The following is a 115,343-nucleotide window of genomic DNA, read 5'->3' as shown; positions in this document are numbered from 1 at the left end:
CAGAAGCAGATCGAGCAGCTCGACAGCGACTATGACCGCTTCAACCAGCAGCGCCAGAGCCAGTTCGACCAGGAGTTCAGCGAATGGCGCTCGAAGAACCGGCAGGATGACGAGCGCGATGGTGCCAGCGCGTCCAACTCGCCCTCCGGCCTGGGCAAGACCGAGAAGCCCAAGACTTAACATGGGTTAATTCTGGCGGTAATTCAGACACTTGGGGGGCATTTCGCCCCCCCGTTTTTTTCATCTCGTCGCGAATCCGGCACTAACATATACCAGTATAAGGACGGGCGTTCAGCCAACTGAAAGGGTGCGAGTGGAGGGACCTAGCAGAGAGACACCGTAATCATGAACATCCATGCGAGCTTGCCGATCGCGTTTCCGTCTCAACCCCGCCACTCCCCCAGTTCCATCGAGCCGCGTTGCGATTTCATCCAGCAGGGCGACACCGTCGTCCGGCCGCGACTCGTCCTGGAAGGCTGGGCGGCGGGATATCGCATCACCTTTGATGGTCGGCGCCAGCTGACCAACCTGTATCTGCCCGGCGAGATCATCGGCGTCTGGCGCAGCAACCAGCCCAGCTTCTACCACGCGGTCATGTCGATCAGCCGTCTGCAGCTGATCGAGTTCGGCTCGCTGCCCGAATCGGACGTGGTCGAGCTGGAATGCGCGCTGATCGAGCGCCAGCTCGAGAACAGCATCTTCCGCCTCGGCTGCCTGAGCGCCTATGAGCGCATGGCGCATCTGTTCCTCGAGCTGGGCGAACGGCTGGCGATGCGCGGCCAGGGCGAGGCCGACAGCTATCACATGCCGCTGACCCAGGAACTGCTCGCCGATCTCGTCGGCATCTCGTCGGTGCACGTCAACCGGACGCTGCAGCAGATGCGCGCCGACGGCGTCATCCGCCTCGTCAATTGCCGTCTCGAGATCCTCGATCGCGAGGAACTGGCCGACCAGGTCAATTACCAGCCGCTTTTCTGAACCCATGGCTGAACCCGATCGGGCGTGCGCCGTTACCCCTTGATGGACCAATCCGATCTCTGGGAAGTGCTGCGCACGCCCGCGCTGGCGGCGGCACTGGTTGCGGTTGCGCTGGTTGCACATGCCGTTGTCATGGCGATCGCCAACCGCATCGCGCGGCGCACCAGCACGCTGCAGGACGAGGCCCTGGTTTCCTCGATCCGCCAGCCTTCGCGCTGGATCATGGTCGCGCTGGTGCTGCTCGGCACCGACAGCCTGGCGGTGCGCGGTGACGAGGCCGCCGCCGCGCTGACCGGCGCGGTGCGGGTGATCATGCCGCTGCTCTGGGGCTGGCTGGTCATCGCGATCATCCGTTTCGTCCATGGCTATATCGAAGCGCGATCCGATGTCAGCGCCGAGGACAATCTCGCCGCGCGGCGCAGGCGAACGCGCGCGGACATTCTCGCCCGCATCGCGATTGTCATCGTCGGGCTGGTCAGCATCGGCCTGTTGCTGCTCAAGATTCCGGCGGTACGAGAGATCGGTGTTGCGCTGGTCGCCTCGGCGGGCCTCGCCGGCTTGGCCTTCGGCGTCGCCGCGCAGCCGCTGCTCAAGAACCTGGTCGCGGGCATCCAGCTTGCCTTTACCGAGCCGGTGCGGATCGACGATGTGCTGGTCTATCGCGGCGAATGGGGCCGGGTCGAACGGATCACGCTCACCTATGTCGTGCTGAAGATCTGGGACGACCGCCGCCTGGTCATTCCGGTCTCGAAGCTGCTCGAGGAGCCGATCGAGAACTGGACGCTGCAGACCAGCCATCTGCTGGGCACGGTGATGATCCATGCCGATCATGCCGCCGATGTCGAGAGCGTGCGCAAGGTCGCGCTCGACGCGGTGCGCGGGCACCGGCTGTGGGATGGCCGCGTCGCGCTGCTCCAGGTGACCGACATGACCGCTGACATTCTCGAACTGCGCGTACTGATGAGCGCGCGCAATGGCGGCGAACTGTTCGACCTGCGCTGCGACGTGCGCGAGGCGGTGGCGCGCTTCATGGCCAATGAACTTCCCAATTCTCTCAACCGCAGCCGCCTGGCGCTCGAACCCCTGGAGCTTTCATGACCCTCGACTGGATATCCGTTGTCGGCACCGTAGGCGCTTGCGCTTCGGTGGCGAGCTTCACCCCGCAGGCGTGGAAGATCATCCGCGAACGATCGACCGAGGGCCTGTCGCTCGGCATGTTCGCGCTGACCAGCCTCGCGTTTCTCGCCTGGACGACCTTCGGGCTGCTCAAGGGCGAATGGGCCTTGATCATCCCCAACGCGATCTGCCTGTGCTTTGCGCTGTTCATCCTGGGCATGATCGCGCTCCCGAAGCGCAAGACCGGAGAGGTTGCGGAAAGGCTTGATCCTACCAGCTGACGATCAGCCCGGCGGATCGGCCAGCGCGCGCAGGTCCGGATACGACGCGACCTGCTGCTCGGCATAATGCGCGGCCTGCTCGGCCTGCTTGCGCCCCAGATGCCAGTCGAGAATCTGCATGCCCGGCACGATCGGCGGGCTCAACAAGATGTCGCCCTCGCGCAGCATCGAGCGAGAGGCGATGCGGCTCGCCACCACCATCGAACGCTGCATGATCTCGACGATCGAGGGGAAATCGCTGTCCGACTTGCGCCGCAGCAGCAGGTCGCGGACCAGTTGCCCGCGCCTTCTCAGCGACTGGTACGCGGCCTTGATCCGCCAGACCTGTCCCGCCTCGCCCAGCGTCACGACGATATTGGGGCCGGACTTGAGCGCGCGCATCGTCACGACGGGCACATTGTCGAGCACGCCGCCATCGACCAGGATATTACCGTCGGTATCGATGAACGGCGGCAGGATGGTCGGCAGCGATCCCGAGGCCCGCACCGCGTGCCAGAGCGCCCCGCGCCGATGGACGTGCAGGTCGTTGGTCGACAGGTTGGTGGAGATCGCGAAGAAATTGATCGGCTGGTCGGCAATATCGGCATTGCCGTAGCGCGCCTCGAGCTCGGCATCGAACACGGCGGGGTCGAGCAGCGAATGGATCGGCACGGTAAACCGCCGCATCGCCTTGGCGCCGATGAACATAGCTTCCATCTGGTCGAGCGTCTGGTCGACCGACAGTCCTTGCGCGATCGCCGCGCCCATCGCCGCGCCCGCGCTGGTGCCGCCGATCAGGTCGATCGGCACGCCCGAGCGCTGCAACCCGCGCACGATGCCCAGATGCGCGCAGCCCAGCGCGCCGCCACCCGCAAGCACCAGCCCCACCGCGCGTCCGGTAAGGAAGCGCGCGACGCGGCGGAAATCGGCCTCGCTGTCGAGCGCCACATGATGGTGCAGATGCGGGTCGCGTCCGGCGAGCCAGGCGGCCGTGCCCCGGATCGGCTGCCTGGCCTCGGCGCGGAGGACGAGCAAGGTGCGATTGGGTGGTTCGATCGCCGCGCAGCCCGCCTGTTCGAGCGGGTTCATCGCCGGATTCGCGCCTGATTCGGCGATCATCAGCAGGCCGTCTGCATTGCGGCACACCAGCGAGCCCCATTCGGGATCGCCCGAGGCATCGATCAGCAGATAGCCGCGCCGCGCCTCGTGCTCGCGCAGCCAGGCCTGATAGGCGCTGGCGGGACCGGGCGGCACGTCGCTTTCGCGCACCAGCATCACCTGACGATCGTCGGGCACCGTCTTGCGAATGGCATCGGTCAGGCGGCCGAGCAGCGCCGGATCGACCCGGCTCGACCCGCATGGCACCACCGCGATGACGCGCGGCAGCCGCGCCTCCATCGGCGGGGTCTTGGCGGTGACTGCGGCAAGCCGCTGGGTCACGGCGGTGAGGATGGCAGGGACGAGCTGCGGATAGGCGGCGACCACGGCGTCGTAGCTCGCGCGGTCGAGCACCATCACCACGCTGTCGCGGCTCGCCTGCAGCGTCGCGGTGCGCGTGCCGCCGCCGAAAAAGGCGAGCTCGCCCACCGGCTCGCCCGCCTCGATCTGCGCCACCGCCTTGTTGCCGGTCGGCGTCTCGATCAGCACGCGCAAGCGGCCGGTCTCGAGGAAATAGAGCGAATCGGCAGGATCGCCCTGGCGCACCAGAATGTTGCCGGCTGGCAGCTCGAGCCGGTGGGCGCGGTCGCTCAGCGCGTCGATCGCCGCCTGGTCGACGCCCGCGAACAGACCCGACTGCATCCAGTCGCGCAAACTGCCATCCGCATGCTCGTGATCAGGCTCCAGCGTCACCCATCATCCCCTCCGGGGCATTGGTCCCCGCGCGATTGTCGCCCAACCCTAGCCCAGCCCCAGCAAAAACAGAAGTATCGGTATTGGCAGCGCAATTTGCGACGAGGCGAGCAACGCTTTGCGGGTTCAACCCTTGATGCCCTGCTGGCCGGGCCGCCCCCCAAACCGCCTCATGGCCCGGTCAGCGCCCCATTCCCCAACGGAAGCGGCGAACCGGCGGACAGCACGAGGAGAACCCCCATGAACATGACCGACAGCACGCTCGAACGCGGCTATGACACCATCTCGAGCGACCGCGTCGATGGCACCGCGGTCTATGGCGCGGATCGCGAGAAGATCGGCACCGTCACCAACATGCTGATCAGCAAGCGCGAAGGGCGCGTCACCGACGTCATCGTCTCGGTCGGCGGCTTTCTGGGCATCGGCAGCGAACTGCACAGCCTGCCTTGGTCGAAGCTCAGCTATGACACCGATCTTGGCGGCTATCTGGTCAACGTGACCGCCGACCAGCTCAAGGACGCGCCGCGCTTTTCCGAAAGCGATCGTGACCGCGCCTATGACCGCGACTATCAGTCGAGCGTCTACAATTACTGGCAGGTCCAGCCTTACTGGTAAGGACGAAAGGGCCGGAGCAGCGATGCTCTGGCCCTTTTCTCATCCCGGCTTGCGCACGAACAGCTCTTCGTAGCGCTTGCGCAACGGCTCGGGGATCGGTTTGGGCCCGTTCTTGTCGGTCAGCACGAGCGTCGAGACGCAGGTCGCGACGCACACGCCCTGCTGAAAGGCGGCCGAATAGATGTCCCAGCTCGACGAGCCGATCCGCCCGATGCCGCTCATCACCTCGACCGGGTCGGGGAAATGCGCTTCGGCGACATAATCGATCGAGACCGCCGCGATCAGCCAGCGCTCGCCCGGCTGACGGCGTTCGAGCCCCAGATTGCGGTTGAACCGCACCCGGCCATTCTCGAACAGCGCCGCCATCGCGACATTGTTGATATGGCCGAGCGGGTCCAGATCCTGGAAGCGCGTTTCGGTGACCGTGCTGAACGGATAGCTCTCCGGATCGCGCTGCCAGGCTTCTGCTTTGGGCATTCGATGGTTCCTGGTCAGCTGCTCAGAGCGAACGGCCGATCAGTTCCTTCATGATCTCGTTGGTGCCGCCGAAGATGCGCGTCACGCGCGCACCGCGCCAGGCCCGGGCGATCGGATATTCGTTCATGTAACCGGCGCCGCCGTGCAGCTGGAGGCACTTGTCCATGATTTCCCACTGCAATTCGGTGTGCCACAGCTTGGCGGCCGCGCCCTCGACCGCGGTCAGTTCCTTCTTGGCGTGGCGGTTGAGCGCCCAGTCGAGATGCGCCCAGCCGACCTGCAGCTTGGTCTTGAGGTCCGCGAGCACGAAGCGGGTGTTCTGGAAATCGAACACCGTCTTGCCGAAGGCCTTGCGGTCCTTCACGAACGCGACGGTATCGTCATAGGCCTTCTGTGCCGAAGCCTGGGCCGAGACGGCGATCGACAGGCGCTCCTGCGGCAGCTCGCTCATCAGATAGATGAAGCCCTTGCCCTCTTCGCCGAGGCAGTTGGTCATCGGCACGCGCACGTCGTTGAAGAACAGCTCCGACGTGTCGGCAGCGTCCTGGCCGATCTTGTCGAGGTTGCGCCCGCGCGCAAAGCCCTCGCGATCGGCTTCGACCAGGATGATCGACACGCCCTTCCAGGCCGGCTGCACCTCGGTATCGGTCTTGGCGCAGACCAGGATCAGGTCGGCATTCTGGCCGTTGGTGATATAGGTCTTCGATCCGTTGATGACATAATGGTTGCCATCCTTGCGGGCGGTGGTGCGGATGCCTTGAAGGTCCGATCCCGTGCCCGGCTCGGTCATCGCGATCGCGGTGATGGTCTCACCCGAGACGAGGCGCGGCAGCCATTTCTGCTTCTGCTCTTCGGAACCGTACTGGACGAGATAGTTGACCACGATGTCCGACTGCAACGAGAAGCCGAGCGGCGATCCGCCGAAATACGCCGCTTCCTCGTTGACGATGGCATTATAGCCGAAGTCGAGGCCCAGGCCGCCATATTCTTCCGGAACGGTCGGGCACAGCATGCCGAGCTCGCCTGCCTTGGGCCAGATTTCACGTGGAACGATCTTTTCCTCGTCCCATTTCACCGCATTGGGCGCGACCTCTTCCTGCATGAAGCGGCGCACGGTCTGGCGGAAGGCCTCGTGATCGGCGGTATAGGCGGTGCGGGCAAGGGCATCGAGCGACATGGCTTCTCTCCGGTGAATTCTCGGCCGCGCGATTCATGCCGCGCGGCGGTGCACCAAGGTCTAGCGCTGCGTTGACGTAAACGTCAATCGCTATTTAATCGTTCGGTTAAAGCGGCGTCAGCTCTGCGCTCGCCCACGTGCCATTACCGCCAGCCGCGCCTGCTCGACCGATTCCGGCGCGACCTGACCATTGGCGGCGGTTGACCGCTCCGCCTCTAGGGCAAGGCCCTGTCCGAAGCTCATCGCATAGCCGTCGTCGATCAGCCTCTTGTAGGCGGCGAGCATGGCGGGATCGATATTCGCCATGTCGCGCGCCAGCGCGGTGGCGGCGGGGAGCAGCGCGTCCGGCTCGACCACGCGATTGACCAGCCCCCAGCGCTCGGCGGTGTCGGCATCGAGGAAATTGCCGGTGAACGACAGCTCCTTGGCGCGCGAGATGCCGATCATCCGCGAAAGCTTCTGCGACAGACCCCAGCCGGGCATGATGCCGACCCGGGCATGGGTATCGGCAAAGCGGGCATTGGTCGATGCGATCAGCACGTCGCAGGCGAGCGCGAGTTCGAAGCCGCCGGTAATCGCGACGCCGTTGATTGCGCCGATCACCGGCTTGGCGCATTGCTCGACCGCCTTGACCGGATTGTCGCGCGGGTCGGTGGCGTTGGCCGCGCCCAGCCCCTCGGTGCTCGCGCCCAGTTCCTTGAGGTCGAGCCCGGCGGTGAACGCGCGCTGCCCCGCCCCGGTCAGCACCACCGCGCGCACCGCATCGTCGCTCGCCACCGCCAGCATCGCCTCGGCCAGTTCGGCGCGCAGCGACTTGGACAGCGCATTCATCGCTTCGGGCCGGTTCAGCGTGACGATGGCGACACCTTTGGCAATGTCCGTGGTAACGAGCGGCATTTTCCCCTCCATTGTGAAGTCAATTATCGATCTTTTCTATCGTGGTGCCTGTGAACATGCAGTTTGAGCAGCCTGGCTCTCCGTGATAATTTTCGATTCGAGTGTTATTTCTTCCGACGGAGTAACGCATGGCTCATCGTCTGTTGGCCGCCACGGCCCTGGCATGGCTTTCCACTGCCGGGCTAGCGCAAACCCCCGCTCCCCTCAACCCTGCCGCCCCGGGCCCGCTGCAACGCGACGAGATCGTCGTGGTCGGCGTGAAGCTCAAGGATCTGAAGGCCGAGGTCGAGCGCTGCGAAGCCGGCGGCTGCAGCGTGCGCGAGGATGTCGTCGCCACCGTCCGCTATGCCGAAGCCGAGTTCCGCGAAGGCAATTATCACGATGCGCGCACAGCGCTGGGTAAGGCGGTGTCGCGCACCAAGAGCAGGGCGGACAGCGATCCCTTTGCCGTCGCCGAATTGCACACCGCGCGCGCAACCGTCGCCTGGCATTTCGGCGACCAGCGCGAGGCGCTGCGCGCCACGGCCGCGACGTCGCGGCTGCTCGATCGTCATGCGCCGGATTCCGTCAACGCGCTGATGGCGCGGATGCGGTTGATCCAGGCGCAGTTTCAGCTCGATGGCCCATCGACGAACATCGCGCAGATCAAGTGGCTGGCCGAACGGGCAAAAGCCGCCGACCAGCCGTTGGTCGCGATGCGCGCGGACATCAGCCGGGCGACCATGCTCCATCGCATCAACCGCCGCGAAGAAGCCAGGGCGCTGCTCGCCAGCATCAAGGCGAACGACCATCCCAGGGGGGCGGGTTTGCGGCTGGCCGCAGAGATCACGGAAATGCGGCTTGCGCTGCGGGACGGCGACACGGAAGCTGTCGACCGGCTGATCGCAAGACTGTCCGACGAGCAAAAGAGCATCGGCCCCTTGCTGGTCTGGTCACCCGAGATGCCGGCTCCGGACGGCAGCACATCTGCGCCCGACAATGCCCGGCTGTTGCAAGTGCAGGGCTATTCCTCCGATCTGATGCACCTGCGCTGGGTCGATATCGGCTATCAGATCGGACCCGATGGCCGGGTGGAGGACGTACAGATCCTGCGCGGATCGCCGCGTGCGATCTGGGCAAGGCCCCTGGTCGAGGTGATTGCGCAACGGCGCTACACGCCTGCAGTCGATACCGACGACCTTGCCGGGCGCTATCGCGTCGAGCGATACACGCTCACCGCGGATTTCATCACGCCCACAGGCTCGCTGATCCGCCGGCGTGCGGGCACGCCCCGGTTCGAGCGGATCGACCTTACCGCCGCCCCACCGCAACCGGCCTTGGCCCCCGCCGGGCCAGGCTGAGTTTCGCCTCGCTGTACCAAGGCCGACGCACAGGTTGATTGGGGTAGTGACCCATATTTCCCGTCATTTTGAAGTTTATTATCGGTCGTTTCTATCGGCTATTGTCAGATTATTTGCCTAGGGCCGTCGGGAGGTCCGTGATACTCTCCGATTCGGGTGTTGTTTCTTACGACGGAGTAACGCATGGCCTATCGTCTGTTCGCCGCCACCGCGCTGGCATGGCTGTCCACTGCCGGGCTGGCGCAAGCCCCCGTCCCCCTGAACCCGACGCCCCAGGTTCCAGGCCCGCTGAAGCGCGACGAGATCGTCGTGATCGGGGCCAGACTGGCGGATCTGAAGGCGGATGTCGCGCGCTGCGAGGCGGGCGGCTGCGGCGTGCGCGAGGATGTCATCGCCACCGTCCGCTATGCCGAAGCCGAGTTCCGCGAAGGCAATTATCACGATGCCCGCAAGGCGCTGGGCAGGGCGGTGTCGCGCACCAAGCAACAGGCCGATAGCGATCCCTTTGCCGTCGCCGAACTGCACACCGCGCGCGCGACCGTCGCCTGGCATTTCGGCGATCAGCGCGAAGCGCTGCGCGCCACGGGGGCGCAGACGCGGCTGCTCGATCGCCATGCACCGGAATCGCCCAACGCGCTGATGGCGCGGCTGCGCCTGATCCAGGCGCAATATCAGCTGGATGGCCCATCGGTGAACATCCGCGAACTGGATAACCTGTCGCAGCGGGCAGAAGCTGCGAACCAGCCGCTGATCGCGATGCGCGCCGATCTGGGGCGCGCGGCGATGTTGTATCGGGTCAATCAGCGCCAGGAAGCAATGGCATTGCTGGCGAAGATTGAAGCCAGCGACCTGCCGAATGCGGTGGCCCTGCGGACGGCGGCGCAAATTCTGGCGATGCGGCTCGACGCCAGTTCGGGCGACCCCGCAGCAATCGAAGCCTTGATTGCCAAGCTCAGCGAAGAGCAGAAGCGTCATGGCCCGATGCTGGTCTGGGCCCCACCCAGGCCCACTCCGTACGGACCCGGCAATGCGCCACCGATCGAAAGGGATGCGCCCTCGTCAGGCAGTTCTTCAGAGGTCTTTCCAATCTACTGGGTGGATGTCGGCTTCTCGATCGGAGCCGATGGTCACGTCGAGTCGGCCGAAATCCTGCGAGGATCGGAATTGACGGGATGGGCCAAACCGATCGTCAAGGCGATTGCGCAGCGGCGTTACACGCCTGCGGTCGAGCCGGATGATCTTGCGGGGCGCTATCGCGTGGAACGTTACACGCTGACGGCGGATTTCGTTGTTCCCGGTCGCTCGCTGATCCGCCGTCGTGCGGGGCTGAAACGCTTCGAGCAGATCGACCTCACCGTCGCGCCGCCGCAACCGGCCAGCGCCCCGACCGTGCCGAGCTAGAGCCCTTTCCGACCAATCTGGGTCACCGTGATTGCCGCAGGAGGCGTCTCGGCAAGGAGCGTTGCGCGGGGCGGGCTGGTGGCCCGTCCAAGCAAGGCGACGCCGTCCGTGGGGCCTCCTGCGGCAACCCCGAAGGGGCGGGCCCCTTTTGGCCGATTGCTGCGTCTCTCGTCGGTCACTATGCATCAGCATGGCTCCCTCCTCGATCCTTGCAGTCGGCCAAAATCGGCTCCGTCCCGGTGATCCAGATTGGTCGGAAAGGGCTCTACGTTTCCCCTTGCCGCGCCGGGGCTTGCCTCGGCGCGGGCCTTTCGACACATTGTCCCTGCCGGGGGGTCGCGCCAAAGGCAGGAGGGCATGCCCATGTCCCGCGCTCAGCGCTTTCTGGAACGCTTCCGCGCTGCGGACGATGCGCATAATCCGCTCGACATGCTGCACGAGGATAGCGAAGGCTTTGGCGCGGTGCTTGCCGAAGCGCCCGAGGCGTTGGCCAAAGCGCTGATGTACGATGCCGATCGCGCGCCTGCGGGCCCCGCCTTCGTCAATCCGCGCGCCTATGCCTCGGCCGCCTGCGACGCCGACGGCGCGATCGTGATCGCCGACCCGGCCTTTGCCGCTTGGGCCGCGCCGCTCAACCGCGGCCGGGCAGAGCTCGGCGCGCTGAGGGCAGGGCGCGCGAGCGTGTCGTACCTGCTCGAGGACCGGGGCAAGTTCATCGCGGTGGCCGCCGCCCCGCTCGCCGCCGCGCGCCACTGGCCGCTGGCAGCCGAGGTGCGCCGCGCGCTCGAACGCGGCGAGGCCTGCTATGCGCTGGTCGCGCATCTGCCGCCGACGCTGCAACCGCGCGGGCTGGCGACAGCGGCGCGGCTGTTCGGCTTTTCCGCGCGCGAGGTCAGCATGGCCGAAGCCTTGGTGCGCGGCGGCGATGTGCGCGAGGCGGCGCGGATGGAGGGCATCGGCTATGAGACCGGGCGCGATGCGATCAAGTCCGCGATGGCCAAGGCGGGCTGCCACCGCCAAGGCGAGTTCGTTGCGCTGTGCCTGCAGATCGAGAGCGGCGAGCAGCCAGGCGATCTCGCGATCGAGCCGGTGCTGCGCGACATCTTCGGGCTGTCCGAACGCCAGGCACGCATCGCCGACACGATCGCGCGCGGGCTGACGCGCGAGGAATGCGCGCTGCGGCTGGGGCTGTCGGTCAACATCGTCAAGTCGGAACTGAAGGCGATCTTCGCGCAGTGCGAGCTGCAATCCGTGGTGCAGCTGACCACGCTGGTCGGGCATATCCAGGCAGTGGCGGCCCTCGCCGAGGCGACCGATATCGACCTGTCGGTGGCAACGCGCGGCGCCGAACCGCTGCGGCTGCTACCGCGCCGCGACCGGCCGGGGCGCATCGCCTTTGCCGATCACGGGCCGCGCGACGGCATCCCGCTCATCTGCCTGCACACCGCAACCACCGGGCGGCACCTGCCTGCAAAGGCGATCGCCGCGCTGCAGGCCGGCGGCGTCCGCCCGATCACGCTCGACCGACCCGGCTTCGGCCTCACCTCGATGATCGAGGGCGATTATCTCGACCACAACATGCGCGACATCCTGGAGATCCTCGATGCGCTGGGGATCGCCCGGACGTGCATTCTTGCGCGCGGCGGCACGATGGTGCTGGCGCATTTCGCGGTGCAGCATGCCGACCGGTTCGACCGTGCAGTGGTGCTCAACCCCGAGCCGCCGCCGCTGGCCGACGGTCGGCTCGGCGGGTTGCAGGGCCATGTCAAGCGGCTGGTCTATTCGCGCCCCGGGCTGGTCGCGCCGCTCGCCACGCACCTGTCGCGCCGCGCCTCGGCACGCACGGTCGAGCGGCTGGTGCTGCAGGTGGTCGGCGGATCGGAAGCGGACCGCGCCACGCTGGCCGATCGCGATATCCTCGCCGCCTATGTCCGTTCGACCCAGCAGAGCGCGATGCAGGGCGGGGCGGGCTTCCTCGCCATCGCGCGCTGCGAACCGCATGATACGGTGCGCCCGCTCGCTGATGGCAGCCGTATCACGATCCTGTGTGGGGCCGAGGACACGATGTACGCCGCATCCGATTCCGTGCCCTATTGGCAGGGGCTCTGGCCGGGTTCGCGCGCCGCGATCGTGCCCGGCACCGGGCGCATGCTGCTGTTCCAGCGGCCCGACCTGGTCGCGGCCGCGCTGCGCGGCGAGGACGATGGCTGAAGCGCCATGCTGCGCAACATTTCGTAGCGTCAAGGCTTGCCCAACGCTTGCGGTCACGTCTATGCAAGACCCAGCGGGGCGTCATCAAACCATCGGGCCGGGCAAGCGGCAGAACACATTTCGATCAACCAGCGGACGCGGCCCATGCGTTCGCCAGACAAGGGCCTGTCGATGAGCGATAAGAGCAACGTCCAGTTCACCGAGCGCGAGGCGCTGCACTTCCATTCGGCGGGGCGTCCCGGCAAGATCGAGATCATCGCCTCGAAGCCGATGGCGACGCAGCGCGACCTGAGCCTCGCCTATTCGCCGGGCGTGGCCGTGCCGGTGCGCGCGATCGCCGAGGACCCGGCGACCGCCTATGACTATACCGCCAAGGGCAATCTGGTGGCCGTCATCTCGAACGGTACCGCGATCCTGGGTCTGGGCAATCTCGGTGCGCTTGCCTCCAAGCCGGTGATGGAAGGCAAGGCGGTGCTGTTCAAGCGCTTCGCCGATGTGGACTCGATCGATATCGAGGTGAATACCGAGGATGTCGACCGCTTTATCGAATGCGTCGAGCTGCTCGAACCCAGCTTCGGCGGGATCAACCTCGAGGATATCGGGGCGCCGGCCTGTTTCATCATCGAACAGGCGCTGAAGGAGCGGATGAACATCCCGGTCATGCACGATGACCAGCATGGCACCGCGATCATCTCCGCCGCTGGCCTGCTCAACGCCTGCTATCTGACCGGGCGCGAGCTCAAGGACGTGAAGATGGTGGTCAACGGCGCGGGCGCTGCAGCGATCGCGTGCACCGAGCTGATCAAGGCGATGGGCGTACCGCACGACAACGTGCTGATGTGCGACCGTTCGGGCGTGATCTATCAGGGCCGCGACGATCTGGACCAGTGGAAGTCGGCGCATGCCGCCAAGACCGACCGGCGCACGCTCGAAGAGGCGCTCGACGGGGCAGACATCTTCCTCGGGCTTTCGGCCGCCGGGGCATTGAAGCCCGACATGGTGATGAAGATGGCACCGCAGCCGATCATCTTCGCCATGGCCAATCCCGATCCCGAAATCACCCCGCCCGATGCCAAGGCGGCGCGGCCCGATGCGATCATCGCCACCGGCCGGTCGGATTATCCGAACCAGGTCAACAACGTGCTCGGCTTCCCGTTCATCTTCCGCGGCGCGCTCGACGTGCGCGCGACGGCGATCAACGAGGAGATGAAGATCGCCGCCGCCAAGGCGATTGCCGAACTCGCGCGCGAGCAGGTGCCCGAAGAGGTGGCGGCGGCCTATGGCGGCGCGACGCAGAAATTCGGCGTCGATTACATCATTCCCGCCCCGTTCGATCCGCGCCTGATGGAGCGGGTTTCGGCGGCAGTGGCGCAGGCGGCGATGGACACCGGCGTCGCGCAGAAGCGCATCGAGGACATGGCGGCCTATCGCCATTCGCTCAAGTCGAGGCTCAACCCGACCACCGCGGTGCTGACCCAGGTGTACAGCGATGCGCGTGCCAATCCCAAGCGCGTCGTCTTTGCCGAGGCGGAAGAAGAGGTGGTGCTGCGCGCTGCCATCCAGTTCCGCGATGGCGGCTATGGCACGCCGGTGCTGGTCGGCCGCGAGCAGCGCGTGCGCGACAAGCTGAAGGAACTGGCGGTCGACGATCCGATGGCGTTCGAGGTGCACAACAGCACCAACTCGCCGCTGGTGCCGCACATGGTCGACGTGCTCTACGAACGGCTGCAGCGGCGCGGCTATCTGAAGCGCGACGTCAAGCGCATGGTCAATCAGGACCGCAACATCTTCGGTTCGGCGCTGCTCCATCTGGGCGAGGCCGATGCGATGCTGACCGGCATCACCCGCACTTTCGGCCAGTCGATGCGCGAAATCCGCCGCGTGCTCGATCCCAAGCCGGGCCAGACGCCGTTCGGCATCCATGTCATGGTCGGCAAGAGCCATACCGTGTTCCTGGCCGATACCACGGTCAACGAACGCCCCGATGCCGAGGAACTGGCGTGCATCGCGGAAAATACCGCGCATGTCGCCCGGCGGCTGGGGCACGAGCCGCGCGTCGCGTTCCTGTCCTATTCGAATTTCGGCAATCCCTCGGGACGCTGGCTCGACAATATCCGCGATGCGGTGAGCATTCTCGACCAGCGCGGGGTCGCGTTCGAATATGAAGGCGAGATGTCGCCCGATGTCGCGCTCAACCCGAAGCTGATGGCCAATTATCCGTTCTGCCGCCTGTCGGCACCGGCCAATGTGCTGATCATGCCCGGGCTGCAATCGGCCAATCTCTCGGCCAAGCTGCTGCGCGAACTGGGTGGCGATGCGATGATCGGCCCGATGCTGATCGGCATGGAAAAGCCGGTGCAGATCGCCTCGATGTCCTCGACCGCGGGCGATCTGCTCACGCTGGCGCTGCTCGCCTCGGCGGGCGTGGTCGGCTGACCTTGTCCGATCAGGCTGCCGGTGCGGCGGCGAGCGTTCGCCGCACCAAAGCCACCAGATCGTCGGGCGCGAACGGCTTGGTGATCAGCACATTGTACGGGCAGCTGTCGATCGCGCCGCCGGCATAGCCGGTCATCAGCACGATCGGGATTTCGGGCCAGGACTGGTGCACTTCTGCGGCGAGCGCCTTGCCGTCGAGCCGCGGCATGGTGATGTCGCTCAGCAGCAGATCGGGGCGCTCCTCGGCGGCGCGCATCATATCGAGCGCGGCCTGACCGTCCTCGGCCTCGACAACGCGGAAACCGGCTTCCTGCAGCACGTCGCTGACATGCGCGCGCAATGCCGCATTGTCTTCGGCGAGAAGGATCGTGCAGCCCGCGCGACACATCGCCTCGGCATCGCCGGTGCCATCGCGGCCGGGCAGGTCGTCGAACGCATCTGCCGTGACCGGCAGCCACAGGCTCAACGTCGTGCCTTCGCCGGGCGCGGTCTTCAGCGTGACGAACCCGCCCGATTGCGCGACAAAGCCCTGCACCTGGCTGAGGCCGAGCCCGGTGCCCTTGCCGATCTCCTTGGTGGTGAAGAACGGCTCGAAGATATGCGCGGCGATATCGGCCGGAATGCCCGATCCGGTATCGTTGACGCAGAAGCGGACATAGCGGCCCGGCGGCGCGTCGTGCCCGTCGGCCATGTCCTCCTCGTTGCGCAGCGCGTTGGCGGCGTGGATGGTGATCGTGCCCGGTTGGTCCATGGCATCGCGCGCGTTGACCACGAGGTTCAGCAGCGCGTTTTCCAGCTGGCTGGCATCGACGGTGATCGGCCACAGGCTGTCGGGGCAGTCGACCGCGAGCTCGTGGCGTTCGTCGAGCGCCTGGGCTGCGAGCGGTTCGAGATCGCGGATGAGTTCGGTCGGCTTGATCAGCGTCGGGGTGAGCGACTGGCGCCGGGCATAGGCGAGCAGGCGCTGGGTCAGGTTGGCGGCGCGGCTCGCCCCGTCGCGCGCGTTGGCTATGGCGGCCTCGGCGCGGTCGACCTGGCCTGTGGCGATGCGCTTCTGCGCGATATCGAGATTGCCCGAGATGATGGTGAGCAGATTGTTGAAATCATGCGCGATGCCGCCGGTCAGCTGGCCGATCGATTCCATCCGCTGCACCTGCGCCAGCTGCGCCTCGGCGGCGCGGGCGCGGGTAATGTCGCGCGCGATGCCGAAGATCAGCTCGCCCTCGCGCGCCAGGCTCCAGCTGGCATAGATCTGCTGGCCGTCGCGCCCGCGCATCTCGCGCTCGAGCTGGACGTCGGTCTGGCCGCTGGCAAGCTGGACCACTTCGGCCTCGTCGGGTCTGGCGAAATAGTCGCGGATATGCCCCTTGCCGTCGCCGGGAACCGGGCCGAATGCCTTTTCCCAGGCCGGATTGCCCGCCACCAGCAGCCCGTCGGTGGTGGTGATGAGCATCATGTCGAGCGACGAGTCCCACAACCGGTCGCGCTGATCGGCGGCAAGGTCGGCAGCGAGCTGCTGATGGATCAGCTGCTTGCGCAGCTCGAGCAGCGCCGCGACCTGACGCGCAAGCGCGGCGAGCTGCTCGGTACCCTCGAACGCCTCACGCGGCCGGCTGTCGGACAGGCAGATCGTGCCCAGCGCAAAGCCATCGCCGTTGATGATCGGGGCGCCGGCATAGAAGCGGATATGCGGATGGCCGGTGACCAGCGGGTTGTCGGCGAAGCGCGGATCGGCCAGCGCATCGGGCACCACCATCACCTCGCTCTGGCGGATGGCATGGTCGCAAAAGGCGATCGAGCGCGGCGTTTCGGTCACGTCGAGCCCCTGCGACGCCTTGAACCATTGCCGATCCTGCTCGACGATCGAGATGAACGCGGTTTCGGTGCCGCCCAGCGACCGGGCCAGCCCGACCAGATCGGCATAAAGGCCGTTATCGGGATCGTCGGGGGTCAATTGATAGGCGCGCAGCGCGGCCAGCCGCGCGGCATCATCGTCATTGCGGAAATTCGCCTGGCTGAGGTTGAGCAGCATCGACCCGTCCATAGACGCGCGAGGCATGCCGCGCATCAGGTTTTGCGCAATATAGGCCCGGATGCGCCAAGCGCCAGACGAAGCCGAGCATTTCTTCCACCCCGCCGTCCCGTTGCGGGGTTAACGCAGGCACGCGAGGGTGCTAGAGGCGCTGCGACCCCATCAACAGAAAGTCTGCGACCCATGAAGACCCGTGCCGCCGTTGCCTTTGAAGCGAAGAAGCCGCTGGAAATCGTCGAGCTCGACCTGGAAGGTCCCAAGGCGGGCGAGGTTCTGGTCGAGATCATGGCGACGGGCATCTGCCATACCGATGCCTATACGCTCGACGGATTCGACAGCGAGGGAATCTTCCCCAGCGTGCTCGGCCATGAAGGCGCCGGGATCGTGCGCGAGGTCGGCGCGGGCGTGACGTCGGTCAAGCCGGGCGATCATGTCATCCCCTTGTACACCCCTGAATGCCGCCAGTGCAAAAGCTGCCTTTCGGGCAAGACCAACCTGTGCACCGCGATCCGCGCGACCCAGGGCAAGGGGCTGATGCCCGACGGTACCACCCGGTTCAGCTACAAGGGCCAGCCGATCTACCATTACATGGGCTGCTCGACCTTCTCGAACTTCACCGTGCTGCCCGAGATCGCGGTCGCCAAAATTCGCGAGGACGCGCCGTTCCAGACCAGCTGCTATATCGGCTGCGGTGTCACCACCGGGGTCGGCGCGGTGATCAACACCGCCAAGGTCCAGGTCGGCGACAATGTCGTGGTGTTCGGCCTGGGCGGCATCGGCCTCAACGTCATTCAGGGTGCGCGGCTGGCGGGTGCGGACAGGATCATCGGTGTCGATATCAATCCCGATCGCGAGGAATGGGGCCGCAAGTTCGGCATGACCGCGTTCCTCAACTCCAAGGGCATGAGCCGCGAGGATGTCGTCGCGAAAATCGTCGAGATGACCGATGGCGGCGCGGACTATACCTTCGACGCGACGGGCAATACCGACGTCATGCGCACCGCGCTCGAGGCCTGCCATCGCGGCTGGGGCACCTCGATCATCATCGGCGTGGCCGAAGCGGGCAAGGAGATCGCGACGCGGCCGTTCCAGCTGGTGACCGGGCGCAACTGGCGCGGCACCGCGTTCGGCGGCGCCAAAGGCCGCACCGACGTGCCCAAGATCGTCGACATGTACATGCAGGGCAAGATCGAGATCGACCCGATGATCACGCATGTCATGGGTCTGGAAGAGATCAACACCGCGTTCGACCTGATGCACGCGGGCAAGTCGATCCGCTCCGTGGTGGTGTTCTGATGCCGGTCGCGGTGGAAACCGTCTCCTCGGCCAAGAGCTTCGGCGGCGAACAGGCGGTGCTGCGCCATGCCTCGGAGGTCACCGGCACCGACATGACCTTCTCGGTCTTCGTGCCCGATCATGAAGAGGGCGCGAAGCTGCCGGTGGTCTGGTATCTTTCGGGCCTCACCTGCACCCACGCCAATGTCACCGAAAAGGGCGATTTCCGCCGCGCGTGCGCCGAGCTTGGCCTGATCTTCGTCGCGCCTGATACCAGCCCGAGGGGCGAGGGCGTCGCGGATGACCCAGAAGGTGCGTACGATTTCGGCCTGGGGGCAGGCTTCTACGTCGATGCGACCGAGGACCCGTTTGCGCAGCACTACAGGATGTGGAGCTATGTCACCGAGGAACTGTCCGAGATCATCGGCGACTGCTTCCCGGCGGACCTCACGCGCCAGTCGATCATGGGCCATTCGATGGGTGGCCATGGCGCGCTGACCATCGGGCTGACGCATGCCGAGCGGTTTCGTGCGGTCTCGGCCTTTGCGCCGATCGTCGCGCCCTCGCAGGTGCCCTGGGGCGTCAAGGCGCTGACCGGCTATCTGGGCGAGGACCGCGCCGCGTGGCGCAAGCACGATGCGGTCGCGCTGATCGAGGATGGCGCGCGCGTGCCCGCGCTGCTGGTCGATCAGGGCGATGCCGACAGCTTCCTGGCCGAACAGCTCAAGCCGCAGCTGCTCGCGGAGGCTTGCGACAAGGCGGGCATTGACCTGACGCTGCGGATGCAGCCGGGCTATGACCACAGCTATTATTTCATCTCCACCTTCATGGAGGATCACCTGCGCTGGCACGCCGCGCGGTTGAAGGGCTGAGCGACGCCGGTCAGGGCTGAATGGTGACGCTCGCCGTGCCGCTCGCCCAGACCGGCAGGTACAGCCCGGCCCCGGCCGCCTGAAGCTGGCCGGTCTTCGCGCGCTTGACCCTGGCGTGGATGATCAGGTCGCCGGTGCGCTTGGTCTCGATCGCCGCATCGATCTTGCCGAGCAGTTCGGCATAGTCGCGCTCGAAATTCTGCGCGAGCATCTCTGCCACCATCGGCGCGACGCCGGGCGCGTTGATCATGTCGAGGATCAGGTCGCCGCCGGTCATGTCGGTGGTGCCGGTGACCTCGAAATCCTCGAAGCCGACGCGCCGCGAATCCTCGGCATTGACCGGCTTGCCCGTCATCCAGACAGTGCCCGTCGTCGGCGTCTTGCTGCCGCGTTCATGCGCGCTGAAGGTGAGCCCCACGGCGATCTTCCCGCCGCTGGTCCCATAGATGGTTGCCGCCTTGAAGGTCGCGTCGACCGGGTTCAGCCCCGGCACCACGAACGGCCGGCGCGCGCGCTTCTGCAACGCTTCGAGCAGCACCGGCTGCAACTCGCGATAGTCGCCGAATACGGGGAGGAAGAAGGCCAGCTCGCCGGTGTCAGCCTCGAGCTTCTGCATCGGCGGCAGCGCGATCGGCCTGCGCGGACGGGGCTTCTTGCCGACATAGGTTTCGGTGAGCGCGCGCATGCCGAGCTTCAGCCTGAGCCTGCCCTGCACGATCTCGTACCCGCCATATTGCAGCTCGCGCGGGGTGATGCGCATCCACACCTCGGGGTTGCGCTCGTTGAGCACCACCGAGGTAAAGGCCGAGGCCCAGGCCTTCTCGATCTGGCGGCGCAGCTCGAGCCTGCCCAGCTCGCCGGGCAGCTCGCGTTCGAGCCTGGCGATGATCGGCGCGAGTTCGCGCTCGGCTTCCCGGGTGAAGCGGATCTTCTGGCCGAGGAACTCGATATGCGGCTCGGAGGTCCACGAATAGCTGAGGTCGAGCGTGCCGCGCGGGGTCCAGTCGCGGGCGATGACCATGCGGATATCGGCATGCACCATCGCGCGCGCGGTCGCGGTCTCGCGCTTCAGGATGCCGGCGATATCCTCTGCGCGCACCACCGCGGTGATCGGGATCGACAGACGGATGCGCTGGCCCGACCCCGCGACGGAGATTGCTCCCCGCGTGACTTCCCCGACGATGCGGCACTTGATCTTGGGTGTCTTGACCTTGGCGATGCCGAGATCGACCTTCTCGCTGGCGACGCAGACCTGGTCCTTCTCGTCGATGCTCCACAGGCGGCGCGGCACCTGCCGCTCCATCGCGCGCGCGAGATTGCCGAGATCGGCCTCGACCGGCACCGAAACGAGCGACGCCTGGGGCGGCACCGTGATCGCATCATCGGTGCGTGGCGGGCGCCCTTCGTCGCGCCAGCCGCCGCAGCCGACCAGCAGCACCAGCCCGGCAAATGCGAGCGCGCAGGCGGCGATGCGCATCAGCTGCTCGCCACGACCATGCCGTCGATGCGCAGCGTCGGCACGTTGACGCCGTAGCGGAACTCGAGATCGTCCGCCGGGATCAGTGCTGCGAACATGTCCTTCAGGTTCCCCGCGATGGTGATCTCGCTGATCGGTTCGGCGAGCTGGCCGTCGCGAATGATGAAGCCGCTCGCGCCCCGGCTATAGTCGCCGGTGACGCCGTTGACGCCCATGCCGATCAGCTGGGTGACATAGAGCCCCAGCCTGATGTCCGCCATCAGCGCCTCGGGGCTCTGCCCACCCGCTTCCATGTGCACGTTGCTGGAGCCGGTCGAAGGCGCGCCGCTCACGCCGCGCGCCGCATGGCCGGTGGGCGCTTCGCCCAGCTGGCGGGCCGATGCGCTGTCCATCATCCAGCCGCTCAGCACGCCATGATCGATGATCCGCCAGGGCGCGGTGGGCAGGCCCTCGCCATCGAAGGCGCGCGAACGCTGTCCGCGCCGCCGGTGCGGATCGTCGACGATCGACACACTTGAATCGAATACCGGCTGGCCGCGCCGATCGAGCAGGAAGCTGGTCTTGCGCGCGATCGCGCTTCCCGAGATCGCGCCCAGCAATGGCCCGAGCAGCGATCCGCCCGCGCGGCGATCATAGACGACCGGCATCGGTCCGCTCTCGATCTTTCCCGTGCCCAGCCGCCCGACCGCGCGTTCGCCGGCGCGGCGGCCGACATCTTCGGCTGATTCGAGATCGGCGAGGAAGCGCGTGCTGTGCGAGGCGGAGTCGCGCTCCATCTGCCCGTCGCGCGCGGCGAGCACGCTCGCGGCAACGCCATAGCGGCTGCCACCATAGCTGCCGCAAAAGCCGTGGCTGGTGGCGAGCGCCATCACCGAGCGCACCGCGCTGGCGGACCCGCCCTCGCTGTTGGTGACGCCGGGCACCGCGCGTGCGGCCTCCTCGCAGGCGAGCGCGAGTCCGCGCAAGAGCGCCGGGTCGGGATCGCCGCCGTCATCGAGTTCGAGATCGGGCAGGGGCGCGCGCATCAGTCGGTCTTCGGGAGCGAGGCCCGCATAGGCATCTTCGGGCGCAAGCCGTGCCATCGCCACCGCGCGCTCGGCCAGCGTCGCAAGGCCCTGGGGGCTGACGTCCGCGCCCGAAACGCTCGCCGACTGTTTCCCGTGAAACACACGCAGGCCGATCGAAGCGCTTTCGGAGCGCTGAACGTCCTCGAGCGCGCCGAGCCGCATCTGCACATCGGTGGAAGCATCGCAGGCGAACACCGCATCGGCGGCGGTCGCACCAGCGGCCATGGCGCGGGAAACAAGGTCTTGCGCCAGGTCTCTGGCTTGATTGGGGGTCTGCATCAGCGCGATGTAGGGCGCGGGCAGGCCAGGGTCAATCGAGCCTGCCGCGTCAGATCAGCGACTGCAGGCCCTTGAAAAGAGCAACGAAACCGAAGGGAAAGCCGATGGCGAACAGCCAGATGCCCAGGCGATCGCCGCGATAGGTAGAAAGCAGGGCGTCGTCGGAAGCGCCGCTGCGCGCGAGCCGCTGCCAGCGCTTTTCCATGCGGCGGCACAGCGGGATGACGATCCCGACCAGCGCCACCAGGCCCATATACGGCAGGATCGACGCGCCTTCGCCCCGGATCGCCTGCATCACCACGAAAATCTGCAGGCCGGTATACATCAGCAGCGCATAAGCGACCTGGTTGCTGATCCGCTTTTCCCACACGCTTTCGGGTGCGACCGGCTTGACGATATCGGCATTGAAGCGTGCGGCCTCGAACCGCTTTTCGAGTGCATTGGGCATATGCGTTCCCCTGCCTTGCCAATGCAGGCCCCACCCCTGCATTTACGGGGAGTGTGTCATTGACGTGACAGCTTGGCAAGGGGCGTTAACCGCATGCCTCAGGCGGTGATTCCCTCGGCTTTCCGCAGCTCCTTGCGGTCGAGCTTGCCGATCAGCGTCTTGGGCAGCGAGTCGCGGATATCGACCGCGATCACGCGTTCGTGCTTGCCCAGCTGCGGGTTGAGCCAGGCCATCAGTGCAGCGCCGTCGGCTTGGGCATCCTCCTGCAGCGCCACGAACGCCTTGGGGCTCTCGCCGCGATAGGGATCGGGCACGCCGATCACCAGCGCCTCCTTCACCGCAGGGTGACGATAGAGGATTTCCTCGATCTGGCTCGGAAAGACCTTGAAGCCGCCCACCGCGATCATGTCCTTGATGCGGTCGACGATGCGGATATAGCCGTCCTCGTCGATCTGCCCGACATCGCCGGTGCGCAGGAATCCGCCGATGAACACCTCGGCATCGGCATCGGGGCGGTTCCAGTAGCCGCGCATCACCTGGGGTCCGGCAAAGATGATCTCGCCCGGCTCGCCGGGGGCCACATCCTTGGTCGGGTCTTCCTTGTCGACCAGACGAACCAGCGTGCCGGGCAGCGGCTGGCCGATGGTGCCGGGCTTGTTCAGCCCCTCATAGGGATTGGTCGAAACGACGCCGCTGCTCTCGGTCAGGCCATAGCCCTCGACGACATTGGCACCCGTGACCTCCTCGAACCGGGCCTTCACCTCGGCGGCGAGCGGCGCGCCGCCCGAAATGCAGGCGCGAAGCGATGCGAACCGGGTGTTGGCAATTTCCGGATTGTCGAGCAGCGCCTGGTACATGGTCGGAACGCCGGGCAGCGCGGTCACCTGGGTGCGCGTGATCGCCTTGAGCGCCGCTTCCGCCTCGAAGCGCGGCAGCATCACGATCTCGCCGCCGTTGAGCACGGTGCGGTTGAGCACGCAGGTGTTGGCGAAGACGTGGAAGAAGGGCAGAACGCCCAGGATGCGGTCATGCTCGCTGTCGTTGCGCGGGTCGATCGCATTGACCTGGCGCGCATTGGCCGAGAGGTTCTGGTGGCTAAGCATCGCGCCCTTGGGCGTGCCGGTGGTGCCGCCGGTATATTGGAACAGCGCGATGTCGCGCTCCGCATCGATCGGCACCGGCGTGTAGCGGCCGTCATTGGCGATCAGCTTCGAAAAGCGCGTGATCCGCGGATCGTTCGGGAGCGCGCTGGTCTCCTTGCCCTTGAACATCCGGAACAGCAGCGACTTGACCGGCGAAAGCCCGCCCGCGACCGATCCCACCACCAGCCGTTCGAGCCCCGACTTGTCGAGCACCTTGAGCGCGGTGGGCAGCAAGGCGGTGGCCGACAGCGTGAACAGGATCGTCGTGCCGCTGTCCTCGACCTGATGCGCCAGCTCGTCGACGGTGTAGAGCGGCGAGAAATTGACCACGGTCGCCCCGGCCGCCATCGCGCCATAATAGGCCGCGACATAATGCGGCACGTTGGGCAGGAACAGGCCAACGCGGTCGCCCTTGCCGATGCCCAGCGCCTGTAGCCCCTTGGCCACCCTGGCGACACCGCTGGCGACCTCGTCATAGCCGTATTTGCGACCCATGAAGTCGAGCAGCGGCGCCGATCCCTTGCGCTCAGCCGACGCGAAGAACATCTGCGGAAGCGATAGCGGCGCAAAGGTCTGATCCCAGGCGCAGGGATGGTTGTAATGCGTCTTCCAGATCGGCTCTGCACCATCGGCAGCGGCGGAAAGGGCGGGCGAAGCGGAGGCGGGAGCGTCAGTCATTGACATCACTGTAAATAAGCGACGCGCACCGCACAAGCCGCTTGCCATTCAACCGGTCGATAGCGCCCGATAGATTGCGTCAATCACCAACCTGCCGCTTGCATCGCGGCGCGGCTTTGCTAGGCGCGTTGCCCATGACCGCGTACAAACCCGGAGACCCCGTATCGGTGCGGCGGCTTTATGGCCGTCAGCAGAACCACAAGCTGCGCCTAGGCCAGGCCGAGCTGGTCGAGAAGCTGCTGCCGCAGATCAGCGTGCCGGAAGACGGCGAGATCACCTCGCGCCGGCTGTTCGGCGACGATCGCCCGCTGCATTTCGAGATCGGCTTCGGCGCGGGCGAGCACATGGCCTATCGCGCCGATATGCTGCCCGATCACGGTTTCATCGGAGCGGAACCGTTTCTCAACGGCGTGGTCGGCGCGTTGCAGCATGTGCGCGAGCAGCATCTGTTCAACGTCCGGCTGCACATGGGCAATGCCATCGACGTGCTCGAGCGCGTGCCCGACGGCGCACTGAGCTTCGTCTATCTGCTGCACCCCGATCCCTGGCCCAAGGCGCGCCATGCCAAGCGGCGGATGATGAACAAGGGGCCGGTCGACCTGATTGCGTCCAAGCTGAAACCCGGCGGCGAATTCCGCTTCGGCACCGATCACCCCATCTATGTCGCGCATGCGATGATGGTGATGAACGATCACCCCGCGTTCGACTGGCTGTGCGAGCGGCCGAAGGATTTTCTCACCCGCCCCGGCGGCTGGCCCGAGACGCGCTACGAGGCCAAGGCCCGCGTGCAGGGGCACGAGGTCTGGTACTTTAGGTATCGTCGAATTTGAGCGTAGCCTAGAGTACGAAAAGTCTGTTTTTCCAAGAGTTTAGGTCGCCTAAGGTTTTCGCTCATTGGCGGTGATTTCCGCTTCGGTGATTGCTCGGTGATTGCTGGGTGATTGCTGAGCGAGAGCCAGGAGAACCCGGATGGCCAGTGGAAAAATTACAAAGCGGTCAATTGACGCTGCGATCGCTGCGCACTTTGTGGGCTTCGTTTGGGACGATGGGATCAAGGGATTTGGTGCCAAATTCTCCAGAAGCGGAGCCGTCGTGTATGTTCTCCAGTTCAGGATGGGCGGTAGGGAGGCGAGCACGCGCCGATACACAATCGGCAGTCACGGTTCACCGTGGACGCCGACGACGGCAAGAGAAGAAGCCCAGCGGCTCTTGATTCTGATCGCGCAGGGCACCGATCCAGCAGAAGCCGACCGACAACGTCGGCGCGAAGCGGTAGATCTCGCTTTTGCCAATTATGCTGCGAAGTTTGAGCAATCGCTGGTGAAACAAAAATGGCGAAATCTCGTCAGTCGGTCGCTCAAGCTCCACGTCATACCTGTCCTCGGAAAAAAACCTCTGCCGAAGATCAAGCGGCATGACATCGTTGTCGTCTTTGATCGCATGCCGCCTGCACAAATCGCGAATCGACGCAATGTTTTCGCCGTTTTGCGCAGATTGTTCCGTTGGGCGGTGAGCAGGGGAGATCTGGACCGCAGCCCTATGGATGGCATGGAGACACCGCCAGCTGTGAAGCCACGGGACCGCTGGTTATCCGATAGTGAGCTCGGTAGGATTTGGCGGCAATCCTATCATGTCCATCGATGCTTTGGTCCCATAATCAGACTGCTCATCGCAACAGGCCAGCGTCGCGAGGAAGTCGCCTCAATGTCATGGGAAGAGCTCGATCAAGATGAGCATGTCTGGACCATTCCAAGCAATCGGTCGAAGAATGGCGAGCCCAACATAGTCCCATTGAACGCGCTAGCGGCTGAGGTGCTCGATGATCTGGCAGATGGAGGGGCATGGCCCCTACATGGAAGGGTTTTTGCGACATCATCAGGCAAGGGCTTTACAGGGTACCATAAGGGCAAATCCAAGCTTGATAGCCTTATTGCGACTGACGGTGGTGAGCCTATGCCTGCCTGGCGTCTGCACGATTTGCGCCGCACGCTTGCTACAGGCTTCCAAAGACTAGGGGTGCGCTTCGAAGTCACCGAGGCAATACTGAACCATGTGGGCGGTGCTCGAGCCGGAGTCGCCGGTATTTACCAGCGGCATGATTGGAAGCCAGAAAAACGCGAAGCGATGAGTTTGTGGAATGAGCATGTTGCGCGCGCGATAAGGCAAGGAGCATAAATACCTGGGCAGGTTGGAATTCTTCTGGTTCCCGAGCTATAAATTCAAGTTACAGGAATTGCACCGGCGCCGTGATATTCGTGAAAGTGCTTTTGATGCTTGTCTGGAACATTATTACTATCGTTGGGCTCCCTACATCCATTGTCGCGCCCATAGTTCGAGCGAGATCAACGCACCGATTGTGGGATGATCGTCCTTCCAGAGTAGGTGCTCGGTCGTCAGCCAGCTATCAAGCAACCCGGGCGCTATGACGCCTGCGCTTGCCAGAGCACCATCCATGAGCAATGGGCGAAGCTCCGGCAAATGCGCGTTGATAACGCGGTTGTAAAATCCAGACGCCTCACCTTTGCCCCTTCTGGCCCGAACCTGCTGCGGTAGCAATTTGCCGAACAGGTCCCGTGCTAATCCACGCTCGCGTCGATCGGGCACAAGTTCCCAAGTCGGTATGCCCAAGCACGCTTCGACAATCGGTTGGGAGAGCAGAGGGTGAACAAGCCGGCGATTGGCCGCTGTGCGGGTTGCCCTGTGAAACAGCTGGCAATGAGTGAGCATGGCGATCTGCAATCTCTTCCCCGCGGGCAGATGCTGACTTTCAGCATTCCAAGGGTGCAAGAGTCTTTCGCCGTCCCACACGTGCCTTCCAATAGGACCTCCGATGGCAGCAGGTATCTCTCTCTGCTCGAATGATGCAGCGGAACTCAATGCGCTCCGAAGGACAGTCCATAGTGATGTGTTGGTCGCTAGGGCTATGCTGGATGCGATCCTGAAGAACCTTTGGGTGAGTCCCTCGGACTGGAAATAATCAGCTGCAATGGCGGCGACTTGCGGCTGGAAGAAAATGGCATCTCCCCCCTGTCCGCTGAATATGCGCGTCGCCCCGAATGTGTCGGCTAAATCTGACGATAGGCGGTCGGCCAGCACGTCCAACCCGTATACGGCCGGCTCCACGGTGGGGGTTGCAGCTAGCAACTCGAGGTAGTTGAGCTGCTCGGGTGTTACGCGGGTTTCCACAAGGCCAAAGTTCCACTTCCTAGCGACGCTTCGAGCATAGGCACGTTCGTCACCGCCCGGAGACTCGGGAATGATTGTGAGTCCCTGGATGAATGGCGATTTCGGATCGTTCGCCAGGAGGCCAGCCACAATCGAAGAGTCGAGGCCGCCCGAGAGTTCAATAGTCACCCGGGAGTGACCATCCAGCCAACGCGAGACACACTCCGCGGCAAGTTTGGGAAGTTGTTCTGCTTCCTCTATCCTGCTGGCGGCGCAGAAGCGTTCGGGAGACCAGATTGTTGTTGATGCGATCCGGCTGTCCGAGCATGTCCCCAACATGCCCGGCTGAACAATCTCAATCTCGTTCAGCGCGCAGAACGATGCCGACATTTCTGTTTGGCGTATCAACTGGGCCACCCGTTCCCAGTTGATGCTGGGGCGACGGCCGATCGCTGCGATGATCTCGGATGATAGGCAATCCGTCACGATGCTGATGGCGCCAACACGCCAGGTGTAAAGCCTTTGGCCACCAGAGGGCTCGCGGTACCAGGCGCAGCCCCCAGAATGACGGTCGATGCAAAAGAGAGTGTATCTACCCCAGAGGCTTTCGCTGACCGTTACAGCCGCAGCTTTGGGTCGATCACCCTCGAGCGACTGCACGGTCTCCTCCAGGGTTTTATGCTTCCTGGGAAACGCTTCGCCAAGCAATGCGACGCCTTGATCTGGAGATATGAGGAGGGGCAACGCTTTCTCGGCAAGCAATGTAGCTTGCGGGCTGTGCATCACGGGACGCATGTCCGCACATTTGCCTTGTAGACGAAGGGTTGCAGCTCTTTTTTCTTCAAGCGCTTGGCAGCCTGCGTTCATTGCGACGATCGCACAGAACGAGGCCTGCTCAGAAGCGGGCAATGACAGTGTACCAGCAGACATGATCGACACTGTCGTTGAGCACGCGCGAGTTCCATTCCACCCAGCAATGGGCTTCGAAAGGATGCGTTCGAACGCCGAATACCAGCTCAGAAGGAATACGTAGCAGACGCAGGAAGTGAAGTAGAAGCAGCGATTGGACGAGGCATCTGCCGGTTCGAGGTATGAAAATCCGCAAACTCTCGAACCATCGGACAATACCTGCCATGCGCTCGGGCGAAAATTCGGATCGGTTGCCACAGCTGAATGCTTGGCTAGCCAGGGCTTTGGTCGAGCGATAGTAGGAAGCGAGGGTCAAGAGCACCGCCAGTGCAAACGCCAGCAGCATCCACCCCTTGTAGAGGCTGTTGGAGCGTGCTGGCTCGGGCAATGGCAGAACGTGGATCGAGTCGGCCTGTTCCCAAGGTTCAGCTGCCATCTGAACCAACCGGTTTTCCAGCAGCTCCTGCAAGATCGGATCGGCAGGGTCATGGTCCTTGCCCTCCAATGCGGCAAAAACGGGTCCCGCATGGCAGCTGGATAGTGCCAGATAATCATCCTGCCGCAGGTCGAGCAGGACGAGGTCCCCCGCGACATCGGCAATTCGGACATGGTCAGATGGTCTGATGGGCATGATCGAGAAGCGGGGCGGCGAGGCCGCCACCCCGTTCCAAGGTCAATTGTAGGAGAGGATCGGCAGGAATTCTTCCTGCTGGCCAGCCGTGACGATGGCCTTGGTATCGCGCCGGATGCTTCCGAGACGGATCAGCTTGGGTTGAGTGACATTCATCATTTCAGCCTCCTTTGTTGAAATGCCGCGTTTGCGACAATGTCATTGAAGGCTGCATGCTTGATCTACTCAAATCATATTCAGAATATATTCTCGCGCGCTGACATCGATGCGCTTGCCGACGCCGCGATATCCATCGTCGATCGCATTCGGCGGCGATAGAAGCGCGCAACATTCAAGACGCACTGTCGCTGGTCACAGCTGGCCAGCCAATGCACAAACTCGCCTTGCTCGCGATCTACCTCGCCGAACATGGCTTTTTCCACTGCTGCAAACGGAGCCAGCCGATCATCGACATTGGCTGCAACCAAGCAGAGCGCAGAGTTCGCGGTCAGCGATGCGATCGTCACCAGGAGTTCGCCGGCGCATCCGCACGGAAGCTCTGCACCCGTACCGTAGCGTTGCCTGTCGAGCGATGGCAGATTGATCGATCGCATTGCAGACACCGCCAGCATGGACGCTAGTGAGTACAGATCACGAAGGTCGACTGGATCAACGGGCGGTACAAAATACCCCATGGCGCGGCGATCAATCAGCAAGCCTTGACCTGCCAGTCTCGACAGCGCTTCGCGGACTGGAGTAGCGCTAATGCCCAACACAGAGACAACATCTCCTGCCTGGACCCTGGATCCAGGCATGTAGTCCCCGTTTCGTAGGCGATAATGTAGAAACGCGTAAGCCTGCTCAAACGCAGGCGGCTTGGACAGGGCCATAGTGATCTCCCTTGCTTGGACTGGAATGTCCATTGTGGCATGAGCGAATCACAAGTCTCTGTCTTGATCAGGCAAGCAGCCGTAGTAGGCACATCATCCAAAATTGCGGTATGGAATATTCCTTGTTCTGCCGATATTTACCCTCGAATTTACGTTTTTTCGAGATAAGTTGCGATTTTAGAACCAAATTATGGCGGAATATTTCAAACTTTGAAATTAACACGCTCTCGGCTATCATTAGCGCTTTACATCGTGGTCCTAATTTCCTTCGGGTCAGACAAGGCAGGTGGACGGATGGAAGAAAAATCGGAAGACAGCTTGCCCGAGAATGCTCTTGTAGCCGAGGCACTGCGCAAGATACGCAAGGCCCGACGCCTTCGCACATCCGAAGTCGCTCGCGCGATGGGCATGCCGTTGCGATCGTATGAACATCTCGAGGCGGGCCAGGGTAAAATCACATATGATCGTCTGAAGCGGTTTGCCGAAGTGGCGAACTGCGACCCAGTGGCATTGCTGGCTGTCGTGCCGATGGGCTCTGTCGAATTTGCCGAACGCTGTGCGGACAACAAGCTGATGCATATTGTCCTGCTTGCTCTGCGCGATCTCAACGAAGATCTGGGTCCGGATATCGTTTATCTGCAGTCACGCACCATCATCGGCGGCATTACACGGCTTTGCCGTGATTTGGCGGAGCATGTCCGGAAGCGAGATACTTTCGCAGAAAACTGGTTGGAGGCGAAAGCTCCGAAGATGGTCCGGCAAGCCGCACAGCCTGTTCGATCGAATTTCAAGCCAAAGGCTTCCTGAACGCGCTCTTGCCGGAACACATGGCGGGCGTCGCCCCTTGCTAAGGTGCCCTCAGGCTTTCTTTCGACCCCGCCCCGCATTTGGGCTGCGGCCGAGACCAATCGTCTTGGCAAGTTCACGGCGTTTGGCCGCATAGGCCGGGGCGACCATGGGATAATCTTTAGGCAGACCCCAACGCTCACGGTACTCGTCCGGTGTCATGTTGTACTGCACGGCGAGGTATCGCTTGAGCATCTTCATTTTCTTGCCATCCTCGAGGCATACGAGATAGTCGTTCTTGACAGATGAGCGGATCGACACAGCAGGCTGCGGTCGTTCCGCGACTGGTGCCGGCGCCTCTGTCATCGACAATCCCGCCAGCGCAGCATGGACGCTTCCAATAAGATTAGGGATATCAGCCAAGGCAACGCTGTTATTTGCGACATGTGCGGCAACGATATCCGCCGTGAGGGTGATCAAGTGTTCTTCGGGCTGATCGTTCATGTGCATGCCTCCGACTTTTGTTCCAATTGTAGTCGGTCTAAGCTATCATGATGCGATAGACGACGCCTTTTTTAGCAATTGATCGAAAAACTGTGGAAACGTGCTCGCCGTTCCAAACTGTCTTTCCGTGAAAAGGCCAAGAAGCGGCCACCTGCGGCCCTTCGTGACCTCCTGATCGCAGTGATATCACTGATCTCGAACCATCATCCCATGCACGGATCGCCGTTTGACCAAAAAAGCGGGAGCCATAGCCCTTGAATCCATTGTTGGTGATTTGCTCGCCAATGCCCGAGAGAGCATTATCGTCTTGTGTTTACCGTTGACAGAGTATCTGAATCCGAAGCCAACAAGTTGTGTTGGCCGATTTCGTGCGCGCGTCAAAGATTGCCCGATGGTGCGGGCTCAATTGCCCCAGGGCCTTTGTCCGTATCCACGCTGAACGGATCTGCTCGCCGCTTTTCCATGCTGTGTGGGGAGGCATGCCTCTTGTTCATGAGCTTGTCGGCAAGCCATTGGTCGATATGCTGCCACATGGCCCGAATGTTGGCGGGGCTGCGGACGACATGCCCTTCACCCCAGAAGCGAAGGAGCGAGACGTCCTTTCCCTCGCGGTAGAGCCCTGAAAACATCCTTTCAGCACCTTGCTGCGAGACAGGGTCAAGATCACCGTGGATCAGAAGGACTGGCGAGGCGATATGGTGCAGCGAGAAATAGGGGCTGTTACGGATGTACCGGTCGGGCTGGTGCCACGGCGCTGCTTGCAGGCCCGCCTGACCAAGCTCCGCCCATCCATAAGCGCTGCCCAGCGGATAGCCCTGTTCAAGGCCCACAGTGTCATAAGGCAGCAACGACCCATGTTGCAGAAAGAGATCAGGCACCGCAGCGGCAGCGATGAAGGCCTGGAAGCGCTTGCTTCGGCTGGCAGTAAGTAAGGCGGTATAGCCTCCGAAGCTGTGACCGAAGACTGCAATCCGGTCCCTGTCGATGCGACCGGACGCAACTGCGCGATCGGTTGCTGCCTCGATCTGGTCAACCAATCCCTCAGCTGGCTCGCCAGAAAATCGGTCATGGCGCAGGCTGGGCAGAAGCACGGCATAACCCAACTGCAGTGCCAGCAGGGGATTTGCGACACTGACTACGGAGTCGGGTGTGATCGGCGGTCCGCTGACCCTGGCATATTGTGCGCCCGGATAGGGCATGATCACCATCGGAACACGCTCGCCAGGCCTTGCATGTACAGGCAACAGCAGCCAGTGGACGCGATCCGGAACCTGCGATGGCAATGCTATGGCCTCCGGGGGTTCGACGTTTTCCAGATGGCCGTTGATCGTGTCGAGCAGCTCTGGTGCCCTGTTGGTGCCTATGCGCCATAATTGGCTGGCCCCGCTACCGGTTCTGGAAACCGCCAGTCCCTTGCCGCTTTTGGCAGAGAAAAGGAGCAGGCGGCTTGTGCGCAATGGCAGCTTTGCCGTTAACACCCTTCTGCCATTTGGCGTGATGGCTGCTGCTTCCTGTGTCTTTTGCACCCAGAAGCTGCGATCGCTGGCTGGTACAATGGCTCGGTAGCGCTCGGTTATGCCTGTATCGAATGTCTCTTCGAAAGGCTGGTCGAGGCGCGCTGCACCACCGATCAGTTGTTCGGGCTTGCCGCCAGGGAATATTCGCCACAGCCCGGAAGAACAGGGCACCAGAAGCGCGCGTCCATTGCTCGCGATTTGCAGAGCGGAACATGGTAGCGTTTCCTTCGGTGCCCCGGCCTCGCCCGGTTTGGACCATATCGGTTGGCCGTCCTTTGCTCTGAGCAGCATCCGAGGTATTCCCTGGTGCCACCCGGCGCGGACGATCCTTGCCCCGCTGTCATTGTCTGCAACCCAAGGCTGACTCGTCTTATCGGTGAGCGCAACGACCGAGCCTTTGTCCGGATCGATGCGTATGAACTGGCCTTGGGGCGACTGCGCGGAACCGACCGAGACGACCAGCGCGGAACTCCGGTCCGACCATGCCAAGAGGCCGGGTAGGATATCGCATGTTGGGCAGGGTTGTATCACTTGGCCGTCGGCCAGCGATATCAGCCGGACGCGATGGTGCCTTGGACGTGCGCTGGGGGAAACCGGTTCTGCTGGGGCCGGCGCAGCATCTGACGTTTCCTCGAGCAAGGCGAGCCAGTTTCCGTCGGCTGAAACCGCCAGATCGACGACCTGGCCCCTGGCGAGAAGACGCTGGCCATGGCTCGCAAGGTCTATCTCCATTACCTGGCGATGGGAGCGCTGGCCAGATGGGTTTATGGATTTGCTGGTAGTCAAGGTCATGCCCGGGATCTGACCGGACGCTGTGCGCTGCCATAGGACGGGAAGCCTGCGCTGCAATCTGTTGCCCGAATCGAGAGGGTAGGCAATTTCGTCTGCCTCGCTGGCCAGGACGATCAGCCGGCTGTTTCCGCGCCAGATGGGCACCGGATTGAGCAGGGCAGGGACTGGATTGATATCGAGCCATCGGACCGATCGATCGGCGGTGCGTACGATGCCAAGAGACAGTTTGTCTGTTTCCAGCCGGAACACGGTCAGGTGCTGCCCGTCGGGAGACAGGCTGCCCGCCCAGTAGCCAGCATCAGGATCTTGTTCGAACAGAAGCTCTGGTGGCCTTCCGTCTTTCAAATCCACTTTCCATATCTGGCCCAGCATCCGCTTGTTGAAGACATCGAAGCCATAGGCCGCAGCGCTGTCGTAAGGCCTGAAGCGCTCGATTACCGCCCATTGGCCGTCAGGCGAGAGCTGGGCTTTGCCATAGCTTTGCAGCTTGAGCATATCTTCGATCTGATAGGGCTTAGTCGCTGCTGGACCTGCCGCCAGCAGGCACAGCGCAGCAATCCATGAAACACGCATGGCTTGTCCTTCATCGAACTGGGAAGATGGCTAGGTTCGGCGCGCGACTACCACTGCTTCTTGATCTGGAGGGCGATGAACCTGCCAAGCACATCGGCATTTGCTGGATCGTAGCCGAAACCCAGCGACCGATCGACAAAAGGCGGGTCGCGGTCAAAGACGTTTTGTATCGTCAGAGCTGCGCTGAGACCCCTTGCCAGGCCTGTTTTGTCTGCCGAGGACAGTCTCAGCTGAAGGTCGATGCTTGTCCATGCGCTGATCGGACGCGAAGGAAGGCTGATATTGTCCGTATAGGGACCGACATGGTTCAGGGCCAGGTTGACCCCAAGCTCGTGCCAAGACCAGTCCGCTGTCGCCCGAAGCCGGAAATCAACCGGATTGCCGAGGGTGCCAACCCTCTCGATCAGCGGGGATACTGGCGTGATCTGGTCCTTGAAATCGACCAGAATTGCTGCGCTGGCACTGAAAGCCAGTCGGTGCTCGCCAATGCTGACCCGGTAGCGGGCAGCGAGGTCGAACCCGCGGATGTCCACACGCGCCGAATTCACGAACCGTCCGTCGACGATGGCGCTGAAAACCGTAGGATTTATCGTCGGCTGGATGGTCGAGTTCGGGTTGCCTATCAGGGCGATCACCCTTCCTCTGTCTTCGGAATTGGCGACCGGATCGATAAAGGTCACGAAGGGAGCAAAAATGGGATTGGTAAGTGCCTGGAGGATGTTTTCGTTTGCAGGCTGACCGATGCGGTCTCGAAACTGCGTCTGAAAATAGCTGGCCTCGAGCGACAGGCCTGGCATGCGTGGTGGCGCCACCGTGGCGCTGATGGTCAGCGATCGTGCGGATTCAGGTTCAAGATCGGCATTGCCTCCCCCAAGTGAGATGACCTGTCGGTTCCCACCACCTATGGCTGGCAGCTGGGTATTGGATATGCGGAAGGCATCGCGCACCTCCAGCAGAGCGGGGGCACGAAATGAGGTGCCAGCGCTTGCCCGGAGGAGAAGACCTGCGACTGGCTGCCACGAGAGGCCAAGCTTTGGATTGATCGTCGTCCCAAAATCCGAATAGTGCTCTGCCCGGACAGCTGCCGACAGGTTGAGCCGCTCGATACCCGGTGCGGCATTGTCGGGCCCAACAATGGGCGCGGCAATCTCGGCAAATGCCGATGCAACCCAACGATCAGCATCGACGGGTGTGCCCGGAGTCGGCGATCTCCCGGAAATAAAGCTGAGCGTGTCGCGAGAGAAGTCTTCGCGCCGCGCCTGAACGCCCAGCGCAATCTTGATGGCACCGCCCGGACCATCAAACAGGGTCCCGTCAGCCGTGATGCTGCCATTGAGCAGGCCGTTTTCAAAGCGCTCCTCGATAAAGCCGCTCCCAATGAAGTCGAGTACGGCAGCCGTGTTGCTGCGTCCCTGTCCGAAAGGATTGAAGAAGCCATCACGCGCGGTGCTGAATGATGTCAGCGGATCGTCGGGAGTGGTGCCGAGCGCCTCGTTCAATGCGGTCGCGTTGAGGATATTGTCATTGCGCCGATAGTCGCTCTGCCGCGCCAGTGACACAAACCCGTCAAGCTGCCAGTCGCCGCCGAGTTCGGCGCGGATACCGCCGGTCATCGACCAGGCTTCGACATTGCCGCGCGTCTCAAGGGGGCCAAGATCCTTGTCGAACAGATAGGCAATGTTCGTGACCGACGTTCCGTTGGGCGAGACGAAGAAAGGGTTTGCCCGTGTGACGGACATGACTGTCAGTGATGGTTGGGCGAGGTGACGAAAAGCGCGGTCGGTGTATCGACCCTCGGCATAGGCTGTCACCCCATTGGTCAGCTTCTGCTCGCCTGTAATGTAGACGCTGTGACGGGTTTGCTGAGGAAGCAGATCGACCTGTTCGCGGGGACTCGAGAGGTTCTGGCCTGGGGTCAGGCTTGCTGGCGACAGCCCTATGCCGTTCTGACCGGCTGGAATGGCAAAGGCTGGGACAAATGTTCGCCGGACGGGGTCCAGCGCTACAATGGTGCCAGGCGAGGCGAAGAACAGCCGATAGTCATTGCCACCTAGAGACCGCAGGTCCGCCGACCGTGTATAGGCGCGCGATGCTGCGTTCAGAGCCTCGCGACGCTGAAACTCATAGGCTGCAAGCACATGCCCTGTGTCCCAGCGTGTGCCGATGAGCTGGCCGAACTGGACATCCTGGCTGGCCCCCCGTGTCACGCTTCCGATCCGGTACCGGGTTTCCGCCCCGTCATAGTCTCGCCGCAGCAGCAGATTGACCACCCCACCAACAGCGTCCGAGCCGTAAAGAGCTGAGGCGCCATCGGGGAGCACCTCTATTTTTTCTACCGCACCAAGGGGGATGGTCGAAAGATCCGTGAAGTCGCCGCGGCCACCAGAGCCAGCTACTCTGCGGCCATTTACCAGGGTCAAGGTCGCATCGGAACCGAGGCCGCGCAGGTTGACGCTTGCGCCCAGTCCCAGATTGTTGATGGTCCGGTCACTGCCGGTCAGGCTGGTATCCTCGTTGCCAGTCCCGCCAAAATTCTGCGGTAGCAGAGCCAGCGCTTCTGCAATCGTGCCGCTGCCTGTCCGTTCGACATCCTCTGCGGACAGTTCGATCAGTGGCGAAACACCTGCTCCGGATGACCGGATGTTGCTTCCCGTCACAACGATAGGCAGCTCTTGCAGCTCATCGGCTTGGACGGGTGCTTGAGGCAGGGATGCGGCCGGTTTTGCCCGTGTGGTTTCCCGCGGCCTGCGGACCGAAGGGGTGCTGGGAGCGGGCGGCTTGGCAGCCAGCAGGACGATGACGTTGCGACCGCGTTTGCGGTATGAGATGGGTTGACCCGCGAGCAGCAGCTGCAGGGCCCGATCTGCATCCATTTCGCCTTTTATGCCGCGCACCTGGCGTTCCGACACAAGTGCCGAGGGATACAGCAGCTGCCGGCCCGTCTGTGCAATATAGCGGCGGAGGCACTGATCCAGCGAGCCGGCAGGGATGTCGAACTGGAAGACTTCGGCTTGAGTCTTTGCGTGCAGCGGCGCGGCTGCAAGAACTGTGAGCGCACTGCTCGCCAACAAAACCGGCGCCATTATCCGCCATGGTGCTGTTATTGATGCTCGTCGGCAAGTCATGTGCAGGGCCTCCCATATCGTTGTTCCAGGGAGTTCGCGGTTTTGCTGATGACCCCCTCTCTGTATTCAACGATCCGGAGGGGGGGTGACCCTAAAGCCTCGCCAATATTTTCCCGAATGGCAAGCTATCGCTCCTTCAACTCCAGCGTGCCATCGGGACGTTGGATCGGCACAAGAGGATAAAGTGCGGTGACGGCATCCACGAAGGCTGCGGTGTCGCCCACGGCAAAGCTGCCCGTCACACGTTCGTTTGCCCAGCGATTGGTACTGATCCGAAGTTTCATGCGGCTGTAGCGATTGACCTGGACAATTGCTTCACGAAGGAGAGTCTCATTGAACTCGAGGCGTCCCTCGGTCCAGGCGGTTACAATGTCCGGGTTGGCAGGACGCACCTCGCCTGGACCTGTCCGCCCTATTGTCACCGATTGCCCTGGATAGAGGTCCAGAGCTTTAATCTCAGCCCCGGAAATTTCCTTCTGCACACGAACATGCCCCTCCAGCAAGGCAACCGACACACCCAAGGCAGTTTGCTCGACTTCGAAACGGGTGCCCAAGGCCAGAATTTCCGTGCCATCGGCGGTTACGGTGAACGGGTGAGACGGATCTCGGGCGACATCAAATAATGCTCTGCCGCGGTCGAGCATAAGAGCACGCCTGTTCGCGTTGTTGATGCGGACCCTGGTGCCAGTATCCAGATGGATCCTGCTGCCATCGTCGAGTCGGACGAGCCTCTGCTCGCCGATGTCGGTTTCGAAAACCGCTTCTCGTGAAAGGTACAGGAAGGCCATGGTGGCGAGCAGCGACACAATGCCTGCAGCGAGTGCTATAGCGATCAGCCGCCTGGATCTTGTTGGTCCGGGTTCCAGAGCGACGCGAATGGCAGATTGAATATCCGGATCGTCTGCCAGTCGCCGACTCTCCCGCCATTGTGCCTCCAGTCGGTCATAGGCCGCTGCATTGGCGGGGCTGCGGCGCCAGGCAAAGAACGCCTCGAGTTCGGTAGTATCGACCGTCCGTGCATTCAGGCGTACGAGCCAGGTAGCTGCTTCGCTTTCGCTACGATCTGATGGAGACCCCGGTTCTTCGGAAAACGGGGTGCTCATCGTTCAACCCTTTGCGAGCAGAGCATCATGGCTTGGTGCATCCGATACTCTACCGTCTTTACAGATACACCCAGTTGTTTGGCAATCTGTGCGTTCGACAATGGCGTAAATCGCGCCAGTAGGAACACCTTTTGCAAATCAGGCGGTAATCCCAGAATCGCTTCCTTGAGCGCTAGGAGATATTCCTGATCACCCTCCTCTGAGACGTTTTCCAGAGCGCAAACGTCATTGGCCGCCTGCCGCGACTGCCGGCGAAATTGATCTCGCGCCAGATTGAGCGCGATACGCAAGAGCAGGGCCTTCGGTTTATGCTGCGCTTTGCTGCTGTCATAGCGGGTGATGCGCACATAGGTGTCTTGCACGACATCCTCGATCTCGATGTTCGCTCCGCGCAGCCGGTAGCGCAAAGCCCTTCGCAGCCATTCGCAATGATTTCGATAGAGCAATTCCAGGCCGGATTGCGCTGCCGAGGCTTGGTGAGCTTCGGGCGGCATCGAGCAGGAAGGGCGATCAGGCATGGCAGCAGCAATCCCTCTTGGTGAGGGGCGCTTTCAAAGCCTGCCGATCGGGCAGGCAGGAAGCCTGTGTGGGAGACAGGCGTGGCAAATGCCTCGCCTTGCATCCATGCCGCCTGAGATGAATCATGCCGGCTCGGAGCCAGCAACCTGCTTCTACCTGGCGAGTGTACAGGGGTTTCCACGCCCCGCTGCCGGAACGACCGGCAACACATCGACGCTTGCGCGAATTATGGGCTGAAGCAATCCCTGCCGAAAGGTCAAAACAGGGGCCGGGTGTTGGAACCTCCTGCACATGAAGGCCCGCTATTTGCCCCAGTTGCGCTGCCGGCCAACGGGCTTAAAGCCACAGGCCCCCCGGCTCTCAGCATCTGGCGCTATTTCACGGCACCCGGCGAAACGGACTTAGCAGCAGTCCGTTGCCAAGCGAGTCACGCAAGCGGACAGTCTGAAAAAATGCAGTGCGCAAGGCGATGATGCGGCGAGTATGAACTGTTTCCGCCAGATTTTGTCGGGCATACTGCCTGAAGCTGACGGTTCCCCCGCCAACAAGGTGCAAATGACCAGCGTCGTGGACCGCGACGACCGAAAACAAACGTAGTGTTGTGCGATTCGCCAGATTCAGGTGCGAACACGGCAGTTCTTGCGGACCAAAGCAGCGCCATCGGCGGATTTTCGGCGAGATGCGGGGGGATGCCATCGGTCGGCGCAACCGAGCCCGGCCAGGCCTGAGTTTTTCAGCTGAGCGGCTTGGCAAGGGCTGCAAGTCGATGAAATTGTGGTGAACCATGAACGCCAGCCTTTCACCTGACCTGCTGCGGCATGGCCGCATGTGCGCATGATTGACCTTAGTCATCTCGCCTATGTTCTGGCCGCAGCCGAACAGCGCAGCTTTTCGCGGGCCGCAGGGGGTTTCCAGGTCAAGCAGTCGACGCTGAGCCGCAAGGTTGCAAGGCTCGAAGATCAGCTGGGATTCCGACTTTTCGAACGGACAACGCGCGGAGCCAGGCCCACCCCGCGTGCTCGATTGTTTCTGGCGGAAGCCAGGGAGCTGCTGGATCGCGCGGGCCGACTGGAGCAGCAGGCCCTGGCCCTCCGGCGTGCTGCCATGCCCAGACTTTCGCTCGGCTATGTCGGAGATCTGTTTTCTGGGGCAGGCCGCCAGGCCGTTTGCGACTTTCTCACGCTGCATCCGGATGTACGCCTGGAAGGACACGAGCGCAGACCGGAGACCCTGTTCGCCGTACTTGAAGCCAAATATGTAGATGCAGTGATTGCGCCCGAAGGTCACCCCGACGTGCGTTGGTCGAGCCAGATCTTTGCTCAGCCGTCGCTCGAGGCGGGCGGCTACAGGCCTGTTGGCAAAGGGCATGCGCTGTACTGGAGCCCTGGCAACACCAACCCCTTGCTGCACAGTCTGCGAAGCATCGTTGCTGGTGGTCCTGCAGTCGGTGATCGGGCCGGTAATCCGCAGCCCGTGCAGCAGAAGAGCATCGGATCCGATATCGACAGCGCAGGTCATGGCTGACCGCTCTGGCGCTGGGTCCGCCTAGTTCTGCTGCCCAGAGCCCCGCAATCGTGTATAGGCCGCCTCCGTTCAGGACCTTGGCCCTGTTCGTCCCTATGTGAGCGCCAGAGAGACAAATGCCCGTTGTGCGCCTGAAACCGACAGGATGGTTGCCGATGACGCGCCAAAGTTCAGATCTTTTGTCCCTTTATATCGAGTTTATCCAATGGATCGGGGATGGAACCGGTCTGCCCGATACCATCCTGCACATTCATGCCGGCATGGCGGTCCTGCTGCTCGCCCGGCTTCTGACCAGAAAGTCGCTGGGTTCTCTCGTTCCGCTGGCTTTTGTCGTTGTTGCCGAGCTTGGCAATGAGATCATGGACCGGCTTCATTACGGGTCGTGGCGGTGGCCGGACACGTCGATGGACGTTCTCAACACCCTATTGTGGCCTGCCGTCCTGTCGCTTGCCATCCGGCTGCGTCCACCGGTAACCCGCCGCCGCTAGAGCTCGGACTCACTGAGGCATCAGGCAGGCGCAGTTGTATGGCTTGGCCTCAGATCGGCTCGCGCGATTATCAGCGGCGGAGCTGCCTTCTTTCCCGGGCGTAGGAGCGATCAGATGCAATGAACCGTTCGATCATCGCCGGTATGACCCGCTCGGGTGAGGGGACCGCTGCCGTCGCGCCCTTGCTCAGCGCAATGCAGTAATCCTGTAGGTCCCGGTGCAGTTTTGCGGGCATTTCCACAGTCAGCCTCACGGGCTTCTCGTCGGTGATATCAGCAAGTGAAATTCTGGTCATCGTGCGTCGTCCATTATGAGATCGCGGGTCACCATGACCCGGACTGGAAATCCAGGACGGATGGTAAGGCTCGGACGAATGCTCAATTCGCGCGAAACAATCTGCTCGCCGGCCCGGTTGATGCTGTCTTGCGAGCCCCTGCGCAAGGCACGGACCAGATTCCTGTCGTCGCCTGCCCCGAATTCTGCTCCCGCGCCCAGCAGGGTCGAGATCATCGCAGCCTTGAACACGCCTGCCCAATGGTAGTCGGTCTTGTCCTTCAGTCCGGAGTATCCGGCAGTATCCGTCGCCGGGAAGCTTGCAAGCTGCTGGGATCGGCCATCAGGCATGATAAGGCGCGTCCATTGAAGCTGGACACGGTTCTGCCCAAAACCGACATCTGCCGAGTAATCGCCAATCAGCCGGGCCCCTTGGGGAATAAGCAGCATGCTGCCGCTAGGGCTATCATAGACATTTTCTGTCACCTGCGCGATGACCATGCCCGGCAGATCAGACTGGATTCCGGTGATCAGCGCCGCAGCAATCACTGTGCCTGCCTGAATGACTCTCGGGTTGGCTGGTGTACCGAGCCGGCCATCTGAGTCCTCCTTGCTGGTCGCCGCCAATCGGTTCTGGCCTGTCATGGCGTCCGAAGCAGGTGGGTAAGGGCCGGCGGCTTGCGGTTCTGGCTGTGCCCGGCTGGGAAAGAACAGCTGACTGGCACGGGCGGCATCGCGCTGCTGCCGCAATGCGTCAGCCTGTCCGGTGGATGCTTGCACTTCCGGCACTGCGTATGGTTGCAACGAGGGCATGGCAGTTGGCGGTGGATCGACCCCAGGCAACGGATTGCCGGCATCGAGGATCGGTTTGCCGAGATCGCCGGGCAGGGGGGGGCCGAGTTTGGGCGCCCCGCCATAGTCGCGAGGGCCGCTGGTGAGTTGTTCTGGCAGGGCAACTGCGCCGGTCTTGAACAATTCCCTTGGGGGTGCATCCTGCTCCGGCAGAAGAGCATAGACCGCCGTCGCGATCACGACTGCGCTGGCGATCCCGGCTGCTGAAACAATGACCCTTCTAGACAGGCGCGTGACGCGCGGCGGATCGTGCCGAAGCCTGACAACCGTTTCCGGCGCCAGCTCGGCGGGCTGCAACGGTTTGGGTGATTCCACCGACGTCATGATGTCTTCCTGCGAGCGGATGTTATGCGCACCTTGAGCTGCCGCTTGCCATCTCCGAGCCGCAGTTCGGCTGATGGGAACAGTCTGTCGACAATCATGTACCGCCCAGCCACACGATAGTTGACGATCTCCGCACGGCCGCCTGCTCCTATTGCGAACAGAGGTGGAAGTTCGGTCTGGGCGGCAGCCTGGGGAAATTCGACATAAACCCGAATACCGTCGTCAAAGGCCCGGATTGGTCTCCACTCCGGCTTGTCACCCGAAATGGCATAGCCGAAATCCAGTCGTGTGATGTCGAGGCCAGAGGCAATGGGTGCTGTGCGCTCCTCCGCGATAGCGGCCTGGCGCAGTGCTATGAGATCGTCTTGCGGATAACTCCAAGACACAGATGCCATATAGGTCTGCGCATTGGATCGCAGCTCGATATGATACGTCCTACGGTCGGTATTGATCACCAGATTGGTCGCGATATCGCTGCGCGTAGGTTTGACGAGGATATGGACTTGCTGGGCAGCTCCCGTCCCGCTGATTGTGTTTCCGATCATCCATCGGGCCGTGTCGCCTGCTGCCACCGGGCCAGGGCCAACCAGCTTTTCACCGATCTGGAGCGCGATATCGGTGACTTGGCCAGGCTTTGTATAGATCTGGTACAATGAGCCTTCGACAAATGGGTACCGCTGGATGGCATTGGCAAAGCTGCCCTGGTCAGGTTCGATACGAGCGGCAAGGTTCGCAGCTCCCACTCTCTCGACCGGAGCCAGAACGGCTGGCGTCCGCCGGGCAGTGGTGATCGTTGCGGGCAGCACGTGCCACGGATCGGAGGCGATCTGTAAATGGTCACGGCCTAAAGGGGCCTGAGAGGTGGCCGACACCGGCAGGATGGGCTGAGCCGGTGAGAAGCCGGATGCCGGGAGGAGGCAAGCCAGCGCAGTGGCCGCGCTTAACGGGCAGGTGAGAAATGTCATGATCCGAGCTCCTTCGACCAGTTGATCGCATTGACCAGGATACCGAGGGGATTCTTGCGCAACTGTTCGGGCTGCCTAGGCGGCTGAATGACGACCGTCATGATCGCGCTCCAACGGCTGGTGTCGGAGAGGCTGCCTGCGCGGTAGGTGCGTTCTATCCATGCAACGCGGAAGCTTGAGGGCGAGGCGCGGATAACGCTGGTGATCTCGACGGCAGTCTGCTCCTTGCCGACACGCTGGAACGGGTTCTCATTCCGCGCATGTTCGTTCAGCGCAAGGGCGCCTTGATCGGTGACGAAATCATAGGCGCGCAGCCAATTCTGACGAACGACAACCGCATCTTCCGGGAGGCTGCGCACCTGTTCTATGAACCTGGCCAGATGGAACGCGATCTGCGGATCCGATGGAGTGTAGTCACGATCGGCCTTTGCCACCACCTGGGCATCGCCCAGCTTGTCGATCTGGACGACCCAGGGAACTATCGCTCCTTGTGATGACTGCCAGACCAGGCCTCCGGCGAGCACGGCTGATAGACCCAATGCACCTAAACAGGCATAGCGCCAGTTGCGCGCCTGGACGCGTGACGACCCTATGCGTTCATCCCAGAGCTGGAAGGCGCTCTGGTAGGGCGTTTGCGGTTCTGGCGTCTTGCCGTAGCGGATCGATGATCGTTTGAACATGGTCAGTCCCTTTGCGTGAGATCGATCGAGGCCCCCAGTCCTCCACTATCTCCCGATCGCAGCGCGTGGGCAGCCACGCTGGAACCATGCGCTAGGCTCTGTCGCAGGCGCATCGACTTTGCCCATGAAGGCATGTTGGAGGAGGATGGGGAAGAATTTTGCGCAACGCCGTTCGATGGAGACTTGATGGTGCCACCTGCATTGATGATGGCGGCACGCCCTCCATCGCGGAAAGAAGAGCGCAATGCCTTCCCCATGTTGCGCAAGGGGGACACCGCAGTTCCGAAGGCAGCTTCACCAACGGCGGTCAGTCCGGCGCGAACTGCCTGGCTGCCTTCGCGGCCTGCAGAGCCCATGGCATAAGCTGTCAGTGCTCCTCCAGAAGCCTTGGAGGCGGTTTGCGCAGTTGCAGTCACCAGCGATGCAGTTGTCCCTGTAGCCAGTCGCGCCGCGCCCAATCCGAGCGATGCACCTCCTGTCGCGAGCATTGCCGTTCCTGCTGCTGCGCCTGCGCCAAGCTGCGGTCCGCCCGCTACTATGCCATTGGCTACACCAGGGCCGAAGATGCCGAGCGCCATCAGTGTCAGGCTGGCGAGCACTATTGCGAGAGCATCATCAATCGTCGGCTCTTGAGGGATAGCATCTGCAAACTGCGCGAACAGCGTCGATCCAATCCCCACAATGACTGCGAGCACGAGAACCTTGATGCCGCTGGACACGACATTCCCGAGAACGCGCTCGGCCATGAAGGCTGTTTTTCCGAACAGTCCGAACGGGATCAGCACGAAGCCTGCAAGCGTTGTCAGCTTGAACTCTATGAGGGTCACGAAGAGCTGGATCGACAGGATGAAGAAGGCAGCAACGACCAGGGCCCAGGCAGCCAGCAGAATGACAATTTGAAGGAAGTTCTCGAAGAAGCTGACAAAGCCGAGCAGATCGGCAATGGCATCGAGCATGGGCCGAGCTGCTTCAAGCCCGACCTCAGCGACCCTGCCCGGCGCGAGAAGCTCGCTTGCATCCAAACCGGTGCCGCTTGCCTTCAGGCCCAGGCCCGCAAAGCTCTGCAACACGATTTGCGCCAGCGTACCCCAATTGCCGATGACATAGGCAAATGTCCCGATGAACAGGGTCTTCTTGATCAAGCGGGCGAGCACGTCGTCAGTTTCGCCCCACGCCCAGAACAGTGCGGCCAGCGTGACGTCGATCACGATCAGGGTCGTCGCGATGAAGGACACTTCTCCTGCCACGAGCCCGAAGCCGGAATCGATGTATCGGGTAAAGACCTCGAGAAACCTGTCTACAACCCCGGTCCCGCCCATGCTCAGCGCTCCTTCGGTTGAACAGGAGCTGCTGCCTGATTTGGCGTCGCGGCGTTCAGAAAGCGACGCAGTTGCTCTCGCGCCTGAGCCTTGGCCGCGGCGGCGTTGGCAGCATCGAGGGTCTGGGCACGCGCCATTGCGGCAAAAGTGGCAATGAGGTCGGACAGCTGTTGCGCCTGAAGAGCCAGAAGCTGGTTGCCAGCCTGTGCGGCCTGCAGTGCTCCGGTTGAGGATTGGCTCGCGGAAACCAGAACATCGATCGCTTGCCTCGATCCCTCGATATTGGTGGCGGCACCGGCCTGAACCCTCAGTGCATCTTCAAAGGCTGCGACAGACGCCTGCCAGCGCTGATGTGCACGCGACATCATCTGGCGCTGGCTGGCACTCAGGTCGATGTCGCGATAGGTCCGCCCGAAATCTCGTTCGATGGCCTGCACGTCAAGCGCAATACCCCTGGCTTTCGCCAGCAGCTGCTGTGTCTGGCGCATCTGTTGTTGCAACGGCTCCAGCACACTCAAGGGAAGCGGTTCAAGATTGCGCGCTTCATTGAGGAGCTGTGCTGCCTGGTTCTGCAGCATGCGGATCTGGTTGTTGATCTGTTCGAGCGTTCGGGCCGCAGTGAGAACATTTTGCGCATAGTTGGAGGGGTCATAGACAATTCCGCCAAGGCCGAATTGAGCCTGGACCGGTTCGGCCCAGTTGAGGACAGCCACAGTGACCGTGAGCAAGAGGCTGTGCGCAATATGCCGAGAGCAGGCGGATCGGTCATGTGCAGCAGGCATGTTCAGGTCTCCACAAGGCAGGACAGCGAAACATCGGTCAGAGAGCGGAAGTCATCTTGGGAGCGAGGAGGTCTGCAGCCCAGCCAAGTCCGAGGTGCATCAACCAGCGCTGGCCGAAATCATGCGGGCCATGCTCTGCGACAATCTGGGTTATCGCGCGTTGATCCGCCTTGGAGGACGCGGCGCAAAAGGCGAGCGCGACTTCATTCAGCCCGAGATCGAACAAGCGGTTGCCTTGTGCAGACTGACAGTAATAGTCTCGCTTGGGTACGGCCTGGGAAATGATCTCGATTTGCCGGTCGTTGAGACCGAAGCGACGATAGACGCTCATGATCTGGGGCTCTGCAGCCCGCTCGTTTGGCAGGAAGATGCGGGTCGGACAGCTTTCCACGATCGCCGGCGCGATGCCGGATGTCTCGATATCGGCGAGGCTCTGGGTCGCGAACAGCACGCTGGCATTCTTCTTGCGCAGTGTCTTGAGCCATTCGCGCAGTCGTGCCGAGAATTCAGGGGTATCGAGCACGAGCCAGCCCTCATCAATGAGGATAAGGGTGGGCGAGCCATCGAGCCGTGCTTCGATCCGGTGAAAGAGATACAAAAGGACGGCAGCGGCGGCAGCCGAGTTGATCAGGCCCTCGGTTTCGAATGTGCGGAAACGACTTTCCCCGAGATGCTCGCATTCTCCGTCGAGCAGATGGCCATAGGCTCCGCCGACACAGAAGGGCAGGAGCGCCTGCTTGAGTTTGGCAGATTGGAGGAGAACGGTGAGTCCTGTCAGGGTTCGCTCCTGAGGGGGAGCGGAACTCAGCGATGTGAGGGCGGACCAGAGCTGCTCCTTGTCCGAGGCGTCGACCGCGACGCCCAGGCCGGAAAGGACCGCTATCAGCCATTCGCTGGCCCAGGTGCGTTCGCCTTGCTCGTCGATATGTGCCAAGGGATGCAACTGGATGTCTGGGTGCGCCGATGCGTCACCAGAGTCGAGAATCTGCCAGTCACCGCCGCACCCCAGGGTGGCAGCCCGCATCGAGCCGCCGAAATCGAATGCGAACACCTGCGCATCGGCATAGCGGCGGAACTGGAGGGCCATCAGGGCCAGCAGTACCGACTTGCCCGCACCTGTGGGCCCGACCACAAGACAATGTCCGACATCCCCCACGTGCAGCGATAGCCGAAAGGGTGTCGATCCTTGCGTTCGCGCATAGAGCAGTGCTGGCGCGCCGAGATGCTGGTCGCATGCCGGACCAGCCCAGATGGCGGCTGCGGGCACGATATGCGCCAGGTTCATGGTAGTTATCGGCGGCTGGCGCACGTTTGCGTACAGGTGTCCAGGAAGCGAGCCAAGCCACGCCTCCACTGCATTGGCGCCTTCCGTTACCATGGTGAAGTCGCGGCCCTGGACGATCTTCTCAACCTGCCGCAGCTTCTCCGCCGCGAGGGCAGGGTCTTCGTCCCAGACCGTCAAGGTGGCTGTGACATACGCCATGCCGTGGAGGTCGGCGCCAAGCTCCTGGAGAGCCAGATCAGCATCGTCGGCCTTGTTTGCAGCATCACTGTCGAGCAGGACCGAAGCCTCGTTGGTCATGACCTCCTTGAGCATGGCAGCGAGTGATTTGCGCTTGGCAAACCATTGCCGCCGTATCTTGCCCAGAATCCGCGCCGCATCGATCTTGTCGAGCATGATCGCGCGGGTCATCCAGCAATACTCGAATGCTAGCGTGTTGAGCTCTTCCAGCATTCCGGGGAATGTGGCGCTTGGAAACCCGTTGATGGTGGCAGTGCGCAAATATGCCTTGCCCAACCTCGGCTCGAGTCCCCCGGAAAGCGGCATGTCTGCCAGCAGCCCATCGAGATGCATGGGTATCTCAGGAACAGCAACGCTTTGCCGTCGGGTCGAGATGCAGCTATGCAGATAGCTCAGGGTTTCCTTGTCGTCCAACCAGGCCGCTTCGGGGAACATGGCTTCCAGCAGATTGAGCAATCGACTGGTTTGGTCTGTGAACAATGCCAGCATCTGCCGGGGATCGATCCCGGCCCTGGCCCGGCCTTCATAGAGCCAGCCTTCGAGCCGTGCAGCCTCCTCGGCGGGAGGCATCCAGACGAAGGTCAGAAAATAGCGACTCTCGAAATGCGCGCCATGTTCGGCAAACTGGGCTGCGCGCTCTTCATCCACGAGGGCAGATACCGGATCGGGGAAGGTTCGAGGGGGATAGTCCTGCGCCGGGCTGCGTGCAGCTTCGACAAAGACGGCCCAGGATGATCCCAGGCGACGGAAGGCATTGTTGATTCTCGCTGCTGCCACGCCAAGTTCCGACGGCGTTGCGCTGTCGAGATCCGGTCCCCTGAATCTCGCCGATCTCTGGAAACTGCCATCCTTGTTGAGCACAACTCCCGGTGCAATCAGAGCTGCCCAGGGCAGGAAGTCGGCGAGCCTGTCGGCGTTGTTGCGATATTCGCGCAGAGACATCATGACTGTCAGACCCTGAAATAGCCCGGCAGACGCAGATGCCGCCGTGTGACTTCGACAAATTGGGGATCGTGCCGCGCAGCCCAGACTGACGCCGAATGGCCCAGAATGAGGAGCACGACACCTGCAAGCCAGAGCCGCAGGCCCAGCCCGATCGCACTGGCCAGTGTCGCATTGGCGATGGCGAGGCTACGTGGTGCCCCTCCCAGAAGGATGGGTTCGCTGAGCGCTCGGTGGACAGCTGCAGCAAGCGGAGCAGTTATCAAAGGCTCGCGATCGGCCATCAGATCAGCGCCCCGCCGCCAAACGAGAAAAAGGACAGGAAGAAGGAGGAGGCAGCAAAGGCGATCGACAAGCCAAAGACGATCTGGATCATGCGTCGGGCTCCGCCCGAAGTATCGCCAAAGGCCAGCGCAAGGCCTGTTGCAATGATGATCATGACAGCGATGATCTTGGCGACCGGTCCCTGGATCGATTCCAGAATGGCCTGGAGCGGAGCTTCCCAGGGCATAGAAGAGCCAGCAGCCTGGACCGGGAGGATGATCAGAGCGGCACTGGCTCCCATCGCCAGAACGGCATGCAGATGGCGTCTTTTCACAACAGTCATCGTCCTTCTCCTTGCGGTGTGTCGATCAGCGAGCAGAGCTGGTATTCGCCCGATGCATCGAGCCCTTGAACCTGTACGAGCTCGGTCAGCTTGCGGCCCTGATGGTCGCGCGTCAGCACTGCGATGATGTCGATGGTCTCTGCGATAAGCGCTCTGGGCACTGTCACGACGGCTTCCTGGATCAGTTGTTCGAGCCGCCGCAAAGTGCCGGAGGCGGATCCTGCGTGGATGGTGCCAACGCCGCCCGGATGGCCTGTTCCCCAGGCCTTGATGAGGTCGAGGGCTTCAGCACCGCGCACTTCTCCGATCGGAATGCGATCCGGCCTCAGTCGCAGGGCCGAACGCACGAGATCAGCCAGTGTTGCGATGCCCGCGCGGGTGCGCAACGCAACGAGATTGGGGGCATCGCACTGAAGCTCGCGCGTGTCTTCGATGAGGACTACCCGGTGCTGCGTCTTGGCAATCTCGGCAAGCAGCGCATTGACGAGGGTGGTTTTGCCGGATGACGTGCCGCCCGCCACCAGGATATTGGCGCGCTGCCGGACGCCGGTCGCCAGGACGGATGCTGCCCTCGCGGACATGATCCCGGACCGAACATAGTCCTCGAGGCTGAAGATCTGCGATGCCGGTTTGCGGATGGCGAAGCTCGGCGCTGTCACGAGCGGGGGCAGCAGCCCTTCGAACCGCTCGCCGGTGACAGGCAGTTCGGTCGACAGGCGAGGTGCATCGAAATGGATTTGCTCGCTAGCATGATGGGCAAGCAGGCGAATGATGCGTTCGCCGGTCTGTGCGCTCATCGTGACGCCCGAGTCCTTCAACCCGCCTGCATAACTGTCGGTCCACAGACGGCCATCGGGATTGAGCATGATTTCCACGATCCGAGGATCATCGAGCCAGACTGCAATGTGCGGACCGAGCGCTGTGCGAAGCATGCGCGCGCCGCGCTCGTTGCTTGCCGAGAGAAGAGGAATGACGTTCATCTGCGCCTCTGAGTGTGCGGCCGGGTGCCGCATGGATGTCCGAGGCAGACTAAGAAGACATGCTGGCGATGTTCGGCAACAGCATTTTCATCACAGCGTAGCGCAGCGAATATTCGGAAAGAAACGGCTCAGGCCGTGGTGGCGCTTCCTCCTGGATGGAGTGAAGACACCAGCATGTGACGATAGGTAGCGACCGCGAGTCGCCCGTGGCACGGCGGTCGGTTTGCCGAGCCCCAACCATGCGACAGGATGGTTGCCGATCAGGATCCAGGCGAAAGCCGCTGGTCGGTTTCCATCCGCCGAGCCAGGGCAGCGACGAAAGCCGAGAACCTCTTCTTGGCCTGCGCCTGTGCTGCCGGCAGTTCATCAGCTGCAAGCGCTGGATTCTGGGTAAGCCAGGTCAGCACGAACAGGGCAAGCGCCTCATTGCCAACCTCGACGTGATAGCAGAGCTTGTCGAGCTGCTTTGTCATCCTGTCGAGCCTGCGAGCAAAGGCTGCTTCCAGTCGCTCTGGGCCATCCGGGGACAAAAAGGCAACCAAGGCCGCTTCGACGACGGCGGCTTGCGAGACACGCTTGCGAGCAGCGAAATCGGTAAGCCGGTCGGCAAGCTCGGGGCGTAGCCGAAAGGTATGGCGTGTGCGTTTCATAGCGGCATCCCGTCTGTCGGGTCGAGCGTGACCTGTCGCGCAGTCTGTGCCTTCAACTCGATCCTACGTTGCCGTGCGGCTGCCTGACGGGCAGGCGGTTCCGTTCTGTCCGAATAATCGAACTCGTCTGGCGGCGGTTGGACCTTGGGCTCGACCGGATGCTCGAGAGGGAGCGTCAGCTGATGTCCGCCTTCGTCTTCCATGATTGCGGGCGGTGTTTGCGGCGGGGCCATGATGTTGGTCTCCTGGGCAGGCTTTGGCCGAGGCCAATCATTGGGATGGGAGGTGTTGACCTGTGCAGCTTCGGTGCTTGGAGGGGGCAGGATGCGCTCGCTCAGCCGCCTGTCACGATAGTATTTCACCTTTTTCGCCCGCACCGGATGAACGCCCGCCAGCATGATGATCTCCTCGTCATCGGGCAGCTGCATGATTTCGCCAGGGGTCAGAAGCGGTCTGGCCGTATCGGTCCGGGAGACCATCAGATGTCCGAGCCAGGGCGCGAGCCTGTGACCGGCATAATTTTTCATGGTCCGCAATTCGGTCGCGGTTCCCAGCGAGTCCGAAATACGCTTGGCCGTCCGCTCGTCATTGGTCGCGAAGCACACCCGGACATGGCAGTTGTCGAGAATCGCGTTGTTCTGGCCATAGGCCTTCTCGATCTGATTGAGCGACTGGGCTATCAGAAAAGCCTTGAGCCCGTAGCCAGCCATGAATGCGAGGGCGCTTTCGAAAAAGTCGAGTCGACCTAGCGCTGGGAATTCATCGAGCATCAACAACAGGCGATGCTTTGTGTGCGCTGTCTCGAGCTCCTCCGTCAGGCGCCTGCCGATCTGATTGAGGATCAGACGAATGAGCGGTTTGGTGCGGCTGATGTCTGAAGGGGGGACCACGAGATACAGCGTCGATGGTCGTCGGCCCGCGACGAGATCGGCAATATGCCAGTCGCATTGCCGGGTCACCCTGGCAATGACCGGATCACGATACAAACCCAAGAATGACATCGCCGTGGACAGGACGCCAGACCGCTCGTTTTCCGACTTGTTCAACAGCTCACGCGCCGCGCTGGCAATAACGGGGTGAACACCGGCGTCGCCCAGGTGCCGGGTCACCATCATGACCGTCAGTGTTGCATGGAAGGTACGACTGGGATCGGACAGGAATGCAGCGACGCCGGCCAGGGTCTTGTCGTGCTCGGCATAAAGTACATGCAGGATTGTGCCGACCAGCAGCGCGTGGCTCGTCTTTTCCCAATGGTTGCGGCGCTCGAGCGAGCCTTCCGGGTCCACGAGTACATCGGCGATGTTCTGGACATCCCTGACTTCGGTGATGCCTCTGCGCACTTCGAGCAACGGATTGAAAGCGGCAGATGCCGGGTTGGTCGGGTCGAACAGCAGTACTCTTCCGAATTTCGAGCGGAAGCCCGCGGTCAGGTTCCAGTTTTCGCCCTTGATATCGTGGACGATCGCCGATTCAGGCCATGTCAGCAGTGTCGGCACCACCAGGCCAACCCCCTTGCCGCTGCGGGTGGGTGCAAAGCACAGGACATGTTCCGGGCCGTCATGGCGGAGATATTGTTTGTGCCAGCGCCCGAGTACCGTGCCCTGATCGTCCAGAAGATGCGCAGCGCCGATTTCGGACGCTCCCGCCCAGCGCGCAGAGCCGTAAGTGTCGAGCTTTTTCAGGTCTCTCGCGCGCCAAAGCGACAGGCCGATCGCGACGGCTACCGAAGCCAGTCCGCTGCCAGCTGCCATCATGCCTGCGGTATCAAAGATGTCCGGCGCATACGCGTCAAAGCTGAACCACCACCAAAACAGGGCATAAGGTGGGTAGATGGGCCAGCCGAAGATCTGGCCAAGGGGGGTGCCGAGTTCGGGCTGGTAGGCCAGTGCTGCAGCCGTCCACTGGGTGGCAGCCCAGACACCCAGAAGCACGGTTGCGGCTACGGAGATTATGGCCCCCCACAGAACACGGCTTCCGGACATGGCAGCACTCCTCACCTCAAACATCATCGCAGACACTGGGCCGGATCAAGGGGGACGGAAGAACAGGGGAATCATGGCGTGCAAACGGCGGGCTCAAGACCGCCCGAGGCTTTTGCAGCTGGTTTCAAGCTCAAGAACGGGCCGGTGTTGCCGCCAGAGGCCCTTCATTTCAGCATCGAAGCGTTTTTCCATCGTCTGGGTGAGGAACCGCCGGAGCGGGGCCATGAACTTGATCGCTGTTGTGCCACACGCTGTCGGTAGGTACGGGCACTCCAGTGCAAAAGCGGTTCGCGCCCGGGCCGTAGGCATCTTCCGACCTGGATGGGCCGCGCATGCTGCTCGCTTGCATGGTTGGGGCTGGAAATTCCCCAAACACTGGAGGCGGTGCAAATCTTGCGATGACTTGTGGCTCTGATCGGGTACGTTCTCGTTGTTACTGAGTTGTGGAGAAGCTTGCTCTGGCATCCCTGGGCAGAGCAACAAGCTGCTATCTTGACCAGGGCAACAGACGGCTTCAACACCTCTGTTGCCCGGACTGACATGTTCGTCAGCGCCGGGGGGACCGTGCAAGGGGGGCAAGTTCTGCTAGCCTTGCCCCTCTTGCGGGTCTCATCTGCAGAATCGTCAGTCCTGCGGTTCCTCAGCAGGTGCAGGTGTGGGAGCGGGTGCGGGTTCGGCCGCCGGTGTTTCGCTGCGACCGGTTCTACCGAGGCCGATCTCGAGCGCGAGTTCCCGCCGACGCGCCGCATAATTCGGCGCAACCATCGGATAGTCTTTCGGAAGATTCCACTTGGCCCGATACGCCTCAGGGGTGAGATTGTAATGGACCATGAGGTGGCGTTTGAGCATCCTCAGCTTCTTCCCGTCCTCGAGACATACAAGATGGTCAGGCTTTACCGACGAGCGGATTGGAACTGCAGGCTCCTGCGGGGTCTGTGAAGATTCAGGCTCCGGATTCCGGATTCGGCTGAGCGCGCCATGGACCGCCGCAATCAGTTGCGGCAGCTCGGCTTGCGCAACATGATTGTTGCTGACATGCGCAACCACAATGTCTGCGGTCAGCGTGACTAGTGCCTGATCGTGCTCCATCTGCATTCACCTCAATGTATCCATTTTGGATGTTTCTAGTGCAAAACTGGGCGGTTGCAAGCAGCGCAAGGATGCGCGCTGGCGCAGGGACGTCCTTCAGAGCCCGATTGACCGTTCTCGCGAGAAGGTCCAGTCCACACGGCCATGCTCATTCACCAAGCCTGAGACCGTGTCCCCCAGATGACGTTCGAGTTCCCGCTGCCATGGAACGAGCTGTAAAGCAAAGCCGTTGTCGATGAGCGCAAATCGGCCTGCGCTGAGCCGGAATTGTCCTCGATAAATACCCTCGACGGACTCGCCGAACTGGTTTGGCAGCATGGGTTTGCCCGTTGTTTTGCTGATGGATTCCTGGACCTTTTCGAACTCATGCCGGTGCAGACGATCGAGCAGATTGGATGGGAGAAGCACCTGACCGTCCTGCTGGCTCGCGATGCCTTGCCTGACAAGATGCGCCATGCGGTCGTGCAGGGCTTGCCTGACTTCCAAGCTCAGCCCAGCATCAGCCTTGCCAGGCCTGCCAAGGATCAGCTGCTCGTCCAGCCATGTAGGTCCGTCTGCCGAGATGTGCTGACTGACCGATATCGGACCGGGGTCAGCCAAGCTATCCATCGCTGGACCTGGAACACCATCGAGTGTTGCTGATCGCTGCTTCTCGTGGGTCGGGACAAGCTCATCCGGTCTTTGGACTCCGTACACAGCTTGATCGCCCGGATTGGCTCCGCTGTTCCCTGGTCGCAGCAGCCGCTCTCGGCCATTGTCCTGGCCCATCGGTGACGCGATGTCCTGACCCCGCCAATCAGATACGTCCGTCGGCACCCGCTGTTGGTCCACAGCATTCGGGCGACGCTCCAGACCCGCATGCATCGACTTGATGATGTCGCCGCGCAGTTCGATCTGCCGTAAAACGTCCTCAGCATTGCCCGACAGCGTCCAGAGTCCGGGTGCCAGCGCAGATGCGAGTTCCATTTTGGCCAGGGTTTCGATCCGACCAGCCAGTAGCGTCTGATGTCGGCGGTCACCTTTGGGATCGAATCGAAGATCGATCAGTCCGTCGCGATCCTGCAGTTGCGCGAGACTTGCATCCAGGCTTGTCCATCGCTCTGCAGCGACCTCGCGGTGGCGCGCTGACAGAATGTCCCGGTCGGTGCGCATTCCCAATTCGAGCGTAGCCCGCTGCTCGGCGCGAAACCTCAGTCCGTGACGCATGTATTCGCGGTCCACGATCAGATCTGTGCCCTGATCGGTTCTGCCCCTGACAAGGACATGCACATGTGGGTTGTCGGTATTCCAATGATCGGCGCCGATCCAGTCCAGGCCGGTACCGAGATCCCGGGCCATGTCGAGGATCAACTCGCGCGTGAAAACTCTCAGGTCTGCCAGCTCGGTGGCGTCCTCGGGAGAGATGATGAACCGAAAATGGTGGCGGTCATCATGGCAGCGCGAGGCAAACGCATCGCCATCGGCTCTGTCCCTATCGCCATCGAATAGGTCCCCGTGCTGCTGGTCGCGCGTCACGCCTTCGCGTCGCAGATAGGCGATGTGGCGAGACATTGGGCCTGAGGCAAAGGCTTTGCCGGTATGGCGCACAATGCGCGCCTTGATCACGACCCTTCGGGCTTTATCCGTCGCCCGGAAGCGAAGCGCCGCGTCCCTTCCACGTCCATGGCGACCAGTTCCCTGGGCTCTTGCCGACCTCCTTTCAAGGCTGGTCCTGGCATGGCGTTTGGATGCCATGACAACCTGCCCGATCAGCGACTTTCCCCCAGCGTGGACCAGACCGCGCCGATTTGGCCCCTGGTGCATCTCAATGTCAAATTCGCTGTCCATCGCAAGGCTCCCGAGTTGGCCGATGGCGCCTGACAGCGGCAGTTTCGCGCCGAATTTTACCACTAGCGACAGCGAGGGCATTGATGCGCCGTCGCATTTTAGCATGGAATACCTTGAGGATAGCGCCACGGCGCCATCGCCGCTTTTATCTCGCCATCCGCTCGTCTTTGCTCCAATCTGCCAAGCGCGTCCGCCTGGTGTTCGCTGCAATCCGCCATGGCGCGATCAGCAATGGCCGCAGTCCTCAGGGAATCTGGTCATGGATAATGTCTGCAAAGAGCTGGTCCTGACCCTTTGGCCCGATTGTGTCCGCAGCGCTTGCTTGGCCATGGCCAAAGTCTTGGTCGTGCAGCATTTGTGTGGTCGACATGCCTGGAAAGAGGTGTGACTGTGTCCACGACATCGTTGCCCTGATGCCTTGAGCCTGCACGATCGGCCCCGCCGAGCGTCGTATATTCGATGCAATGGCGGCAACATAGGAACGTGTCTCGGCGGGCAGAGCCCTGCCATGGTTGCGCCATTGCAGAAACCGGGCCGGACCCGCATTATAGGCGGCCAGACATCCGGGCATGCCGAAGGCATCGTACATTTCGCGAAGGTAGGAAGTACCAGCAAGGATGTTGCTGCGCGGATCAAAGGGGTCATGTCCGAGCGCATAGCGCGTGCGTTGCCGTTGCCAGGTTTTCGGCATCAGCTGCATGAGGCCCATGGCCCCTGCACGCGATACGGCGTTCGGTCTGCCGCGGCTCTCCTGTCTGATCACTGCATGGATCCATGTCTCTGGCAAGCCGAACGTCCGGGATGCCTCGCGCACATGCGAATCCAGCGTGGTGAAATCCAAAGCGGCGGGCAGGCGCGTCGCTTGTGCATGAACTGGCAGGGAAATTGCTGTTGCGAGCGCTGCGCAGACGCTCGCTATCTGGCTGTATGCAGGCACGGCATCAATCCTCCTGTTGCGGGGAGTTGGAGCATGCGCTGCTGCGACCCGCCTGGTGTCGAGAGTGTATCCAGGGCCGTAGATCGCGGCGCACAGGAATGGCTCTGCCGATCACGACGGAGCGCGGCATAGGGCCGAAATATCGGCCATCCAGGCTGTCGGCGCGGTGCTCGTTCAATGCAAAGAATGTATCGGGGCCAAGGGTGCGGCATCCGCTCCAAACTGGCAGCGGGCGGCCGAGCGTGTCACGCGCGCGTGCCAGTGCAACCAGTTTGCCATCAATCGTGATCCCGTGCCGAAACCGGCAGACTTTCTGCCCATCGAGCGCCGCAACGCGCTTGATGAGGGGGACGCCGGGCGGGAGATAGCCTCTTGAGGCCATCCACTGGCGGATCTGCGACACAGGAGTGATCGCAACACAATGGCCGATCTTCAGGGGCTTGTCGGCAACAAGCCAGTACAGGCCGGTCGGCAAAGATGCGCTTACGTTCCAGATCAGCAACCGGCGTTCGGGCAGCACCGCTGATGCCAAGGTCAGTGCTACTGCCGCGCTGGCTGGAAGCCAGTACCGGCGGCTCATGGCTGCGATCTTGCCATAACAGCAGGGCTCGCCGTTGGTGTCGGTGCGTCAGGATCGTGTCGCCGGCAGGGCGGCAGATGTGACTGGATGTCGGCCCAGAATGCAGGTGCAAGACAACACGGATCAATACCGAGGGCCTCGATCGCATCGATGAGGGCCAACACCCGTGACACTGTGCGCCAACCCTTTGCCGACAGGAGGACACGGGCGCCTGGACGGACATCAGGGTGTGCCATCACGGCATCGCCGGGCTGGCCAACTTCGAAGACATCGAAGGTCGACTGTGCATCACCGTCGCTGTGCGAGACTGACTTTGCCAGCCCGAAAATCTGCCCGGGTGCATAGCACTCGGCAAGACATCCTGGTGTCGGAAACCGTGTCAGATGCGGTTTGCCGAAACGCATCCACATCGCAAAGGGTCTGCCGTGCCGCGAGAATTCGACGACTGCCAAAGCAAGTTCGCTGTGTGCGTCTGACGCGCTGCTGGTGTTCAGACATGTGCAGTGCTCTGCGATATGGCTGTCCTCGCAACTGCGGCACACCAATCGATCTGGATGCCCCTCATCCGCTGGCGCGTCGGCTGCCTCTGCGTGAGCGAGCCGGTCCGCTCTGTACGCAGCATTCTCCAAGTCTAAAGCCGGTGCGTGTGATCGTCCGGGTTCGGCTATGGCCGGGGGTTCTCTGGACATCGCTGCTGGTCCTCAAGCTGATGGGTTGCAGGGAAGGGATGTGGATTGCCCGCCAGCGCCAGAACCGCGGTATCGGCAAAGGGGTGGCATGGAGCCAAGCCATAAAGGATATCGCTTGTGCGCGGAGCTTTGCTGATCGGGGCGACAGGGCGTTTGCGCGACTACTGACGAAGAGGATTCTATGCGTTAGCGCCGCACTGGCGGGGTGTAGCCATCAAGCCGCTTTGCGGGATGGACGGTCCCCTTGCCGGGATCGCTTGTCGACTGGCGCCGCCCTTTTTCCGCCCAAGCGTCGAGGTCGCTGATGGCATAGACGATGCGGCCCCCTAGCTTGCGGTAAGCAGGCCCTGTGCCATAACAGCGATGCTTTTCGAGGGTGCGGGCCGAAAGGCCGAGATGGACAGCTGCATCGGGTGTTCTGAGAAATCTGGCGACAATTGGAGTGGGAATGGCGTTCATGGAAAGGCTCCGGTGAAAGCATCGACCAGTATCGTGTCGGTGCTAGTGGCCTCCATCTATGGCGCAGCAGCGGTCCTTGCGGGGAGTGACAGACTGGATTGCGACCTGTTCGTCACCCTTTGCCAACCGAGCGCGTCAGCGCCAGTAGGCGCAAGTGCCCACCATGCTGCAGACGCTTGGCTTGGCCAATCAACCTCCAGCAATGCCGCCGCTCGGCAGAGCCTTTCCAGGCCATGCCGCTTAGGCACTCATGTTTGGGGAACACGATGGTCCATGCAATGTCCCGGCACGTGGCTCCCGCTGCCATGGCATCGTTGATCTGGAGCAAACGCACGAGCGCAAGGCGCTGATAAGGGGTGGGTTGGCAAGGCGGGCTTGGCGGGGCCATGTGCTTTTTGCATATCCTTGCATAATGACCCGCTGCGGCAAGCCGGACAGCCAGGCTATCGTCCTTGAGCAGGATCATCGCTGGCGACTGCTGGCCGGGTGCTTGCCAAAGGCACAGACGCAAGCGGTATGCCGCATTTGCAAGCACCAGATGATGAGCATTTCCGCACTTGAACTCGGCGAGTGGGTCATAGCCCTGTGGGAACATCGCCGGGGCGCTGTTGGTCGAGCATCTGATCTCCAGAATCGCAGGATGGCAGGCAGGCCGCCACAGCGCCGGTGTTGCTCTGGGCGATGCGTCAGGATCGAAGACACGGCAAAGCCCCCACGGATAGGCTAGCGCTTCATGTACGCTGCTCTGCATCAGATCCGCTTGGCCGCGCCAACGGGAGACAAGCTGGCGATAGGCAGGGTTTCGCCGCAAGAATTCCTGGGCGAAATCGGCAAAGTCATGGCTGCAAAAAGCATCCGCTTCAGGGTCCTGCCATGGTTGATTGCCAAGCGCCATGGGGTGATAGTTGGACCAGGCCGGCTCTGCCGGAAGTATCCGGTCGGGCAGCATGCTTATACCCAGATGGGGACAATGGGCGCCATCGACGCCCTAGCGTAGTGGCGGAGCTGGACCCACCCGGCGCGAAGCCGGGTGGGCGAAGCGCAGTCATTCGCGGGGCGACCTTCTCGGACGGGACCAGATAAGGCTGTGAGTCTCGGCGTCATCATCCTCGAACAGGTTTGCAAAGATCGCGACCGGCAGGCTGGGATCGTCGAGCTTGACCGAAACATAGGGCCTGCCTTCACCGGATTGCTTGGCCCAGGCTGCTCCTATCTCGATCGAACCGGAAAAGACCCGGTGGGTAGGAGCGTTGGCGCTGCCCGTTCCGTCGGGAACGATGCGGATGTCTGGGAGCTGCAGCATGAGCGTGGAGATCCTGCCCTGATAGGTATTGTTCTCGCGAGTGAATGTTCCGATGGTTGCCATGATCCGTTCCTTCTTGCTTTCCGAAACTGCGCCCATCGCAGCCTCGATGGCGGTCTGAAGGCAGAGGCTTTGGTTCGTGGCACCCGAAGGGCCGCAACATGCGTGGAGGACGCTGTCCAGGCGCCATTCTTGTCGCGCGAGGAATGGCCGTTATGGCCATGGGGAAGAATGGCGATAGCGGCAGCGTTGCCATGCGACCAAAGAGGCTCCGCCGATTCTCTGCAAGACCAGGCCATCACTGAGGCCGGGATGGCGCCTCGGATCCGCAGCAAGGGGAACCATCAAGCCCGAACCGGAAAGGCCTGTCCGAACGAAGACCTGGAAAGAGGAATTCCACCGCCACCCATATAGATCATGATGACATAGGAATTGATGACGGCAGCGGCAAAGCCACGGATTGCCCCTTCTCGACATTTGAGGCGTATATCTGTGGGTCAGTCGGGCAAATGCGGCCCCAGCAGGTCGTGCAGCATCCGCTTGAGCTCACCGAGCAGCAGCCCTGCCTCGGCCGGATCGTCCGCCCGCAACGCGAGGTCGATCAGCCGTCCCGACACCTCGATCACGATCTGGGCAATGATCCGCAAGCGACGCGGTTCGTCCGCCATGCCCAGCGCGACCAGCGTTTCGGCGACATCGGCCTCGAAGCGCGCAACGTTGCGTGCCTCCACCTCGCGCAATTGCGGCGAAACCTGGCATGCGGCGCGCAGCACGGCATAGCTCGGACTTCTGCTGGCCCCGGCAAAGAAGCCATCAATCATCCGGTCGGCGGCGTTTCGCCAGTCGTCGCCCGGCTTTAGTGCGCCGAGATGGCCGACCCATTCGCGCTCGCGCGCATAGGATCGATCAACCAGTTCGACCAGGATCGCCCATTTGTTAGGATAATAGCGATAGATCGCGCGCACGCCGACGTTCGCACGCTCCGCCAGAATATTGGTGTTGAAGCCGTCCACGCCCAGTTCGACCAGCAAGGTTTCGGCCATATCGAGCACACGCTGCATCGTTTCGCGGCTTCGGCTCTGTTGCGGCAGCTTGCGGGGTATCAGGTCCAGAGCAGGCATCGCCAAGGCTTAGCAGCGGTTCGGCGCAACGCGCAATGCTGCCGGCTCGGGGCAGTTCGTCTCGAGCTAGACTTGCGTCTGCCGCAGGGCAGCTGCACGGAGCCGTGCTCGACGCGCCGATGCGCGATGCTTCGCGCGAACCTCACTGCGCAGCGCCTTGCCGAAGCCGGCGCGCCGCCCCTGCGCGCGCAGCGTCGCGCGCGCCGCCTTGATCCGCTTGCGCTGCAGCTGGTTCCGATGAGAGCTTTGGTCCGGTCCGACTTCGCTGGCCGTTTCTGCACCATTCGCATTGGCATCCACGCCGTTGCCCGGCCCGGCCTGGACGGTTCTAGCGGGGCGGCGAGCGCGGAGCGCTAAGCGCATTGTGGTGCGCCGTGCGGCGCTCGAGATACGGGCCATGGTCTAGGCGTGTTCGCAAAAGCGCGGGGAGGCGTGAACCGGGTCCAGGACTTGCCTCGGCAGGCCGCATGCGGCTTCTTCGGCCAAGGCATTTCGCCAAGCCCGAATAAATGCTGCTGTAGCGCCCGTCGATCGGTGAGGTCTGACGTGCTCGCACACGCACCAACACGCTGAAAATTCGTGCATCAAAGTCCCGCCCTGTTAGCGAGAACTATTAAAATCTAGAATCGTATACTGTCAATCGGTTTCTGGCGGCGCTCCGGGCTAAGCGCCCGATGTCGAGGCCGTTGAAGCCCGTGAAATCACGACATCACGATAATAGAGACTCATCATTTTGGCGGCCTCCCGGCGCAGCAGCTCGGCAGTCGGATAATCATCGGCCATGGTTTCGGTGACGGCATGGTTGACGATCGAGGTCAGCATGACAGCCCCGCGGACGCGCTCCTGATCGATCTTGGGGAAATCGTCGATGACCGCTGCGAGGATCACCTTGATGAAATCCTTCGACGCGCGCCGCCGCATCTCCTGCAGCACGGGCACCGCGCTCATCGCGCGGTAGATCCAGGCGCCGCCAGGATGCGCCAGCACCACATCGCGCAAGCGATCGAGCAGGGCGGCAAAGCTTTCGATCTCCGCCTGCAGATCGCTGCCGATCGCAAATTCGTCGCTGCGCAGCCATTGCTCGACGGTTTCGTTCTCGGCGGTGATCAGGCGGCGACCCATCTCGCTCAAAATAGCGTATTTATTAGGAAAATAGCGATAGAGCGCAGGTGGCGTCAGCCCCGCCCGCTCGGCGATCATGTTTGTCGAGAGGCGCTCGATGCCGACTTCGGGCAGCAGTTCACCGGTCGCCTGGATGATCTGCTCGTACGTCGCGCGGGCGCGGTCCTGCAAGGGTGTGACCTTGGGATCAAGCTCGACAGACTGACCACTATGCGGGGGCATGGCTTCTTCTCCGGCTGCGGTGCGAGTTTCAACGCGACCCCTCCTATCGTTCGAATGGGGGGATGATGTCTGCGTTTTCAGGCGGTTAGAATGCCAGCAGCGGCTCGTGCAAGCTAGTTAAAATACCACGGTGCCGGGTCAAGATAGCGATCCCTAAACTATAGTTACCGCTATCCGAGTTGCGCGTGATATGCCTATCCCTCAGAGCGAGAGCTTCTTGAACACGCTTTCGGGTATCGCGCGGATGATCGCCATGATCGGCCGCCAGCGCCCGAGCGTGTAGATGACATCGCGCCGGGCCCGGTGGGCGCGGATGATCGCATCGGCGACCTGCCCGGGTTCTGCGGTCACTGCCGGGGGCAGCTTCAGTCCTGCCGTCATCTGCGTGCGGACAAAGCCGGGCTTCACCGTCATGACATGCAGCCCGGCCCTGGCATGCGCATTGCGCAGACCGGACAGAAAGGCGGTGAACCCGGCCTTGGCCGATCCATAGACGAAATTGGAGGCTCGGCCGCGCTCTCCCGCCACCGAGCTGATGCCGATGATGCAGCCGCCCGGCACGCCCGCCATGCGCCGCGCTGCCGCGAGCAGATAGCGCGCCGGGCCGTTATAGTTGCTGTCCATGACCTGCTGCGCCGCAGCGTCGACGGCAGCCGATTCGGCCTGATCGCCGAGCAGGCCCGCAACCATCACGACCGTGCCCGGAATGGCGCCAAGGCCCTCGAAGAAACGGTCTGGCTCGCCATCGGTAACATCGAACAGAACCGCGCGCGCCTGGACGCCGGTGCGCAGCGCAAGGTCGGTCGCATCGGCGGCAATGTCGTTGCGCGCGGCCAGGATAACCTCGCAGCCCTGCGCCGCATAGCCACGCGCCAGTGCCTTGCCGATATCGGACCGGGCTCCAAGGATGAGGACAGGAGAAGCGATCATCGTCAAAGCTCCAGACGTTGCGAAAGAAGCGAGGAAAAGCGGCGGTCGAGCCCGTGTTGCGCGCGCAGCTCGCGAAACCGGGCGAGCCCGGGATAGCCGAGCGCCAGCATGGGCGCCGAAAGCCTGGCGTCCTTGGTCAGATAGATGCGCCCGCCATGATCGGCGACAATGGCATCTAGCCGGTCGAGCAGCGCAAGATTGGCGGGCGTCGCAGGAAAATCGAGCGCGAGCGTGTAGCCGGGCATCGGAAAGCTCAGCAGGCCGAACGATGCCGGGCCCATGCGCTTGAGCACCGCGAGAAACGAGCCGCTGCCTGCGGTCGCGATCGCCTCGAGCAGGCGGCGAAGGCCGCGTTCGCTCTCGGCCAGCGGCAGCACGCACTGATATTGCACGAAGCCCCGGCGCCCATAGATCCGGTTCCAGTCGGTCAGGGCATCGAGCGGATAGAAATAGGGGTCGAGCGCGACAAGTGCCTCGCCGGGGCGCTGCATCGCGTAATAGAGCTGGTTGAACGCGCGGACGTTGAAGCTGCTCAAGGCGAAGCCTGGCAGATCGACCGGCACCGCACGGGGCTGGCGCGGCGGCCTTGCCAGGGGCTCGGCGCGGCGAGTGGCATCCAGCGCATCGGCGGGTGCATGGTCGGCGAGCAGGATCGCGGATCGGCCAAGGTCGCGGCCGCGCGCCAGGCAGTCGATCCAGGCGACCGAATAGGTCCATGCGTGCGACCGTTCGAACACCGCCATGGCCTCGCCCAGGTCGCGCGCGCGCACCGTCTGCTGCCGCATCCAGGCGCTCTCGATCGGCATGAGGCGGAAAGCGGCGCGCACGATCATCCCGGTCAGCCCCATGCCGCCACAGCTCGCGGCGAACAGATCGGCATTCTCCTGATGCGAGCAGCGCAGCACCCGGCCATCGCCGAGATCGAGATCGAGCCAGAGCAGGTGTTCGCAGAATGAGCCTGTGCCGTGATGGTTCTTGCCGTGCACGTCGCTCGCGATCATGCCGCCGATCGTCACCATGCGCGTGCCCGGCGTCACCGGGACGAACCACCCGCGCGGCACGAAGGCATCGATGATGTCGGACAGCAGGACGCCCGCCTCGCAGACCAGTTCGCCGCTCGCATCATCGAACGCGATCAGCCGGTCGAGCCGCCGCATGTCGATGGTGGCTTCGGGGTTGAGGCTGGCATCGCCATAGGACCGGCCATTGCCGCGCGCGATGCTGCGCCCGAGCGGGGGCAGGGTGGCATGCAGCGCCTCGGCGGTGACTGGCTGCCACACGGCGCAGTCGCGCACCGGATAGCGGCCCCAGCCCGAAAGCGGCTCGACATGCGGCATCATGCCGGCCTCGCCGGTGCGAACACGTAGCGCCGGTCGAGCCGGTACTTGACCAGATAGCCGATCGCGAGACCCGTAATCGCGCCCGCCTCGCGCGCGAGATGCGAATGCCAGATCAGCCAGGCGGCGCTTTCGAACCCCCAGAAGATCAGCGTGGTGATGACCCCCGTTGCGGCATAAAGCCCGAACGTGCCCGCTTCGCTCGCGCGCGCCTTGCTCGCGCCTGCAAAGATCCAGGTCCGGTCGAGCCAGTATTTGACGACCAGGCCGACCAGCGTCCCCAAAGCGAGCGCGGCCAGCAGCCCGCCTGGCCAGAGCGCGAGCACCGCGCGCTGGCTCGCCAGATTGGCGAGTGTCGCGAGCAGCGCGAACCCCGCATAGGACAGGACGAGCATTGATCCGGTCACGCCAGCGCTCCTGCCAGCGCGAGCAGGCCGACGACCAGGCCGCAGCACAGGCTCACCCGGTCGCGCATCGCGAACACGACCGGATCGTCGTGCATTTCGCCGCGATGGGTGAGCAGTGCGATACGGTTGGTCCAGAACAGCAGCACAAGACACACGCCCCAGAGGAATTCGGGATAATGGTAGAGCGTCTGCACCGGTTCGGAATTGGCATAGAGCGCGAGCACCAGCACCGAGACGAGCCCTGACGAGACCATGATATTGCCGACGATGATGCGGTCATCCACCTGGTAGCCGCGGCCTGTGGCCATCGTCCGGCCCGATGCCGCTCCGTCGACCAGCTCGGCATAGCGTTTGACCGCCGCCAGCGAGAAGAAGAAGAAGGTCGCAAAGGCGAGAAGCCAGAGCGAGGAGGGAATGCCGGTCGCCGCGCTGCCTGCCAGGACGCGCAGCGTATAGAGCAGGGCGAGCGCGCATATGTCGATCATCGCAAGCCGCTTGAGCTTGACCGAATAGAGCAGGGTGACACCCGCATAGATCAGCAGCACGGCAAACAGCTCGATCCCGCCCGCCAGCGCGGTTGCCGCGCCTGCCAGAGCGAGCAGCGGCACCATCCAGGTTCCGTGGATCAGCCGGACGCGTCCGGAGGCGAACGGGCGCTGGCACTTGCGCGGGTGGGCGCGGTCCGCCGACAGGTCGAGCAGGTCGTTGAGGATATAGGTCGCCGATGCCACCAGGCTGAACGCGACAAAGGCCAGCACCGCCTGCAATGCGGTCGCCAGATCGAGCGCGTGCGCGGCCAGCATCGGCAGGAAGACGAGGACATTCTTGAGCCATTGGTGCGGGCGCATGGCCTCGAGATAGTCGCGCAGGCCCGCACGATCTGCCGGAAGGTGCGTAGCATCGGCGACGAGTTTCTCGACCCTGGCCTGGAATGCCTTGCTGGAATTGATCGTCACGGCCGCCGCCGCACCTTGCCAGACCGCAAAATCGGCCGGTGCATCGCCGATATAGCTATAGCCTGCAGGGCCGTAGGTCTGCTCGAGAAACTGCGCCTTGCGGGCTCCGGTCAGGTTGATGCCGTCCTTCGATCCATAGGCGGCGTCGAACAGGCCAAGATGGCCGGCCACCGCATCGGCCATCTGCTGAGTGGCGCCGGTGACCAGCGCCGTGCGCCCGCCGCGCGCGCGCCATTGCTCGATCATCTCGAGAACGTGCGGATTATAGGGCAGCCGCGCCGGATCGACCCGGCTGATCTCGCCCAGTTTCTGCTTGAGGGCGACCTTGCCCCGGGCGAGCGTGCGCACCGCCTCGAGCGGCGTGTGCCATCGCACCGACCAGGCGCCCCAGAAATTCTCGAGCAGGCTGTCGGTACGGATCAGCGTGTCGTCGAGATCGACAACCAGCGTCAGCTTCGCAGGATTCCAGTTGGCGATGCTCATCCATACCCCCATGCCCGGTCCAGCAACGGGCAGGCCAGCAGATCGCCGCCATCTAAATGCACGAAAACTTAAATATGGTTAACAAGTTGCTGCCATCTGATGGCGAAGCACGATTGCCAGGCCTCGAAATGGGGGCGACGCTGACTGCACTGCGAGATCAAACAGAGAAAGCGTCGGCAGGGTCGATTGCGCCAAACGTAACGCTGGCGCAGCACGCGGGGACGCAGCGCGCCAGCGAGGTGGCAATTTTTAGGACCGATTACTCGATCCTCCAGAGGCGAATGCCCATTTTGCGCGCCTTGTCTACGAGATTGGCATTGATCCCATTGCCCGGGCAGGCGATGACAGCCTTGGGCAAGGCAGCAAGCATCTCATCGTTTCGCCGAAAGGGCGCAGCCTTCTGGAACCTGGCCCAATCGGGCCGGAAGGCTATATGTGTGACCTTGCGGTTGCGAGCCCAGAGCGTTGCTATATGCTCACCGCCCGTAGGATTGCCGCCGTGCAACAGAACCATGTCGGGGTACTTGGCGAGCACCTTGTCCAGTACGCTCCAGATCCGCTGGTGGTCCTGGTAAGCTGGTCCCGAGGTAAACGCGATGCAGGTGCCGCTCGGAAGCAGCGGTTCGGTTTCCGCGCGGCGCTTGGCAGCAAGATAGTCGCGGCTGTCGATCATCGCGGCGGTGAGCGTGCGGTGGTGCACCAGCGACCCGCTGCGTGGTGTCCAGGCCTTTCGGAAATGGGTCTCGAACTGTTCAGCGGCGGCCTCGCGCAGAAATTCCAGCGTGTTGCGGCGCTCGATCAGCGAAATGCCCTGATTGATGAGCCGTTCAAGTTCGACCGACTTGACCTCGGAGCCGTCCTGTTCGCGCTGACCCCGTTTCTGGGCATCCTCGTTATCATCGAGTTCGCGCTGAATGCGATCCTGGGCGCGGTGGAAGAGATTGGTAAGCTGCCAGCACAGATCCTCCAGATCGGGCTCGAGCCGCGTGTCGATCAGCGTCGAGATGAGGGCATCGAACATGTCGGCCATGGCACCTGTTGCCAGGCGCTCGTCGGGCAGAGGTCTGGGATCGGCTTCGTCGCAAAAGGGTCTGTAGCCGAAAAGGGCAAGTTCATCGAGAAGGTGTGCGGTGGCGGAGGCTTGATGGGGCGGTTCGGGGAAAGATTCGAGTGCCATGGCGCTGGTCCTTGCTGTGCCGGTGCCGGGCACACTGCCCGGCCTTCCTGCGATCCCTCCGACCGGCAGGCGTCGGTGCGCATCCCGAAGACAGGCCAATCGACAGGCCTTGGCATCTGTTCGAGGGACCGCAGCGCAGCGAAGGAGGGCGACGCCCAAGGCTATTTTGCTTCGCGCTGGAAAGGCGTCGAACATGGCTGCCCTTGGCCGCTCATCGTCGCCGCCGGAAAATAGCCTTGGCAGAGCCATTGCGCACTTTGCGCCTGCCGGTCAGACGGATCGCGCCCGGGGAAGGCGGGGCTGCCCGGCAAAGGTCGAGGCGGACCATCATGCTACCTCGCATTTTGGCCTCTGCGCGGACACTGCATCATACGCGCACAAATCGCTGCCGGTCATCAGGATGCAACTGGCCAAGCAGGCGATCTGCAAACCTTTTGAGGCCATCTGCCATGAGATCGTCGTTAAGGTCCTTGCGCCTTGGCTCCAGCGGGACGAGCTCGATCGATTGTGCATCGGATCGCGCACATAACCGGACCCAGGCGGCATCGCCCGCAGCGTCGTACTCGCGTGCAACATAGATTCGCTGCACACCTGGAGGAAACAGCAATGCGGAAAGGTGCGATGCGGAAGTCGCAGCAACAACGGGTAGGGCCGGAAACGCCTCGCGCAGCGACAGCATGGTCTCCAGTCCCTCGCCAATGGCAAGCACGCCTTTGCACTGCCCGATCCGGACTCCGTGCCCGGCGATCATGCCTAGGGACTTGCGGGGCGCTGTGACATCGGCCTTGCCAGTGCCACACGCCTTTAGCCAGGTGCGATGGATGCCGGTGATGATGCCGTCCTTGTCTGTAACCGCGCAGATGATGGCAGGATAATGGAAGCCTATTGTCCGCCGATCGCCTTGCAAAGCACGATAAGGGCAGCGCGGGTGGTAGCGGACCGATGAAAGGTCTTCGATCCGGGTGATGCCGCGTGATCGCAGATACCGCGCCGCAAGCGAGCCGGGCAGGGGCACGCTGGCTGAGAACAGGCGTTTTGCGATTTTCACGCTCGCCTCGTGGTCCGATTTGGCCCGGCAGGGCCTCGAGCCATGGCGGTTCGAGGGCTGCGGCAGACGCAAAAAGCGCTGGGCTTCGGTCTTGGCCTCCTGCAGCGTCGAGTAGCCCATATTGCAGCGAATGAGGTCAAGCAGGTCGCCATGCTCGCCAGTGGCCGCATCGACCCAGTTTCCGGCCTTGCCGCGTCCACCTGCCTCCAAACGGACATACAGGCTGCGCCCGGGTTCGCCATGGATATTGCCGACCTGCCAGTAGCGGCCCTCGCGCCGCCCTGCGGGAAGATAATGCTGGCATACTGAAAGAGCCTTTTGGGCAAGCCGCTGCGCAATGTCGGCAGCGCTGAGTGGTCCCTGTTCCATGAAACGTGCCTTTCATTGGGGGGGCATTAGCGGCCGTGCCGGCCAGAGCGCGAAGGCTCAGCTCCAGGCCAAGGACATCCAGGTCGCGATCACCCGCTGGTGCCGTCCCTGAGACACGTGTGACCCAGAAACGCTCTTTGCCGTGTTATCGAATGCATCAAAGAACTGGCTGGCCAAGGCCTCAGAAGGCAGCAAATGCCTTCTGGAGCATCATTGGCTGCTCTGGAGCAAAGATTGGCCTGGCTGGTGCCGCGGGCGTGCTGCATCGACACCAGAATTCATACTGCCGAGCAAGGGTGCCGACAGTCATGGGCGAGCAGGTTCCCGCTGAACAGCATTCATGATGGGAGAGACGGGCCAGGTGCGGGGCGGCCGGCACCGCCCCGCAAGCTGGTCAGGCGATAGCGATGCCGGATGGCTCGGCGCCCATCTGCGCCTCGGGTTCAGATTGATCATCTTCTTCGGCTGCAGGACATGCCGGAGCAAGGCGCAGCGGCGCAGGCAGCCAACCGGTACCAGCCAGCAGCAGCTCGGCCTCGCGCGCCATGTCGGCCTTCTTCAGATGAGCGATTCTTCCGGCAACATCTTCGCCCTTCGCTTCGCGCACCGCAGCCAGGATATGCGCCTTGGTGACATGGCCCAGATAGTTGTCGACGTGAGGAGCCCAGCCTTCTTGCGCCATGTCGAGAGCGACCTCGCGGGCCAGCAGGTCTGCAGCCGCAATGCGCTGGGCTGCTGCGCTGGGGCCTGCATGAGGGTCCTTGGCCGATTCCTTCAGAGCATTGACGCCGAGGGAAACGCAATGTGCGAGGAGATCGAGCTGGTCCCTGACGCTGAGTGAGGAGAGGAAGGCCCAGAGATCATCCATGTTTTCGGGCAAGCGTTGCTGCCAGCGTTCGTGGCGCTGCTGGATGCGCGAGCACCAGATGGATTCGCGAAGCGCAGGAGCGACATGTCCCAGCCAGACCTGATCGACACGAATCCCGACACAGCCGCTGTGCACGCCCGTGGCGAAAACCGACAGGCACAATGCGTGCAGCATGGCCAGAAACGCCGTTTGCGGTTGCGTCGCGAGCGCATCGCGCAGCGCAACAGTGCGGACAGCGGTCAGTTCACCGACCAGCCTGTCAGGTAGCGCACGGATCGCTGCGTGTTCCTCAGCTTCCGCCAGCGAAGGCGCTGATGCAGCCGGTTGGCCGAGCCCGCAAACGGCTGAACCCGCAGTGTCGCCATCACAGGCCGTGCGATCGGCATCACCATCATCTTCCGCCCGAACATAGCCTTTGTCGATGCGCAAGCTGCCATCCCAGGCAAGCGAGACAAAAACGCCTGCCCTGGCCATGTCGGTAGCCTCATAGACGAGGGGGCGATCGCTCAGGGCCGCGATCTGGCCATCCAGCGTCAGCAGTTGCTGTTCGACATCCGCAGGAAGGTCGATCGCATCGTCATATCCTTCGGCGAGCGCGTCATCCTCGGCCATGAGGGTGGCGAGGTGCAAACGCTCGTCTTCGGTGAGTTCGGGCTTGGCTCCAGCAAGACGCCGCTTCCCGTTCTCGCAGCCGAACGGCAGATCGACAGCAGCTTCGACCCATTTCCAGCCTTCGGACCTCAATTCAGCGGCCTTTTCCTCCAGCTTGACACTGACCAACCTGTCGACGAGCTCCACGTCCTGCAGCCAGCCATCCTCGGCCGCCGAGAACAGGTCGCGCATCACATGGCCTCCTGCCGCGACATAGGCGTCCAAACCGATCAGGCGCGCACGCCGGTCCGAACAGGCGATCGCGTCCTCGGTGAGCAGCCGCCGGATCTGATAGGCAGGCATATGGCTCGCCTGTCCGATCTGCGCCCAGACCTGCTCCTGGCGAAGCTGGTTGGCGGTCACGGAAAAGGCCATCAGCTGCTCGAGCGTCATCCGATCCTCGCCATATGCTTCGAGCAGACTGGGCGAGACCGAGACAAGCCGGAGGCGCTGGCGCACGGTTGTGACAGGAACGAAGAAGCGCGCGGCAATGTCCTCCTCGGAGAGGCCTTGTTCGATCAATGCGCTGAAAGCCCGGAATTGGTCGAGCGGATGCAAGCTGACCCGCATCACGTTCTCCGCCAGCGAATCTTCCTCGGCCATGCCTGATTCGCGGATGACGCAGGGCACGGGCTGGTCCTTGGCCATGCGCCTGGTTTTCACCAGCAGTTCGAGCGCGCGGTAACGGCGCCCACCGGCGGGCACCTCGAACAGACCGGTTGGCTGGCCGGTATCGTCGAGCATCGCCCGGACGTTCAGGCTTTGGAGCAGCGTGCGGCGAAAAATGTCTTCGGCAAGTTCTTCGATCGACAGGCCGGATTTGACGCGGCGAACATTCTTCTGACTGAGCACCAGCTGCGAGAACGGAATATCGCGCGAAGAACTAAGCACCAGCTTGGGAAGCGACTTGGTCATGACGGGTCTCCATGGCGCAGCGCCATGGGAGCCTCTCTCCCCTGGATCCGCAAACGCCACACAGCAAAGCGCCGCCCTCTCGCTCTGGAGAAGACGGCGCCACGCTTGGGGGATGCATGCGAAGGGACGGCTTTCAGTGCACCCGGTCCAGCAGTCGCTTGGCGCGGGTCTCGAGGTCGAGCCGGACATCCTGATGGGTCTTAGTCCGGGCAAGGGCGGTGATGCCCTGTACGAAGTCAAAAATCGATTCGGGTGGTCTGCCCTCTTCCGCGAGCACGGTCTCGATGATCCTGGCGGATTCGCTCCGCGAAAAACCGCGTGCCTTCAGAAACTGGCTGCGATCCTCGTCGCTGCGCGCCACTATCCGCTCGCGTGCCTGGCGAATGCCGTTGATGAACGGCTGTGCCGAGGAATTGGCGAAGTTGAGCAGGGCAGGGGCCGCTTCATGCGCAAAGCGGTTGGCAGCATATTTGCTGTGCCGGATGCTGATCTCCTGAAAATCCTCCACGCCCCACAGGTTTCGGTTCTGACACACGGCGCGCAGGTAGAAGCTGGCAATCCCGAGCGTGCGCGCGCTGACTTCGGAGTTCCAGCAATAAAAGCCGCGAAAGAACAGGTCGGGCGAGCCATCGGGCAAGCGACCGGCCTCGATCGGATTGAGATCATCGACCAGGAAGAGGAAGACATCGCGGTCCGAAGCATACAGCGTTGTCGTGTCGCGGCTGATATCGACATGCGGGTTGTAGATCCCGGTCGACCAGTCGAGCACGCCGGGCACCTTCCAGCGGGTATCGCCTGTACCGTTGCCAGCGATGCGCTGCACCGCCTCGACCAGTTCGTGATCGAAGATGCGCCCATAGTCGGGGCCGGTAACGGCACGAAGCTGCGTCCGGCCGTCGGTGTCATCTACGGTCTCGAGAGTCTTGATATGCTCGCTGCGACTGGAGCTCAGGCCATATTGCAGATTGATGGCAGCAAGCGGCGCGGGAAGCTGGCGTAGATAGGCGGCAGGGGCTGTGGCTTGGGCTGCGAGCTGCCCGAAACTCCAGTGTGTCGGCGCAACGGGGGCATCGCTGCCGGGAAACATCAGGAGCAGGCGCTCGGGATCGTTGCGACTGGCTTCGACCTGGATGGACGCTGTCTCCACGACGCGTGTCCGACTGCGGTCGGAACGCTGCCGAACCGAGCGTGCGAGCTCGTCCAGCGACAGGAAACGCTGATCGTCCGGCCGGGAGAACCATTCGGACGAAACGCGTGCCACCCGCTCCCCGCGCGACACATCCACCTTGTAGCCTGCAGCCGTAGCATCAGCTGACCCAAAAGCCTGCATGTTCATGAGCATTCTCCATGACGGAGCACCAGGAGCCTCTCTCCCAATTCTCACTCCGTCACGGCAAAGCCGCCAAGCTCTTCCTCTCCCCGAATGCGCTTACATGCCCACAAAGCGACCTTCGCTTGAACCAAACCATCAAGGCTGCACCCTGAACAAGGGGCTCAATGCAACAAGCGTCAAGACAGACGGAAAGACGGGACATGTCGGCTTTCAACGTCTGACGATCACAGCAAGATACCCCGGTTCAGTGTGCGTGCGGGGCCCAGAAACAAAAGAAGTCGTGCCCTCAGGAGCAGGACGAAAAGCCTGCGGAAAAGAGCACGGCACCAGCCCCGCACCGCTCGGGCAAACAAGCGCATTCGGCTTATCGCTCTGTGAGCCCTCGTTGGAAACGCAGATGATGCCGCCGTAGTATCAACTTCAACAATTCCGGTCGCCTACGAAGGCGTGATTACTGGGTGATTGCCGAATGATTTTGACTTGGCGCCTGGATTCAAAAATATAAGGAAAATTATGGACTTGATTGATTGTAATGGAAAAATCTGGTACTTTAGATGCTTTTGGTAATTGAAGTCCCCTCAAATGGGGCTGAAATTGACTTCGTTCTTCGCGCTCGGCTTGGGCCTATGCCTGAGTGAATGTGACCGGAAGATAATCGGGGCATGGAGGGTGAGGGTTCCAAATTTAGAACTTTGTTAATCATGTGGGGGCTAGTCTGTGAATGGCAGCAGCGCATCAAGGGTGAGAGGTCAGCATAATGGCGATCCTAAATCGGCAACCTGACACAAGCGCTCGCGCTTCCCGGCGAGCCAGTGATCGGCACCGGTTGAGTCTTGGCTTGAGCGGCGAGAGTGGTGACGGTGACTGGCTTGACATTCTTGTCGATGATTTGTCCGCGGGGGGCTTTTCCGTACAGCTCCGCCGGCAGTTGAATGTCGGCGATCTGATTACCGTCAATCTTCCTGATGCCACGCAGATCAATGCAAGGATTGTCTGGCAGAAGGGTAGCCGATCCGGATGCAAATTTGAACGCAACCTATCGCGCGCTGAGCTCGCGGTTGCCAGGCTCAAGGCAGAGCCAAGGGTGGACGGCGGCAAGGCAGGATATCACCCCGAGGACGAAGATCAGCAGCGCTACCCTCGCAGAATTCGTGCATTGATCTGGATTGCAGGCGCAACCATCCCATGGGTTGTTGCCTATTTATTGTTCGCTAATCGCCCTTGAGGGAGCCAAGGCGGTATCGCCAGCTGGAGTGCTCGCGCGCATGCGGACATAGTCGATTTGGCATGATTGCATACCCTGCGCTCGCGGCAAGTCTGCCACAGTGGGTGCTGTCGCTGCTTCTGCAAAATCTAGGTTTCCCCAAACGTTTTAGCGTTCCCGGCTCACTATGGGGCAATGCTAGCATGGAAGTCGATTACTACTGACGGACCATGACTGCCAAAAGGTTCATATGATTCCAGCGTAATCATTGAGCTCGAGGCAAATTCGTCATCCTCCTCCGATGCAAGTCGTCGAATCGTTTTCAGCACCTGCGCATAAAACGAAATTTTTGCTTCTATTAATTGCTCTAAATATGAAATATATTCAAACGCAAAAATTTAAGAAGAGAATAAGTTCTTCAAATTAGCGACTTGGTTAAAAAAGCTTCTTCCTCTAAGTATCAGGCTGGTAATCAAAAAAGTTGCTACGCCAAATGGAATGGCAACAGACAAATCAAAAATCGGCGTCGTTTTTAGCATGGCACTTGCCTGTAACACGGTGATACATATAAACATAAGGGCGCTACTGAGAGCGGTGATAGTCAAATCTAGGGCTGTTGGTAAGATCGCGGCGGCAGATCGACGTGACACGAGCCGAACTCCAACCAAAAATTGACAAAAATAAGCGACCGAAATGAAGTATGACAAATAAATGACATCAAATAGCGATCCGAGGGCCACGGCAGCAAGAACGCCGATCAGCAATATCATGCTGAGGATTAGCCGATCTTTATAAGCGCCTAGAGAAGTTAGTGCGGCCTGGTTCACTGTGCCAAGAGCAAGGAATGCGCCCGCGCCACAAAGTCCTCTCAAAATCGATCCTGTCCCGCTCCACTGTGGTCCCAAGATTACCTCAGTGAAATCGTCAGAAATTGCAGCCAGGCCGGTCATGGCGGGAACAACTATGAAAGCTAACCCACGCAGATGAGAGCAATAGATCTCCTTTGCGTCGGGCTTGGTCTCATGGACAGCTGCTGCCTTGCCCATGATCGACATCGAAAGGGGGCCGCCCAAAACCATCTCTGGCAGCCTGGCGAATTGGAATGCCATGGTGTAGGCACCTGCCGGGCGTGGGCCAAGCAATATGCCCGTCAGCATGTTGTCAACCGTCCGTGCCGCCGTTTCAAACAGGTTGGAGCCTGTAACGCGCGCTCCTTCGGATATCAATAAAGATGCCAGTCTTGTATTGATGCTGAGTCGTGGCCAAAATCCCGAAAATGAGATATAAATTGCCGCTCTCATAAAAAGAATGACCAGCTGCTGGATTACCAGACTCCAGAAGCCAAAATTATTTACCGCGAAATATAAAGCAGCAACCAGTCCAAGTGTAATGCCAAGGCCATCGCCCAGCGCGATAATGCCAAGTCGCCTGTTTCGTGTTAATCGTGCAATGGGAATCGACATGAAGCAGCTTAAGGGTAGCATCATCCCGAGAGCAATTAATGCTCTACCAGTATCTGGATGAACAAATGCGCCAAGAAAATATGAGGTAATTGCAAGAGCAGTCAGTGTGATAGATGTGACGGCCGCGGCAATCCAGAACCCGGTATTTTCATATATTCGATCACTATATCGGATTATTATTGAGCTGAGCCCAAAATCGCAGATAGATGCCAGTGTATTTGCAATGGGCATCGCAATAGCCATAACACCATAGGGATAGGGGCCCAGAATTCTCGCTAGCAATGGGATGGCGGCCAGCTGGACCGCAACGCGAAGCAAGCTTGTCATGGAGAGCATTGCTGCGCCCAGATTTGCTTTCGGTCTTTCGGCATTTGGTGGCACGTTCTCTCCACGACGTAATTTTGCGCGAGCATTGGGCAGCGGTATCAAAGGCGACAGTCACGTTGGCCGACCTATCGGCTGGACCACATGATTGGATACTGCGCGCATCTCAGGTCATTTGGGGATGACTCCCGATTCTTTTTCAGGCAGCAAGGCATCCATGGCTGGCGCAAAACTTCTTTATGGAATTTTGGGGGTATTGGCGCTTGTCGCTTGCCAAGATGATCGCGACGGCCGGACTGAACTTGCAGATGGCAGCTTTCTAAGCAAGTCTAGATTTCGCAATGGACCCCTTGTGCAAGGGGTCAGATGCTGGCCCAGCGGAAATGAATTTGATTGCGTGCGTTTGACTCGCTTTGAGCCGCCAACAATCTTGGTCACCCGATATCGCGTTGCGACTCTCGCATCGAGCGGTCGAGAGCGCGTCCAGTTTGGATGTCTGTTTGACCCCGCGCCAGGGGAATGGTTCGCACAGATTATATCTAGAGCCGCAATCCAATCAGAGAGTGATGCCGAGTTTATAAACAGAGTAAGGAGAACTGGGCCGAAGCTGGATTGGACCAAGCCCGAGGTTACCAGGCGCCTCCGTGAGCTAGGTGTGCATGTGGATCACTATTTGGATTGTCGTAAGATCTACAAGTCAATGCTGCTTGAGGGTGCTGATAATATACTAGAGTCCAAGAGCTTGCGTGTCTGAGCCTAATTTTGGCGACGTGAATGCGGCGAAGATCGCCGAGGGGCGGCATGTCTGTTTTTGGGTGTCTGATTTCGTAAAGGGGGATGCCCATGAGGCCGAACACATGCGCCAGCTGAACCTGGTTCGGGGGCATATGCCACAAATTGGCATACAGCGCTGATATCCGGCTGATGGAGGCGCTTGCAGGTGGCCCGAAGCTGATCGAGCGCATTTGCGCCGAGGTGAGTCACTGCGCCTGCGCCGTCATCTGCTGCAACGGGCTTGTTGGGGCTTTCTGGCCTCTCTTCGGCATTCACGATGGCAGGCAAGGCGTGTGAACCTCCCCATGCGCGCTGTCAGTCCTTGCGCCGCGAATAGGCTTGGCCGGCCATCGCATCGGCTTGGCAAGAAGCGTCAGGCATCCGACCAGGCCATCATCAATGCAGGACCTATGTCGATCATCCGATACGTCGCAAGCGATCTGCGACGAGGGTCTTGGATGCATCCCGCAGCGTTGGTCGCCCGGCCCCCAGGCATGACTACGTCTGTGCCGGAAATTGTTGGTCGGGGGTCCTTGTTGGTCGGCACAGTTCTGAAAAATCAATTCCGATGCGGATGCCCGTCTGCATCAGCAGGATGTTGAGGCTAGACATGCTTTCAATAAATGAAATTGTCAGAATATAACGATGAGGTGATCGATGATATGGTTGATCATAACATTTTTGCTGACCTAATATCATATATAGTGATGGCGTATAGTAATCGAGAATCTCGAATATTTTGTTATCATGTAAAAGCTAGGGACATAAAAATATAGTAAAAAGATCCTATTTGATATCCATCGGACAGAAGTCATTTATATTTCGCAGTTTTAAGCAATTTTGTTTTTAATGTCTCAAGCTTAATTTGTGCTAAAATCAGGTTCTGTGACGAGAGATTTATATCGGCCTCTATTTATGTATTGCTTCTGGTGTTTTTGTACTAAAATAATGTATTAATCTTGCGTGTTGGTCCTGTTTCACATTGACACATGGCTGCAATGGGCACGTGCTGACCGCGGAATCCGAGTTCAAAACGCTGTAAAGATTTGATAAGGCTGTTTTGTGCAACGCAGCATGATCGGAGCTTTTCAATGTCGGAGATCGCCGCGAGTCGGGTCTACGTTGTGTCGGAGGTGAGGCCGCGATCCAGGCTCGTTGCAGCCGATCCTCCTGAGGTGCGCACCCTGGATGCCATCGGTGCTGTACTCTTGCTCATCCTGTTTGGCCCTTTGATGGTGCTGGTGGCAATCGGAGTGTTCGTCAGTGATCCAGGGCCGGTTGTATTTAGGCAGAAGCGCATAGGGCGCGGTGGGCACCAGTTCGACTGCCTCAAATTTCGTACCATGACAGTGGATGCCGAACACCGGCTTGCCCATCTTCTTGCAAACGATCCTATCGCTCGAGCGGAGTGGGATCGAGATCAGAAGTTGAGAAAAGATCCGAGAATTGTCGGCATCGGGCATTTTCTCCGCAAGAGCAGCCTTGATGAATTGCCACAGCTCTTCAATGTTCTTCGTGGTGAAATGAGCCTTGTAGGCCCGCGTCCGATTGTGGCTGAGGAAATCGGCCGATATGGCCGTTACTTCTCACATTATTGCGCGGTCCGTCCGGGGATTACGGGCCTTTGGCAGATCAGCGGGCGTAATGATGTCGATTACCGACGCAGAGTGGCGTTTGACGTCATCTATGCCCGCAAGGGCACTGCTATGGCCAATGTAAAAATTCTGCTGCTGACGGTTCCCAGCGTTGTGGCTAGTCGAGGTTCATATTAATCTAGAGAGATGCGGGAGCGCGGTGTCCCGGCGGCCAAGTTTTTTGCAGTCGATCCTTGCTACTAGCTCTGCAGTTCGACGCAACTCAAAGGTGAGGATTAGGCGAGGATGGCAAATTTCAGTGCGCAGGCGTTGCGACTGAACAAATTTCAGCAGCGAACGCTCATTGTGTTCGGGGTGGTAGCGGTGCTGTCGTCGCTCCCGGACAGCGAGCGTCGAGGATTGCTGGTTTGGAATTCACCTGAAGCGTTGATCGCTGACGTCGGCACCGATGCGCCTGCCGGTCTGGGAACGGGGCTGGCCATTTTGGGTGCAACAGGGCGTCCTGGCCGTACTGGCATACCGAGGGGGGGCTTTGCGACAATAGGGCCGAGCCCAGTGGGCGATCCTTCTACCGGAGGTGCCCCGGGTGGCGCTTTGACGCTGCCTCAAGCATCGCCACTTGCTGGGCCGGTACCCTCTGCGGCCAGCAACGGGTCGCAAGCCAGTTCGGCAACGGGCGGCCTGCCCGCCGGGCCAGGTGTCGGATTTTCGCCCGCCGTTGTTGGTGCAACGACTTTGCTGGCCGCTGCGCCTGTGACGCCTCAAGTCCCCGCCATTCCCGAGCCTTCAAGCTGGATTTTGATGATATTGGGCACAGGTCTTCTTGGCGCTGCGCTCAGGCATTCACGTGCAATTGGACGTGTTGAAGCAAGAAAGGGTTGTGCTGCCTAGCTGGCTGGCACATCAAAGCGCAAGTGCAATGGGCCAGCATGCCGCAACATGTCGATCCCCAGAAGGCTGTGCTCAAGATCCTTGACGACGAATAGATCGACATTGCGCTTCCGGGCCTGGCCGATCACAAGCTCGTCCACCGATGTCTGTATCGCCTCGACGCGACCTGCCAAGCCTGCAATCGGGATGTAATGTCCCTGATCGGCCAAGCCTGCACGCTGTGCATCCCTGGCATTGAGAATGGTTACAGTTGACCCTGTGTCGACCATGAATCGGATGGGTGTGCCATTGACCTGCCCATTCACAAACATGCGGCCGTCTTCCCCAGCTTCTGCCGGAGTTTGTGCCAGGTTTCCGAGTATTCTTGGGGGAGGCGGTTCCGAGGGGCTGCCGTAGACGTGCCAGTCTACTCCTAAGGCTCCCAGCCCCAGACCCAGTGACGCCGCCACGCAGACTATCTCGGTGAATGTACCCATACCGCTTCACCATCGGGCACATCGATTGAATATGGGTTAATCTGGCGATGAAATATGTTCCTCAGGTTGCTGATTCAATGCTTTCAGCTGTCGGCGACCGAGCAGCCAGAATACAGAAGAGAATATGCCCAGCGCGGCCAACTGCCCGGCTGCGCTGAACCAAGGCCACCTGACGTCCCATTTGGACCGGAACAGTAAATAAGTTGGCTCGGTGAAGCTGTATCCGGCATTCTCGTATAATCGCTTCAATCCGCCAGGAAGCGCCCGTGGTCGGAGATAGCCCGACACTGTCTGTCGCGCGCTGGCACGAGCTCGCTGAGGGCGCACCTGCACGAGATAACGGATGGATTTAGAATCCTTGGAAACTGCAGGGGCTAGCCAAAGGTCTCTTCCGAGAAACAGAAACCGATCCTGATAATATCCGAGCCGGTCATAGCGGACCGTTGCAGTCAACGAAGCCAAGCCTGACATGTCTGCTGGTGGCTCCGCCGTAACCGACAGGCGATAGGGTTTTTCATTGATTCCTACCGAGGTCATGCCGATCGCAAAAAGCAGGGTGGCGCCAAGCAGAGTGAAGGCGATTACGAATATATGAAAGTTCTGCCCGACCCTTGCCCTGCGGATCGCCTCGGTACGGGTGATGACGGGACTTCTGCCGATCTGGCGCAGTCGCAACAACAGTACGATGGCCAATGGCAAGGCCAGCAAGCCCGTCAGAAGGGCAATGGTTGCGACAGGGAAGAAGCGATCGAAAGTGCGGAACTGCCATTCGGCAAGCACGGCCATCACGCCCGTATAGGCATAGGTTTGATATGCCATGATAGAGACAAGGAAAATGGCCCAGGCAAGCGTGATGGAACCGATTGTAACGGTGCGCAGCTTTCTGGGGCGGTCTCCCGCAGGTGACATGGCTTCTGTCGCCATATTTTCCTCTCCTTTTTCGCTGGCTACTGCCCTGCGGGGCCCCAGCCTGTGCGATAGCGCACAAGGCTCTGGCGCCGGCGCTGCCTTTCGAGCGCAGCTAGCGAATTTCGAACCTGCCGCTGGACGATCTCGTCTTCAGCCAGTTTTCGGGCGTCCACGGGATCAATTGGATCCTTGACGCGACCTACCACCGTCCAACTGCGGCCCTTGATGACAATTTCCTTACCGACTTCGGTTTTTGCTAACAGACTGTTGTCAGGGGACAATGTGAACGAGTCAAGCTCTGAGCGCATGGTACCATCGTCCAGCACCAGCCGATAGCGATCTGCAAAGCGCCACGGTTGGCGCCGAATATAGGCGGACACCTTTGCTGGATCAGGTTTTCCTAACTTCTTGGCGAGTTTGCGTTGCAAAGCCTCTATCAACAGTAGCTCTTCAGCCCGGCGCATTGCAAAATGGAATGTGGCGTCCTTCTCGAGGTCCTGGTGCCTCGCTTCCTGGGCAAGAAGGCGTCGCTGAACCAAGCTTTCGAGGGTCAGGTTGAGCTTGGCAGGGTCGGTGCGCCATGCCGGATCTGCCGCGTAATCGCCGAGGTTCTCATTGACATCTCGGTAGGTTATCTCCGATCCATCCACCGTTGCCAGAGCTTGCTCATTCATACCGGATGGATTACACGCTGTCATGGCCAAAAAAAGCAATGCTATTGCTCCTTCCAGACATCGCCTTGAACAAGATATCATGCTAATAGGTTCTCACTATTATGGTAACGTTGTGGGACTGGCTAACAGTTTCTATTTTTATAGGCTTGGCGATTACGTACCTTAACCGGTCGATAGGCGAAGTGGTGCCCGGTGACAGGATTGCTCATTATATTGCTCCTGCAGCTTTGCTGGCACTCGCCAACTGGTTGGGCAATGATGGTCGCGATTATCTGGCAACCGTAGCAGTGATTTGTGCGACGGGAATATTTCTTTATTTGATCAAGCCCTTCAGGGTGGGCTGAATCGTCCCCCGAACAAAAGCATCCTGCCGGTGGGGGGCATAGCGTTATCGAGCGCGGAGACAAATTCCCTCATTGCCGCCAATGCATCGGCGGGATCTGCATTCCGGATCGCAATACGCACGAGGATGCCATCGGTTAGCTGCAGTCGCAGAGCGGCTCGAGCAATGGCCAACCGCTGCTCACTTATGTTGCGCGGAAACCTGTCTCCAATCCGCGACCAATAGAGGACTGCTTCGGTTGTCAGGTCTCGCTCTGCCATCAGGAAGGATGCCGATATTCCATCGAGGGTGATGTCCTGCCTTGACTTCAGGGCAAACCCCGATGCGGGGTAGCAGCTTTCTGGCCGGTGAAGCTGAAGTCGGTAGCTTTGCACTGCACCATAGGCGATCACGAGGGTGAGAGGCGGGCGCTGCTGCATCCGGTAACCACGCACAAGAAACCTGTCATACAGGGATTGCGAAAGTGCATCGGCGGGCGGCAGGATGACATCGTGAACGCCTATTTGCTGCCACGGGCCGACCATTTTGGGAATCAGTCGAGCCAGATCGGGCGGGCGACGAACCGGCTTGGCGGAATGATGTCGCAGATAGAATCCGCCAAGGCCGCCCAGTCCCAGCAAAGCGCCAAGCGTGAAATCTCGGCGGTTCATCCTTCTCTCGCAATCCAGGGCCGCGCGTAAAGTCCGAGCTGATCCAGCAATCTGTCACATGACCAGAGCAGCATCATTGCCGCCATGAAACTGACAATGCCTGAAAGCGGATGAAGATATGACGAAAGTACATCCAGTCCGGTCCATGTCACCAGGAGCATCAGAAACACCACACGCAAAATGTTGGCCGCCAGGGCAATGGGTATGCTCAGGCAGCAGATGATGGCCATTCTGTGCCAGCCATGATTGCGAGACCAATAGGCGTAGAGAAGTCCGATCGCGGTCAGGCTGAGTGTGGAGTTGAGGCCTGAACAGGCTGCGTCGACCGCCAGTTCATAACCGCCAATGATGATTGTGTCGCGATCGAGCGCTACATCCATCCCGGCGAGCCATGCCACGTCGGTTGCCCAGTCCGCTATTGCTTCCCGCAGCCGCAACGTCATCGGTAGCGATAGCGAATAGGGCAACGGGATGATCAACCCGATGAACAAGAGCGCAAACGCCGCTTCCCTGGTCCGCGCCAATCCCTGGCTGGCGGTGAAAACGACACATAATCCAGCCCAGGCTGTAAGCCCTAGTAGAGCGCTCATATCCAGGATGGCGCCAGCAAGATGAAGTGGAAGCAACAGCATTATGGCCAGGATCGCCAGGCCTGCCGGAACTTGGCTTCGCGATGTCTGGCTGGTGCGCAGGGTTTGCCACAATGTCCATAGGCCGAGGGCCATGACGACGGGCGAAAGCGATCCCGTTTCGGTCTGCCAGCTTTGCCCCGCAAGCGCCAATATCGCCGGCAGGCACCAGATTATCAGGCCGGCGATCAGATACAGGTCCTTCACCATACTTGCTCTGCGACCGAGCAGGTCATGCCGGCAGTTATCAGTCTGGGATTGGGCTGCATCCGTCACGGGCACCGTGATTTCAATCCTCGATCTGTTTTGAGTCAAGGGGCAGGCATGAAGCGGTCGTGGAGGGTGTGTCGCTCATGGACAAGGCAAGTTTCTTTCCGAATGAGCGAGCTGTGCCAGACACCGCTCGCATTCCTCTGGCCGCTGGATCAGAATCACGCATCGGATAGAGCAGCACGCTCTTCCTGGCGTCTGATATAATTGCTTCTATACTCACTGAGCGCCATTTGGAACGCGTGACGAGTACGGTGGAGGCGCTCTCCGTCAGCCCAGGCCCATCTCAACGCGGTGCGCCGAAACAGCTGGCGCCGAGATTTGCCCAGTCCACTGCGCACTAACGCGATCTGCGACGGGCTCAATGATCTGCCAGACGCAAGGCTTGCGAGGCTGTCCCAGAAAAGCTCCGCATTGCGAAAGGCTTCCTCCGCAAGGCGACGCAGCCCTTGCGAGGCGGATAAGCCCAAGAACGCTTGATAATCAGCCGGTGAGAAGCCTTCCCGTGCGACCTCGATCTCGTGGGCATAAATCGCCCATGGCGCAAGGTCCCGGACTGCCTTGCTGTAGCTGATCATCGTGACGAGTAGACTGGCGTGTGGCGTCAGTGTGGTGATGCTTCCGCCACCGAAGCTGATCTGGGCAGACATTTGAAACAGAGCGGCCATCTGCCTTGGCGATGGGCCGCCCGGCTGCTGCACTTGGTGATGGAGATCGACGATGAATCGTCGCGGCGCCGCAGGGAGATAGGGCGACTCGCCGAGGCATTGATGCCACCAGCGGCTGTCAGCGCTGACGCCGGGCCTGTAGCCTGCGGCGGTCAAAACAGCACGGGCCCTGGGATAGTCAGCTGAAGTGACGAGGAGGTCGATATCGGATGATCTGCGTATATCCGCTCGATGAAACAGCTGTTGCTGGCGCACCACCCCCTTGAACGCCCGCGAGCTGATCCCGTGCTGCTCGAGCAGCATTTGGCATTCCATCGTCTCAGCCAACTGAGCGAGATTGGATCGTAATGTGGCAATCTGGTCCAACGCCAGTTTTTCGCCCATTGCCGAGCCGGGCTGGATCGATGCCGCCCCTGCGAGTCGCATTAGCCCGGTGCATCTGGCGCCTTGGGCAGCCTCCCACAATCTGTCCGAATTTGGGACTGGGCCGGGGTTGGCAGGCGGGAAATGACGCAATGCCGATGCCAGCACGCTGGCGAGTGCTAGCGTGGCGGAGTCAAGTTCTTCATTGTCAGAATCGATTCTCTCAAACAACATTATCAAGCCCGACTTTGCAATTTCTGTAACATCACAAATATGTTGAAAAATTATTATCTTTATGCTTCAGTTGGCAGCTCAAATCTGGGGATTTTCATTTGGCCTCGCCTTTCGTCATCTACCCGACCAGGCCTCTCGTATCGGCTGAACGTCAGGCTTGTTAACGAATTCCATTCTTTCTGTTGCAGATGCCTTCGAGATTGGTGGGGCTCGGCAAACCTCGATGAGCCCGGCGGTTTGCCTATGCGTTCGATGCTGCAGTGCGGGATAAACGGTTTGACTCACCGCGATCCAGCATGGTAATTTGTTAACGCTGGTCGCATGGCTGTTAGCAACTTTATGACCCATTCATCAAGTTAATTGGAGATCCCTATGGAAAAGATCGCGTATACTGCTCCCGAAATCGAAGATCTCGGCGCATTCGAGGAAATCACGCAGGGAGCCTCGACCGGCTCTGCGATCGACGCTAACTTCCCGGTCGGAACGCCGTTTTCGCAGCTGACCTTCTCGTAAGGTTTTGCACGAAAACCAAGAAGGGTGGCACGCGGTGCGTGCCACCCTTTTTCATGCCTCGATGGCTTTTAATGCGTCGGATTTGACACGATGACAGACGATATCTCGCAAAATGCTCTGTTTCGCCCTGCAGACAAGGTCGTGGCGTGCGATCTGGGTGATGGCAAGGCGCTCCTCAACCTCACGACCAATCGGTATTTCAGGCTGAATGAGTCGGGCAAGGTTGCGTGGGCCGCCATCGAGCAAGGGGCAACCCGAGACGACATAGTGAACAAGATCATGGAGCGGTTCGAGGTTGATGTTGATCGTTGTGTCGCTGATGTGATTGCCATCCTAAACGCGTTCAGCAAGGCCGGGTTAGTTGAAATTGAGGTTCGGGAAGTTCGTTAGGCAAATGCGGCTGGCGGGCCGCCATGCCGGTTTGCTGGTGCACAGTTTCGTGTTGCTCGCGGCCGTTCGGATCGCGCTTTACACGACCACTTATCATCGCATTGCCAAGTATGTGCGGGTCGATAATCATGGTCCGGAAGGGCGCAGGCCAGTCTATCTGATTGTATGGGCGGTGGAGCATGCCTCGCGAATTGTCCCGCGCGCAAACTGCCTGACAAGAGCGCTTGTTCTGCAATATCTGCTAGGCCGCAACGGTCATGGCAGCATTATCCGCGTCGGCGTGGCGCAATCCGATGTTGCGGTGTTCGAGGCTCACGCCTGGGTCCTCTACGAAGGTGGGGTCATCATGGGAGGGACAGCAGAGGAGATAAGCCGCTACACCCCCATTGTCGATCTGGCAGCCGACATTCGATGACGGCATTTGCACTACACGCTGAGTTTTGCGGCGATGGTTCTCTGTCCTTCGACTGGCGGTGTGCGGGCGGCGCATTTGCTGATGAGGATGCAAGCGGCGTCTCTGTGGGAGTTGCCGGCAAGCTCTCCAACCGCGCAGAACTCATCCGGTCGCTTGGACTGTCGTCTGATTGGAGCTGTGCGGAGCTGGTCCGTGAGGGGTGGTTGCGCTGGGGGGACGACCTTGCCGATCGGCTGCGCGGCCCCTGTGCGGTGGCCGTCATCGATCGGCGCCAAAGAAGGGTCTATTTCGCTCGTGATGCTCTTGGCGTCATTCCGGTTTGCTACGCAATCACAGATGGCAAACTTGTCGTCGCTGAAGGGAGTCGAACAATCCGGGCCATGACAGGGGCAGCCCATGTCTTGGATAATGCTCAGCTGGCCAGCTATATCGCCGGCGGCGAAGGCGATACCAGCCGCACCTTTTTCGAGGGCATCAGTCGACTGCCGCCAGGATGCTGGCTGGAGTTCCGACAGGATGGACTGGAAATCGGCACTTATTGGTCGCCTGCTCGCGCACCTGCAATAAACGGCGAGTTTGATGAACTCGTTGCCCGTTTCGCGATGCTTTTCGATAAAGCTGTCGGCCACGCATATGTTCCGGGCCGAACGGGGCTGTTGCTGAGTGGAGGTCTGGATTCGAGCATGATTGCAGGCTCGCTGTCCAAGGTGATCGGTGGTGGTTCCGACGTGACTGCGGTGTCAATGACCTACCGGCAGACGAAGGGATGGCACGATGGTCCACACCTTGATGCTCTGAGAAGCTGGCTGCCGTTCAGCTTTTTTGATGTTCCATGCGACGAGCACGATCCGTTGTCGGATCTCTCCAGTCAGCTTGCGGCAATGGATGGTCCATGGATTTCCTATGGTCATTCCGTTACCCTCCACGTCATGAACCGCGCAGCGCAGGAGGGGTGCGCTGTAATCCTCAATGGTCATGCTGGCGACGAAGTGATCGGCTATGGCTTTGGCAGGTTGAATGAACTCGCCATGGCCGGCAGGTGGTATGATCTATGGCGTCTTGCGCCTGTGGCCGCAGCCTTGCGGCACGAAAGCCGTTGGGACGTATTTTCATTCTATCTTGATCATATTCGTCCAGTACGGGCGTTGCGAAAGCGGTGGCGGCGGTTGCCGAATCTCAAGTCAGGCGGGCAAGCTGCGCAAAACCTGCTGAGCGAAAACGCCCTCGCTCTTGTGCATGATGCCTTTGGTCCGTCTCCGACATTGGCGATCCAGAGCCTGCATCATGACGAGCGGATGCTGCATGAGGCGGCCCTGTCATCGCCCATTCAGGCCCGGGCCTTTGAGGTTTTTGCTCATGCCAGTCGAACTCTAGGTGTAGAAACGCGGATGCCGTTTGCAGACAGAGATCTGGTTGAGTTTTCTCTTGGCCTTCCTTCCCATGCCAAGCTGGGAGGTGGCTTCACGCGCTTCATCCTGCGTGAAGCGATGCGAGGACGGGTACCCGAGTCTGTCCGGACGCGAGGGGATAAGTTCGATTTCGGTGGCAACTTCGCCGCCGGCCTGATGCGCAATCCAACTTTGATCTGCACCAGGCTGGCCAGGGCAAAAGAGCGTCTTGGGGGCATGATCAATGCAAAGGCGATCGAGGATCTGCAGGCCCAGGTGTCAGGTCGGGGGGCAAAGATCGACATTCCCGCGGCGATGGCGGTCTGGCGTCTCATTGTCGCCGACATGTGGTTGGATCTGGTCGATCAGGATCATAGCAGCGGCATCGTGCCGTCCCGCCCGCTCTGACAGAACATGAATGGCTTCGATATGTCTGACGACAGCGCGTACAAATATAGGGCTTTTGGTCTCGTTATCGACAGCGACATCGAGCTGTCTGAGCTTGAGGCCGTTACGGGCCAGGCGACGCCCGATGTGACTATCGTTCTGGCAGAATGGCTTGGCACTCTACCGGATCCCGGGCAGCCTCCGATTTTCGATTATTGCTCGCCCCGGGGGATCGAGATGATCTGGCCGGGAGTTGCTGCCTTCCTCATCGCCGATAATAGTAGAATAGAGGTGATGCCCTATCCCGACATTCCGCGTCATTTTCTCGCATTTCCTATCCTCGGCCCCGTCTTCGGTTGGCTGCTGGAGTGCAGGGGGCTGTTGGTGCTTCACGCCAGCGGAGTTGTCGTGGATGGTGCGTGCATTGCGTTTCTCGGTGATAAGATGGCCGGAAAGTCGACCACGGCCGCTGCGTTCTTGCGGCGCGGGGCCCGTCTGATCACGGACGATCTTCTGGCAATCGAGCTTCCGGATAGCGGAGATGCCATCGTCCGTCCGGCCTTCGCGCAGCTGAAACTGGCTGATGACGCAGCCACGGAGATTGCTGTGCCGGGTTCGCAGCCCCTGCCGCTGGTTTTCGACGGCTTTCCAAAGCGCCAGCATCGCCTGACCGAAATGGAGCAGCGTGCTACAAGGCTTGATCGGCTGTTCATCCTGGAACGCGGAGCTCAGTTACCAGGCATCAAGCCGATGTCGCCAGCACAAGCCATGGTTGCCCTTATGCGGTTCAGCTATTCGGTCCGGTTTGCCAGCGCGCCCGCAGATCCGGAAAAGCGTGCGCGGCATTTTCAGGCTTGCGCTGCGATTGCCCGTCAGGGCGGGGTTGCAATACTCGAGGTGCCAGCCCGGCTCGAAGCGCTCGACGCAGTGGTCGACCTGGTGTTGCAGGATCTTGGAAGAGATTTGCCTCATGGGTAGTTTCAAGAGCTTCTATCGGTTCTTGTGGCAGGCCACCGATGGGCAGATCCTGCTAGGAACTTTGCTCACTCTGGCTGCCGGTCTCACCGAAGGGCTTTCCCTGGTTTTGCTCATTCCGATCCTTGCCATGTCGGGGGCCGATGGCAGCGTTGCTCTCGATGGCGTTCCGGTCATCGGCCGGTTCATGAGTGATTTCAGGCCAAGCTTGTCGGTGCTCATAGCCCTGCTCCTGCTGGTTGTTATTGTTCAAGCATGGCTTTTGCGTCAGAAAAACTTGTACAACAGTCGCATAATGCAGGTGGCCGTGGATAGGGCACGGCTGTCGCTCTTCAAGTCTTTGGGCATGGCCAAATGGGAGGCTCACAGCATCACAAGAATGTCAGACCTGAATAGCGTGCTGATCTCCGATATCGATCGGATCATGGCCGCTGCAAGTAGCTTGCAGGTTCTGATCCAGGCGTGCCTACTCCTGCTCATTTATTCTGGTCTGGCCTTGTTGGTCTCATGGCAGATGACGATTTTCGCCCTGGTTTCCGGTGGCTTGCTTTTTGTGATGCTTTACCCAATTCGAAAAAAATCAGCCTCTTATGGCAAGGATCTGAGCTACATCTTCCAGGATAGAAGCTCGGTAATTCTTGAATTTCTGACAGGAATGCGAGTTGCGAAGTCCTATTCGGCAGAAGAGGAGTATGTTGGGCGTTTCAAGCAGCATCTCGCCGATAGCCGCAGCAGGATGATGACATATATCAAGGTGACCTCAAATGGGACCTTCGCATTTCAGGTCGGTTCAGCGGTCATCGGTGTAGCCTTTGTATGGATGGCTATATCCGTTCTGCGGCTGGATATCATCAATATTGCATTCCTCATATTGATTTTCTTGAGGCTCGTTCCACGATTTCTTGTATTGCAGCAATATTCGGAGCAATTTCTAAGCTGCCTCTCGGCCTATGATAAGTTTCGCGATACAATCGAGTTTTTTTCTGCCGAGGCAGAGGTATCAGCGACGACACCAGCTGTGCCGCCAACCCTCGGCAAGGGGATTCGATTGGTGGATGTTGCAAAGAGCTATCCGGGTAGTGGCAAGCCGTCTCTCCATGTGGATGACGTGTTTCTGCGAGCCGGGGCCATCACGGCGCTTGTCGGGCCATCGGGTAGCGGAAAAAGCACTATGGCTGATTTGTTGCTCGGCCTCACCCGGCCCTCTCACGGGACCATCGCCATCGATGATATAGCGCTTGATGACAAGAACAGGCGTGCGTGGCGCAACAGGGTCGCGTTCGTTCAGCAGGACCCTTTCTTGTTTCATGACACGATAGAGGCAAATCTGCGGCTGGCAAATCCCGAAGCGCGGGAAGGCCAGATATGGCATGCACTGGAACTGGCCAACATTGCGCAGCTGGTCGAAGCGCTGCCCGACGGCATTCAGACGGTGGTGGGCGATAGAGGTATCCGATTTTCGGGCGGTGAGCGTCAGCGCCTGGTTCTCGCCCGTGCCCTGATCCGTCAGCCCGACCTATTGATTCTCGATGAGGCTACAAGTGCGCTGGATTGGGAAAATGAGGCCATTATAGTCCGTACCATCGAGAAGCTCAGGGGTTTGATGACCATTGTCACCATCGCACATCGTCCATCCATGGTCAGTTTGGCAGATGACGTGATCGCGTTTTCCGAAGGGAAGGTGGTCGAAGCTGGCCCATTTGCCTCGCTTGCGTCCAGAAGCGATAGCTATCTCGCTTCTATCCTCGGACCGAACAGCGTATCGATCTGATGCAAGGGTCTGAATCAATGCGACCCGGAGAGGGGCTGAAGCGCGGATCGGATGCCCGGTCCGGCACGAGAACTGCTGTTTTCATCAGTCGCCAGCGTTTGATCGGAGCAACCAACGGAAGTTCGGCCTATCTTCTTGCAGTGGCGCGCACGCTCAAGGCCTGCGGATACACGGTCGATCTTGTCCAGCCTACGCCCGCGATTGCGGGCCGGACACCTGCGCTTCGAACAACTGGTGACATGGATGTCTTTGCCAGCCATCATGTGCGCAGTGCTCTTCATTTTGGGCGAACGTTCCTTTTTGCCTCGCCATCGATCTGGTTTGCTGGGTTGCTCGGGTTCGCTCGTCGCGTGATCCGACGGGCGGGCATCACGGCTGACTGGGCCCAGGACCGCCCGGCAGCCTATGCGGTCGCAACTCCCTGGACTCGAGCGGATCTCGATTTCGTGCGCCGTTCGATCAAGACAGATACCGATCTTGTCATTGCCGACTATGCCTTCTGTGCCCCTGGCCTCGAGTTCGCGCCCCCGGCTGCCCGGACAGCCATCTTGATGCACGATCTGTTTCACTCAAGGGACGGCAAGGGTGAGGATAGCGTTGCCATGCTGAGTAAAGCAGAGGAGATTTTCCTGCTTGGGCAAGCACAGGCCGTGTTTGCCATTCAGGCGAACGAAAAGGCCTTTGTCGAACAGCATGTGCCAGGAACGCGTTCGATACTGGTGCCTATGCCGGCAGATCCGGTCGAGAAGCCGGAGCCTGGTCTGGATGACCGAATCCTGTTTGTGGGTAGCCTGACCGCTCCCAATGTGGTGGGCCTGCGCTGGTTTCTTTCGGAAGTCTGGCCCCAGGTCCGCGCTTCGCGCCCGCATGCCCAACTGCTTGTGGCGGGAACCGTGTCCCGGGCATTTGCTGAGCCGGTCGCAGGCGTCAATTTTGCTGGCCTGATCCCAGATCTTGGTGAAGCCTATCGTGAAGCCGGGGTTGTCATCTCGCCGTTGACATTCGGGTCCGGGCTGAAGATCAAGCTCATCGAAGCGATGGCGAAAGGGAAGGCTGTCGTCGCGACCCCCATAACACTGCAAGGCGTCGAGCAGCATTGCGAGGGAGCGGTCCACAGCACCTCTTGCGCCAGCAAGTTTGCCGATCTGGTGGCAGCATTGGTTGTGGATCCCTGCGAGCGCAAGCGGATGGGCGCCAAAGCGCTAGGCGTTGTTCGCGAGCATTTTGCTGTCGAGCCGGTCCACAAGGATTTGAGGCAATGGCTGAATGCAGACCCAGACTGACGACGTCTGATATCACACCTCAACCCGCATTAGCTGACGGAGCGGAATCTCCGCTGATCCCCTGATCGACGCTCGAACCGCGCGCTATAGCCCGACGCGAGAATCGCAAAAGCGATCACCGTGGAAAAATGAATGTCGCCAAAGCCGATCACCTCAAATGCCAGCTTTGGGAACAGAAAGGCCATGAATGTCGTCATCAGAATGCTGGGCAGATCCGCCGAGATGACGGTCTTGGCGATGAGCCTGACGCATCCGGCCACAGCGACCACCCCATAGAGAACCAGTCCCACATAACCGAGGTGCACGAGGATCTCGCGAAATGTATTGTGGAAGTTGAAGCCCATGCGCGAGCCAATGCCCATCAAACGCCAGAGATATTCGGCATCGAGATTGTTGTGCAGCCAGAAGGCATGATAGCCCAGTCCCAGCCAGGGTTTATCCGATATCAGCTGATCTGCCTTGCGCCACAAGTCGGCGCGGCCCGTCAGACCTGCATCCTTGCCGGACTCGGCAAGAATAAGGTCGAACAGGGCGGGCAGCCAGAATTCCGACAACAACATAGCCAGGAGCAGGGTCATGATTGCTGCAATCGCAATGCCTGTCCTGGCCTGAGTGGGAACGGTTCTGGAGGCCATAAGTATGGCCAGCATGACTGTCGCGATAACCGTGGCCAGCAAGGCTCCGGTCGCGCGACTGAACCACAAGGCAAAGAGCGCCAGTGGAAGAGTGGCGATGGCAATCGATGCGTAACCAATGCTTCGCTGCTTCGCTGCCCATGCCAGCATGACGCAGGTCACGATGATCGTCAGCCCTGCGGTATCGCCTGCTGAATTCTTCGATCCGGCCAGGCCGCGAAATGCTATCCCGCCCGGACCGTTCCAGCTCGTCCACTGGCCGCTTATGACGGTCAGCAAGGCATATACCGCAAACCCGATGAATAGCCCCTTGATCATCGCGCTTCCGCGCATCACTGCCCCAATGGCGATCCCGTTCAAAACGGTGAGAAGATAGAGCGATCCATAGTATAATGTTGTGCCAGGCACGGAAGACCAGGCAGCTGACATCAGGGCGAAACCCGGGAGGGTGAGCAGCGGCCAGCAGCGACCGAGCGCGGCGGGCAATTGCTCCCAGCGCAGCACCACAAGCGCGGGCAGGGCGGCAATGAATGTCAGGGGGGTAAGCGGTCCGATGACGAGATTCAATGTAAGGGCCGCGACAATCATCGCAACCCATGCAATTTCCAGCCATTCTGCTTGCCGATCGACGAAGAAGACAGGTCGCTCTTCCAGTGAACGCCTGTTGCGGATCGGAATGCGCTGCATTCTAGGCGGAGCCTGGGTCAGAAATAGCGCTCACCGATCCTGATGGTGTCGCCTGGCTGAATATAGACCGTTTTGCTATCCGACAGCTTGTAGGTGTACTCCCTGTCCGAGCCAGCCTTGCGGATGAACACGCGAGAGCGATCGGCCCGATAAGTGTATCCGCCTGCCAAGGCTACTGCCTGAAACACCGACAGGTTCGATGCATAAGGGTATTCGCCTGCTTTGCTGACTTCGCCTAGAATGTAAAATGGCCTGAGGTTCAGCACCTCTACATTTACCCGCGGATCGTTGAGATATCCCTGGGCAAGGCCCTGACCGATAACCTGCTGCAATTCTGTGGGTGTCTTTCCGGCGGCTGCCAGGTCGCCAAGCAGGGGAAACGACAAATCGCCGGCGGACGTGATGACATATTCTCGGCTCAACGCCTCTTCGCCGAACACCTGGATTCGCAGTCTGTCGCCTGCAGCAAGCCGGTATGCAGGTGCCTCGTACCTGTCCGTTGCCAACGGCGGCAATGCGGCCGCGCAGCCCCCCAGGACCAGAACACTCAAGATAGCGATCGCATGAAGAACGCGGGGCATGTCAGAAGGAATCCCTTTTGTGTTGGCAGAAGCCTAATGCCAGCGCCGTCAATCAGCAAGCCCGGGGATCTCGTCGGTTTTCTGTGGCAACAGACGAGATACAAGTCGCTGGAATCTGGCGAAGATCGGCATTCGGTATAGACGGATGGCCGATGGATGCGCCAGCAGTGTTTTTGCCGCAGCGAAGAAGCGGCGGTTCTGCAGCTGCTCGATCGAGCATACGAAGGATTGTGCCTCGAGCAGAGCTTTCCATCGCTTGTGATAAGCGCGTGGCAACGGGCCGGATGCTTCAAAACGCTGGCGAAGAGCTTTTTCTGCCTCGACCATGCGGCCGCAATTGGCTGGCGAGAGGCGGTGAGAGATGGATGCTTCGTGCTTGCGGTATCGGTAGCCAGGTTCCGGGACAATCAGGTAGCGGGCTCCCGAGTGCAGCATTCGCATAACAAGCTCGTCATCTTCCCCGATGCGGAGTTCCGGGTTGTATCGCATAGTGTGGTCGGCGAACAATCTGCGGTGGAAGATCGGCTTGAGAAAGCCGGGATTGGGGGCTTTGCCAAATAGTACCGAGTCTGTCAGATAGCGTTCGAAAGTCATCCAATCCCCGGAAATTGGCCAGTTGCCGGAGAGGAAGCGTGTTTCGGCGACGTCCTCGCCAAAGACAAGCAGATCATCTGCTACAAGGTCGGCACCCAAGCGCTGGGCGGCATCGATAAGCCTGCGGCTCCGATACGGCTCTATCAGATCGTCGGCATCCAGTACGGAAAGCCAATCCCCTTTCATTTCCTCGATCGCAAGGTTGCGCGCGCCCCCGGGCCCCATATTGGAGGGTGTTTGCAAGAGAACAACTCTCGGGTCGCTCAAAGCCAGATCGCGGATATAGGCAATGCTGCCATCGCTGCTGCCGTCATCGACAACGATGACCTCTACCTCGATATCGGTTTGCGACAGCGCAGACTGAACGGCCGGTCGCAAATGGGGCAGGCCATTAAAGCATGCTATTGCGAAACTGATTTCAACCGGCCTTTGTACCATGGAAGTTTGCTCGGTCAGGGGTTTGATGGATGACATGCCGCAGCGGTTGCACCATATTGTGAGCGATGCTGCACTTCAAGAAAGCCAGACCTGCAAGGCCAAGGCTGGCCAAGGGCCAACGTGTTTACGCAATTGGCGACATCCACGGTCGTTTCGATCTCATGAAGGCTCTGATTCAGGAAATCAAGCGTCACTGGTCCGCTGGCACCCAGGGAGGGGTCCGCACTACCCTGATCTTTCTCGGGGACGTAGTAGATCGGGGGGCGCAAAGCCGGGAGTGTCTGGATCTCTTGTCTCGGTTATGGGGCAGCAGCGGCGTGATTGTCCTGCGCGGGAACCATGAAGACATGATGATCGAAGCGGCTGCAGGTAATCCTGCAGCTCAGATTGCTTGGCTCGCCAACGGAGGCTATGCAACGCTCGACAGCTTCGAGATTGATCCTCCAAGGCCGGGCGAAGATTCCATCGATTTTGCCGAACGCTTGACGGCTGGGGTTGCGCCCGAAATATGGAGAATGCTGCACGCCACTGTCCCTAGCTGGCGCTGCGGAGATTATCTGTTTGTCCATGCGGGTGTTGAACCTGGTGTGGCGCTGGATCGCCAGCAAGAGCGAACATTGCTCTCAATCAGGGACAAGTTCACGCGATCACAGCTGTGGCACGGAGCTGTGGTGGTTCATGGCCACAGCATAGTCGATCGCGTGGAAATCCACAGCAATCGGGTTGCCTGCGACACCGGAGCATACAGAACGGGCGTTCTGTCCTGCATTTGCATCGAGGATGATGTCATAACCCCACTTCATGTGCGATCCGAAGGGGGCTGACGACTCAGCCCGCCACCATTCCAAGCGAGTTCAGCAAGTCTCCAGTGCTGCCGATACAACGCCCCGTGGCAGATTTGGGCCAGATTCTGCAATCCCAATAGGCCTGCTGTACCCGGTTGCGCAGAATCTGGACGTACACGAAATCTGGGGGCGAGCCAGCGAGCGATGTCGCGGTCAAATCGACGGGAGCTTGCGTTGGATCCTGCCATCCTATGACCCTGCATTCGGCTTTTCCCTCGCATTGCCTAACTGCATCCAGGGCCCATCGTCCTGGCTGATTGAGAGGCTGCAGGGCAGTGATCCGTATAAGGACCGGCGGTCTAGCCAGCGATGTCGTGGCTGTACTCGCCGTCGCGGTCTGTGGCACTGGTGCTGTACTGGTGGTTGGCATGACCGGACTTACCTCGTCAGCAGCTGTTGCAGGAGAATGGCTGACGTCAAACCCGGAAAGCATCGGGATTGCGGGCTCTGCACCCGCATGTCGACCCCTGAACGCTGCAGGCTTCCCCCAATAGCCATTCCATCGCAAAAAAATGTGGGTTGCTACCGATGTGATCTTGTCGAGCTTCGGGCTCCAGGCTGGGAGAACCCAGTTCGTATGATAGTGCGTTGCAAGCCCTACTCTTGCGTCCACTCTGTAATCCATCATGGCAGAAGCTAAGGTTTTGGCTTGTTGCAGTGTCTTCGCCGAGGGCTTCCAGCGGAGCATGGATCCATCGCAAGTGAAGGTGAACTGGCAGCCAGTCGATCTTTCGGAGCCCTGGAAGACGACGCCGCAGATGGTTTTGGGATAGGCGGGGTGGCGCACACGGTTCAGGATGACCTGCATCACCGCCTGTTGATCGCTCTGCCCTCCACCGGCTTCATAAACAGCAGCGACTGCGAGGCACGTTATGGCTCGTGCGCGATCAGCATCCAGCAAGCTGGCTTTAAATGCCTTGGCTGCTGGTTTGGGGGCGGAGGAGTCGGGGCGAGCCGTATTGATTGCTATAGCTTGCTGCAACGAGATCGATGCAGGCGGCGAGGCAGCAACGTCCGTTGGTGATCCAGCCATCGGCAAAGGCGGAGCAGGCTCGCGGCTAAGGCTCGCAATTTCCAACGGCTGCGATGTTCCTTCGAGGCGCAGGTTTATCAGGGTTACAAGGCTCGCCAGTGCAAGAACCAAAAGTGCGATGCACAAGCTGTAAAGTCTGAAGCTCATGATCGTTCGAGACACTCGTTCATTCTGATAAGGATCGGATGCGTCGGTCAGCCATAAGCTAACCGAAGCAGACTTGACAGTCGATCTGGCGGGAAAAGTGTCCCGCCGCGGTTCAAGCCCCCTAGGGAGCTATGTAATTTTGTCCTACCGAACTGGTTGCTGCCAACTGTTGCTGCCCGACCGGCCCACCACCCATCGGCTTCCACCCTTCGCTTTCGGAGCATGGCCGTTTGTTAGAAGTGGAGAACGCAGGGCTGGTTCGAACCTTGGGCAATTTATAGCGCCTGATAGCAACTGATGTGGCGAGCTTCGTGCACCGCGCTCGCCAATCGACCCGGCCAAAAAGGTGCCCCGTACTTTCGCTCCCGACGCCTCACTCAGCCAAACTGACCGTGAACGAACTTGATCCGTCGAGCAAGGCATCGCAGCCAATGAGCTCTGGACAAGACTAGCCAATTCAGTCTCTCTGGCCAATCTGAGAGTGGGTAGGCGGACGGTAGGTGTAGCAGCTGGCTTCGTGTGACTTTGCACGCCTCCATCGCAGATGGCATGAGCTCAAACCAAGCCCAGCCATTCCGGCACAGGGAAGGACACTTCTTGGCATTTTCGACCGCAAGCGTTAGCGTCTCGTACTGGCTCAGCGAAATCCAGCCAAGTGAGGATGGGCTCCTCGCAACCGCCGAACCTGTCAAACAATGAAGGCCCAGCTGATGATCCCAAGGGTTGCCGTCATCATACCATTTTATCAAGTTCAAAAGGGTCTGCTTCAGAAAGCCATATCATCTATTGTTGCTCAGGTCGATTCTGAGGCAGAATTCATTGTGATCGTCGTGGATGACAGTTCGCCTGTGTCAGCGATGCAAGAGATAGATGCATTGAAACTCGATAAAGAAGTTGAAATAATATTAGATCGTCAGGAGAACGGTGGTCCTGGTTCTGCGCGAAACCGAGGAATCGAAATAGCTCTCCAGCACAGGGCTACGTTTGTAGCATTCATCGATTCTGATGATGTGTGGGATCCTCTTCATATACAGAGTGCCTTGAGATGCATGTCCAGGGAGGGGTCGGACTGGTACTTTTCTGATATCCTAAATGATGGAGTTTCATCTCTTGGTGGTTGGCCTAGAGCGAAAAAGTTTCTAAATTCATGTGCTGCAAAGGGTATGGATTGCGTTAATCTCAAGCGCGAAATCGCAGTCGAAATCATCGCGGCTGAATGTTGGCCGCATATTTCCGCATCAGTATTTGATTCTAGTATACTTAGCCATGTACGTTTCGACACTCGATTTCGTAGGGCATGCGAGGATCAGCTTTTTTTTCTTAATGCAGCTCTTGCATCAAAAATGGTCACAATGTCCAACTCGGTGGCTGGCGAGCGAGGGGCGGGAATCTCCATTTATCGCGAGACTATGGCGTGGTCATCTAGCAATGGGCCGGCACGAATGATTGAGGAGCTTGCCTATAGAAGTATGATCTTCAGAGATCTTAGGATACCGATCAGATCAAAAATCAAGCTCATGTGGAGTGGTGTCGCAAAACTGACCCATTTGTGGTTTGTGATATTCTGGAACCTGCGTCATGGCAAGAACATGGTCTCAGAAGCGCTCAATGATCTACGTGTCAAGGCGCCGGTATTTTTATTTATTTCTCCAATTTCTTTGCTTATGGTTCCGTTCTATTTCTTCGTGATGAAGTTAAAGTCGTGGTCGCTAATGAAGGGTGGTGCCTGAGGCGATGAAAGTTCTATTTGCATTTAAGAACGGTCATTGGCCAGAGTTCAGCGGGGGCGTGCAGTCAAATACTGACTATCTGGCGCGGGCACTCCAGCAACGCGGCCACGAAGTTTCAGTGCTTTGCTCCCTATTTGGTCGCGGTCGGTTTGGATTGCTCTCTCGAGCAAAGCTGAAGATCAGTCGCATGCCCTGGGTTTGTGACACCCGGCTGGGATATCCTGTCTTCCGGGCATGGAATGTAGAAAGTATTGCAGGCCAACTGGCGAGGCATTTGCAAGCGGACATCGTAGTGCCGCAGTGCCATCAGACAGTTCCTATTGCTCATTCGATCATGGGGGCTTCCAATGCTGCGGTCGTTCCCTATTTCCATAATGTCGAGTTCAATGAGCTTGGGGGGTGTCCTAGACTACCGGGTATTAACCATTATATTTCGAATTCCCATTTTACGGCTAAGAGATTCGAAGATGAATTTGGGATTGTTTCGGATGTTGTTCCGCCTATTATTGAATGCGACCGGTACGCATGCAATGCCCGAGGCGATTTTGTTACATTTATCAATCCAATAGAAAAGAAAGGGTTGAATATTGCAGCAGAATTGGCGGAATGTTTTCCGCATATCCCTTTTCTTTTTGTTAGAAGCTGGGATTTGAGTGCTGAGCAGGAAGATAAGCTGGATCAAGCATGTCGAGGTCGGGGCAACATATCGGTTGTTCAGCCGACATCGGACATGCGCGAGATTTACAGCAAGACCAAAATTTTGATTGCGCCGAGTCAATGGGCGGAAGCATGGGGGAGGGTGGCATCTGAAGCACAATGCAGTGGTATTCCCGTTCTGGGATCCCGTATTGGCGGCCTTGTTGAGGCGATTGGTCCAGGGGGAATAACCTTGCCTTCCAATGCCCCGATTAGCGTGTGGATCAATGCGTTGGGAGAGATGCTCAAGAATGAAGAGCTGTATCGAAGATTATCCGCTTCTGCATTTCAGCATTCCCAGCGTCCGGGGGCAAACCCTGATCGCCAGATCACTCAGCTTGAGTTGACAATGATGCAAGCTATTCGATCCAAGAATAAATCGTGAAGCCATTATTTCAGTTGGAGGTCTTGATTTGGGTCAAACTCCGGTGGTGACGCCATAGAAAGTTGCGGGCGCCTGCCAGTCGACTTTTGTTTATAAGGTCATCAAGCCAGCGAGATGGGGAAGGCCTTAATGTCCGCTTGATACGATAAACGATTTCGGCAACAACCGATTGACGCCAAATCCAGAGTGGTACGCCACCAAATCTGCGGCCATACATTGGAATGGGTTGTCCCATGATTGGAACGCCGTCGGATGTACTTAAGTAAGCCCATGTCTCGCCAACGGATTGGAAGTAGGTTCCGATGTAGTCAAAGGTCATGCGACTAGTCGGAATCAGATGACGGACCCTACTATCAGGGACCCAGTAATGTGCGCCGCCCAAGCTGGCAACGGAAACTAGCAGTACGGTTTCCTCGCCCAGCCGCTTTTGCTCAGGGCTTACTCCGAGGTGCGGATCGTACAGGAACCGGCGCTGCTCCTCCGCGCGCACCGCGAAGTTGGCGCCGTAGGGCAGCAGGTGCAAGTCTGTCGTCAATCGACACTCTTGCAGCCCGTGATCGCGTTTTGCCAGCACATCGACCAGCTTGTCTGCGTTCTCGACCATCCAATGTGGCGGCGATTCCTCATAGACTGGCTCAACCACACCGCCAAAAATTGTACCATCGGGGTGGCGATGAAAGGCTTGTGCATAGGCCGAGAGCCATTGTTGATGAACTTCTACGTCATCATCGGTCCAGCATATATAGTCGCCTTTGCTCGCAGCTACACCTGCATTGCGCGCATTCGACAGGCCTGCTCGGGGTTCCCAAACGCGGCGCAGCGGAAGGTGGGAGCCAAACTCGTCAATCACGCGGGCAGTGTCATCCGTGCTGCCGTTATCAACGATTATCATCTCCCACTCAGCCTGAGCAGGTGGGTCAAGAGCTAAAAAGCTTTCTAGCAAGTTGCGGAGCTGTCGAGCTCGATTACGAGTGCAGACTATAACGGTGATGAGCATTCTGAGCCAGTTCCTCCCTTGTGGGGCCAATTTTGCGGCCAGGTCGAAGAGACAGCGCTCTTCCGAATTAATCTCAAACTGGGGTCAGGCCAAGCAGGATGATTCGCCCCCAACCTGAACGGCTGTATCATACCATATTGCATATGGATCAATCTCTTGGGCCGGTCAGAAGTTTTGTCGCCATGTGGGTGGTCATAGTTCAACGTCATGAGCCATTGGGGAGGAAAATGAGCTGTCTAAGATACTAGAAAGAAATCCTGAGAAGTACCTCCTCGTGATCTAGTATCCGTGCCAACGCGATCTGTTGTAATCGAGGCTGCATTACGGAATCCATGGGCATGACAACAGGCGAAGTAGTAGCAAAGGTCGCGTGACAGCTGCTGGAATTGATTGAGCCGCAAAATTCCGCGTTCGGGCCGTTTGGGCCCGTGTTCGCAGGCATCTGACCGAGCGCCCGAGCAGCATAAAAGCGCCTCAATTAGGGTCCGATGGACATTTGCCGAGCCAAGCTTGAGCACAGGCGACGGCCTCAGCCAGAGTTTTGGCCTGATAGCAGTCATGCCATCGGGTTGAAAATGCTGACGAAAACCGGGATATCTTACCGTAATGGTTGTCGAGAAAGCAATGCGGAATGCCCATGAGCGTACTGAGGATATGCACATGCAATCGGTCAGTAATCACAAAACGTGCTCGCGATAGCTGGCGCAGGCCGCGCTTCACTCGTTGCTCGGCCAGCTTGTTATAGTAAGAACTCCGACGCGCAGCCCGGGACATTCGAGACACGCTTAGGCTTTTGATTGCCTCTATCCGTACATCATGCGCTGTTTGTCGGTGGAGATTCGGGACATCTTCGAGCCAGTCGTCCTGCGCCCAGCCCTCAGGCCAAGCCGGTAGCGTATACCCTACGCGCTCTTTGTCTGTGCGCAGCAAGAGCAGCACATCGAGATCGGGTGCACAGCACCTTTGTAACGGGCCTAAAGCAAATGCCATGTCAGGGCACAAAACAACCTCGCAATCAAACGCCTGCGTGGCCAGTTCATAGCTTTCATGGTCTCGCACCAAAAGCCTGAGGGACTTCGCTCCCTTGAGGCTGGTGGCGGTCGCAGCGACGCTATTGAGATTGTCGTAGTGAATGGATTGCGGAAACTGGATCATCACGGCACTCCGATTTGCTGCGATGATGGATTCCCGAAACGCTTGATGCATTGGCCAGACATCTCCGAAATTGCCGCCGCCATGGAACAACAGCGATTTTCCCGATAGCCGACGGCATATCTCTTCAAGCGATTCTCTATAATCGGCGATGAGCGCTGGATTGCGGCCCAGGTTTTTTTGCAACCAAGCAATTTCGCCTGCCCAGATGGCGCTATCACCGACATTGCCGTGGTCTGGCATGTCCAATAAAGCGTAAGGCCGGCTCAGTAATGCGGCTAAGCTAGGGGCTAGCGCCTGATCAATCAGGTGCTGAAGTTTTGCGATCACCTGAAGATGGGTCTTTGCCGTGCTAGCTGTTGCCGGTGCAGTTTTGATAGGGGAGCTCATCGAAGTGAATCCGTGTTTGGTGCCGTTTGGGCATTTAGGTCATGGTTGCAAACAGCAGCTCGAACCATGAGAACGAACCGACCCATGGCACGGAGGGCTCTTAGATTTGGGTCCAGACAGTCGACAAAAACAGGCTGATGCATGCGCTCCATTTATACCTAGGTTTCTGTCGGTGCGGTTTTTCGGCTGGAGGGGTGGGCGGGCCTATTGTTACGCCCGCAGCAAGACGATATTGCCCGAAGCTGTGCTGCGCTGCAACACACATGTGGCGGATGAGCGCTGCTAATGGACACATTGTAGGGGCGCGGAAACGTTGTCTGTCAATATTCTCTGCCTCATTCGCGCTGATATCTGATACTTTAGGGTCTCGCAACATGAGCGGTTTTTTTCATGATATTGAAGCTCGGGATTGTTCAGCCGGATCCATGGCCAACCATCGTGGTTTAACGTTTTTTCCATTAGCGTCCAAGATTGCCATTCCCTGTCTCACGCAGCGCTGGTGCGATATATCAGGCTTCACCCGAGTTGGGCTCGTACGAGGAGGTGCTGTCCCACAAGAAGTCGCCTCGCTCAGTGGTTTACGAGGACATAGCTCCCGTTCCGACTTCTTTCTCACTCGACATCATGCCTGCAACGCGACACAACGACGCTGAACGGCCACGTACCCGCTTGGATTGATCATGACAGAGCAGACTGAATTTCGTGATGACGCCGACAGCGTTGGAGCGGCAGAAGCCAAAACCCAACTGTTGCCGGATCCGGGTTTGATCTGGCAGGTATTTCGACGAAATTTTGGCCGCTTCATTGTTGCAGGGCTCATTGTTCTCCTGTTGGCCGCGGCATATCTGGCTTTGCAACAGCCCCTTTATCGTGCCGAGGCCAGCTTATTGATCGATCCGGTGTCGGAGCCAGTGAAGTCGCCTTCGGCAAACATCGGCAAGCCGTTCGTCGATGCAGATCAGGTGGATACGGAAATACGGCTGCTGGCTTCAACACTGGTCGCCGAGCGCGCGGCACAGCTTTACGCCGAGCGCTTTGCGTCCCCTGATGGCGATCGTTTCAGCCCGATTGAAGTGCGCGCACTGGCTAAGCGGATCCGCGCCAGCACACGTGTTTCTCGCAGCGGACAAACCCGGGTCATCGACATCACAGCGGTTTCTGACGATCGGAACTTCGCTGCGACTGCGGCCAATCTGTTGGCAGAGGCGTATTTGAATGCTCAGGTCGAAGCCAAGACATCGGTAAACGACAGCACCAAGAATTTTGTGAATGCCCGCCTACAGGAGCTGGAAGGCAACGCTCTGAGAACTCAGGCCGCCGTTGACAACTTCAGGGCCGCCAATGGTCTAGCGAGCGCGAACGGATCGACCAACGCCGAGCAGGAGGTCTCCAATCTCAATCAGCAGCTTGCCAGTGCACGGGCAGATCTCGCCGAGAAGCAGGGGCGTTATAATGCGGCGCGCGAACAGCTTCTCAGGGGAGGCGGAGGAGCAGACGTCGGAGCTGCCCTCGGATCTGGCACCATAGCAAGTCTGCGACAGCAAGAGGCTCGTGCCAGTGCCGACTATGCAGTTTTGGCTTCGCGTCTCGGCCCCCTCCATCCTGAGCGTCAGCAAAAAGAGCGCGAGCTCGAGGATGTCAGGCAGCGTATCCAGGAAGAAATCAACAGGGTGCTCTCGAGCTTGCAGGCTGATGTCCAGACCGCCCAGTCCCGCGTTGCGTCGCTGTCGGGCAGCCGAGGTAATGCGGCTGGATCACTTGCGCAGAATGCCCGGGCGCAGACCCGCTTGAGTGAACTGGAAGCGCGTGCACAGGCCGCTGCGACTGTATATCAAGCGTTTCTGCAAAGGTCTCAAGAAGCCGGTGCGTTGAGAGACAGCGCAATGCCCGACGCCCGATTTGCACAGCGGGCAGATGTTCCGGCTCAACCGTTCAGCCCCAATTACCCCTTGACGATCCTTTTCGCTGGGGTGGGGGCGATGCTTGCCGGCATGCTAACTGTGGTTGTCTCGGAATATCTTCGTCGCGGGGTTCAGACCAAGCGTGATATCGAGCGTCGGCTTCGGCTGCGATATGCAGGCGCGGTCCCGTCCCTGCGGTCCACGGTGAAGAGCCGCAAGCTGTTGCAACCGCCACACATTTATGTACTCGAACATCCGTTTTCGCTGTTTTCGGAAGCATTCAGATCGATCCGCACATTCCTCACATTGTCGCCGGGAGCGCGGCCTAGGGTTATCGCCATCACCTCTGCCCTGCCGCGCGAAGGAAAGACCACGACCTCCGTTTGCCTGGCGCAAACAACGGCCGCTGAGGGAGCAAGAACTATTCTGGTCGATGGAGATCTGCGTCGCCGCGGAGCTAGCGCCTTGCTGGGTTACGAATCGGAATTCGATATTATTGATTATCTTGAGCGTCGCCAGCCACTGTCTGCGTGTTTGATGCGGGACGAGGTAACGGGTCTGCATATCCTTGGGGTAAACCGCTCCCCGGACGCCGCTCGCAACCCCATGACCATCGAACGAGTGAAGGAGGTGCTCGACGAACTGCGAGACCTCTACGACGTTGCCATTGTGGACACCGCGCCCATTCTCGGGGTTGCCGAAGGCCGAATATTGGCGATGGCTGCAGACCGCGTGCTGTTGATAACTCACTGGCGCAGGACTTCCGTGCGAGCGGTGGAAGCTACGATTGATATGCTCCTGGATGCCGGAGCAAAGATCACGGGCATGGCATTGACGCAAGTCGACATCCGAAAGTATGCGAGCACGGGCGATGGCGATGTCTACGCTTACACGAAAAAGTTTCGTGGCTATTATACCAACTGAGTCGGATTTTTTTAGTTTAGAATTCGCTTTTGATCAGATTTGCGCGAAAGTGTATTGTGATATTGGGGCGATGGGGTGGTTTCGATATGATCAAGACTGATTGCATTCGTATGGCAATGATGAGTGCAGCTGCTGCCGGCGCTCTGTCCCAACACGCCCACGCTCAAAACGCGCCGGCCCAAGGTGCTTCTGTATCGGATCGGACGCAGTCGGAATATCGTCAGGAGCCTTTGAAGTTGGGCTCTCTTGACATATTTCCGTCCATTCAGCTCGATGCCGAGTATAGCGACAACATTTTCGCGGCGCCGACGGCACCTGTGGATGATGTCGTATTTTCCTTGGCTCCGAGCTTGATTGTCCGTGAGCAGCGCCCTGACCGTGACCTTTTTCTCCAGGCAAAGATAGGCGTCGAAACCTACGCGTCGGGAACAATAGATGATCAGTTCTTGGGATCGCTCGAGGGACGCTTGCGGCTCCGCCAGGGGCGCCTGACCAGGCCATATGTGAGCTTTGGCGTAGCCCGCAACTCGACGCGCGGCCGTGACGCCGTCGATGATTTTCTGTTCATCGCTCAACCGATCGCAATCACAAGCTATCGCAGCGGCATCGGCCTGGAACGAGATTTCGGGCCCTTTACTCTTGATATGGAGGGCCGTGCAGCGCGAACGCAATTCGACGGCGATATACTGTTTGATAATCAACTTCTGGACGTAGGCTTCAGGGATTTCGAGAACTACGTGGGGCGTGCTCAGTTGTCCTATTCTCAATCTCCCAACCAGCGTGTATTCGTCTCGTTCGAAGCCAACAGTCAAAATTTTTCGGCGCCCTCTCAGAACTTGGCGCTACCCGATTTTCTCAGATTAGATCGCTCCTCCGACGGTTATCGGGCAGAAATTGGTTTGGCGCGACAGGTAACGGATCTGCTCATGATCGACGCCCGCGTGGGGTATCTTAAGCAGAGTTTCGATGACCCTACTTTGCGCTCGGCGTCTGGCTTGTCGCTACAAGCTTCCGCGACCTATAATCCCACTCCACTGACCACGATCAAGGCGACAGCGGTTAGAGCGATCGACACGACCAGCAATCCACTTTCTGCCGGCCTTGTCCGCACCGAGGCGTTCGTCCGTATCGATCATGAACTTCTGCGCAATCTCATTGTCACGGCTACAGGGCGCGTAGCGCGGTTTGACCAGTCTGGGATAGGAGCTGACGCAACCGAATGGACGGCGGCTCTCGAAGCGCGATATCTCTTGAGCAGGCGGTGGGTAGTAACGGGCCGGCTGGAACATTTTGAACGTGAGGGTTTGTTCGCGTTCAATCAGAATCGCTTTAAAGTCTCCTTGCGCTACCGATTCTAGTACATACACGCGAAGAACGCATGCTGTTCGAGCGGGGGGCTCCCGGCTCACCTGCCCCTTTAGGGTACGCAATTATTGACGCAAAGCGCAATCAAGCTGAGCTTCCCATATAGCCGTTTTTATTCGGGTTGCTAGCTGTGCTGTCAAGCAGATCGCCACGAGGTGAGTGCGATGCTTTGAAATTGGTGAATCTCGCTGTCCGCGTTGCCTGCTGTTCCAGGTCAACCGGGTTGCCTCCATCCTTCGCTTGTCTGTTGCGGCGACAACCGTGCAGATCTTGCGCAGGGCTCGTTCTTAGGTCCGACCCCCACCGCGCTCTATCAATCGAAATGGTGCAGATTTTGAAGATTGGCCTGCGTTAGAAGGGGGCGCAGCTCAGCGTTGTCCACCGTGATGGGGTTGAACCAATCGTTCAATATTGCAAACACGACGCCAGGCTTCGAAACAAGCGAGGCTATTCCTCGCAGGAGGCCGAATTGAGCGCGCCGGGTGAGAACCTGTCGGTGAGCGATGCGGCCTTCTAGCGATCTGCGGTGCCGCTCGAGAGCGGAGCGCTCTCCACGTGTAATCGCCAACCTCTCAAGGAGCTCACTAACCCCATCATATAGCGCAACCAGGTCCTGCACGCTGTGCAGGCCGCTCAATGAATTGCTCCTGTGGAGCGCGCGGTAGCCACAACGGCCATCGATGATAAACTTTGCTCCAGCGGAAAGAGCCTCGGTATAAAAAAGAAAATCTTCCCCCAGCCTGCAATTCTCTCTATAAAGAAGGCCAAGGTTTTGTACGAAGGACCTTCGAAAAACTGGCTTCAGAAAGCCAAGTTCGGCGCGAAGCATCCCTCGTTTCGGAATGTTTCCTTGAATGAAGGATGAGGTATCTAGAACATACCTTTCGTCAATATCAAAGTATGTGCCAAGATCGGCAACCAAGTTCTCGGACTTTTTTACAAAGAGTAGATTGTCAGCCCAGAAGTCCCATTCCAGCGTTGGATCTGGCAGCCTGGCAAGCCTGCCAGGTACGAATGCATCGTCTGCATCAAGCAGCGCGATCAGTGGCATCGTTGCTTTAGAGAGTGCGAGGTTGCGGGCCGAAGCTGGCCCGTGATTCATCGATCGCGGCACCACTTTCAAGCGTGCATCTCCGCCCGCTACCGCCAACGCCCGTGCACAAGTCTCATCGGAAGAGCAGTCATCCACCAGGACGACCTCTCCAACCTGCGGCTCATCAAGAGCGCTCTTTACCGCGATCGCAACAGTCTGTTCCGCATTATACGCCGCAATGATGACCGATACGCATGGACTGTCTGATGACATATTTTCACCCAGCTGAGATCGCAGTGGATAGGGTTGGCAGAATCATGCGAAAGAGACATGGATGCTGGTGATCGCCTTTGTGCTGCTAGGCTGCTAACACGCGCGGTGTCAAATTCAGAGATTTGTGCTGTGATGAAAATTGGGTATTTGGTTCACAATCTGAACGATCCCGCCGTGGAAAGGCGTTGCCAGATGCTTGAGCGGGGCGGCGCGGCGGTTGCGGTTGCTGGCTTCCTGCGCGATGAACATGTGCGTGCGGATATAGCGATGCGCAATCCACTTGTTGTCGGGCGAACGCGCGATGCGGATTTTGCTGGCCGAGCTTTTGGCGCAGTTCGCGTTGCGGCATCCAGTCAAGCGCTTCGTCGCCATTTCAAAAATTGTGATGTGCTTCTCGCCCGAAATCTGGAGCAGCTGGCAATAGTTCGAACCATGGCCAGAGGGCGGCCGGTCATCTACGAATGTCTTGATCTCCATAGATTATTGCTCGGAACGTCGGTGGCGTCTCGCGTTGTCCGGGCTTTGGAGGCTTCGCTGCTGCCGCACGTTAAGCTGCTGTTGACGTCATCTCCGGCCTTCTTGCGGGAACATTTCGACAATCGCCCATTTCGGGGGAAGGCTGTGCTTCTGGAGAACAAGCTGCTGAGTTACGATGGGATGCAGTTTGCTCAACCCACCGCTGCTGGACCGCCATGGCGAATTGGTTGGTTCGGAATGCTCCGATGCCGCCAGACATTCAATTTCCTTGCTGAGCTGGCAAGCCATTCTGAAGGCGAAATTGAGGTGCTGATAAGCGGCAAGCCTTCATCTGCGGAGTTTCCTGATTTCGTTGAGAGTGTCGAAGCGGCTCCAAACATGCAATACACTGGGCCCTACCAGTATAACGATCTGATTGGGCTTTATGGGCAATGTCATTTCGCGTGGGCAATCGACTGGTTCGAAGAGGGGCTCAACAGCAGTTGGCTGTTGCCCAACCGGATTTATGAGTCTTTGGCCCATGGTACCGTCCCGATAGCGTTGGCCAGCGTGGAAGCCGGGCGCTGGCTAAGGTCCCGAGGCGTTGGCCTGGTTGTGGACTCGGCTGACCAGGCCCGCAGCGCTCTGACCGCGATACAGCGAAGCGATTACGAAATCTGGGTCCAGCAACTGGATCGATTGCCACGAGAAGATGTCGTTGCAGATGATCGTGACTGCGTCCGGCTTGTCGACACCATTGAGTCAATTTGCAAATGAGCGGCGTTCTCGCTGTTGTCCCCTGTCTGAACGAAGCGCCTCATTTGCGTGAGCTTCTTGCACGGTTGGTCGCGGAACCCGAGATATCCCTTGTCGTGGTTGCCGATGGCGGCAGCACAGATGGTAGCCGCGCTATCGTCGATGAAATGGCTGAGCGCTACCCAAGCCTGAGGCTTATGGATAATCCCGCGCGTATCCAGAGTGCTGGCGTAAATCTTGCCGTGAAGAAGTATGGACAAGGATATGACTGGTTGCTGAGAGTGGACGCTCACTGCAGTTACCCTGATGGTTACGCCTCCAAGCTTATCGCTGCAGCAGCGCGGACAGGCGCTCAAGCCGTCGTCGTCCCAATGCTGACGAAAGCCAATTCAGGGTTTCAGAAGGCCGTTGCTACAGCGCAGAACAGCGTGATCGGAACTGGGGGATCGCCGCACCGTCACCTTGGTGCGGGCCGTTTTGTTGATCATGGCCATCATGCCCTGATCAACATGAACGCATTCATCACTGTCGGGGGCTATTGCGAAGCCATGCCGTGCAATGAAGATGCGGAGCTTGATCATCGGCTCGCTCGTAATGGAAACAGCATATGGCTGGAGCCATCGGCAGCAATCGGATATTTCCCGCGCTCGAGCGTGGCGTCGCTGTGGAGGCAATATTTCAACTATGGAATGGGTCGCGCGAGAACGCTGCGCCGGCATCGCATTCGCCCCGCCTTGCGCCAGCGGCTTCCCCTGCTCGTGCCCATTGCGTTTGCTTTAGCTTTTCTGGCGCCCATTCATTGGGTGTTCCTGGTGCCGCTGGGCATATGGGCAAGTCTCATGTTTGCTGCGGGGCTTGCCATCGGCACCGCCAGCAAGAGTTATTGGGGTTTGCTCAGCGGGCTTGCGGCTGCAATCATGCACATGGCATGGGGTGCCGGTTATTTTCGTGAGCGGCTGAGGGCATCGGCACCTCCAAAACCCCGCTATGGGTTTGACAGCAATGAGGGCCTGGCAGACATCATTCCTGCCGCCAAATCCTGACGGACCTGATCTCCATTGCGCCTGAGCCATCATCATAAGCGGAATTTGGCGGCGCTTTGACCGCGACGGTCATCAACGGGTACCATTTTGTTCCTTGGAAGGGATTGGCATATCGGACGGTCTCTATGCCGTCGACAAAGATGGTGATCCAGCCAGGCTCCACGCGTGCCTGAAAGCTGTGGAACTCCGTGTCCAAGGTGTTGCGCAGACCGAAATCTCCCATTTCCATCCGCATCATCAGACGAGTGAACGTCCGCTGGCCTGATTTGCCGCCGTGGAGATTGGTTGAGAGGTGGCTCGAGAAGTTCCAATCCGAGTTATAGCCAAATCCTTCATATACATCGATCTCGGGTGGCCAGCCTTGCTCCGGGAGAAGCCAGAGTGCAGGCCAACTGTGACGACGATTTGGCATCCGCACAACCCACTCAACCGAACCATAACGGAACTGCGCCTCCGGCATTTTATGAGCCGAAAGAGCAACCGAGAGAAAGGGATATGGCTTGCCATCAAACCCTCGAGAGACAGGCTTCTCCAACCGTCGCGTTGTCATGACAAGTTCGCCTTGCCGGCGCTGGAATCCGCCGAGGGCCCATTCGCCATAGAAGCCAGTTTCGCCGTTCGATGGCTGCACACGCCCATGAAACAATGAGGTTGACCACGTTTGTGGCCCCCCGACATCGTTGACTTGGAGGGCCGCACCGTCCGCGGCGTAAACCAGCTCACCAAATGGCTGAAAACGGAATGGCTGGCGGAAACCAGTTCGGGTGGCACCTTCCTGTGGTGCCCTAGCGACGACAATTGCCGATGCTTCCGCTATGCCACGTTCAGCGCCATCGGGAACATTGCTCTGCACAAATCGCACCGAAGTGCCCGACTTTGCGGGTCGAATCGCACATGCGACCGATCTTGCAAGCGGGTCACCAGGCCGGAAAATCACGGATTTGGTCTGATCGCGGATGGGGCCTGCGCCATCGCCCCAGGTACAACGTACATAAGCCACGACGGTGTTCGCGGTTGGGCCAGAGATCGATACCGATATCCTTGCCTCCCTCTCGCCTGCGCTGATCTGCGTATTGCCGAGATTGACCTTAACCGGTGAGGGATATCGCGAACCGCCTGCGAAGGCTTCCGGACCAAATAAAGCGGGTTCAGCGGTTATGGGGGCGGCTGCCTCATTGTCTGTGGCCGGGCGTGGGGCGAGGGGGGAGGGTTGCCAGAGCATCACATTGAAAACGGCAATGCCCGCGGCGCAAGCAGGGGCACTCAGCAACATAAATTTGAGCATGACGTGTCCAATGAAATCGAGGGGCGGCACCCAGGACAATATTAGCCGATAATTGCCTCTGCAGGCATAATGCTTCACTGCATGGAAGGCGAGAGGGCTTTTCGAACCTAGGGGTAGCCGGTGGATCCCAGCTCTCCGCCACATCGAGACAGTCAATGCAACAGGTGGCATGAACTCATGGCCAGAATTACCCGAGTAGCCCGTTCCCTGAAAGGCCTATGCACAATGCCGTTTTGGTGGCTTGCTGGTGTTCGGTTTCAGGGAAGGGTGGTGCTACAGGGCCGCAGTCCAACTGTCCACAATGAGGGGCGGATTGTAATGGGACAACGCGTGCTGTTCCGTGCCACTCATGGGAGGGTTCGTCTGAGCACAGGTCCTGACGGCCTGCTGTTGATTGGCAAGCGATCATTTATAAACAGCAACTGTAATTTCCATGCAACAAAACGGATTGAAATCGGGGATTATTGCTTAATCGGCGAAAATGTCGTAATAGACGACTGTTCTCATCATTCTATCGACCAGACCTCAGATATAAAGATGGAGCCAATAAAACTCGGCAAAAATGTCTGGGTTGCCAATAATGCTACTATAATGCCTGGCGTCTCCATCGGAGATCATAGTGTTGTTGCGGCAGGCTCAGTTGTGACTCGCTCTTTTGAGGATCGTGTCTTGATCGCGGGTGTGCCTGCGCGCGTTATCCGTAAACTCACGGCTTCTGATGATTGGATCCGGCGTTAGTCAGAAAGATTCAGGGTGTGATGCTAGAACTTGCGGCCATGTCGGCGGCGCAATTGCACCCCCATTGGCAAGCAGGATGGACTGATGGCGCGGGCCAGTCGTTGGATCCATGAAGCGGAAATCGCGGAAACGATTTTGTGTCTCCGAGAAGCAGTGTGTCCGCGAATGGTCTGCGGGCGCCGGAAACTCTCGAGACCCGCTGTTCGCTGACCATTTGAGGGGAGGCGCTCGCAATCTCGTCGACTCCTGGCATTGCAGCGCAATACGCCAGAATTTCGAGTTGGATTCGAACGGTGAAGTATCGCTGCTACAAGCCGGCATCCTCTTCCGGCGAAGGAATAATTTGGCGAGTTTGGGCGCTATGCCACCATGGCCATTGGCATCATGGCAAGTAGTCGGTGGGGATTTGGCGCCTTCAAATGAGCGCAAAATGTGAAAGGGTGGCGCCGGTGCTGGCGCCATCACACCTAGTACGCTACCCAATTCATCCTGGGAGCGATGTCAGGTGAGCACATCAAGCAAGACAGCCCATGTGGTGATGGCAAGGGCCAGCATGAAGCATGCGCGACGAGAAAAAGACATCCAGGCTGGCCTGGACCAACGCGATTGTACCATTGCCATGGCGCGACCTCTCCTACAGACTACCATTCTTTGATGGTTAATGGATAGGCTATCACCCAAACCCGTCATTCGTCAATTGGCTTAGCGGATCTGAGCTGCCGCTCACCTCTGAGCCCTTGCTGTATCGGCTGGCTTATGTCGAGGCGGATGCGGCCGTTCAGGTTGAGCTGTGCATCGGATGTTTTGCATACAGCGTCGCTTTAGTGCCGTCGCGGTACGTCGGCGCTTCGGGTAGGCGAACTTCATCGATTGAGAATTGCAAGATGCCTTCGCGCGGGGCGGATCCGAGTTTGAATCCCTCGCGGCCTAGCCGAGCGAACTATGTCGGTTGTGCGTTTTGCTGCAGTGCACTACGCGACCCTCACCAACAAGGTGATTGAATGTCATGAAGGACAAGCTGGCACGGGGTGCCCTGTGGGTCGTTAGCGCGCGGGTGCTCGTTGGCATAATTGGATTTGCCAGCACGCTGTTGTTGGCGCGCCTTCTAGTGCCTGCCGATTTCGGATTGGTGGCAATAGCGATGACCGTGGTTGCGATCGCTGGCTCCATAACTGAATTGTCTTTGGCATCAGCATTGGTCCAGCATGATAGCCCCGATGCGGCGCACTACGACACGGCCTTTACCTTGAATGCGATGCGTTCGGCGGCGCTGGCCATGCTTCTGGCGGGCTTGAGCATCCCCATCTCCGAAATCTATGGCGATGCCCGGCTGATTGCTATCCTGATCGTGATTGCTGGCGGCGTTTTCGTATCAGGCCTCCAAAACCCAAAGCTGGTTGTCTATACAAGAAATCTTGTCTTTTGGCAGGATTTTGTCCTGAATGTTTCGTCAAAGCTGACTGGCTTCGCTGTCGGATTGGTCATCGCGTGGTTCTATAAGAGTTACTGGGCGCTGGTAATCAGTGCCGTTGCAGTTCAAATTCAGAGCGTTATGGTCTCGTATCTTATGGTGCGATACAGGCCAAGGATCCAGCTTTCTCAATGGCGCGAACTCATCGGATTTTCGGTCTGGGTTTCGTTTGCTCAGGCGGTCAATACACTTAATTGGCGCTCGGACAGTATGGTAATTGGATATGTTCTTGGGAACCAACCGCTCGGTTATTATAGTTTCGGTGACAATCTCGCTTCGATGCCGACCCGCGAGGCTACCGCCCCGGTGGCGCAGACATTATTCCCTGCATTTTCTCGCCTGAGTGATGATCTTGCTAGATTGCGCAGTGCTTACCAGCGGTCGCAGGCGCTTTTGTGTGTGATTGCGTTTCCGATAGGGGTCGGATTTGCGCTGCTGGCGGAGCCTCTGGTGATTTTGACCGTAGGCGTGAAATGGCTGCCCGCAGTGGTCGTGATTCAAGCGCTTTCTGGCGTTTTCGCACTGCAAGCTCTTGCAAGTTCGGCCCAGCCCCTCGCGATGGCGATGGGGCAAACAAAATCTCTTTTTGAGATTAGTGTTATCAATTTTACAGTCAGGATGCCACTGATCGTTACCGGTATATTATATGCAGGCTTGCTTGGGGCAGTATATGCGCGAGTAATGAGTGGCATAATCGGCATTGTCGTGAACATGCTTCTTGTGAGAAAGCTCATAGGTCTATCTCTATTGGATCAAATTTGGGTCAATTGCCGGGCTCTCTGCGCAACAGCTGTAATGGCAATATGTTTCCTGTGCGTGCCGCAGATCGTGGCCCTGAATCGCGAAGCTGGTAATTTCTTTGAGGTTTGTAATCTCGTTGTCATCGGCGTGTCGCTCTATGTTGTCATCCTGTATGGACTATGGATTGTGATGGGCAGGCCGGGTGGCCCGGAAGCCGAGTTCGTTCTGCTGGCGCGTCGAATCCACTCTGCCATAATCGATAGGATCGCTCCCAATAGGAGGCTTTAGGCCCGTGTCACACTCGCCGATGGCCTGAGCTTTGCCGCGTTGGAGGAGCGGGGCAGGTCATGGATGCCGGTACGAAGAGCTTGTCGTCTGAAAGGGTTCGCAGAGTTGCGGGTCGCACTTTCCTAGGTACGACCTGTTCCCACCTCGCCCGGATCACCGTCCCATCCTAGCGGGCCTTGTAGAGGCAATCGGTGTCGGATCATGCTGAATATGCCGATCGGATCGAGCGATGGCGCGTCAAGGCTCCAGATCCGGGTCCTGAGACGGGCCCGGTGCGAATATGGTTGCTTAGGACAGGCTGGCGATCTTTCTTGAAGGGGTTGGCGTTGCTGGTGATATCCGCGTGAAGCTCAGACTGATGTTCCCTTTGCTGCCGCCATGCTCAACGACTTTTCTTGTCAACGAAAGCGTCTAGCGGGGCTCTTTTGCAATGATCTTGCGAGGTGCCTGTATCATCGCACTGTTGCTTTGCGGCGGTCATGCCATCGCAACCGATCATGCCACGGAATGCCTCGCAGCCCATCTTGTCGCGAGCTTTTGCTCCGGGCTGGCGCGTCGAGTCACGACTGATTGCATATCGTCTGTACGTATGTCCGCTGCTTCGCGGCTGTTTTGCTAGCGGGGCACGAGCATCGAGGTAGATCGGGCCTCGGATGCAGTGCTGCAAATGAGGGTGGAGCGTACGTGAAGGGGGGGCGATGGCGTGAGGTCGATATCATCACCATCGCTTGGGCCATTCTAATCCGGGAAGTTGACTTCTGGACCGACGGGGGTAGCCTCTGCTCATCGCATAAGCGAGCCCTCTGGTTTGTCCCAGCTGTAAGGTAAAGGTCAGTCAGGAACTTAGAATAAATATTTGCTATAAAGATTTGAAATTTCGAGAGTCGTATAGTCTCCGTTGCCGTAAATGGGCTCAAAATCAGATAGTTGTCTGTCGCTCTAATGTAGTACGTTAGCGGAGGCGTTTATGTCGCTTATTGGTAAAGCTAGGGCACATTTTGAAAACTTTGGTTTGTGGCCGCAAACGCGGCGGGTGATGAAAGACCGATTGACATATTTGTCTGTCGCGAAGCTCAAGAGAATCCAGGCGGCCATCACCGAGACGGCGCATGTTCCAGGCGATATAGTCGAATTTGGTGTTGCCTTGGGCGGGTCGGGAATCATTCTCGCGCATGCAGCTAGAGGTTCAGAAAAGAAGTTTCATGGATTCGATGTGTTCGGGATGATACCCGAGCCAACATCCGATAAGGACGATCTTAAATCCAAGCAACGCTACGATGTCATCAAGTCCGGTCAGTCAGAAGGCATCGATGGTGAGGAATATTACGGATATCGATCGGACTTAATTTCCGATGTAAGAAAATCCTTCTATCGTCACGGTGCTTCAGTAAATGACAGAGATATAATACTGCATAAAGGGCTTTTTGAAGAAACCTGGGGCGTAGCCAGTGTTGAGTGCGTATCGCTGGTTCATATCGATTGTGACTGGTATGACCCGGTAAAATTCTGTTTGGAAAAGAGCGCAGGCGTTGTAAGCGTTGGCGGCAATATCATCATTGATGACTATAATGATTACGGGGGCTGTAGGATAGCCGTTGATGAGTTCGTTGAGGTATATCGAAACTTCAGCTTGGAGATGGGGCCAAACCCAATTTTGCGGCGAACTGCCTAGAGATCATGAGTTATGAATATTCCGTATTTTCTGGGATAAATAGCATGTATCAGAATGCAATTGGTATTGGGCTTTGGCGGCAACAGGAGGCGGAACGTGAAGCCCATTCGTAAGGCTGTGTTTCCGGTTGCCGGTCTCGGCACCCGCTTTCTTCCCGCGACCAAGGCCATCCCCAAGGAGATGCTGCCGATCGTCGACCGCCCGCTGATCCAGTATGCGGTGGACGAGGCGCGCGAGGCCGGGATCGAGCAGATGATCTTCGT

102 protein-coding genes (1 of these 102 running past the window's edge) are annotated in these 115,343 nt (G+C 59.8%); 38 read left to right on the top strand and 64 right to left on the bottom strand.

Translation table 11 applies throughout. The annotated features are described in order from the left end of the window. From FG486_RS06540 to FG486_RS06525, 4 genes are all read left to right on the top strand, one after another. Positions 1-180, top strand: partial view of a hypothetical protein gene (locus FG486_RS06540; protein WP_181266983.1) — the final stretch only. Its footprint begins 588 nt before the window's first position; only the last 180 of its 768 coding nucleotides appear in the window; its start codon lies off the left edge, out of view; the stop codon is at positions 178-180. A gap of 165 nt (positions 181-345) precedes the next feature. Then, positions 346-978 (top strand): Crp/Fnr family transcriptional regulator, encoded by a 633-nt coding sequence (locus FG486_RS06535; RefSeq protein WP_066282089.1) that lies wholly within the window; start codon positions 346-348, stop codon positions 976-978. Between the two features lie 42 nt (positions 979-1,020). Next, a complete protein-coding gene (locus tag FG486_RS06530; RefSeq protein WP_181266982.1) occupies positions 1,021-2,076 on the top strand; it encodes a mechanosensitive ion channel family protein in 1,056 nt (351 codons plus the stop codon). Further along, a complete protein-coding gene (locus FG486_RS06525) occupies positions 2,073-2,375 on the top strand; it encodes a SemiSWEET family sugar transporter (protein ID WP_181266981.1) in 303 nt (100 codons plus the stop codon). Before FG486_RS06530 ends, FG486_RS06525 begins: the two co-directional genes overlap by 4 nt. 3 nt (positions 2,376-2,378) lie before the next feature. Here the strand turns inward: FG486_RS06525 and FG486_RS06520 are convergent, their stop codons facing one another. After that, entirely contained in the window at positions 2,379-4,205 is a 1,827-nt protein-coding gene (locus FG486_RS06520) for a patatin-like phospholipase family protein (RefSeq protein WP_181266980.1), read from the bottom strand. Between the two features lie 240 nt (positions 4,206-4,445). Between FG486_RS06520 and FG486_RS06515 the strand changes: the two genes are divergently transcribed. Further along, positions 4,446-4,820, top strand: a complete 375-nt coding sequence (locus FG486_RS06515) for a PRC-barrel domain-containing protein (RefSeq protein WP_066282082.1) — start codon at positions 4,446-4,448, stop codon at positions 4,818-4,820. 39 nt (positions 4,821-4,859) lie between these two features. On the opposite strand, the gene FG486_RS06510 is transcribed toward FG486_RS06515, so the two are convergent. The 3 genes from FG486_RS06510 to FG486_RS06500 form a co-directional block, all read right to left on the bottom strand. Beyond that, positions 4,860-5,297 (bottom strand): acyl-CoA thioesterase, encoded by a 438-nt coding sequence (locus tag FG486_RS06510; protein WP_066282080.1) that lies wholly within the window; start codon positions 5,295-5,297, stop codon positions 4,860-4,862. Between the two features lie 22 nt (positions 5,298-5,319). Beyond that, positions 5,320-6,474, bottom strand: coding sequence for an acyl-CoA dehydrogenase family protein (locus tag FG486_RS06505; RefSeq protein WP_060978987.1), 1,155 nt, complete (start codon positions 6,472-6,474; stop codon positions 5,320-5,322). Positions 6,475-6,591: 117 nt separating this feature from the next. Next, on the bottom strand, positions 6,592-7,371 hold the full coding sequence (locus FG486_RS06500) for an enoyl-CoA hydratase (RefSeq protein ID WP_241695642.1): 780 nt from the start codon (positions 7,369-7,371) through the stop codon (positions 6,592-6,594). Positions 7,372-7,499: 128 nt separating this feature from the next. Here FG486_RS06500 and FG486_RS06495 point away from each other — a divergent pair, with 128 nt between their 5' ends. From FG486_RS06495 to FG486_RS06480, 4 genes are all read left to right on the top strand, one after another. Next, on the top strand, positions 7,500-8,711 hold the full coding sequence (locus FG486_RS06495; protein ID WP_181266978.1) for an energy transducer TonB: 1,212 nt from the start codon (positions 7,500-7,502) through the stop codon (positions 8,709-8,711). A gap of 183 nt (positions 8,712-8,894) precedes the next feature. Next, positions 8,895-10,112 (top strand): hypothetical protein, encoded by a 1,218-nt coding sequence (locus FG486_RS06490; protein WP_181266977.1) that lies wholly within the window; start codon positions 8,895-8,897, stop codon positions 10,110-10,112. Positions 10,113-10,475: 363 nt separating this feature from the next. Beyond that, positions 10,476-12,323 (top strand): alpha/beta hydrolase, encoded by a 1,848-nt coding sequence (locus tag FG486_RS06485; protein ID WP_181266976.1) that lies wholly within the window; start codon positions 10,476-10,478, stop codon positions 12,321-12,323. 171 nt (positions 12,324-12,494) lie between these two features. Beyond that, complete coding sequence (locus FG486_RS06480; protein ID WP_066282135.1) at positions 12,495-14,759, top strand: NADP-dependent malic enzyme; 2,265 nt, start codon at positions 12,495-12,497, stop codon at positions 14,757-14,759. A gap of 10 nt (positions 14,760-14,769) precedes the next feature. Here FG486_RS06480 and FG486_RS06475 read toward each other — a convergent pair whose 3' ends face one another. Continuing rightward, positions 14,770-16,818, bottom strand: coding sequence for a GAF domain-containing hybrid sensor histidine kinase/response regulator (locus tag FG486_RS06475; protein WP_181266975.1), 2,049 nt, complete (start codon positions 16,816-16,818; stop codon positions 14,770-14,772). Between the two features lie 156 nt (positions 16,819-16,974). Between FG486_RS06475 and FG486_RS06470 the strand changes: the two genes are divergently transcribed. After that, positions 16,975-18,087: an S-(hydroxymethyl)glutathione dehydrogenase/class III alcohol dehydrogenase gene (locus tag FG486_RS06470; RefSeq protein WP_116969658.1), complete on the top strand. Its 1,113-nt coding sequence runs from the start codon at positions 16,975-16,977 to the stop codon at positions 18,085-18,087. Between the two features lie 11 nt (positions 18,088-18,098). After that, the gene (gene fghA / locus FG486_RS06465) at positions 18,099-18,938 is read left to right on the top strand and encodes an S-formylglutathione hydrolase (RefSeq protein WP_338401618.1); all 840 of its coding nucleotides are present in this window, start codon (positions 18,099-18,101) and stop codon (positions 18,936-18,938) included. Between the two features lie 10 nt (positions 18,939-18,948). Here fghA and FG486_RS06460 read toward each other — a convergent pair whose 3' ends face one another. From FG486_RS06460 to FG486_RS06445, 4 genes are all read right to left on the bottom strand, one after another. After that, positions 18,949-20,415, bottom strand: a complete 1,467-nt coding sequence (locus tag FG486_RS06460; protein WP_181266973.1) for a DUF4403 family protein — start codon at positions 20,413-20,415, stop codon at positions 18,949-18,951. After that, on the bottom strand, positions 20,415-21,761 hold the full coding sequence (locus FG486_RS06455; protein WP_181266972.1) for a TldD/PmbA family protein: 1,347 nt from the start codon (positions 21,759-21,761) through the stop codon (positions 20,415-20,417). The genes FG486_RS06460 and FG486_RS06455 overlap by 1 nt, the downstream gene beginning before the upstream one ends. 49 nt (positions 21,762-21,810) lie before the next feature. Beyond that, entirely contained in the window at positions 21,811-22,209 is a 399-nt protein-coding gene (locus FG486_RS06450) for a hypothetical protein (RefSeq protein WP_181266971.1), read from the bottom strand. 98 nt (positions 22,210-22,307) lie between these two features. Beyond that, entirely contained in the window at positions 22,308-24,029 is a 1,722-nt protein-coding gene (locus FG486_RS06445) for a long-chain-fatty-acid--CoA ligase (protein ID WP_181266970.1), read from the bottom strand. A 134-nt stretch (positions 24,030-24,163) separates the two neighbouring features. On the opposite strand from FG486_RS06445, the gene trmB reads away from it, so the two are divergent. Next, a complete protein-coding gene (gene trmB / locus FG486_RS06440; RefSeq protein ID WP_181266969.1) occupies positions 24,164-24,859 on the top strand; it encodes a tRNA (guanine(46)-N(7))-methyltransferase TrmB in 696 nt (231 codons plus the stop codon). A 139-nt stretch (positions 24,860-24,998) separates the two neighbouring features. After that, positions 24,999-26,204 (top strand): tyrosine-type recombinase/integrase, encoded by a 1,206-nt coding sequence (locus FG486_RS06435; RefSeq protein WP_181266968.1) that lies wholly within the window; start codon positions 24,999-25,001, stop codon positions 26,202-26,204. A 132-nt stretch (positions 26,205-26,336) separates the two neighbouring features. Here FG486_RS06435 and FG486_RS06430 read toward each other — a convergent pair whose 3' ends face one another. From FG486_RS06430 to FG486_RS06420, 3 genes are all read right to left on the bottom strand, one after another. Continuing rightward, positions 26,337-28,124 carry an asparagine synthase-related protein gene (locus FG486_RS06430; RefSeq protein WP_181266967.1) on the bottom strand — a complete coding sequence of 596 codons (1,788 nt, stop codon included), beginning with the start codon at positions 28,122-28,124 and terminating at the stop codon, positions 26,337-26,339. Beyond that, positions 28,090-28,764 carry a lasso peptide biosynthesis B2 protein gene (locus tag FG486_RS18350; protein ID WP_137775619.1) on the bottom strand — a complete coding sequence of 225 codons (675 nt, stop codon included), beginning with the start codon at positions 28,762-28,764 and terminating at the stop codon, positions 28,090-28,092. Before FG486_RS18350 ends, FG486_RS06430 begins: the two co-directional genes overlap by 35 nt. A 206-nt stretch (positions 28,765-28,970) precedes the next feature. After that, positions 28,971-29,603: a GntR family transcriptional regulator gene (locus tag FG486_RS06420; RefSeq protein WP_181266966.1), complete on the bottom strand. Its 633-nt coding sequence runs from the start codon at positions 29,601-29,603 to the stop codon at positions 28,971-28,973. A 294-nt stretch (positions 29,604-29,897) separates the two neighbouring features. Between FG486_RS06420 and FG486_RS06415 the strand changes: the two genes are divergently transcribed. Further along, positions 29,898-30,410 carry a helix-turn-helix domain-containing protein gene (locus tag FG486_RS06415; RefSeq protein WP_137775617.1) on the top strand — a complete coding sequence of 171 codons (513 nt, stop codon included), beginning with the start codon at positions 29,898-29,900 and terminating at the stop codon, positions 30,408-30,410. Positions 30,411-30,461: 51 nt separating this feature from the next. On the opposite strand, the gene FG486_RS06410 is transcribed toward FG486_RS06415, so the two are convergent. The 6 genes from FG486_RS06410 to FG486_RS06385 form a co-directional block, all read right to left on the bottom strand. Then, positions 30,462-30,893: a Ros/MucR family transcriptional regulator gene (locus FG486_RS06410; RefSeq protein WP_181266965.1), complete on the bottom strand. Its 432-nt coding sequence runs from the start codon at positions 30,891-30,893 to the stop codon at positions 30,462-30,464. 377 nt (positions 30,894-31,270) lie between these two features. Further along, entirely contained in the window at positions 31,271-33,775 is a 2,505-nt protein-coding gene (locus tag FG486_RS06405) for a S9 family peptidase (protein WP_181266964.1), read from the bottom strand. A 47-nt stretch (positions 33,776-33,822) separates the two neighbouring features. Further along, on the bottom strand, positions 33,823-36,858 hold the full coding sequence (locus FG486_RS06400; protein WP_181266963.1) for a TonB-dependent receptor: 3,036 nt from the start codon (positions 36,856-36,858) through the stop codon (positions 33,823-33,825). Between the two features lie 167 nt (positions 36,859-37,025). Further along, entirely contained in the window at positions 37,026-38,003 is a 978-nt protein-coding gene (locus tag FG486_RS06395; protein ID WP_137775613.1) for a FecR family protein, read from the bottom strand. After that, positions 38,000-38,521 (bottom strand): RNA polymerase sigma factor, encoded by a 522-nt coding sequence (locus FG486_RS06390; protein WP_181266962.1) that lies wholly within the window; start codon positions 38,519-38,521, stop codon positions 38,000-38,002. Before FG486_RS06390 ends, FG486_RS06395 begins: the two co-directional genes overlap by 4 nt. A gap of 379 nt (positions 38,522-38,900) precedes the next feature. After that, a complete protein-coding gene (locus FG486_RS06385) occupies positions 38,901-39,308 on the bottom strand; it encodes a hypothetical protein (RefSeq protein WP_181266961.1) in 408 nt (135 codons plus the stop codon). A 48-nt stretch (positions 39,309-39,356) separates the two neighbouring features. On the opposite strand from FG486_RS06385, the gene FG486_RS06380 reads away from it, so the two are divergent. Both FG486_RS06380 and FG486_RS06375 read left to right on the top strand, forming a co-directional pair. Next, positions 39,357-40,046, top strand: a complete 690-nt coding sequence (locus FG486_RS06380; RefSeq protein WP_181266960.1) for a LysR family transcriptional regulator — start codon at positions 39,357-39,359, stop codon at positions 40,044-40,046. 155 nt (positions 40,047-40,201) lie between these two features. Next, complete coding sequence (locus FG486_RS06375) at positions 40,202-40,534, top strand: hypothetical protein (protein WP_181266959.1); 333 nt, start codon at positions 40,202-40,204, stop codon at positions 40,532-40,534. 70 nt (positions 40,535-40,604) lie between these two features. On the opposite strand, the gene FG486_RS06370 is transcribed toward FG486_RS06375, so the two are convergent. The 30 genes from FG486_RS06370 to FG486_RS06225 form a co-directional block, all read right to left on the bottom strand. Further along, positions 40,605-40,829, bottom strand: coding sequence for a DUF2274 domain-containing protein (locus tag FG486_RS06370; RefSeq protein WP_181266958.1), 225 nt, complete (start codon positions 40,827-40,829; stop codon positions 40,605-40,607). Beyond that, positions 40,826-41,983: a TraB/TrbI/VirB10 family type IV secretion system protein gene (locus FG486_RS06365; RefSeq protein WP_181266957.1), complete on the bottom strand. Its 1,158-nt coding sequence runs from the start codon at positions 41,981-41,983 to the stop codon at positions 40,826-40,828. The genes FG486_RS06370 and FG486_RS06365 overlap by 4 nt, the downstream gene beginning before the upstream one ends. Continuing rightward, positions 41,980-42,948: a P-type conjugative transfer protein TrbG gene (gene trbG, locus FG486_RS06360; protein WP_181266956.1), complete on the bottom strand. Its 969-nt coding sequence runs from the start codon at positions 42,946-42,948 to the stop codon at positions 41,980-41,982. Before trbG ends, FG486_RS06365 begins: the two co-directional genes overlap by 4 nt. Continuing rightward, a complete protein-coding gene (gene trbF / locus FG486_RS06355; protein WP_181266955.1) occupies positions 42,945-43,628 on the bottom strand; it encodes a conjugal transfer protein TrbF in 684 nt (227 codons plus the stop codon). Before trbF ends, trbG begins: the two co-directional genes overlap by 4 nt. 2 nt (positions 43,629-43,630) lie before the next feature. Next, a complete protein-coding gene (gene trbL / locus FG486_RS06350; RefSeq protein ID WP_181266954.1) occupies positions 43,631-44,947 on the bottom strand; it encodes a P-type conjugative transfer protein TrbL in 1,317 nt (438 codons plus the stop codon). A gap of 2 nt (positions 44,948-44,949) precedes the next feature. Further along, entirely contained in the window at positions 44,950-45,729 is a 780-nt protein-coding gene (gene trbJ / locus FG486_RS06345) for a P-type conjugative transfer protein TrbJ (protein ID WP_181266953.1), read from the bottom strand. Between the two features lie 37 nt (positions 45,730-45,766). Further along, positions 45,767-48,196: a conjugal transfer protein TrbE gene (gene trbE, locus FG486_RS06340; RefSeq protein ID WP_181266952.1), complete on the bottom strand. Its 2,430-nt coding sequence runs from the start codon at positions 48,194-48,196 to the stop codon at positions 45,767-45,769. A gap of 5 nt (positions 48,197-48,201) precedes the next feature. After that, positions 48,202-48,477 carry a VirB3 family type IV secretion system protein gene (locus FG486_RS06335; RefSeq protein WP_181266951.1) on the bottom strand — a complete coding sequence of 92 codons (276 nt, stop codon included), beginning with the start codon at positions 48,475-48,477 and terminating at the stop codon, positions 48,202-48,204. Then, positions 48,477-48,800 carry a TrbC/VirB2 family type IV secretion system protein gene (locus FG486_RS06330; protein ID WP_181266950.1) on the bottom strand — a complete coding sequence of 108 codons (324 nt, stop codon included), beginning with the start codon at positions 48,798-48,800 and terminating at the stop codon, positions 48,477-48,479. Before FG486_RS06330 ends, FG486_RS06335 begins: the two co-directional genes overlap by 1 nt. Beyond that, positions 48,797-49,780, bottom strand: coding sequence for a P-type conjugative transfer ATPase TrbB (gene trbB, locus FG486_RS06325; RefSeq protein ID WP_181266949.1), 984 nt, complete (start codon positions 49,778-49,780; stop codon positions 48,797-48,799). Before trbB ends, FG486_RS06330 begins: the two co-directional genes overlap by 4 nt. A 260-nt stretch (positions 49,781-50,040) precedes the next feature. After that, the gene (locus tag FG486_RS06320; RefSeq protein ID WP_181266948.1) at positions 50,041-50,430 is read right to left on the bottom strand and encodes a CopG family transcriptional regulator; all 390 of its coding nucleotides are present in this window, start codon (positions 50,428-50,430) and stop codon (positions 50,041-50,043) included. Further along, entirely contained in the window at positions 50,427-52,412 is a 1,986-nt protein-coding gene (locus tag FG486_RS06315; protein ID WP_181266947.1) for a conjugal transfer protein TraG, read from the bottom strand. Before FG486_RS06315 ends, FG486_RS06320 begins: the two co-directional genes overlap by 4 nt. 624 nt (positions 52,413-53,036) lie before the next feature. Further along, positions 53,037-53,501 carry a Ros/MucR family transcriptional regulator gene (locus tag FG486_RS06310; RefSeq protein WP_422125053.1) on the bottom strand — a complete coding sequence of 155 codons (465 nt, stop codon included), beginning with the start codon at positions 53,499-53,501 and terminating at the stop codon, positions 53,037-53,039. Between the two features lie 96 nt (positions 53,502-53,597). Beyond that, positions 53,598-55,328, bottom strand: coding sequence for a DUF3363 domain-containing protein (locus tag FG486_RS06305; RefSeq protein ID WP_181266945.1), 1,731 nt, complete (start codon positions 55,326-55,328; stop codon positions 53,598-53,600). Between the two features lie 244 nt (positions 55,329-55,572). Continuing rightward, a complete protein-coding gene (locus FG486_RS06300; RefSeq protein ID WP_137775608.1) occupies positions 55,573-56,265 on the bottom strand; it encodes a lytic transglycosylase domain-containing protein in 693 nt (230 codons plus the stop codon). A gap of 4 nt (positions 56,266-56,269) precedes the next feature. After that, a complete protein-coding gene (locus FG486_RS06295; protein WP_181266944.1) occupies positions 56,270-56,845 on the bottom strand; it encodes a S26 family signal peptidase in 576 nt (191 codons plus the stop codon). Beyond that, positions 56,842-57,534: a DUF2840 domain-containing protein gene (locus FG486_RS18400; protein ID WP_206678378.1), complete on the bottom strand. Its 693-nt coding sequence runs from the start codon at positions 57,532-57,534 to the stop codon at positions 56,842-56,844. Before FG486_RS18400 ends, FG486_RS06295 begins: the two co-directional genes overlap by 4 nt. A 186-nt stretch (positions 57,535-57,720) precedes the next feature. Beyond that, complete coding sequence (locus FG486_RS06285) at positions 57,721-57,993, bottom strand: helix-turn-helix transcriptional regulator (protein WP_137775605.1); 273 nt, start codon at positions 57,991-57,993, stop codon at positions 57,721-57,723. Between the two features lie 112 nt (positions 57,994-58,105). After that, positions 58,106-58,942, bottom strand: coding sequence for a DUF2285 domain-containing protein (locus FG486_RS06280; RefSeq protein WP_137775604.1), 837 nt, complete (start codon positions 58,940-58,942; stop codon positions 58,106-58,108). Positions 58,943-59,038: 96 nt separating this feature from the next. Next, positions 59,039-59,359 (bottom strand): DUF736 domain-containing protein, encoded by a 321-nt coding sequence (locus FG486_RS06275; protein WP_181266942.1) that lies wholly within the window; start codon positions 59,357-59,359, stop codon positions 59,039-59,041. 434 nt (positions 59,360-59,793) lie between these two features. Then, the gene (locus tag FG486_RS06270; RefSeq protein ID WP_181266941.1) at positions 59,794-60,357 is read right to left on the bottom strand and encodes a TetR/AcrR family transcriptional regulator; all 564 of its coding nucleotides are present in this window, start codon (positions 60,355-60,357) and stop codon (positions 59,794-59,796) included. Positions 60,358-61,080: 723 nt separating this feature from the next. Further along, entirely contained in the window at positions 61,081-61,761 is a 681-nt protein-coding gene (locus FG486_RS06265; protein WP_181266940.1) for a TetR/AcrR family transcriptional regulator, read from the bottom strand. Positions 61,762-61,962: 201 nt separating this feature from the next. Beyond that, positions 61,963-62,691: an SDR family oxidoreductase gene (locus FG486_RS06260; RefSeq protein ID WP_181266939.1), complete on the bottom strand. Its 729-nt coding sequence runs from the start codon at positions 62,689-62,691 to the stop codon at positions 61,963-61,965. 2 nt (positions 62,692-62,693) lie between these two features. Beyond that, positions 62,694-64,031 carry an FAD-binding oxidoreductase gene (locus tag FG486_RS06255; protein ID WP_241695641.1) on the bottom strand — a complete coding sequence of 446 codons (1,338 nt, stop codon included), beginning with the start codon at positions 64,029-64,031 and terminating at the stop codon, positions 62,694-62,696. Next, entirely contained in the window at positions 64,028-64,435 is a 408-nt protein-coding gene (locus tag FG486_RS06250; RefSeq protein WP_181266938.1) for a GtrA family protein, read from the bottom strand. Before FG486_RS06250 ends, FG486_RS06255 begins: the two co-directional genes overlap by 4 nt. After that, positions 64,432-65,874: a UbiA family prenyltransferase gene (locus FG486_RS06245; RefSeq protein WP_181266937.1), complete on the bottom strand. Its 1,443-nt coding sequence runs from the start codon at positions 65,872-65,874 to the stop codon at positions 64,432-64,434. Before FG486_RS06245 ends, FG486_RS06250 begins: the two co-directional genes overlap by 4 nt. A 259-nt stretch (positions 65,875-66,133) precedes the next feature. Beyond that, positions 66,134-67,051: a DUF2493 domain-containing protein gene (locus FG486_RS06240; RefSeq protein WP_181267913.1), complete on the bottom strand. Its 918-nt coding sequence runs from the start codon at positions 67,049-67,051 to the stop codon at positions 66,134-66,136. A 367-nt stretch (positions 67,052-67,418) separates the two neighbouring features. Then, a complete protein-coding gene (locus tag FG486_RS06235; protein ID WP_181266936.1) occupies positions 67,419-68,468 on the bottom strand; it encodes a DUF7146 domain-containing protein in 1,050 nt (349 codons plus the stop codon). A gap of 394 nt (positions 68,469-68,862) precedes the next feature. Then, on the bottom strand, positions 68,863-71,091 hold the full coding sequence (locus tag FG486_RS06230) for a ParB/RepB/Spo0J family partition protein (RefSeq protein WP_241695640.1): 2,229 nt from the start codon (positions 71,089-71,091) through the stop codon (positions 68,863-68,865). Then, entirely contained in the window at positions 71,036-72,238 is a 1,203-nt protein-coding gene (locus FG486_RS06225; RefSeq protein ID WP_181266934.1) for a DUF932 domain-containing protein, read from the bottom strand. Before FG486_RS06225 ends, FG486_RS06230 begins: the two co-directional genes overlap by 56 nt. A 754-nt stretch (positions 72,239-72,992) precedes the next feature. Here FG486_RS06225 and FG486_RS06220 point away from each other — a divergent pair. Beyond that, positions 72,993-73,460: a PilZ domain-containing protein gene (locus FG486_RS06220; protein WP_277816970.1), complete on the top strand. Its 468-nt coding sequence runs from the start codon at positions 72,993-72,995 to the stop codon at positions 73,458-73,460. 377 nt (positions 73,461-73,837) lie between these two features. On the opposite strand, the gene FG486_RS06215 is transcribed toward FG486_RS06220, so the two are convergent. Further along, complete coding sequence (locus tag FG486_RS06215) at positions 73,838-75,238, bottom strand: oligosaccharide flippase family protein (RefSeq protein WP_277816987.1); 1,401 nt, start codon at positions 75,236-75,238, stop codon at positions 73,838-73,840. A gap of 1,853 nt (positions 75,239-77,091) precedes the next feature. Between FG486_RS06215 and FG486_RS06210 the strand changes: the two genes are divergently transcribed. Further along, positions 77,092-77,772, top strand: coding sequence for a sugar transferase (locus FG486_RS06210; RefSeq protein WP_181266931.1), 681 nt, complete (start codon positions 77,092-77,094; stop codon positions 77,770-77,772). A gap of 108 nt (positions 77,773-77,880) precedes the next feature. Beyond that, positions 77,881-78,486: a PEP-CTERM sorting domain-containing protein gene (locus FG486_RS18395; protein WP_181266930.1), complete on the top strand. Its 606-nt coding sequence runs from the start codon at positions 77,881-77,883 to the stop codon at positions 78,484-78,486. Here the strand turns inward: FG486_RS18395 and FG486_RS06200 are convergent. The 3 genes from FG486_RS06200 to FG486_RS06190 are packed head-to-tail and all read right to left on the bottom strand — an operon-like array spanning position 78,483 to position 80,584. After that, positions 78,483-78,962, bottom strand: a complete 480-nt coding sequence (locus FG486_RS06200) for a retropepsin-like aspartic protease family protein (protein ID WP_181266929.1) — start codon at positions 78,960-78,962, stop codon at positions 78,483-78,485. The two genes, FG486_RS18395 and FG486_RS06200, sit on opposite strands and share 4 nt — an antisense overlap. Before the next feature lie 36 nt (positions 78,963-78,998). Beyond that, positions 78,999-79,886 (bottom strand): hypothetical protein, encoded by an 888-nt coding sequence (locus FG486_RS06195; RefSeq protein WP_181266928.1) that lies wholly within the window; start codon positions 79,884-79,886, stop codon positions 78,999-79,001. Between the two features lie 23 nt (positions 79,887-79,909). After that, positions 79,910-80,584, bottom strand: a complete 675-nt coding sequence (locus FG486_RS06190) for a hypothetical protein (RefSeq protein ID WP_181266927.1) — start codon at positions 80,582-80,584, stop codon at positions 79,910-79,912. Between the two features lie 62 nt (positions 80,585-80,646). On the opposite strand from FG486_RS06190, the gene FG486_RS18390 reads away from it, so the two are divergent. Then, positions 80,647-80,889 (top strand): XrtV sorting system accessory protein, encoded by a 243-nt coding sequence (locus FG486_RS18390; protein ID WP_343872111.1) that lies wholly within the window; start codon positions 80,647-80,649, stop codon positions 80,887-80,889. Here the strand turns inward: FG486_RS18390 and FG486_RS06185 are convergent. From FG486_RS06185 to FG486_RS06175, 3 genes are all read right to left on the bottom strand, one after another. Continuing rightward, positions 80,876-81,538 (bottom strand): exosortase C-terminal domain/associated protein EpsI, encoded by a 663-nt coding sequence (locus FG486_RS06185; protein WP_181266926.1) that lies wholly within the window; start codon positions 81,536-81,538, stop codon positions 80,876-80,878. The two genes, FG486_RS18390 and FG486_RS06185, sit on opposite strands and share 14 nt — an antisense overlap. Continuing rightward, positions 81,535-82,377 (bottom strand): exosortase/archaeosortase family protein, encoded by an 843-nt coding sequence (locus tag FG486_RS06180; RefSeq protein WP_181266925.1) that lies wholly within the window; start codon positions 82,375-82,377, stop codon positions 81,535-81,537. The genes FG486_RS06185 and FG486_RS06180 overlap by 4 nt, the downstream gene beginning before the upstream one ends. Before the next feature lie 221 nt (positions 82,378-82,598). Next, entirely contained in the window at positions 82,599-83,702 is a 1,104-nt protein-coding gene (locus FG486_RS06175; protein ID WP_181266924.1) for a nucleotidyltransferase family protein, read from the bottom strand. Between the two features lie 372 nt (positions 83,703-84,074). On the opposite strand from FG486_RS06175, the gene FG486_RS06170 reads away from it, so the two are divergent. The 7 genes from FG486_RS06170 to FG486_RS06140 all read left to right on the top strand — a co-directional run bounded on the left by FG486_RS06170 (position 84,075) and on the right by FG486_RS06140 (position 90,824). After that, on the top strand, positions 84,075-84,215 hold the full coding sequence (locus FG486_RS06170; RefSeq protein ID WP_181266923.1) for a lasso RiPP family leader peptide-containing protein: 141 nt from the start codon (positions 84,075-84,077) through the stop codon (positions 84,213-84,215). A gap of 90 nt (positions 84,216-84,305) precedes the next feature. Beyond that, positions 84,306-84,605: a PqqD family protein gene (locus FG486_RS06165; RefSeq protein WP_181266922.1), complete on the top strand. Its 300-nt coding sequence runs from the start codon at positions 84,306-84,308 to the stop codon at positions 84,603-84,605. A gap of 4 nt (positions 84,606-84,609) precedes the next feature. Continuing rightward, entirely contained in the window at positions 84,610-85,020 is a 411-nt protein-coding gene (locus FG486_RS06160; protein WP_181266921.1) for a lasso peptide biosynthesis B2 protein, read from the top strand. Then, positions 85,017-86,816: an asparagine synthetase B family protein gene (locus tag FG486_RS06155; protein WP_181266920.1), complete on the top strand. Its 1,800-nt coding sequence runs from the start codon at positions 85,017-85,019 to the stop codon at positions 86,814-86,816. Before FG486_RS06160 ends, FG486_RS06155 begins: the two co-directional genes overlap by 4 nt. A gap of 21 nt (positions 86,817-86,837) precedes the next feature. Then, positions 86,838-87,773, top strand: a complete 936-nt coding sequence (locus FG486_RS06150) for a hypothetical protein (protein ID WP_181266919.1) — start codon at positions 86,838-86,840, stop codon at positions 87,771-87,773. Continuing rightward, a complete protein-coding gene (locus FG486_RS06145) occupies positions 87,766-89,541 on the top strand; it encodes an ABC transporter ATP-binding protein (protein WP_181266918.1) in 1,776 nt (591 codons plus the stop codon). Before FG486_RS06150 ends, FG486_RS06145 begins: the two co-directional genes overlap by 8 nt. A gap of 17 nt (positions 89,542-89,558) precedes the next feature. After that, entirely contained in the window at positions 89,559-90,824 is a 1,266-nt protein-coding gene (locus FG486_RS06140) for a glycosyltransferase family 4 protein (protein ID WP_181266917.1), read from the top strand. A gap of 29 nt (positions 90,825-90,853) precedes the next feature. On the opposite strand, the gene FG486_RS06135 is transcribed toward FG486_RS06140, so the two are convergent. From FG486_RS06135 to FG486_RS06125, 3 genes are read right to left on the bottom strand one after another with little or no spacing between them, the layout of a single operon-like run. Beyond that, positions 90,854-92,146: an O-antigen ligase family protein gene (locus FG486_RS06135; RefSeq protein ID WP_181266916.1), complete on the bottom strand. Its 1,293-nt coding sequence runs from the start codon at positions 92,144-92,146 to the stop codon at positions 90,854-90,856. A gap of 17 nt (positions 92,147-92,163) precedes the next feature. Next, on the bottom strand, positions 92,164-92,727 hold the full coding sequence (locus tag FG486_RS06130) for a polysaccharide biosynthesis/export family protein (protein ID WP_181266915.1): 564 nt from the start codon (positions 92,725-92,727) through the stop codon (positions 92,164-92,166). A gap of 48 nt (positions 92,728-92,775) precedes the next feature. Further along, positions 92,776-93,795, bottom strand: a complete 1,020-nt coding sequence (locus FG486_RS06125) for a glycosyltransferase family 2 protein (RefSeq protein ID WP_181266914.1) — start codon at positions 93,793-93,795, stop codon at positions 92,776-92,778. A gap of 29 nt (positions 93,796-93,824) precedes the next feature. Between FG486_RS06125 and FG486_RS06120 the strand changes: the two genes are divergently transcribed. Then, positions 93,825-94,583 (top strand): metallophosphoesterase, encoded by a 759-nt coding sequence (locus FG486_RS06120; protein ID WP_181266913.1) that lies wholly within the window; start codon positions 93,825-93,827, stop codon positions 94,581-94,583. A gap of 4 nt (positions 94,584-94,587) precedes the next feature. On the opposite strand, the gene FG486_RS06115 is transcribed toward FG486_RS06120, so the two are convergent. Beyond that, on the bottom strand, positions 94,588-95,784 hold the full coding sequence (locus tag FG486_RS06115; RefSeq protein ID WP_181266912.1) for a cell wall hydrolase: 1,197 nt from the start codon (positions 95,782-95,784) through the stop codon (positions 94,588-94,590). Between the two features lie 695 nt (positions 95,785-96,479). Here FG486_RS06115 and FG486_RS06110 point away from each other — a divergent pair. Together FG486_RS06110 and FG486_RS06105 are read left to right on the top strand one after the other, a co-directional pair. After that, positions 96,480-97,514 carry a glycosyltransferase family 2 protein gene (locus FG486_RS06110; protein WP_181266911.1) on the top strand — a complete coding sequence of 345 codons (1,035 nt, stop codon included), beginning with the start codon at positions 96,480-96,482 and terminating at the stop codon, positions 97,512-97,514. Continuing rightward, complete coding sequence (locus FG486_RS06105; protein ID WP_181266910.1) at positions 97,507-98,595, top strand: glycosyltransferase; 1,089 nt, start codon at positions 97,507-97,509, stop codon at positions 98,593-98,595. Before FG486_RS06110 ends, FG486_RS06105 begins: the two co-directional genes overlap by 8 nt. A gap of 10 nt (positions 98,596-98,605) precedes the next feature. Here the strand turns inward: FG486_RS06105 and FG486_RS06100 are convergent, their stop codons facing one another. Together FG486_RS06100 and FG486_RS06095 are read right to left on the bottom strand one after the other, a co-directional pair. After that, positions 98,606-99,592 (bottom strand): glycosyltransferase, encoded by a 987-nt coding sequence (locus FG486_RS06100; protein ID WP_181266909.1) that lies wholly within the window; start codon positions 99,590-99,592, stop codon positions 98,606-98,608. Between the two features lie 474 nt (positions 99,593-100,066). Next, positions 100,067-101,134 carry a polysaccharide pyruvyl transferase family protein gene (locus FG486_RS06095; protein ID WP_181266908.1) on the bottom strand — a complete coding sequence of 356 codons (1,068 nt, stop codon included), beginning with the start codon at positions 101,132-101,134 and terminating at the stop codon, positions 100,067-100,069. 680 nt (positions 101,135-101,814) lie between these two features. Here FG486_RS06095 and FG486_RS06090 point away from each other — a divergent pair. Both FG486_RS06090 and FG486_RS06085 read left to right on the top strand, forming a co-directional pair. Then, positions 101,815-103,959: a GumC family protein gene (locus FG486_RS06090; RefSeq protein ID WP_181266907.1), complete on the top strand. Its 2,145-nt coding sequence runs from the start codon at positions 101,815-101,817 to the stop codon at positions 103,957-103,959. Between the two features lie 86 nt (positions 103,960-104,045). After that, complete coding sequence (locus tag FG486_RS06085; protein ID WP_181266906.1) at positions 104,046-105,317, top strand: outer membrane beta-barrel protein; 1,272 nt, start codon at positions 104,046-104,048, stop codon at positions 105,315-105,317. A gap of 320 nt (positions 105,318-105,637) precedes the next feature. Here the strand turns inward: FG486_RS06085 and FG486_RS06080 are convergent, their stop codons facing one another. Together FG486_RS06080 and FG486_RS06075 are read right to left on the bottom strand one after the other, a co-directional pair. Next, positions 105,638-106,630 carry a glycosyltransferase family 2 protein gene (locus tag FG486_RS06080; protein ID WP_181266905.1) on the bottom strand — a complete coding sequence of 331 codons (993 nt, stop codon included), beginning with the start codon at positions 106,628-106,630 and terminating at the stop codon, positions 105,638-105,640. A 114-nt stretch (positions 106,631-106,744) separates the two neighbouring features. Then, the gene (locus FG486_RS06075) at positions 106,745-107,107 is read right to left on the bottom strand and encodes a hypothetical protein (RefSeq protein WP_181266904.1); all 363 of its coding nucleotides are present in this window, start codon (positions 107,105-107,107) and stop codon (positions 106,745-106,747) included. 21 nt (positions 107,108-107,128) lie between these two features. On the opposite strand from FG486_RS06075, the gene FG486_RS06070 reads away from it, so the two are divergent. Further along, on the top strand, positions 107,129-107,863 hold the full coding sequence (locus FG486_RS06070; RefSeq protein WP_181266903.1) for a glycosyltransferase family protein: 735 nt from the start codon (positions 107,129-107,131) through the stop codon (positions 107,861-107,863). Continuing rightward, positions 107,860-108,885 carry a glycosyltransferase family 2 protein gene (locus tag FG486_RS06065; RefSeq protein ID WP_181266902.1) on the top strand — a complete coding sequence of 342 codons (1,026 nt, stop codon included), beginning with the start codon at positions 107,860-107,862 and terminating at the stop codon, positions 108,883-108,885. The genes FG486_RS06070 and FG486_RS06065 overlap by 4 nt, the downstream gene beginning before the upstream one ends. On the opposite strand, the gene FG486_RS06060 is transcribed toward FG486_RS06065, so the two are convergent. Next, a complete protein-coding gene (locus FG486_RS06060; protein ID WP_181266901.1) occupies positions 108,863-110,170 on the bottom strand; it encodes a glycoside hydrolase family 16 protein in 1,308 nt (435 codons plus the stop codon). The two genes, FG486_RS06065 and FG486_RS06060, sit on opposite strands and share 23 nt — an antisense overlap. Before the next feature lie 330 nt (positions 110,171-110,500). Between FG486_RS06060 and FG486_RS18265 the strand changes: the two genes are divergently transcribed. The 4 genes from FG486_RS18265 to FG486_RS06040 all read left to right on the top strand — a co-directional run. Then, positions 110,501-110,908 (top strand): acyltransferase, encoded by a 408-nt coding sequence (locus tag FG486_RS18265; protein ID WP_338401582.1) that lies wholly within the window; start codon positions 110,501-110,503, stop codon positions 110,906-110,908. A gap of 1,006 nt (positions 110,909-111,914) precedes the next feature. Further along, on the top strand, positions 111,915-113,408 hold the full coding sequence (locus FG486_RS06050; RefSeq protein WP_181266899.1) for a lipopolysaccharide biosynthesis protein: 1,494 nt from the start codon (positions 111,915-111,917) through the stop codon (positions 113,406-113,408). Positions 113,409-114,375: 967 nt separating this feature from the next. Then, a complete protein-coding gene (locus FG486_RS06045; protein ID WP_181266898.1) occupies positions 114,376-115,080 on the top strand; it encodes a TylF/MycF/NovP-related O-methyltransferase in 705 nt (234 codons plus the stop codon). Between the two features lie 54 nt (positions 115,081-115,134). After that, a partial coding sequence (locus FG486_RS06040) for a sugar phosphate nucleotidyltransferase (RefSeq protein WP_277816969.1) occupies positions 115,135-115,343 on the top strand: 209 nt, incomplete at its 3' end.

Source organism: Blastomonas ursincola, assembly GCF_013607875.1.
Taxonomy (GTDB): domain Bacteria; phylum Pseudomonadota; class Alphaproteobacteria; order Sphingomonadales; family Sphingomonadaceae; genus Blastomonas; species Blastomonas ursincola.
Note: the sequence above shows the minus strand (reverse complement) of the source record. Positions and strands in the feature narration are given on the sequence as shown.

Coding starts and splice junctions, on each gene's coding strand:
- FG486_RS06535 (WP_066282089.1), top strand. CDS start 346: ATGAACATCCATGCGAGCTTGCCGATCGCGTTTCCGTCTCAACCCCGC.
- FG486_RS06530 (WP_181266982.1), top strand. CDS start 1,021: ATGGACCAATCCGATCTCTGGGAAGTGCTGCGCACGCCCGCGCTGGCG.
- FG486_RS06525 (WP_181266981.1), top strand. CDS start 2,073: ATGACCCTCGACTGGATATCCGTTGTCGGCACCGTAGGCGCTTGCGCT.
- FG486_RS06515 (WP_066282082.1), top strand. CDS start 4,446: ATGAACATGACCGACAGCACGCTCGAACGCGGCTATGACACCATCTCG.
- FG486_RS06510 (WP_066282080.1), bottom strand. CDS start 5,297: ATGCCCAAAGCAGAAGCCTGGCAGCGCGATCCGGAGAGCTATCCGTTC.
- FG486_RS06505 (WP_060978987.1), bottom strand. CDS start 6,474: ATGTCGCTCGATGCCCTTGCCCGCACCGCCTATACCGCCGATCACGAG.
- FG486_RS06500 (WP_241695642.1), bottom strand. CDS start 7,371: ATGCCGCTCGTTACCACGGACATTGCCAAAGGTGTCGCCATCGTCACG.
- FG486_RS06495 (WP_181266978.1), top strand. CDS start 7,500: ATGGCTCATCGTCTGTTGGCCGCCACGGCCCTGGCATGGCTTTCCACT.
- FG486_RS06490 (WP_181266977.1), top strand. CDS start 8,895: ATGGCCTATCGTCTGTTCGCCGCCACCGCGCTGGCATGGCTGTCCACT.
- FG486_RS06485 (WP_181266976.1), top strand. CDS start 10,476: ATGTCCCGCGCTCAGCGCTTTCTGGAACGCTTCCGCGCTGCGGACGAT.
- FG486_RS06480 (WP_066282135.1), top strand. CDS start 12,495: ATGAGCGATAAGAGCAACGTCCAGTTCACCGAGCGCGAGGCGCTGCAC.
- FG486_RS06475 (WP_181266975.1), bottom strand. CDS start 16,818: ATGCCTCGCGCGTCTATGGACGGGTCGATGCTGCTCAACCTCAGCCAG.
- FG486_RS06470 (WP_116969658.1), top strand. CDS start 16,975: ATGAAGACCCGTGCCGCCGTTGCCTTTGAAGCGAAGAAGCCGCTGGAA.
- FG486_RS06460 (WP_181266973.1), bottom strand. CDS start 20,415: ATGCGCATCGCCGCCTGCGCGCTCGCATTTGCCGGGCTGGTGCTGCTG.
- FG486_RS06455 (WP_181266972.1), bottom strand. CDS start 21,761: ATGCAGACCCCCAATCAAGCCAGAGACCTGGCGCAAGACCTTGTTTCC.
- FG486_RS06450 (WP_181266971.1), bottom strand. CDS start 22,209: ATGCCCAATGCACTCGAAAAGCGGTTCGAGGCCGCACGCTTCAATGCC.
- FG486_RS06445 (WP_181266970.1), bottom strand. CDS start 24,029: ATGACTGACGCTCCCGCCTCCGCTTCGCCCGCCCTTTCCGCCGCTGCC.
- trmB (WP_181266969.1), top strand. CDS start 24,164: ATGACCGCGTACAAACCCGGAGACCCCGTATCGGTGCGGCGGCTTTAT.
- FG486_RS06435 (WP_181266968.1), top strand. CDS start 24,999: ATGGCCAGTGGAAAAATTACAAAGCGGTCAATTGACGCTGCGATCGCT.
- FG486_RS06430 (WP_181266967.1), bottom strand. CDS start 28,124: ATGTCTGCTGGTACACTGTCATTGCCCGCTTCTGAGCAGGCCTCGTTC.
- FG486_RS06420 (WP_181266966.1), bottom strand. CDS start 29,603: ATGGCCCTGTCCAAGCCGCCTGCGTTTGAGCAGGCTTACGCGTTTCTA.
- FG486_RS06415 (WP_137775617.1), top strand. CDS start 29,898: ATGGAAGAAAAATCGGAAGACAGCTTGCCCGAGAATGCTCTTGTAGCC.
- FG486_RS06410 (WP_181266965.1), bottom strand. CDS start 30,893: ATGAACGATCAGCCCGAAGAACACTTGATCACCCTCACGGCGGATATC.
- FG486_RS06405 (WP_181266964.1), bottom strand. CDS start 33,775: ATGCGTGTTTCATGGATTGCTGCGCTGTGCCTGCTGGCGGCAGGTCCA.
- FG486_RS06400 (WP_181266963.1), bottom strand. CDS start 36,858: ATGGCGCCGGTTTTGTTGGCGAGCAGTGCGCTCACAGTTCTTGCAGCC.
- FG486_RS06395 (WP_137775613.1), bottom strand. CDS start 38,003: ATGAGCACCCCGTTTTCCGAAGAACCGGGGTCTCCATCAGATCGTAGC.
- FG486_RS06390 (WP_181266962.1), bottom strand. CDS start 38,521: ATGCCTGATCGCCCTTCCTGCTCGATGCCGCCCGAAGCTCACCAAGCC.
- FG486_RS06385 (WP_181266961.1), bottom strand. CDS start 39,308: ATGGTTCACCACAATTTCATCGACTTGCAGCCCTTGCCAAGCCGCTCA.
- FG486_RS06380 (WP_181266960.1), top strand. CDS start 39,357: ATGATTGACCTTAGTCATCTCGCCTATGTTCTGGCCGCAGCCGAACAG.
- FG486_RS06375 (WP_181266959.1), top strand. CDS start 40,202: ATGACGCGCCAAAGTTCAGATCTTTTGTCCCTTTATATCGAGTTTATC.
- FG486_RS06370 (WP_181266958.1), bottom strand. CDS start 40,829: ATGACCAGAATTTCACTTGCTGATATCACCGACGAGAAGCCCGTGAGG.
- FG486_RS06365 (WP_181266957.1), bottom strand. CDS start 41,983: ATGACGTCGGTGGAATCACCCAAACCGTTGCAGCCCGCCGAGCTGGCG.
- trbG (WP_181266956.1), bottom strand. CDS start 42,948: ATGACATTTCTCACCTGCCCGTTAAGCGCGGCCACTGCGCTGGCTTGC.
- trbF (WP_181266955.1), bottom strand. CDS start 43,628: ATGTTCAAACGATCATCGATCCGCTACGGCAAGACGCCAGAACCGCAA.
- trbL (WP_181266954.1), bottom strand. CDS start 44,947: ATGGGCGGGACCGGGGTTGTAGACAGGTTTCTCGAGGTCTTTACCCGA.
- trbJ (WP_181266953.1), bottom strand. CDS start 45,729: ATGCCTGCTGCACATGACCGATCCGCCTGCTCTCGGCATATTGCGCAC.
- trbE (WP_181266952.1), bottom strand. CDS start 48,196: ATGATGTCTCTGCGCGAATATCGCAACAACGCCGACAGGCTCGCCGAC.
- FG486_RS06335 (WP_181266951.1), bottom strand. CDS start 48,477: ATGGCCGATCGCGAGCCTTTGATAACTGCTCCGCTTGCTGCAGCTGTC.
- FG486_RS06330 (WP_181266950.1), bottom strand. CDS start 48,800: ATGACTGTTGTGAAAAGACGCCATCTGCATGCCGTTCTGGCGATGGGA.
- trbB (WP_181266949.1), bottom strand. CDS start 49,780: ATGAACGTCATTCCTCTTCTCTCGGCAAGCAACGAGCGCGGCGCGCGC.
- FG486_RS06320 (WP_181266948.1), bottom strand. CDS start 50,430: ATGAAACGCACACGCCATACCTTTCGGCTACGCCCCGAGCTTGCCGAC.
- FG486_RS06315 (WP_181266947.1), bottom strand. CDS start 52,412: ATGTCCGGAAGCCGTGTTCTGTGGGGGGCCATAATCTCCGTAGCCGCA.
- FG486_RS06310 (WP_422125053.1), bottom strand. CDS start 53,501: ATGGAGCACGATCAGGCACTAGTCACGCTGACCGCAGACATTGTGGTT.
- FG486_RS06305 (WP_181266945.1), bottom strand. CDS start 55,328: ATGGACAGCGAATTTGACATTGAGATGCACCAGGGGCCAAATCGGCGC.
- FG486_RS06295 (WP_181266944.1), bottom strand. CDS start 56,845: ATGAGCCGCCGGTACTGGCTTCCAGCCAGCGCGGCAGTAGCACTGACC.
- FG486_RS18400 (WP_206678378.1), bottom strand. CDS start 57,534: ATGTCCAGAGAACCCCCGGCCATAGCCGAACCCGGACGATCACACGCA.
- FG486_RS06285 (WP_137775605.1), bottom strand. CDS start 57,993: ATGAACGCCATTCCCACTCCAATTGTCGCCAGATTTCTCAGAACACCC.
- FG486_RS06280 (WP_137775604.1), bottom strand. CDS start 58,942: ATGCTGCCCGACCGGATACTTCCGGCAGAGCCGGCCTGGTCCAACTAT.
- FG486_RS06275 (WP_181266942.1), bottom strand. CDS start 59,359: ATGGCAACCATCGGAACATTCACTCGCGAGAACAATACCTATCAGGGC.
- FG486_RS06270 (WP_181266941.1), bottom strand. CDS start 60,357: ATGCAGCGTGTGCTCGATATGGCCGAAACCTTGCTGGTCGAACTGGGC.
- FG486_RS06265 (WP_181266940.1), bottom strand. CDS start 61,761: ATGCCCCCGCATAGTGGTCAGTCTGTCGAGCTTGATCCCAAGGTCACA.
- FG486_RS06260 (WP_181266939.1), bottom strand. CDS start 62,691: ATGATCGCTTCTCCTGTCCTCATCCTTGGAGCCCGGTCCGATATCGGC.
- FG486_RS06255 (WP_241695641.1), bottom strand. CDS start 64,031: ATGATGCCGCATGTCGAGCCGCTTTCGGGCTGGGGCCGCTATCCGGTG.
- FG486_RS06245 (WP_181266937.1), bottom strand. CDS start 65,874: ATGAGCATCGCCAACTGGAATCCTGCGAAGCTGACGCTGGTTGTCGAT.
- FG486_RS06240 (WP_181267913.1), bottom strand. CDS start 67,051: ATGGCACTCGAATCTTTCCCCGAACCGCCCCATCAAGCCTCCGCCACC.
- FG486_RS06235 (WP_181266936.1), bottom strand. CDS start 68,468: ATGGAACAGGGACCACTCAGCGCTGCCGACATTGCGCAGCGGCTTGCC.
- FG486_RS06230 (WP_241695640.1), bottom strand. CDS start 71,091: ATGTCCGGCTCGACCTCGAGACCCGCGCCAAGCGACTGCTGGACCGGG.
- FG486_RS06225 (WP_181266934.1), bottom strand. CDS start 72,238: ATGAACATGCAGGCTTTTGGGTCAGCTGATGCTACGGCTGCAGGCTAC.
- FG486_RS06220 (WP_277816970.1), top strand. CDS start 72,993: ATGGCGATCCTAAATCGGCAACCTGACACAAGCGCTCGCGCTTCCCGG.
- FG486_RS06215 (WP_277816987.1), bottom strand. CDS start 75,238: ATGCTCTCCATGACAAGCTTGCTTCGCGTTGCGGTCCAGCTGGCCGCC.
- FG486_RS06210 (WP_181266931.1), top strand. CDS start 77,092: ATGTCGGAGATCGCCGCGAGTCGGGTCTACGTTGTGTCGGAGGTGAGG.
- FG486_RS18395 (WP_181266930.1), top strand. CDS start 77,881: ATGGCAAATTTCAGTGCGCAGGCGTTGCGACTGAACAAATTTCAGCAG.
- FG486_RS06200 (WP_181266929.1), bottom strand. CDS start 78,962: ATGGGTACATTCACCGAGATAGTCTGCGTGGCGGCGTCACTGGGTCTG.
- FG486_RS06195 (WP_181266928.1), bottom strand. CDS start 79,886: ATGGCGACAGAAGCCATGTCACCTGCGGGAGACCGCCCCAGAAAGCTG.
- FG486_RS18390 (WP_343872111.1), top strand. CDS start 80,647: ATGGTAACGTTGTGGGACTGGCTAACAGTTTCTATTTTTATAGGCTTG.
- FG486_RS06185 (WP_181266926.1), bottom strand. CDS start 81,538: ATGAACCGCCGAGATTTCACGCTTGGCGCTTTGCTGGGACTGGGCGGC.
- FG486_RS06180 (WP_181266925.1), bottom strand. CDS start 82,377: ATGGTGAAGGACCTGTATCTGATCGCCGGCCTGATAATCTGGTGCCTG.
- FG486_RS06175 (WP_181266924.1), bottom strand. CDS start 83,702: ATGTTGTTTGAGAGAATCGATTCTGACAATGAAGAACTTGACTCCGCC.
- FG486_RS06170 (WP_181266923.1), top strand. CDS start 84,075: ATGGAAAAGATCGCGTATACTGCTCCCGAAATCGAAGATCTCGGCGCA.
- FG486_RS06165 (WP_181266922.1), top strand. CDS start 84,306: ATGACAGACGATATCTCGCAAAATGCTCTGTTTCGCCCTGCAGACAAG.
- FG486_RS06160 (WP_181266921.1), top strand. CDS start 84,610: ATGCGGCTGGCGGGCCGCCATGCCGGTTTGCTGGTGCACAGTTTCGTG.
- FG486_RS06155 (WP_181266920.1), top strand. CDS start 85,017: ATGACGGCATTTGCACTACACGCTGAGTTTTGCGGCGATGGTTCTCTG.
- FG486_RS06150 (WP_181266919.1), top strand. CDS start 86,838: ATGTCTGACGACAGCGCGTACAAATATAGGGCTTTTGGTCTCGTTATC.
- FG486_RS06145 (WP_181266918.1), top strand. CDS start 87,766: ATGGGTAGTTTCAAGAGCTTCTATCGGTTCTTGTGGCAGGCCACCGAT.
- FG486_RS06140 (WP_181266917.1), top strand. CDS start 89,559: ATGCGACCCGGAGAGGGGCTGAAGCGCGGATCGGATGCCCGGTCCGGC.
- FG486_RS06135 (WP_181266916.1), bottom strand. CDS start 92,146: ATGCAGCGCATTCCGATCCGCAACAGGCGTTCACTGGAAGAGCGACCT.
- FG486_RS06130 (WP_181266915.1), bottom strand. CDS start 92,727: ATGCCCCGCGTTCTTCATGCGATCGCTATCTTGAGTGTTCTGGTCCTG.
- FG486_RS06125 (WP_181266914.1), bottom strand. CDS start 93,795: ATGTCATCCATCAAACCCCTGACCGAGCAAACTTCCATGGTACAAAGG.
- FG486_RS06120 (WP_181266913.1), top strand. CDS start 93,825: ATGCTGCACTTCAAGAAAGCCAGACCTGCAAGGCCAAGGCTGGCCAAG.
- FG486_RS06115 (WP_181266912.1), bottom strand. CDS start 95,784: ATGAGCTTCAGACTTTACAGCTTGTGCATCGCACTTTTGGTTCTTGCA.
- FG486_RS06110 (WP_181266911.1), top strand. CDS start 96,480: ATGAAGGCCCAGCTGATGATCCCAAGGGTTGCCGTCATCATACCATTT.
- FG486_RS06100 (WP_181266909.1), bottom strand. CDS start 99,592: ATGCTCATCACCGTTATAGTCTGCACTCGTAATCGAGCTCGACAGCTC.
- FG486_RS06095 (WP_181266908.1), bottom strand. CDS start 101,134: ATGAGCTCCCCTATCAAAACTGCACCGGCAACAGCTAGCACGGCAAAG.
- FG486_RS06090 (WP_181266907.1), top strand. CDS start 101,815: ATGACAGAGCAGACTGAATTTCGTGATGACGCCGACAGCGTTGGAGCG.
- FG486_RS06085 (WP_181266906.1), top strand. CDS start 104,046: ATGATCAAGACTGATTGCATTCGTATGGCAATGATGAGTGCAGCTGCT.
- FG486_RS06080 (WP_181266905.1), bottom strand. CDS start 106,630: ATGTCATCAGACAGTCCATGCGTATCGGTCATCATTGCGGCGTATAAT.
- FG486_RS06075 (WP_181266904.1), bottom strand. CDS start 107,107: ATGGAGATCAAGACATTCGTAGATGACCGGCCGCCCTCTGGCCATGGT.
- FG486_RS06065 (WP_181266902.1), top strand. CDS start 107,860: ATGAGCGGCGTTCTCGCTGTTGTCCCCTGTCTGAACGAAGCGCCTCAT.
- FG486_RS06060 (WP_181266901.1), bottom strand. CDS start 110,170: ATGCTCAAATTTATGTTGCTGAGTGCCCCTGCTTGCGCCGCGGGCATT.
- FG486_RS06050 (WP_181266899.1), top strand. CDS start 111,915: ATGAAGGACAAGCTGGCACGGGGTGCCCTGTGGGTCGTTAGCGCGCGG.
- FG486_RS06045 (WP_181266898.1), top strand. CDS start 114,376: ATGTCGCTTATTGGTAAAGCTAGGGCACATTTTGAAAACTTTGGTTTG.